The 115,343-nt window shown below is 43.3% G+C and carries 94 protein-coding genes, 16 tRNA genes, 12 rRNA genes, 1 other RNA gene and 1 other annotated feature (1 of these 124 running past the window's edge); of the genes, 116 read left to right on the top strand and 7 right to left on the bottom strand.

Translation table 11 applies throughout. The features are described 5' to 3' along the window. The 12 genes from dnaA (at window position 1) to rrf (NSU11_RS00060) (ending at window position 14,568) form a co-directional block, all read left to right on the top strand. Entirely contained in the window at window positions 1-1,341 is a 1,341-nt protein-coding gene (dnaA, locus tag NSU11_RS00005) for a chromosomal replication initiator protein DnaA (RefSeq protein ID WP_024424073.1), read from the top strand. Between the two features lie 196 nt (window positions 1,342-1,537). Next, a complete protein-coding gene (gene dnaN, locus NSU11_RS00010) occupies window positions 1,538-2,674 on the top strand; it encodes a DNA polymerase III subunit beta (protein ID WP_024424074.1) in 1,137 nt (378 codons plus the stop codon). 150 nt (window positions 2,675-2,824) lie between these two features. Then, window positions 2,825-3,040, top strand: a complete 216-nt coding sequence (gene yaaA, locus NSU11_RS00015) for a S4 domain-containing protein YaaA (protein WP_008360916.1) — start codon at window positions 2,825-2,827, stop codon at window positions 3,038-3,040. Window positions 3,041-3,056: 16 nt separating this feature from the next. Then, window positions 3,057-4,169: a DNA replication/repair protein RecF gene (recF, locus tag NSU11_RS00020; RefSeq protein WP_024424075.1), complete on the top strand. Its 1,113-nt coding sequence runs from the start codon at window positions 3,057-3,059 to the stop codon at window positions 4,167-4,169. A 17-nt stretch (window positions 4,170-4,186) separates the two neighbouring features. After that, window positions 4,187-4,432: an extracellular matrix/biofilm biosynthesis regulator RemA family protein gene (locus NSU11_RS00025; RefSeq protein ID WP_056766786.1), complete on the top strand. Its 246-nt coding sequence runs from the start codon at window positions 4,187-4,189 to the stop codon at window positions 4,430-4,432. 57 nt (window positions 4,433-4,489) lie between these two features. Further along, on the top strand, window positions 4,490-6,406 hold the full coding sequence (gene gyrB / locus NSU11_RS00030; RefSeq protein WP_024424077.1) for a DNA topoisomerase (ATP-hydrolyzing) subunit B: 1,917 nt from the start codon (window positions 4,490-4,492) through the stop codon (window positions 6,404-6,406). Between the two features lie 232 nt (window positions 6,407-6,638). Next, on the top strand, window positions 6,639-9,143 hold the full coding sequence (gene gyrA / locus NSU11_RS00035) for a DNA gyrase subunit A (protein ID WP_024424078.1): 2,505 nt from the start codon (window positions 6,639-6,641) through the stop codon (window positions 9,141-9,143). 408 nt (window positions 9,144-9,551) lie between these two features. After that, window positions 9,552-11,100, top strand: a 16S ribosomal RNA gene (locus NSU11_RS00040). Window positions 11,101-11,195: 95 nt separating this feature from the next. Then, a tRNA-Ile gene (locus NSU11_RS00045) sits at window positions 11,196-11,272 on the top strand. 14 nt (window positions 11,273-11,286) lie between these two features. Further along, window positions 11,287-11,362: transfer RNA gene (locus NSU11_RS00050), tRNA-Ala, on the top strand. Window positions 11,363-11,460: 98 nt separating this feature from the next. After that, window positions 11,461-14,391: ribosomal RNA gene (locus tag NSU11_RS00055) — 23S ribosomal RNA — on the top strand. A 61-nt stretch (window positions 14,392-14,452) separates the two neighbouring features. Further along, window positions 14,453-14,568: ribosomal RNA gene (gene rrf / locus NSU11_RS00060) — 5S ribosomal RNA — on the top strand. The 16S, 23S and 5S rRNA genes sit together here with 2 tRNA genes alongside, the layout of an rRNA operon. A gap of 11 nt (window positions 14,569-14,579) precedes the next feature. Here the strand turns inward: rrf (NSU11_RS00060) and NSU11_RS00065 are convergent. Continuing rightward, a complete protein-coding gene (locus NSU11_RS00065; RefSeq protein WP_103132793.1) occupies window positions 14,580-15,548 on the bottom strand; it encodes a YaaC family protein in 969 nt (322 codons plus the stop codon). A gap of 121 nt (window positions 15,549-15,669) precedes the next feature. Between NSU11_RS00065 and guaB the strand changes: the two genes are divergently transcribed. Together guaB and NSU11_RS00075 are read left to right on the top strand one after the other, a co-directional pair. Continuing rightward, on the top strand, window positions 15,670-17,136 hold the full coding sequence (guaB, locus tag NSU11_RS00070; RefSeq protein WP_024426749.1) for an IMP dehydrogenase: 1,467 nt from the start codon (window positions 15,670-15,672) through the stop codon (window positions 17,134-17,136). 160 nt (window positions 17,137-17,296) lie between these two features. Then, entirely contained in the window at window positions 17,297-18,622 is a 1,326-nt protein-coding gene (locus NSU11_RS00075) for a D-alanyl-D-alanine carboxypeptidase family protein (protein WP_024425754.1), read from the top strand. A gap of 42 nt (window positions 18,623-18,664) precedes the next feature. Here the strand turns inward: NSU11_RS00075 and NSU11_RS00080 are convergent, their stop codons facing one another. Beyond that, entirely contained in the window at window positions 18,665-20,143 is a 1,479-nt protein-coding gene (locus NSU11_RS00080; RefSeq protein WP_135033256.1) for a PLP-dependent aminotransferase family protein, read from the bottom strand. A 246-nt stretch (window positions 20,144-20,389) separates the two neighbouring features. On the opposite strand from NSU11_RS00080, the gene pdxS reads away from it, so the two are divergent. The 5 genes from pdxS (at window position 20,390) to NSU11_RS00105 (ending at window position 24,829) form a co-directional block, all read left to right on the top strand. Further along, a complete protein-coding gene (gene pdxS / locus NSU11_RS00085) occupies window positions 20,390-21,274 on the top strand; it encodes a pyridoxal 5'-phosphate synthase lyase subunit PdxS (protein WP_024425756.1) in 885 nt (294 codons plus the stop codon). A 20-nt stretch (window positions 21,275-21,294) separates the two neighbouring features. After that, entirely contained in the window at window positions 21,295-21,885 is a 591-nt protein-coding gene (pdxT, locus tag NSU11_RS00090) for a pyridoxal 5'-phosphate synthase glutaminase subunit PdxT (RefSeq protein WP_025092700.1), read from the top strand. Between the two features lie 53 nt (window positions 21,886-21,938). Next, window positions 21,939-22,155 (top strand) — a binding site (T-box leader). Window positions 22,156-22,204: 49 nt separating this feature from the next. Next, complete coding sequence (gene serS, locus NSU11_RS00095) at window positions 22,205-23,479, top strand: serine--tRNA ligase (protein WP_024426746.1); 1,275 nt, start codon at window positions 22,205-22,207, stop codon at window positions 23,477-23,479. A 101-nt stretch (window positions 23,480-23,580) separates the two neighbouring features. Further along, complete coding sequence (locus NSU11_RS00100; RefSeq protein WP_149126081.1) at window positions 23,581-24,411, top strand: methyl-accepting chemotaxis protein; 831 nt, start codon at window positions 23,581-23,583, stop codon at window positions 24,409-24,411. 325 nt (window positions 24,412-24,736) lie between these two features. After that, a tRNA-Ser gene (locus NSU11_RS00105) sits at window positions 24,737-24,829 on the top strand. Window positions 24,830-24,917: 88 nt separating this feature from the next. Here the strand turns inward: NSU11_RS00105 and NSU11_RS00110 are convergent. The 4 genes from NSU11_RS00110 to NSU11_RS00125 all read right to left on the bottom strand — a co-directional run bounded on the left by NSU11_RS00110 (window position 24,918) and on the right by NSU11_RS00125 (window position 28,184). Next, on the bottom strand, window positions 24,918-25,577 hold the full coding sequence (locus tag NSU11_RS00110; RefSeq protein ID WP_149126080.1) for a deoxynucleoside kinase: 660 nt from the start codon (window positions 25,575-25,577) through the stop codon (window positions 24,918-24,920). Further along, window positions 25,574-26,197 carry a deoxynucleoside kinase gene (locus NSU11_RS00115; protein WP_024425759.1) on the bottom strand — a complete coding sequence of 208 codons (624 nt, stop codon included), beginning with the start codon at window positions 26,195-26,197 and terminating at the stop codon, window positions 25,574-25,576. The genes NSU11_RS00110 and NSU11_RS00115 overlap by 4 nt, the downstream gene beginning before the upstream one ends. A gap of 85 nt (window positions 26,198-26,282) precedes the next feature. Beyond that, on the bottom strand, window positions 26,283-27,584 hold the full coding sequence (locus NSU11_RS00120) for a glycoside hydrolase family 18 protein (protein WP_025092701.1): 1,302 nt from the start codon (window positions 27,582-27,584) through the stop codon (window positions 26,283-26,285). 45 nt (window positions 27,585-27,629) lie between these two features. Further along, a complete protein-coding gene (locus NSU11_RS00125; protein ID WP_024426742.1) occupies window positions 27,630-28,184 on the bottom strand; it encodes an isochorismatase family cysteine hydrolase in 555 nt (184 codons plus the stop codon). Window positions 28,185-28,263: 79 nt separating this feature from the next. Between NSU11_RS00125 and tadA the strand changes: the two genes are divergently transcribed. The 25 genes from tadA to rsmI all read left to right on the top strand — a co-directional run bounded on the left by tadA (window position 28,264) and on the right by rsmI (window position 47,308). Then, window positions 28,264-28,740: a tRNA adenosine(34) deaminase TadA gene (gene tadA, locus NSU11_RS00130; RefSeq protein ID WP_024426741.1), complete on the top strand. Its 477-nt coding sequence runs from the start codon at window positions 28,264-28,266 to the stop codon at window positions 28,738-28,740. 76 nt (window positions 28,741-28,816) lie between these two features. After that, window positions 28,817-29,081: signal recognition particle sRNA large type (gene ffs, locus NSU11_RS00135), an RNA gene on the top strand. A gap of 330 nt (window positions 29,082-29,411) precedes the next feature. Beyond that, on the top strand, window positions 29,412-31,124 hold the full coding sequence (dnaX, locus tag NSU11_RS00140) for a DNA polymerase III subunit gamma/tau (RefSeq protein WP_149126079.1): 1,713 nt from the start codon (window positions 29,412-29,414) through the stop codon (window positions 31,122-31,124). Between the two features lie 26 nt (window positions 31,125-31,150). Further along, window positions 31,151-31,474, top strand: coding sequence for a YbaB/EbfC family nucleoid-associated protein (locus tag NSU11_RS00145; RefSeq protein WP_008342011.1), 324 nt, complete (start codon window positions 31,151-31,153; stop codon window positions 31,472-31,474). A gap of 15 nt (window positions 31,475-31,489) precedes the next feature. Then, window positions 31,490-32,086, top strand: a complete 597-nt coding sequence (gene recR / locus NSU11_RS00150; RefSeq protein ID WP_003218094.1) for a recombination protein RecR — start codon at window positions 31,490-31,492, stop codon at window positions 32,084-32,086. An 18-nt stretch (window positions 32,087-32,104) separates the two neighbouring features. Continuing rightward, entirely contained in the window at window positions 32,105-32,329 is a 225-nt protein-coding gene (locus tag NSU11_RS00155) for a YaaL family protein (protein ID WP_024425764.1), read from the top strand. A 66-nt stretch (window positions 32,330-32,395) separates the two neighbouring features. After that, window positions 32,396-32,659, top strand: a complete 264-nt coding sequence (locus tag NSU11_RS00160) for a pro-sigmaK processing inhibitor BofA family protein (protein ID WP_024425765.1) — start codon at window positions 32,396-32,398, stop codon at window positions 32,657-32,659. A gap of 319 nt (window positions 32,660-32,978) precedes the next feature. Beyond that, window positions 32,979-34,527 (top strand): 16S ribosomal RNA (locus tag NSU11_RS00165). 95 nt (window positions 34,528-34,622) lie between these two features. After that, window positions 34,623-34,699 (top strand) — tRNA-Ile (locus tag NSU11_RS00170). 14 nt (window positions 34,700-34,713) lie between these two features. After that, window positions 34,714-34,789, top strand: a tRNA-Ala gene (locus NSU11_RS00175). A 98-nt stretch (window positions 34,790-34,887) separates the two neighbouring features. After that, a 23S ribosomal RNA gene (locus NSU11_RS00180) occupies window positions 34,888-37,818 on the top strand. Between the two features lie 61 nt (window positions 37,819-37,879). Further along, window positions 37,880-37,995, top strand: a 5S ribosomal RNA gene (gene rrf, locus NSU11_RS00185). 171 nt (window positions 37,996-38,166) lie between these two features. Beyond that, the gene (locus tag NSU11_RS00190) at window positions 38,167-38,358 is read left to right on the top strand and encodes a sigma factor G inhibitor Gin (protein ID WP_024425620.1); all 192 of its coding nucleotides are present in this window, start codon (window positions 38,167-38,169) and stop codon (window positions 38,356-38,358) included. Between the two features lie 128 nt (window positions 38,359-38,486). Beyond that, window positions 38,487-39,101, top strand: coding sequence for a 5-bromo-4-chloroindolyl phosphate hydrolysis family protein (locus NSU11_RS00195; RefSeq protein ID WP_024425621.1), 615 nt, complete (start codon window positions 38,487-38,489; stop codon window positions 39,099-39,101). Between the two features lie 18 nt (window positions 39,102-39,119). Then, window positions 39,120-40,184: a toxic anion resistance protein gene (locus tag NSU11_RS00200; RefSeq protein ID WP_122632215.1), complete on the top strand. Its 1,065-nt coding sequence runs from the start codon at window positions 39,120-39,122 to the stop codon at window positions 40,182-40,184. 77 nt (window positions 40,185-40,261) lie between these two features. Next, a complete protein-coding gene (locus tag NSU11_RS00205; RefSeq protein WP_342493742.1) occupies window positions 40,262-41,671 on the top strand; it encodes an aminotransferase class I/II-fold pyridoxal phosphate-dependent enzyme in 1,410 nt (469 codons plus the stop codon). Next, window positions 41,668-42,306 (top strand): dTMP kinase, encoded by a 639-nt coding sequence (gene tmk, locus NSU11_RS00210; protein WP_095407529.1) that lies wholly within the window; start codon window positions 41,668-41,670, stop codon window positions 42,304-42,306. The genes NSU11_RS00205 and tmk overlap by 4 nt, the downstream gene beginning before the upstream one ends. A 79-nt stretch (window positions 42,307-42,385) precedes the next feature. Continuing rightward, window positions 42,386-42,715, top strand: a complete 330-nt coding sequence (locus NSU11_RS00215) for a cyclic-di-AMP receptor (protein WP_024425625.1) — start codon at window positions 42,386-42,388, stop codon at window positions 42,713-42,715. Window positions 42,716-42,727: 12 nt separating this feature from the next. Then, on the top strand, window positions 42,728-43,168 hold the full coding sequence (locus tag NSU11_RS00220) for a YaaR family protein (RefSeq protein WP_048239531.1): 441 nt from the start codon (window positions 42,728-42,730) through the stop codon (window positions 43,166-43,168). Window positions 43,169-43,179: 11 nt separating this feature from the next. Continuing rightward, window positions 43,180-44,169, top strand: a complete 990-nt coding sequence (holB, locus tag NSU11_RS00225) for a DNA polymerase III subunit delta' (RefSeq protein WP_024425627.1) — start codon at window positions 43,180-43,182, stop codon at window positions 44,167-44,169. Between the two features lie 2 nt (window positions 44,170-44,171). After that, window positions 44,172-44,999 (top strand): stage 0 sporulation family protein, encoded by an 828-nt coding sequence (locus tag NSU11_RS00230; RefSeq protein ID WP_024425628.1) that lies wholly within the window; start codon window positions 44,172-44,174, stop codon window positions 44,997-44,999. Between the two features lie 14 nt (window positions 45,000-45,013). Next, window positions 45,014-45,367 carry a DNA replication initiation control protein YabA gene (yabA, locus tag NSU11_RS00235; RefSeq protein ID WP_024425629.1) on the top strand — a complete coding sequence of 118 codons (354 nt, stop codon included), beginning with the start codon at window positions 45,014-45,016 and terminating at the stop codon, window positions 45,365-45,367. Window positions 45,368-45,422: 55 nt separating this feature from the next. Next, the gene (locus tag NSU11_RS00240; protein ID WP_024427205.1) at window positions 45,423-46,166 is read left to right on the top strand and encodes a tRNA1(Val) (adenine(37)-N6)-methyltransferase; all 744 of its coding nucleotides are present in this window, start codon (window positions 45,423-45,425) and stop codon (window positions 46,164-46,166) included. Then, the gene (locus NSU11_RS00245) at window positions 46,153-46,452 is read left to right on the top strand and encodes a GIY-YIG nuclease family protein (RefSeq protein WP_024425631.1); all 300 of its coding nucleotides are present in this window, start codon (window positions 46,153-46,155) and stop codon (window positions 46,450-46,452) included. The genes NSU11_RS00240 and NSU11_RS00245 overlap by 14 nt, the downstream gene beginning before the upstream one ends. Then, a complete protein-coding gene (gene rsmI, locus NSU11_RS00250) occupies window positions 46,427-47,308 on the top strand; it encodes a 16S rRNA (cytidine(1402)-2'-O)-methyltransferase (RefSeq protein WP_058838216.1) in 882 nt (293 codons plus the stop codon). Before NSU11_RS00245 ends, rsmI begins: the two co-directional genes overlap by 26 nt. Before the next feature lie 45 nt (window positions 47,309-47,353). On the opposite strand, the gene NSU11_RS00255 is transcribed toward rsmI, so the two are convergent. Beyond that, window positions 47,354-47,644 (bottom strand): AbrB/MazE/SpoVT family DNA-binding domain-containing protein, encoded by a 291-nt coding sequence (locus tag NSU11_RS00255; protein ID WP_087975202.1) that lies wholly within the window; start codon window positions 47,642-47,644, stop codon window positions 47,354-47,356. 514 nt (window positions 47,645-48,158) lie between these two features. Here NSU11_RS00255 and metG point away from each other — a divergent pair. The 72 genes from metG to gltX form a co-directional block, all read left to right on the top strand. After that, the gene (metG, locus tag NSU11_RS00260; RefSeq protein WP_151040861.1) at window positions 48,159-50,159 is read left to right on the top strand and encodes a methionine--tRNA ligase; all 2,001 of its coding nucleotides are present in this window, start codon (window positions 48,159-48,161) and stop codon (window positions 50,157-50,159) included. A gap of 81 nt (window positions 50,160-50,240) precedes the next feature. Next, window positions 50,241-51,008 (top strand): TatD family hydrolase, encoded by a 768-nt coding sequence (locus NSU11_RS00265; RefSeq protein ID WP_342493743.1) that lies wholly within the window; start codon window positions 50,241-50,243, stop codon window positions 51,006-51,008. Between the two features lie 244 nt (window positions 51,009-51,252). Beyond that, a complete protein-coding gene (locus NSU11_RS00270) occupies window positions 51,253-52,455 on the top strand; it encodes a ubiquitin-like domain-containing protein (RefSeq protein ID WP_342493744.1) in 1,203 nt (400 codons plus the stop codon). Window positions 52,456-52,616: 161 nt separating this feature from the next. Next, window positions 52,617-53,177 carry a ribonuclease M5 gene (rnmV, locus tag NSU11_RS00275; protein WP_342493745.1) on the top strand — a complete coding sequence of 187 codons (561 nt, stop codon included), beginning with the start codon at window positions 52,617-52,619 and terminating at the stop codon, window positions 53,175-53,177. Continuing rightward, on the top strand, window positions 53,170-54,048 hold the full coding sequence (rsmA, locus tag NSU11_RS00280) for a 16S rRNA (adenine(1518)-N(6)/adenine(1519)-N(6))-dimethyltransferase RsmA (RefSeq protein ID WP_024425636.1): 879 nt from the start codon (window positions 53,170-53,172) through the stop codon (window positions 54,046-54,048). Before rnmV ends, rsmA begins: the two co-directional genes overlap by 8 nt. Window positions 54,049-54,162: 114 nt before the next feature. Next, entirely contained in the window at window positions 54,163-55,047 is an 885-nt protein-coding gene (gene yabG / locus NSU11_RS00285) for a sporulation peptidase YabG (RefSeq protein WP_024427198.1), read from the top strand. 213 nt (window positions 55,048-55,260) lie between these two features. Then, window positions 55,261-55,518 carry a Veg family protein gene (locus tag NSU11_RS00290; protein ID WP_024425637.1) on the top strand — a complete coding sequence of 86 codons (258 nt, stop codon included), beginning with the start codon at window positions 55,261-55,263 and terminating at the stop codon, window positions 55,516-55,518. 163 nt (window positions 55,519-55,681) lie between these two features. Continuing rightward, the gene (locus NSU11_RS00295; protein ID WP_017366434.1) at window positions 55,682-55,867 is read left to right on the top strand and encodes a small, acid-soluble spore protein, alpha/beta type; all 186 of its coding nucleotides are present in this window, start codon (window positions 55,682-55,684) and stop codon (window positions 55,865-55,867) included. Window positions 55,868-56,013: 146 nt separating this feature from the next. Beyond that, entirely contained in the window at window positions 56,014-56,883 is an 870-nt protein-coding gene (gene ispE, locus NSU11_RS00300) for a 4-(cytidine 5'-diphospho)-2-C-methyl-D-erythritol kinase (protein ID WP_342493897.1), read from the top strand. A 55-nt stretch (window positions 56,884-56,938) separates the two neighbouring features. Further along, entirely contained in the window at window positions 56,939-57,772 is an 834-nt protein-coding gene (gene purR / locus NSU11_RS00305; protein ID WP_024425638.1) for a pur operon repressor, read from the top strand. Between the two features lie 38 nt (window positions 57,773-57,810). Then, complete coding sequence (gene ridA, locus NSU11_RS00310; protein WP_024425639.1) at window positions 57,811-58,188, top strand: 2-iminobutanoate/2-iminopropanoate deaminase; 378 nt, start codon at window positions 57,811-57,813, stop codon at window positions 58,186-58,188. Window positions 58,189-58,412: 224 nt separating this feature from the next. Next, the gene (gene spoVG, locus NSU11_RS00315; protein WP_008357439.1) at window positions 58,413-58,709 is read left to right on the top strand and encodes a septation regulator SpoVG; all 297 of its coding nucleotides are present in this window, start codon (window positions 58,413-58,415) and stop codon (window positions 58,707-58,709) included. Window positions 58,710-58,907: 198 nt separating this feature from the next. Beyond that, window positions 58,908-60,278: a bifunctional UDP-N-acetylglucosamine diphosphorylase/glucosamine-1-phosphate N-acetyltransferase GlmU gene (glmU, locus tag NSU11_RS00320; RefSeq protein WP_024425640.1), complete on the top strand. Its 1,371-nt coding sequence runs from the start codon at window positions 58,908-58,910 to the stop codon at window positions 60,276-60,278. A 27-nt stretch (window positions 60,279-60,305) separates the two neighbouring features. Continuing rightward, entirely contained in the window at window positions 60,306-61,259 is a 954-nt protein-coding gene (locus NSU11_RS00325; RefSeq protein WP_024425641.1) for a ribose-phosphate diphosphokinase, read from the top strand. A gap of 138 nt (window positions 61,260-61,397) precedes the next feature. Continuing rightward, on the top strand, window positions 61,398-62,024 hold the full coding sequence (locus NSU11_RS00330) for a 50S ribosomal protein L25/general stress protein Ctc (RefSeq protein ID WP_342493746.1): 627 nt from the start codon (window positions 61,398-61,400) through the stop codon (window positions 62,022-62,024). 140 nt (window positions 62,025-62,164) lie between these two features. Further along, window positions 62,165-62,731 (top strand): aminoacyl-tRNA hydrolase, encoded by a 567-nt coding sequence (gene pth, locus NSU11_RS00335; RefSeq protein WP_024425643.1) that lies wholly within the window; start codon window positions 62,165-62,167, stop codon window positions 62,729-62,731. 55 nt (window positions 62,732-62,786) lie between these two features. Next, window positions 62,787-63,017 (top strand): anti-sigma-F factor Fin family protein, encoded by a 231-nt coding sequence (locus NSU11_RS00340; RefSeq protein ID WP_003217967.1) that lies wholly within the window; start codon window positions 62,787-62,789, stop codon window positions 63,015-63,017. A gap of 68 nt (window positions 63,018-63,085) precedes the next feature. Beyond that, entirely contained in the window at window positions 63,086-66,619 is a 3,534-nt protein-coding gene (gene mfd / locus NSU11_RS00345; RefSeq protein WP_332285667.1) for a transcription-repair coupling factor, read from the top strand. Between the two features lie 139 nt (window positions 66,620-66,758). Further along, window positions 66,759-67,295 carry a stage V sporulation protein T gene (gene spoVT / locus NSU11_RS00350; protein WP_003217990.1) on the top strand — a complete coding sequence of 179 codons (537 nt, stop codon included), beginning with the start codon at window positions 66,759-66,761 and terminating at the stop codon, window positions 67,293-67,295. 190 nt (window positions 67,296-67,485) lie between these two features. Then, on the top strand, window positions 67,486-69,090 hold the full coding sequence (locus tag NSU11_RS00355) for a polysaccharide biosynthesis protein (RefSeq protein ID WP_270126401.1): 1,605 nt from the start codon (window positions 67,486-67,488) through the stop codon (window positions 69,088-69,090). After that, window positions 69,080-70,564 (top strand): nucleoside triphosphate pyrophosphohydrolase, encoded by a 1,485-nt coding sequence (gene mazG / locus NSU11_RS00360; RefSeq protein WP_342493747.1) that lies wholly within the window; start codon window positions 69,080-69,082, stop codon window positions 70,562-70,564. The genes NSU11_RS00355 and mazG overlap by 11 nt, the downstream gene beginning before the upstream one ends. After that, complete coding sequence (locus NSU11_RS00365) at window positions 70,561-70,821, top strand: RNA-binding S4 domain-containing protein (protein WP_008341839.1); 261 nt, start codon at window positions 70,561-70,563, stop codon at window positions 70,819-70,821. Before mazG ends, NSU11_RS00365 begins: the two co-directional genes overlap by 4 nt. A 73-nt stretch (window positions 70,822-70,894) precedes the next feature. After that, entirely contained in the window at window positions 70,895-71,203 is a 309-nt protein-coding gene (gene yabP, locus NSU11_RS00370; RefSeq protein WP_024425646.1) for a sporulation protein YabP, read from the top strand. Further along, a complete protein-coding gene (gene yabQ / locus NSU11_RS00375) occupies window positions 71,200-71,838 on the top strand; it encodes a spore cortex biosynthesis protein YabQ (protein WP_149126073.1) in 639 nt (212 codons plus the stop codon). The genes yabP and yabQ overlap by 4 nt, the downstream gene beginning before the upstream one ends. A gap of 18 nt (window positions 71,839-71,856) precedes the next feature. Next, on the top strand, window positions 71,857-72,231 hold the full coding sequence (locus NSU11_RS00380; protein ID WP_003217952.1) for a septum formation initiator family protein: 375 nt from the start codon (window positions 71,857-71,859) through the stop codon (window positions 72,229-72,231). Window positions 72,232-72,313: 82 nt separating this feature from the next. Further along, a complete protein-coding gene (locus NSU11_RS00385; protein WP_008357409.1) occupies window positions 72,314-72,709 on the top strand; it encodes a S1 domain-containing RNA-binding protein in 396 nt (131 codons plus the stop codon). 176 nt (window positions 72,710-72,885) lie between these two features. Continuing rightward, window positions 72,886-72,959: transfer RNA gene (locus NSU11_RS00390), tRNA-Met, on the top strand. A 25-nt stretch (window positions 72,960-72,984) separates the two neighbouring features. Next, window positions 72,985-73,056 (top strand) — tRNA-Glu (locus tag NSU11_RS00395). 203 nt (window positions 73,057-73,259) lie between these two features. Next, on the top strand, window positions 73,260-75,743 hold the full coding sequence (gene spoIIE / locus NSU11_RS00400) for a stage II sporulation protein E (RefSeq protein WP_024425648.1): 2,484 nt from the start codon (window positions 73,260-73,262) through the stop codon (window positions 75,741-75,743). A 76-nt stretch (window positions 75,744-75,819) separates the two neighbouring features. Next, window positions 75,820-76,557, top strand: a complete 738-nt coding sequence (locus NSU11_RS00405; RefSeq protein ID WP_024425649.1) for a VWA domain-containing protein — start codon at window positions 75,820-75,822, stop codon at window positions 76,555-76,557. Then, window positions 76,541-77,548 carry a protein kinase family protein gene (locus NSU11_RS00410; protein WP_133744987.1) on the top strand — a complete coding sequence of 336 codons (1,008 nt, stop codon included), beginning with the start codon at window positions 76,541-76,543 and terminating at the stop codon, window positions 77,546-77,548. The genes NSU11_RS00405 and NSU11_RS00410 overlap by 17 nt, the downstream gene beginning before the upstream one ends. A gap of 96 nt (window positions 77,549-77,644) precedes the next feature. After that, window positions 77,645-79,048: a tRNA lysidine(34) synthetase TilS gene (gene tilS, locus NSU11_RS00415; RefSeq protein ID WP_122632220.1), complete on the top strand. Its 1,404-nt coding sequence runs from the start codon at window positions 77,645-77,647 to the stop codon at window positions 79,046-79,048. A gap of 15 nt (window positions 79,049-79,063) precedes the next feature. Then, window positions 79,064-79,603 carry a hypoxanthine phosphoribosyltransferase gene (hpt, locus tag NSU11_RS00420; RefSeq protein ID WP_008357399.1) on the top strand — a complete coding sequence of 180 codons (540 nt, stop codon included), beginning with the start codon at window positions 79,064-79,066 and terminating at the stop codon, window positions 79,601-79,603. A gap of 95 nt (window positions 79,604-79,698) precedes the next feature. Then, window positions 79,699-81,600 carry an ATP-dependent zinc metalloprotease FtsH gene (gene ftsH / locus NSU11_RS00425; protein WP_024427186.1) on the top strand — a complete coding sequence of 634 codons (1,902 nt, stop codon included), beginning with the start codon at window positions 79,699-79,701 and terminating at the stop codon, window positions 81,598-81,600. 162 nt (window positions 81,601-81,762) lie between these two features. After that, the gene (locus tag NSU11_RS00430) at window positions 81,763-82,539 is read left to right on the top strand and encodes a type III pantothenate kinase (RefSeq protein WP_024427185.1); all 777 of its coding nucleotides are present in this window, start codon (window positions 81,763-81,765) and stop codon (window positions 82,537-82,539) included. Window positions 82,540-82,553: 14 nt separating this feature from the next. Next, window positions 82,554-83,429 carry an Hsp33 family molecular chaperone HslO gene (gene hslO, locus NSU11_RS00435; protein WP_342493748.1) on the top strand — a complete coding sequence of 292 codons (876 nt, stop codon included), beginning with the start codon at window positions 82,554-82,556 and terminating at the stop codon, window positions 83,427-83,429. A gap of 46 nt (window positions 83,430-83,475) precedes the next feature. Beyond that, on the top strand, window positions 83,476-84,384 hold the full coding sequence (locus NSU11_RS00440) for a peptidyl-prolyl cis-trans isomerase (RefSeq protein WP_024425654.1): 909 nt from the start codon (window positions 83,476-83,478) through the stop codon (window positions 84,382-84,384). 77 nt (window positions 84,385-84,461) lie between these two features. Further along, window positions 84,462-85,385: a cysteine synthase A gene (gene cysK, locus NSU11_RS00445; protein WP_024425655.1), complete on the top strand. Its 924-nt coding sequence runs from the start codon at window positions 84,462-84,464 to the stop codon at window positions 85,383-85,385. Between the two features lie 124 nt (window positions 85,386-85,509). Further along, window positions 85,510-86,928, top strand: coding sequence for an anthranilate synthase component I family protein (locus NSU11_RS00450; protein WP_044334313.1), 1,419 nt, complete (start codon window positions 85,510-85,512; stop codon window positions 86,926-86,928). Between the two features lie 13 nt (window positions 86,929-86,941). Continuing rightward, window positions 86,942-87,535 carry an aminodeoxychorismate/anthranilate synthase component II gene (pabA, locus tag NSU11_RS00455; RefSeq protein ID WP_024425656.1) on the top strand — a complete coding sequence of 198 codons (594 nt, stop codon included), beginning with the start codon at window positions 86,942-86,944 and terminating at the stop codon, window positions 87,533-87,535. Then, window positions 87,532-88,380, top strand: coding sequence for an aminodeoxychorismate lyase (gene pabC, locus NSU11_RS00460; protein ID WP_044334308.1), 849 nt, complete (start codon window positions 87,532-87,534; stop codon window positions 88,378-88,380). Before pabA ends, pabC begins: the two co-directional genes overlap by 4 nt. A gap of 9 nt (window positions 88,381-88,389) precedes the next feature. Next, complete coding sequence (gene folP, locus NSU11_RS00465; protein WP_044334311.1) at window positions 88,390-89,247, top strand: dihydropteroate synthase; 858 nt, start codon at window positions 88,390-88,392, stop codon at window positions 89,245-89,247. Then, window positions 89,240-89,602 (top strand): dihydroneopterin aldolase, encoded by a 363-nt coding sequence (gene folB, locus NSU11_RS00470; protein WP_080780838.1) that lies wholly within the window; start codon window positions 89,240-89,242, stop codon window positions 89,600-89,602. Before folP ends, folB begins: the two co-directional genes overlap by 8 nt. Beyond that, window positions 89,599-90,102, top strand: a complete 504-nt coding sequence (gene folK / locus NSU11_RS00475) for a 2-amino-4-hydroxy-6-hydroxymethyldihydropteridine diphosphokinase (RefSeq protein WP_024425660.1) — start codon at window positions 89,599-89,601, stop codon at window positions 90,100-90,102. Before folB ends, folK begins: the two co-directional genes overlap by 4 nt. Beyond that, the gene (locus NSU11_RS00480; RefSeq protein ID WP_024425661.1) at window positions 90,054-90,287 is read left to right on the top strand and encodes a helix-turn-helix transcriptional regulator; all 234 of its coding nucleotides are present in this window, start codon (window positions 90,054-90,056) and stop codon (window positions 90,285-90,287) included. Before folK ends, NSU11_RS00480 begins: the two co-directional genes overlap by 49 nt. Continuing rightward, window positions 90,280-91,281: a tRNA dihydrouridine synthase DusB gene (dusB, locus tag NSU11_RS00485; protein WP_024425662.1), complete on the top strand. Its 1,002-nt coding sequence runs from the start codon at window positions 90,280-90,282 to the stop codon at window positions 91,279-91,281. The genes NSU11_RS00480 and dusB overlap by 8 nt, the downstream gene beginning before the upstream one ends. A gap of 91 nt (window positions 91,282-91,372) precedes the next feature. After that, window positions 91,373-92,872, top strand: a complete 1,500-nt coding sequence (gene lysS / locus NSU11_RS00490) for a lysine--tRNA ligase (RefSeq protein WP_024427180.1) — start codon at window positions 91,373-91,375, stop codon at window positions 92,870-92,872. 342 nt (window positions 92,873-93,214) lie between these two features. Next, window positions 93,215-94,763: ribosomal RNA gene (locus NSU11_RS00495) — 16S ribosomal RNA — on the top strand. 182 nt (window positions 94,764-94,945) lie between these two features. Further along, window positions 94,946-97,876 (top strand): 23S ribosomal RNA (locus NSU11_RS00500). Between the two features lie 61 nt (window positions 97,877-97,937). After that, window positions 97,938-98,053 (top strand): 5S ribosomal RNA (gene rrf, locus NSU11_RS00505). A gap of 798 nt (window positions 98,054-98,851) precedes the next feature. Further along, window positions 98,852-98,927: transfer RNA gene (locus NSU11_RS00510), tRNA-Val, on the top strand. 33 nt (window positions 98,928-98,960) lie between these two features. Next, window positions 98,961-99,036 (top strand) — tRNA-Thr (locus tag NSU11_RS00515). A gap of 37 nt (window positions 99,037-99,073) precedes the next feature. Further along, window positions 99,074-99,149, top strand: a tRNA-Lys gene (locus NSU11_RS00520). An 8-nt stretch (window positions 99,150-99,157) separates the two neighbouring features. Continuing rightward, window positions 99,158-99,240, top strand: a tRNA-Leu gene (locus NSU11_RS00525). A gap of 30 nt (window positions 99,241-99,270) precedes the next feature. Further along, window positions 99,271-99,342 (top strand) — tRNA-Gly (locus NSU11_RS00530). Between the two features lie 12 nt (window positions 99,343-99,354). Then, window positions 99,355-99,440 (top strand) — tRNA-Leu (locus NSU11_RS00535). A 10-nt stretch (window positions 99,441-99,450) separates the two neighbouring features. Continuing rightward, window positions 99,451-99,527: transfer RNA gene (locus tag NSU11_RS00540), tRNA-Arg, on the top strand. Window positions 99,528-99,534: 7 nt separating this feature from the next. Further along, a tRNA-Pro gene (locus NSU11_RS00545) sits at window positions 99,535-99,611 on the top strand. Window positions 99,612-99,619: 8 nt separating this feature from the next. Beyond that, window positions 99,620-99,695: transfer RNA gene (locus tag NSU11_RS00550), tRNA-Ala, on the top strand. Between the two features lie 124 nt (window positions 99,696-99,819). Further along, window positions 99,820-101,368: ribosomal RNA gene (locus tag NSU11_RS00555) — 16S ribosomal RNA — on the top strand. A gap of 182 nt (window positions 101,369-101,550) precedes the next feature. Next, window positions 101,551-104,481, top strand: a 23S ribosomal RNA gene (locus NSU11_RS00560). Between the two features lie 61 nt (window positions 104,482-104,542). Beyond that, window positions 104,543-104,658, top strand: a 5S ribosomal RNA gene (rrf, locus tag NSU11_RS00565). Between the two features lie 177 nt (window positions 104,659-104,835). After that, window positions 104,836-105,300 (top strand): CtsR family transcriptional regulator, encoded by a 465-nt coding sequence (locus NSU11_RS00570; protein ID WP_003217184.1) that lies wholly within the window; start codon window positions 104,836-104,838, stop codon window positions 105,298-105,300. A gap of 14 nt (window positions 105,301-105,314) precedes the next feature. Then, window positions 105,315-105,872, top strand: coding sequence for a UvrB/UvrC motif-containing protein (locus NSU11_RS00575; RefSeq protein WP_024425862.1), 558 nt, complete (start codon window positions 105,315-105,317; stop codon window positions 105,870-105,872). A 4-nt stretch (window positions 105,873-105,876) separates the two neighbouring features. Further along, window positions 105,877-106,968, top strand: a complete 1,092-nt coding sequence (locus NSU11_RS00580) for a protein arginine kinase (protein ID WP_024425579.1) — start codon at window positions 105,877-105,879, stop codon at window positions 106,966-106,968. Beyond that, the gene (clpC, locus tag NSU11_RS00585) at window positions 106,965-109,400 is read left to right on the top strand and encodes an ATP-dependent protease ATP-binding subunit ClpC (RefSeq protein WP_007496263.1); all 2,436 of its coding nucleotides are present in this window, start codon (window positions 106,965-106,967) and stop codon (window positions 109,398-109,400) included. Before NSU11_RS00580 ends, clpC begins: the two co-directional genes overlap by 4 nt. Before the next feature lie 93 nt (window positions 109,401-109,493). Further along, the gene (radA, locus tag NSU11_RS00590) at window positions 109,494-110,873 is read left to right on the top strand and encodes a DNA repair protein RadA (protein WP_024425863.1); all 1,380 of its coding nucleotides are present in this window, start codon (window positions 109,494-109,496) and stop codon (window positions 110,871-110,873) included. A gap of 2 nt (window positions 110,874-110,875) precedes the next feature. Beyond that, entirely contained in the window at window positions 110,876-111,955 is a 1,080-nt protein-coding gene (gene disA, locus NSU11_RS00595; protein ID WP_024425581.1) for a DNA integrity scanning diadenylate cyclase DisA, read from the top strand. Between the two features lie 153 nt (window positions 111,956-112,108). Then, window positions 112,109-113,209 (top strand): PIN/TRAM domain-containing protein, encoded by a 1,101-nt coding sequence (locus NSU11_RS00600; protein ID WP_197202702.1) that lies wholly within the window; start codon window positions 112,109-112,111, stop codon window positions 113,207-113,209. Window positions 113,210-113,222: 13 nt separating this feature from the next. Beyond that, complete coding sequence (ispD, locus tag NSU11_RS00605) at window positions 113,223-113,912, top strand: 2-C-methyl-D-erythritol 4-phosphate cytidylyltransferase (protein ID WP_024425583.1); 690 nt, start codon at window positions 113,223-113,225, stop codon at window positions 113,910-113,912. A 3-nt stretch (window positions 113,913-113,915) separates the two neighbouring features. Continuing rightward, window positions 113,916-114,392, top strand: a complete 477-nt coding sequence (gene ispF / locus NSU11_RS00610; protein ID WP_003216928.1) for a 2-C-methyl-D-erythritol 2,4-cyclodiphosphate synthase — start codon at window positions 113,916-113,918, stop codon at window positions 114,390-114,392. Between the two features lie 94 nt (window positions 114,393-114,486). Beyond that, a protein-coding gene (gltX, locus tag NSU11_RS00615) for a glutamate--tRNA ligase (RefSeq protein ID WP_342493749.1) crosses the window boundary here: on the top strand, window positions 114,487-115,343 show its 5' portion. Its footprint extends 595 nt past the window's final position; only the first 857 of its 1,452 coding nucleotides appear in the window; its start codon is at window positions 114,487-114,489; its stop codon lies beyond the right edge, outside the window.

The following is a 115,343-nucleotide window of genomic DNA, read 5'->3' on the forward strand; positions in this document are numbered from 1 at the left end:
ATGGAAAATATTTTGGATCTGTGGAATAAAGCACTTCAAAAAATAGAGACAAAATTGAGCAAACCCAGTTTTGAGACATGGATGAAATCGACAAAAGCCCATTCTCTTCAGGGAGATACGCTTACAATTACGGCACCTAATGAATTTGCTAGAGATTGGCTAGAGTCAAGATATCTTCACTTAATTGCTGATACCATCTATGAACTAACAGGTGAAGAGCTCAGCATTAAATTTATTATTCCTCAAAATCAGGATGAAGAGGAAGCCATGCCAAAGTCTCCTATCAAAAAAATGTCTAAAGAAGAGCCCGTTGACATTCCACAAAATATGCTGAATCCAAAATATACATTTGATACTTTTGTTATTGGTTCAGGCAACCGTTTTGCTCATGCCGCTTCACTTGCAGTCGCGGAAGCACCAGCAAAAGCATATAACCCGCTTTTTATTTATGGGGGCGTTGGTTTAGGAAAGACTCACTTGATGCATGCGATTGGTCATTACGTGATCGACCATAATCCATCAGCCAAAGTGGTCTATCTATCATCTGAAAAATTTACTAATGAATTTATCAACTCAATCCGAGATAACAAAGCTGTCGACTTCCGTAACCGCTATCGGAATGTAGATGTGCTTTTGATAGATGATATTCAATTTTTAGCAGGAAAAGAACAAACACAAGAAGAGTTTTTCCATACATTCAACACACTTCACGAAGAAAGTAAGCAAATCGTCATTTCTAGTGACCGGCCTCCGAAGGAAATTCCGACACTTGAAGACAGATTACGCTCTCGATTTGAATGGGGCTTAATTACAGACATTACCCCGCCAGATCTAGAAACGCGTATCGCAATCCTGCGAAAAAAAGCAAAGGCAGAAGGCTTAGACATTCCAAATGAAGTCATGCTGTACATTGCCAATCAAATCGACAGCAACATTCGTGAGCTGGAGGGTGCTTTGATTCGTGTCGTTGCTTACTCATCTTTAATTAATAAAGACATTAATGCAGATCTAGCAGCTGAGGCGCTAAAGGACATCATTCCTTCATCAAAGCCTAAGGTCATTACAATTAAAGATATTCAAAGAATTGTAGGGCAGCAATTTAATATTCGATTAGAGGATTTCAAAGCAAAGAAACGTACAAAGTCAGTTGCTTATCCAAGACAAATTGCCATGTACCTCTCTAGAGAAATGACCGATTCCTCTCTGCCTAAAATCGGAGAAGAATTTGGCGGTCGTGATCATACGACTGTCATTCATGCTCATGAGAAGATTTCGAAATTAATTGTTGAAGATGAACAGCTTCAGCAGCATGTCAAAGAGATCAAAGAACAATTAAAATAATCAAGCTGATATAATGAGTACGGGAAAATGTGAATAACTAGAGCATAGTCATACACAGTCTGTCCACATGTGGATAGGCTGTCTTTCCTTTCTTTTTCTCGACTTATCCACATATTCACAAGCCCTACTATTACTTCTACGATTTTTATTAATAAAATATATATACATGTCATTAAGAAAATTTAGGAGGACCACTATGAAATTCACGATTCAAAAAGATCGTCTTGTCCAAAGTGTCCAAGATGTATTAAAGGCCGTATCCTCTAGAACAACGATTCCTATTTTGACAGGGATTAAAATTGTTGCGTCTGATGAAGGGGTTTCTCTAACAGGAAGCGATTCTGATATCTCAATTGAATCTTTCATTCCTCAAAGAGATGGAGATTTAGAGGTTATCACCATTGATCGTCCGGGAAGTATTGTGCTTCAAGCCCGCTTTTTTAGTGAAATTGTAAAGAAACTGCCTATGTCTACTGTCGAAATTGAAGTAGAACAAAATCACCTGACTATCATCCGCTCTGGTTCAGCGGAATTTAACTTAAACGGCTTAGATGCTGAAGAATATCCGCATCTTCCACAAATTGAAGAGCATCATGCATTTCAAATTCCGACAGATCTGCTTAAAAACTTGATTCGTCAAACTGTTTTTGCAGTGTCCACCTCAGAAACACGACCTATCTTGACAGGTGTAAACTGGAAGGTTGAAAAAGGTGAATTAATATGCACAGCAACGGATAGCCACCGTCTTGCTTTAAGAAAAGCGAAGTTAGATATTAACGAGGAAAGTTCGTATAATGTCGTGATTCCAGGGAAGAGTTTAACTGAGCTAAGTAAAATTCTTGATGATGGACAAGATCTTGTGAGCATCGTCATTACAGAAACCCAAGTTCTTTTTAAAGCACAAAACGTACTGTTCTTCTCAAGGTTGCTGGATGGAAATTATCCAGATACGGCCCGTCTGATCCCGCAAGAAAGTAAAACGGATGTCGTGGTCAACACGAAAGAGTTCCTTCAAGCCATTGATCGTGCATCACTTTTGGCAAGAGAAGGACGTAATAATGTCGTGAAACTGTCAGCTGATCCTGAACAAAGCCTTGAAATCTCTTCTAATTCGCCTGAGATCGGTAAAGTGGTGGAGACGGTTCAAGCAGATGACATTAAAGGGGAAGATCTTAAAATCTCCTTCAGTCCAAAATATATGCTGGATGCGTTAAAAGTATTAGAGGGAACAGATATTCATGTAAGCTTCACTGGTGCAATGAGACCGTTCCTGCTGCGTACGCCGAATGATGATTCTATCTTGCAATTGATTCTTCCGGTAAGAACGTATTAATTCAATCTAAAATGGCTGCTGTGTGAGTGCACAGCAGCTTTTCTTCTCGTTTTCCATGCTTTCTTTCATCCCAGTTCGCTTTCCCCCTTTCCTTCTTGTCTTGTTTTTTAGTACAATTAGATATTAGTGATATTGAAAGAGGTCGATACAATGCCTAATCTTATAACCATTGAAACAGAAATGATTACATTAGGGCAGTTTTTGAAATTAGCCGAAGTCATCCAATCTGGCGGAATGGCGAAATGGTTTTTAAGTGAACATGAGGTGTTCATTAATCAAGAGCCAGATAATAGACGGGGACGCAAACTATACCCAGGAGATGTTGTCGAGATTGAAGGTTACGGCACATTTCAAGTTGTGAATTAGAAACGGGTGACAATACATGTACATTCAAAGTCTGGCGTTAACTTCATACCGAAACTATGAACACACCGAGCTTCAATTCGACAATAAGGTGAATGTCATGATCGGTGAGAATGCCCAAGGTAAAACGAACTTGATGGAAGCGATCTATGTATTGTCGATGGCAAAGTCTCATCGTACGTCAAATGATAAAGAACTTATCCGATGGGACCAAGACTATGCTAAAATAGAAGGTAGAGTCATTAAAAAAAATGGTCCACTCCCAATGCAGCTCGTGATCTCAAAAAAAGGGAAAAAGGGCAAGGTCAATCACATTGAACAACAGAAGCTCAGTCATTATGTTGGTGCGTTAAACACCATTATGTTTGCGCCAGAGGACTTAAGTCTTGTGAAGGGCAGCCCGCAAATCCGCAGAAGATTCCTCGACATGGAGATTGGACAAGTTTCTGCTGTCTACTTGCATGATTTATCGCTCTATCAAAAAATCCTCTCTCAGCGGAATCATTACTTGAAACAATTGCAGACAAGAAAGCAAACGGATCAAGCGATGCTGGAGATTTTAACAGAGCAGTTGATTGATGCGGCAGCGAAAGTGGTCAAAAGACGACTGACTTTTACGAAACAGCTCGAAAAATGGGCGCAGCCGCTGCATTTTGGGATTTCTAGAGAGCTAGAAACACTTACGCTCCAATACCAGACGGCAATAGAGGTATCAGAAGCGTCAGACTTGTCGAAAATAAAGAATAGCTATGAAGAATCGTTTCAGAAACTAAGAGAGAGAGAAATCGACCGAGGGGTGACACTGTGGGGACCTCACAGAGATGACCTGCTTTTCTTTGTGAATGGTCGGGATGTTCAGACATATGGCTCTCAAGGGCAGCAAAGAACAACAGCTCTTTCACTAAAGCTGGCAGAAATTGATCTGATACATGAAGAAATCGGAGAATATCCTATTCTTCTACTTGATGATGTGTTATCTGAACTTGATGATTACAGACAGTCTCATTTGCTCCATACCATTCAGGGACGTGTACAGACCTTCGTCACCACAACAAGTGTTGAAGGCATTGATCACGCCACCCTGAAAGAAGCGGAAATTTTCAGAGTAGCCAGTGGAAAAGTAATTGACTGATAAATGAGGTGTGAGTCTTGTATATTCATTTAGGTGATGATTGTGTTGTTTCTACACGAGAGATTGTCGCAATTGTTGATTACAAAATGAGGTCGTCTTCTGTTGTAGAAGAATTTCTACAAAAACAAGAGAAACATATCATTTCGTTATCACAAGGGACACCCAAATCCATTGTCGTCACAACTGAATCTGTTTATTACTCTCCTCTTTCCTCAAGCACGCTCAAAAAACGTGCTTCGTTTGTGGTTGAAATTGAAGTCTAAAAACTCAATTCATATAAATATATCGTTTAAGAAAAGTGTAGGTGAATGTACGTGGCAATGGAACAGCAACATAATAGTTATGATGAAAATCAGATACAGGTGCTTGAAGGATTAGAAGCTGTTAGAAAACGTCCAGGAATGTACATTGGGTCAACCAATGCAAAAGGGCTTCACCATCTTGTATGGGAAATTGTCGACAACAGTATTGATGAGGCATTAGCTGGTTATTGTACAGACATTACAGTGCAAATTGAAAAAGATAACAGCATTACAGTAAAAGATAATGGCCGCGGGATTCCTGTTGGAATTCATGAGAAAATGGGGCGTCCTGCCGTAGAGGTCATTATGACTGTTCTTCACGCTGGCGGTAAATTTGACGGCAGCGGTTATAAAGTATCAGGCGGTCTGCATGGTGTAGGGGCATCTGTTGTAAATGCATTATCTACTACCTTAGACGTGACTGTATACCGTGACGGGAAAATCCATTATCAGCAGTTCAAACGCGGCGTTCCAGTGGGAGATTTAGAGGTTATTGGTGAAACTGATGTAACCGGGACAACCACTCACTTTGTGCCAGATCCAGAAATTTTCACGGAAACCATTGAATTTGATTACGATACACTTGCTAACCGTGTTCGTGAGTTAGCCTTCTTAACAAAAGGTGTAAACATCATCATAGAAGACTTGCGTGAAGGCAAAGAGCGGAGAAATGAATACTGCTACGAAGGCGGTATTAAGAGCTATGTAGAACATTTAAACCGCTCAAAAGAAGTCGTTCATGAAGAGCCTGTGTACATCGAAGGTGAGAAAGACGGAATCACGGTTGAAGTAGCATTACAATATAACGATTCCTATACAAGCAATATCTATTCCTTCGCCAACAATATCAACACGTATGAAGGCGGAACACACGAAGCTGGTTTTAAAACCGGTCTAACGCGTGTCATCAATGACTATGCTCGTAAAAATGGCGTATTCAAAGATGGGGATGCGAATTTAAGTGGTGAAGATGTGCGAGAAGGCTTAACAGCCATTATCTCCATCAAACATCCAGACCCTCAATTCGAAGGACAAACGAAGACAAAGCTTGGGAACTCAGAAGCGAGAACCATCACAGACTCCCTTTTCTCTGAAGCACTTGAGAAATTCTTGCTTGAAAATCCTGATTCTGCGAAAAAAATTGTGGAAAAAGGACTGATGGCAGCTCGTGCAAGAATGGCTGCCAAAAAAGCTCGTGAGCTGACAAGACGTAAAAGTGCACTGGAAGTCTCCAGCTTACCTGGGAAACTGGCGGACTGTTCTTCTAAAGATCCTTCCATCTCTGAACTCTATATTGTAGAGGGAGATTCTGCGGGCGGATCTGCTAAACAAGGCCGTGATCGTCACTTCCAAGCGATCTTACCGTTAAGAGGGAAGATCCTAAACGTAGAAAAAGCTCGTTTAGATAAAATTTTATCGAACAACGAGGTTCGTTCAATGATTACAGCGTTAGGAACTGGAATCGGAGAAGACTTTACTTTAGAGAAAGCACGCTATCACAAAATTGTGATCATGACAGATGCCGATGTGGATGGAGCACACATTCGAACGCTGCTCTTAACATTCTTCTATCGCTACATGCGTGAAATCATTGAAAATGGTTATGTGTATATTGCGCAGCCGCCTTTATATAAAGTGCAGCAAGGAAAACGTGTGGAGTACGTGTATAACGATAAACAGCTGGATGAGCTGTTAAAATCACTTCCTCAAACACCAAAGCCTGGACTTCAGCGTTATAAAGGTCTTGGAGAAATGAATGCTGCTCAGCTTTGGGAAACAACAATGGACCCTGATGCGAGAACACTTCTTCAAGTCACACTTGAGGATGCGATCGATGCTGATGAGACATTTGAAATGCTGATGGGAGATAAAGTAGAACCGAGACGAAACTTTATCGAAGAAAATGCGCAATACGTGAAAAACCTTGATATTTAGATAGATCCCTCCTGAGAACAACCTTATTTCTTGTTTGGAATAAGGTTGTTTTTCAAGAAATAGGGGCGTGTAACGAATGTCCTGGTTTTCCGTGTTTTCGTTGATTTTCTAGTAAATAAATGTGTATAAAGCCGAGATTATTGATATAATGGAGAATAGTCTTGTGAAGATAAATACATATTTTACTCCCACATAATTTATTTCATGTGATACGTAAAGGGAGGTTCTTATAGTGAGTGAACAACATACACCAAATGTACGCGAAGTAAATATTAGTCAAGAAATGCGTACGTCCTTTTTAGATTATGCAATGAGTGTTATTGTTTCGCGTGCATTACCAGATGTGCGAGATGGCTTGAAGCCGGTGCATCGAAGAATTTTGTATGCGATGAATGACCTAGGTATGACAAGTGATAAACCATTTAAGAAATCTGCACGTATCGTTGGGGAAGTTATCGGTAAGTACCACCCTCACGGTGACAGCGCTGTATACGAAGCGATGGTTCGTATGGCGCAAGACTTCAACTATCGAAATATGCTGGTTGAAGGCCACGGGAACTTTGGTTCTGTCGATGGAGACGGTGCAGCGGCAATGCGTTATACTGAAGCGCGTCTATCTAAAATTTCAATGGAAATCCTGCGTGATATCACTAAGGATACGATTGATTATCAAGATAACTACGATGGCAGTGAAAGAGAACCAATCGTCATGCCTGCTCGTTTCCCGAACTTATTAGTCAACGGGGCAACAGGTATCGCTGTAGGGATGGCAACAAACATTCCGCCTCACCAGCTAGGTGAAGTGATTGATGGGGTACTGGCGATAAGTCAAAACCCAGAAATGACTACACAGGAACTAATGGAGATCATTCCAGGACCAGACTTCCCAACTGCGGGACAAATCATTGGCCGAAGCGGAATCCGCAAAGCATATGAAACAGGCCGAGGTTCTATTACATTACGTGCAAAGTCTATCATCGAAGAAACATCCAGCGGTAAGCAGCGGATTGTCATCAATGAAATTCCATATCAGGTCAATAAAGCACGTTTGATCGAAAAAATCGCTGATCTTGTGCGCGATAAAAAGATCGATGGCATTACAGATCTCCGTGACGAGTCTGATCGTAATGGAATGCGGATCGTGATTGAACTGCGAAGAGACGCGAACGCCCACGTTCTATTAAACAATCTTTATAAACAAACGACACTTCAAACGTCATTTGGGATCAACTTATTGGCACTAGTTGATGGACAGCCGAAAGTCTTGTCCCTCAAACAATGTCTTGAATATTATTTAGAGCATCAAAAAGTGATTATTCGCAGAAGAACAGCATATGAACTTCGTAAAGCCGAAGCAAGAGCTCATATTCTAGAAGGTTTAAGAATTGCCCTTGACCACTTAGATGAAGTCATTGCATTAATTAGAAGCTCTCAAACTGCTGAAATCGCGAGAAATGGCTTAATGGAGAACTATAGCTTGTCCGAAAAACAAGCACAGGCCATTCTTGATATGCGTCTTCAGCGCTTAACTGGTTTGGAAAGAGAAAAGATAGAAGAAGAATACAAAGGACTTGTTGATTTGATTGCTGAGTTGAAAGCCATTTTAGCAGACAATGAGAAAGTTCTTGAAATCATTAGAGAAGAATTAACAGAAATCAAAGAACGTTTCAATGATACGCGCCGTACTGAAATTGTGACAGCAGGTATTGAAACAATTGAAGACGAAGATTTGATTCCTGTTGAAAACATCGTGATTACGCTGACTCATAATGGTTATATCAAGCGTCTGCCTGCATCAACATACCGCAGTCAAAAAAGAGGCGGTAAAGGTGTTCAGGGCATGGGAACCAATGAGGATGATTTCGTAGAACAGCTGATTTCAACATCTACCCATGATACGATCCTCTTCTTCTCTAATAAAGGGAAGGTTTATCGTGCGAAGGGATATGAGATTCCTGAATTCGGACGGACAGCGAAAGGGATTCCGATTATTAACCTGCTTGAAGTAGAAAAGGGAGAGTGGATTAATGCCATTATTCCGGTAAGCGAATTTGATGAAGATTCGTATCTCTTCTTTACAACAAGACACGGTGTATCAAAACGAACCTCATTGTCTCAGTTTGCCAACATTCGAAACAATGGACTTATCGCATTAAGTCTTCGTGACGAAGATGAACTGATGGCTGTCCGTTTAACCAATGGAGAAAAACAAATCATCATTGGAACGAAAAAAGGTATGCTGATTCGTTTCGACGAGACAGATGTTCGTGAAATGGGGCGTACGGCAGCTGGCGTGAAAGGAATTACGCTTTCTGAAGATGACATCGTCGTTGGGATGGAAATCCTTGAGCCAGATGCAAACGTATTGATCGTCACCGAAAAAGGGTATGGTAAGTTAACACCTGAAAAAGAATACCGTGTTCAAAGTCGGGGCGGTAAAGGTCTTAAAACATGTAAAATCACTGACAACAACGGTCCGCTTGTCGCAGTGAAGGCGACGAATGCTGAAGCTGAAGAGGACTTGATGATTATTACAGGAAGCGGCGTGATCATTCGTATGGCCGTTTCAGATATTTCAACAACAGGTCGAGTCACTCAAGGTGTCCGCCTGATTCGTCTAGGTGATGATGAACATGTCGCTACAGTGGCATTAGTTGAACAATCACAAGAAGATGATGAAGAGAATAGTGAAGAAAACGTAGAAACTATAGAGTCAGATCAAGAGCAATCTGAGTAAAAATAAAGCCGGTTCTTCACCGGCTTTATTTTTTTCTAAAAAAACATGAGTTTTTTTGAAATTTATAATGCTTTTTTCATAGATATGTGTTAATCTTTCAAAGGAGCAAAAAGAGGCTCTATTTTTTATCTCTTTTACAGTGGAAACTTCTTAAAAAAATAAAATGTTTTTCAAGAAAAATGTTGACTGTTGATAGAGATATATGATATATTTAAGTGGTCGCTTTGAGAGAGTGACACACAAGTTCTTTGAAAACTAAACAAGACAAAACGTACCTGTTAATTCGAGTTTTTATAAAAAATCCTATGATACTTCATAGGTAGTCAGTCAAACTGGCGAGGCAGGAAATGATCACATGCTAAGTTCGCTACATCGTGTAGCAACGCATGTGTGATATGCATCCTGCATACCTCGGAGAGTTTGATCCTGGCTCAGGACGAACGCTGGCGGCGTGCCTAATACATGCAAGTCGAGCGGACAGAAGGGAGCTTGCTCCCGGATGTTAGCGGCGGACGGGTGAGTAACACGTGGGTAACCTGCCTGTAAGACTGGGATAACTCCGGGAAACCGGAGCTAATACCGGATAGTTCCTTGAACCGCATGGTTCAAGGATGAAAGACGGTTTCGGCTGTCACTTACAGATGGACCCGCGGCGCATTAGCTAGTTGGTGGGGTAATGGCTCACCAAGGCGACGATGCGTAGCCGACCTGAGAGGGTGATCGGCCACACTGGGACTGAGACACGGCCCAGACTCCTACGGGAGGCAGCAGTAGGGAATCTTCCGCAATGGACGAAAGTCTGACGGAGCAACGCCGCGTGAGTGATGAAGGTTTTCGGATCGTAAAGCTCTGTTGTTAGGGAAGAACAAGTGCGAGAGTAACTGCTCGCACCTTGACGGTACCTAACCAGAAAGCCACGGCTAACTACGTGCCAGCAGCCGCGGTAATACGTAGGTGGCAAGCGTTGTCCGGAATTATTGGGCGTAAAGGGCTCGCAGGCGGTTTCTTAAGTCTGATGTGAAAGCCCCCGGCTCAACCGGGGAGGGTCATTGGAAACTGGGAAACTTGAGTGCAGAAGAGGAGAGTGGAATTCCACGTGTAGCGGTGAAATGCGTAGAGATGTGGAGGAACACCAGTGGCGAAGGCGACTCTCTGGTCTGTAACTGACGCTGAGGAGCGAAAGCGTGGGGAGCGAACAGGATTAGATACCCTGGTAGTCCACGCCGTAAACGATGAGTGCTAAGTGTTAGGGGGTTTCCGCCCCTTAGTGCTGCAGCTAACGCATTAAGCACTCCGCCTGGGGAGTACGGTCGCAAGACTGAAACTCAAAGGAATTGACGGGGGCCCGCACAAGCGGTGGAGCATGTGGTTTAATTCGAAGCAACGCGAAGAACCTTACCAGGTCTTGACATCCTCTGACAACCCTAGAGATAGGGCTTTCCCTTCGGGGACAGAGTGACAGGTGGTGCATGGTTGTCGTCAGCTCGTGTCGTGAGATGTTGGGTTAAGTCCCGCAACGAGCGCAACCCTTGATCTTAGTTGCCAGCATTCAGTTGGGCACTCTAAGGTGACTGCCGGTGACAAACCGGAGGAAGGTGGGGATGACGTCAAATCATCATGCCCCTTATGACCTGGGCTACACACGTGCTACAATGGACAGAACAAAGGGCTGCAAGACCGCAAGGTTTAGCCAATCCCATAAATCTGTTCTCAGTTCGGATCGCAGTCTGCAACTCGACTGCGTGAAGCTGGAATCGCTAGTAATCGCGGATCAGCATGCCGCGGTGAATACGTTCCCGGGCCTTGTACACACCGCCCGTCACACCACGAGAGTTTGCAACACCCGAAGTCGGTGAGGTAACCTTTATGGAGCCAGCCGCCGAAGGTGGGGCAGATGATTGGGGTGAAGTCGTAACAAGGTAGCCGTATCGGAAGGTGCGGCTGGATCACCTCCTTTCTAAGGATATATGGAGCAGCGTACGTTTTCGTCTTGTTTAGTTTTGAAGGAACTTGCAAAAGATCCTACAACATCATATCTTCGATATGAAAGATGGGCCTGTAGCTCAGCTGGTTAGAGCGCACGCCTGATAAGCGTGAGGTCGGTGGTTCGAGTCCACTCAGGCCCACCATCTTCTATTAAATTGGGGCCTTAGCTCAGCTGGGAGAGCGCCTGCCTTGCACGCAGGAGGTCAGCGGTTCGATCCCGCTAGGCTCCACCAACGTGTTCTTTGAAAACTAGATAACAATAAGTAATACATTCACATTGAATGCAATGCAAAGTTCATCACACATAGTGATTCTTTCTAAAGTAAGAAATGGTTAAGTTAGAAAGGGCGCACGGTGGATGCCTTGGCACTAGGAGCCGATGAAGGACGGGACGAACACCGATATGCTTCGGGGAGCTGTAAGCAAGCTTTGATCCGGAGATTTCCGAATGGGGAAACCCACTGCTCGTAATGGAGTAGTATCCATACTTGAATACATAGAGTATGAGAAGGCATACCCGGGGAACTGAAACATCTAAGTACCCGGAGGAAGAGAAAGCAAATGCGATTCCCTGAGTAGCGGCGAGCGAAACGGGAACAGCCCAAACCAAGAGGCTTGCCTCTTGGGGTTGTAGGACACTCTATACGGAGTTACAAAGGAATGATATAAGCGAAGAGGTCTGGAAAGGCCCGCCAAAGAAGGTAACAGCCCTGTAACTGAAATGTCATTCTCTCCAGAGTGGATCCTGAGTACGGCGGAACACGTGAAATTCCGTCGGAATCCGGGAGGACCATCTCCCAAGGCTAAATACTCCCTAGTGACCGATAGTGAACCAGTACCGTGAGGGAAAGGTGAAAAGCACCCCGGAAGGGGAGTGAAATAGATCCTGAAACCGTGTGCCTACAAGTAGTCAGAGCCCGTTAACGGGTGATGGCGTGCCTTTTGTAGAATGAACCGGCGAGTTACGATCCCGTGCAAGGTTAAGCAGAAGATGCGGAGCCGCAGCGAAAGCGAGTCTGAATAGGGCGCATGAGTACGTGGTCGTAGACCCGAAACCAGGTGATCTACCCATGTCCAGGGTGAAGTTCAGGTAACACTGAATGGAGGCCCGAACCCACGCACGTTGAAAAGTGCGGGGATGAGGTGTGGGTAGGGGTGAAATGCCAATCGAACCTGGAGATAGCTGGTTCTCTCCGAAATAGCTTTAGGGCTAGCCTCAAGGTAAGAGTCTCGGAGGTAGAGCACTGATTGGACTAGGGGCCCCTACCGGGTTACCGAATTCAGTCAAACTCCGAATGCCGATGACTTATCCTTGGGAGTCAGACTGCGAGTGATAAGATCCGTAGTCGAAAGGGAAACAGCCCAGACCGCCAGCTAAGGTCCCAAAGTATACGTTAAGTGGAAAAGGATGTGGAGTTGCTTAGACAACCAGGATGTTGGCTTAGAAGCAGCCACCATTTAAAGAGTGCGTAATAGCTCACTGGTCGAGTGACTCTGCGCCGAAAATGTACCGGGGCTAAACGTATCACCGAAGCTGCGGACTGTTCTTACGAACAGTGGTAGGAGAGCGTTCTAAGGGCTGTGAAGCCAGACCGGAAGGACTGGTGGAGCGCTTAGAAGTGAGAATGCCGGTATGAGTAGCGAAAGACGGGTGAGAATCCCGTCCACCGAATGCCTAAGGTTTCCTGAGGAAGGCTCGTCCGCTCAGGGTTAGTCGGGACCTAAGCCGAGGCCGAAAGGCGTAGGCGATGGACAACAGGTTGATATTCCTGTACCACCTCCTCACCATTTGAGCAATGGGGGGACGCAGGAGGATAGGGTAAGCGCGGTATTGGATATCCGCGTCCAAGCAGTTAGGCTGGGAAATAGGCAAATCCGTTTCCCGTAAAGGCTGAGCTGTGATGGCGAGCGAAATTTAGTAGCGAAGTTCCTGATTCCACACTGCCAAGAAAAGCCTCTAGCGAGGTGAGAGGTGCCCGTACCGCAAACCGACACAGGTAGGCGAGGAGAGAATCCTAAGGTGATCGAGAGAACTCTCGTTAAGGAACTCGGCAAAATGACCCCGTAACTTCGGGAGAAGGGGTGCTTCTTAGGGTGTTAAAGCCCCGAGAAGCCGCAGTGAATAGGCCCAGGCGACTGTTTAGCAAAAACACAGGTCTCTGCGAAGCCGTAAGGCGAAGTATAGGGGCTGACGCCTGCCCGGTGCTGGAAGGTTAAGAGGAGCGCTTAGCGTAAGCGAAGGTGCGAATTGAAGCCCCAGTAAACGGCGGCCGTAACTATAACGGTCCTAAGGTAGCGAAATTCCTTGTCGGGTAAGTTCCGACCCGCACGAAAGGCGCAACGATCTGGGCACTGTCTCAACGAGAGACTCGGTGAAATTATAGTACCTGTGAAGATGCAGGTTACCCGCGACAGGACGGAAAGACCCCGTGGAGCTTTACTGCAGCCTGATATTGAATGTTGGTACAGCTTGTACAGGATAGGTAGGAGCCTTGGAAACCGGAGCGCTAGCTTCGGTGGAGGCATCGGTGGGATACTACCCTGGCTGTATTGACCTTCTAACCCGCTGCCCTTATCGGGCAGGGAGACAGTGTCAGGTGGGCAGTTTGACTGGGGCGGTCGCCTCCTAAAATGTAACGGAGGCGCCCAAAGGTTCCCTCAGAATGGTTGGAAATCATTCGCAGAGTGTAAAGGCACAAGGGAGCTTGACTGCGAGACCTACAAGTCGAGCAGGGACGAAAGTCGGGCTTAGTGATCCGGTGGTTCCGCATGGAAGGGCCATCGCTCAACGGATAAAAGCTACCCCGGGGATAACAGGCTTATCTCCCCCAAGAGTCCACATCGACGGGGAGGTTTGGCACCTCGATGTCGGCTCATCGCATCCTGGGGCTGTAGTCGGTCCCAAGGGTTGGGCTGTTCGCCCATTAAAGCGGTACGCGAGCTGGGTTCAGAACGTCGTGAGACAGTTCGGTCCCTATCCGTCGCGGGCGCAGGAAATTTGAGAGGAGCTGTCCTTAGTACGAGAGGACCGGGATGGACGCACCGCTGGTGTACCAGTTGTTCTGCCAAGGGCATCGCTGGGTAGCTATGTGCGGACGGGATAAGTGCTGAAAGCATCTAAGCATGAAGCCCCCCTCAAGATGAGATTTCCCATTCCGCAAGGAAGTAAGATCCCTGAAAGATGATCAGGTTGATAGGTCTGAGGTGGAAGCGTGGTGACACGTGGAGCTGACAGATACTAATAGATCGAGGACTTAACCTATATTCTATTGTGAAGCATGAACATTGTTATCTAGTTTTGAGAGAACATTCTCTCCATCAGGTTTGGTGGCGATAGCGAAGAGGTCACACCCGTTCCCATACCGAACACGGAAGTTAAGCTCTTCAGCGCCGATGGTAGTTGGGGGTTTCCCCCTGTGAGAGTAGGACGCCGCCAAGCTTCTATAAGGATCAGTTCCAGTCGGAACTGGTCTTTTTTGTTTTTTCTTCTAACAGCATCATGATGTAAGCTGGGAACTTCTCTTCTGCAATCTCCATGTAGCGTTCAATCATGACGTAATCATCGCTAATGTATTGAGACAGCAGCTCGTACCACCATTCTGTTTCGTAGCGGGCAATCATACTAAGGTTATACATCAATAAGTAATGGCTGATGATCTCAGGAATCCCTAGAAAAGCATCTCGTGTTGACGGGATAAACCATTGATCCATTTCTAAATCATAATGAAGATGAGTAGCAAGTGCTGGGTTTTCTTCAAGAAATACATCAAACGTCAGTTTTTTAGCCTCTCTCTGTTTGAGTTTCCAGCTTGTATGAAACTCAAAGTATTCAATAAAGCGTTCAGCAGACATGTTATAAAGTAATGGAATATGATCTTGAATTATCAATCCATTAGCCTTTTCTACTTTAACTAAAGTCGAGGGCTGCTTCTGAAACTCCAGAATATGACTCATTTCAGGTATTTTAGACAGGAGATGGATCATCGTAAAACGCTCATCTTCAAGACCATTTAATTGAAATAGATGCTTTAACACATGCATACACAGCCCATTTCTTTGGATTTTCACTTCATCTTCACTAAAACGGTAATGCTGTTTCTTTCTCTTCCTTGATGTTACGCCATGAGCTAAAACAGAAGTTTGAGAAGGATAATGGGGATCAACTGTCAGCAAACATGCTTTTAGCAGCTGTGCCATTCCATAAAACAATAAAATGGGTTTAAGTTCTAGAGGCGCGATCGCAGCCTGTTCATAAAACGTGTGGCCATGTTTTAGAAAGTAAATAAATCGTTCACAGTTTTTATAGGCTTGCTGGTTTGCATCTTGAATGTTCCGTTTCTCATATTGTTGAAATAGAAACTTTTGGGAGGTTTCGAGCGAGTAAAAACGTTTTAAATCCTTCCATCCTGAACTTTTCATCTTCTTCCTCAACTCTCTTTATATTTTCTAAAAATTGCAACTGTTTGTTGCTTCCTTGACATGCTGTTTGCTAGTTGATAATCTACATATAATATTTTGCCGAAAAGAGGGGGATTTACTAATGTGGGAAAGTAAATTTTCAAAAGAAGGTTTGACGTTTGACGATGTTTTGCTTGTTCCAGCAAAGTCTGAAGTACTTCCGCGTGATGTCGATTTATCAGTGGAGCTAACAAGCACATTAAAGCTAAACATTCCAATTATCAGTGCGGGAATGGACACAGTGACGGAATCACAAATGGCGATTGCAATGGCACGTCAAGGTGGTCTTGGTATTATTCATAAGAACATGTCCATTGAACAGCAAGCAGAACAGGTGGATAAAGTAAAACGTTCAGAGCGCGGCGTTATTACAAATCCATTCTTCTTAACACCAGAGCATCAAGTATTTGATGCAGAGCATTTGATGGGTAAATACCGTATTTCAGGTGTGCCGATTGTCAACAACGAACAAGACCAAAAGCTTGTTGGTATTATTACGAACCGTGACCTTCGTTTTATTTCGGATTATTCAATGAAGATTAGCGACGTGATGACAAAAGAGGAACTTGTGACAGCTTCTGTTGGTACAACATTAGAAGAAGCTGAAAAAATCCTACAGCAGTACAAGATTGAAAAATTACCTCTTTTAGATGACGAAGGAACGTTAAAAGGTCTTATCACAATCAAAGATATTGAAAAAGTGATTGAATTCCCTAACTCCTCTAAAGATGCACATGGCCGTTTAATTGTTGGTGCCGCTGTTGGTGTCACTGGCGATACAATGACACGTGTGAAAAAATTAGTCGAAGCCAATGTAGATGTCATTGTTATTGATACAGCACACGGTCATTCTCAAGGTGTTCTAAACACTGTATCGAAAATCCGTGAAACGTATCCTTCTCTTAACATCATTGCTGGTAATGTTGCAACAGCTGAAGCAACAAAAGCATTGTTTGAAGCAGGAGCAGATATTGTGAAAGTCGGTATCGGACCAGGATCTATTTGTACAACACGTGTTGTTGCAGGTGTCGGTGTACCACAAATCACAGCGATCTATGACTGTGCAACAGAAGCAAGAAAACATGGTAAAGCTATTATTGCAGATGGTGGAATTAAATATTCAGGTGATATCGTGAAAGCATTAGCATCTGGCGGACATGCTGTTATGCTGGGAAGCCTTCTAGCTGGTACATCTGAAAGCCCAGGAGAAACAGAAATTTTCCAAGGTAGACGATTCAAAGTTTATCGTGGTATGGGTTCTGTCGCTGCAATGGAAAAGGGAAGTAAAGATCGTTACTTCCAAGAAGATAATAAAAAATTCGTTCCTGAAGGTATTGAAGGCCGTACACCATACAAAGGGCCAGTCGTTGATACAGTGTATCAATTAGTTGGCGGTATTCGTTCTGGTATGGGTTATTGTGGAACACAGGATTTACGCACTCTTAGAGAAGAAGCACAGTTTATTCGTATGACGGGTGCAGGACTTCGTGAGAGTCATCCACATGATGTACAAATTACAAAAGAATCACCAAACTACACAATTTCTTGATAAATTGTGACAATCAAATTACATTTGACAGGGTCTATGACTCTGTCTATTTTTTTTGTCTTTATTGTGATAAAATTTATACTGTTGTGTTGAGATAAGCCCTTGTGGATTACATATATATGAAAAACGTCGAAAAAAGATGAATACGGAGGTATGACGATTGAACAGCAAGATGTTGAAACAGCTTATGGTCTCTATCCTTGCATTGGCATTGATTGTTACAGCATTTACACCAATGTCCAAAGCAAAAGCGGCTGAAGATCCATTCAGTGTGAATGCGAAAGCAGCGATCCTTATTGAAGCTTCTACAGGTAAAATTCTTTATAGTAAAAACGCAGATCAAAGACTGCCTATTGCAAGTATGGCAAAAATGATGACAGAGTATCTATTACTAGAGGCAATTGCTGAAGGAAAAGTGAAATGGGATCAAAAGTATACGCCAGATGATTATGTATACGAAATTTCTCAGGACCGCAGCTTATCCAACGTTCCTTTGAGAAAAGATGGTTCGTATACAGTAAAAGAACTTTATCAAGCAACGGCTATTTATTCGGCAAATGCAGCAGCGATTGGTTTAGCAGAAGTGATCGCTGGATCAGAATCAAAGTTTGTTGAAAAAATGAACGCAAAAGCAAAAGAACTTGGTTTAACAAACTACAAATTCGTGAATGCAACTGGTCTAGAAAATAAAGACTTACATGGCCAACAGCCAAAAGGTACAGGTCCTGATGAAGAAAGTGAAGTATCTGCAAAAGATATGGCTTTGCTTGCACAGCATCTCATCAAAGACCATCCAGAAATTCTTGAAACAGCAAGTATTGCGAAAACAAAGTTCAGAGAAGGCACGGACGATGAAATGGACATGCCTAACTGGAACTTCATGCTTAAAGGACTTGTGAAGGAATATAAAGGTGTTGACGGTCTGAAAACAGGATCTACAGATTCAGCCGGTTCTAGCTTCACAGGTACAGCAAAACAAGGTGACATGCGTGTCATCGCAGTTATCTTGAATGCAAAAGGTAATCTTCATACAGCACGTTTCGACGTGGCAAAAAAACTGTTCGACTATGCGTTTAAAAACTTCACGATGAAAGAAATGTACAAAAAAGGTCAACAAATCAAAGGACATGAAAACATCGAAGTGGATAAAGGCAAAGATAAAGAAGTACCTGTTGTGACGAAAGAAGCATTTTCCGTGCCAGTAAAAAATGGTGACGAAAAGAGCTATAAAGCAAAAGTAAATATCGAGAAAAAGAACCTAGAAGCTCCTATTAAAAAAGGAACGAAAGTTGGCATGCTGACGACTTCTTATTCTGGTGATGAGAAGGACTACGGCTATTTAAATAAAGACCAATCAGGTGTTGAGCTTGTGACGAAAACAGGCGATGAAAAAGCAAACTGGTTCATCCTTGCAATGCGCGGTGTAGGTGGATTCTTCGCTGGCATTTGGGGCGGAATCGTGGACACAGTAAAAGGCTGGTTCTAATAAAAAAACTGCTCTCTATTCATGAGAGCAGTTTTTTTATCGTTAAAAGAAGAGCGATTGCTTCTGATTTTGAGGAGTGGACAAGGCTTGCTGAAAAATACCACATAACTTTTCCACGCCCTCGGTCAGTGCTTTTTCATTCACATAGGAAAAGCTGAGGCGGATATAATTCTGTTTCGGCTCTCCAGGATAGCAGACAGAGCCAGGCAGAAAAGTAATTTGCTGCTTACGTGCTTCATGCAAAAGTGCTCGTGTATCGACCCATGAAGGAAAGCTGAGCCATAAATTGAGCCCGCCCTGTGGAATTTGCCACGTTACATCTGTCGGTGCGTGCTTCGTTAACACATCCATCATCAAATCGCGTCTCACCTTCAATGCGGTTCTTAGCTTCTTCGTATGATCAATCATTTTCTTCGATGTCAGAAACGGCAATATGGCCTTTTGTGTGAGGAGAGGGCTGCCTAAGTCATTATTGGCCTTTGCAGCTAATAAACGGTTAAATATCGAGCCTGACGCGGTGATAATCCCAATTCTGCATCCTGGAGCCAGTGTTTTACTTAATCCTCGTAAATAAATGACGTGTCCATCATGATCCAAGCTTTTAATAGGTGCTGGCGGCTTCTTTTCAAAATAAAGCTCACGATATGGGTCATCTTCTACAATGAGACAATCTATGCTTTGAGCCAGTAAGAGAAGCTGTTTTCTGCGTTTCATCGACATACTGGCCCCTGTCGGACTGTGGAAAGTAGGAATCGTATAGATGAGCTTCGGTTTATATTTATCACAAATGCTTTGAAGCTGCTTCATGTTCATTCCTTCATGATCGACAGGGACGGTAATGATTCTTGCTCCTCTGCCCATAAAGACATCAATGGCCCCGGGATAGGTCGGTGCTTCCATGACAACCACATCATCCGGCCCAATAAACGTACGTGCCACCAAATCAAGCCCTTGCTGAGAACCACTTGTTACAAGGATATTTTCAGGGGTAGACGGCACATCCAACTTTTCTAAAAAGGACTGAATGACTTGTCGCAGCTGAAGATCACCTTGTATTTCACCATACTTCGACATGATTTGAGGATGTCTGGCTAGCACATGCTGCATTTCTTTTTCTAAATACCGGTTTGGCAAAAGACCTGGATCGATCATAGAGGAAGAAAGGTTAATGGCTTCTTCGACATAGTGATACTGAGCGAATTGAGACCGTGGTAAATAATCTGGAATCGACAACTGCCAATCGAAAGAAGTAGATGATGGAACCGGGGTCTCTGCCTGCTCTTGCTGCTCATCCACAAAAGTTCCTTTACCTTGCACTGTCGTTAAATAACCATCGTCCTTTAATCGAGTATATGCCTTAGCTGCCGTGACAAGACTTACATTCAGCTGCTTAGCTAAATCACGGACAGTTGGCAGCTTTTCTCCTTGCTGAAGCAAACCCGATTGAATGTGATCGATGATTGAAAAGTAAATTTGATTTGAAAGAGATGTATCAGAGTGCCGATGGATATCAATATGCATGAAACCCCTCCATAGAATGCAAAATTGTTATACATGATTTTTAATTGTTATAGTTGTATTATAGCATGTAAATCACACTTGAAAGAGAAAACGACATGTTTTTAGCTGTAAATCCTTTATATACAAGGGTTTATTCTTTTTTATCCGCTGGTTGAATTGTTATACTATTCTCTTTATTGTTATACTTCCTCGCTTGTATGATAAAGATGTTGAATGAATCGAATAGACAAATGGGAGGAAACTATTGTGAGCAATAAGGGAACTGAACGAGTGAAACGTGGAATGGCAGAAATGCAAAAGGGCGGCGTCATTATGGATGTCGTCAATGCGGAGCAGGCAAAAATTGCAGAAGAAGCAGGTGCGGTGGCAGTCATGGCACTAGAACGAGTACCAGCTGATATCCGTGCAGCAGGCGGTGTTGCCCGTATGGCAGACCCAAGAATCGTAGAGGAAGTACAAAATGCAGTAACGATTCCAGTCATGGCAAAAGCACGTATCGGCCACATCGTCGAGGCTCGTGTTCTTGAAGCACTTGGTGTTGATTATATCGATGAGAGTGAAGTGCTGACGCCCGCAGATGAGGAATTCCATTTAAATAAAAATGAATACACAGTACCTTTTGTCTGTGGATGCCGCGATTTAGGTGAGGCAACCCGCCGTATCGCAGAAGGCGCTTCTATGCTTCGTACAAAAGGAGAACCTGGGACAGGCAACATCGTAGAAGCTGTGCGTCATATGAGAAAGGTCAATGCTCAGATTCGTAAAGTATCGGCTATGAGTGAAGATGAATTGATGACAGAAGCCAAGAATCTTGGCGCGCCTTATGAATTATTGCTGCAAATCAAAAGAGATGGCAAGCTGCCAGTTGTGAACTTTGCTGCAGGAGGCGTTGCGACACCAGCAGATGCTGCGTTAATGATGCAGCTTGGAGCAGACGGTGTATTTGTCGGATCTGGTATTTTCAAATCAGACAATCCAGCTAAATTTGCAAAAGCAATTGTTGAAGCAACGACTCATTACACTGATTACCGTCTCATTGCAGACCTTTCAAAAGAGCTTGGAACAGCTATGAAAGGAATTGAAATTTCAAATCTACTGCCAGAAGAACGTATGCAAGAGCGTGGCTGGTAATTAAGGGAGCGCAAACGAACATGCTGACAATTGGTGTACTTGGGCTTCAAGGAGCGGTGAGAGAGCATATTCAATCGATTGAAGCCTGCGGCGCAGAAGGGAAGATCATCAAACGTGTAGAAGAGCTAGAATCCGTTGACGGTTTGATTATCCCTGGTGGAGAAAGTACGACGATGAGGAGACTTATGGATACGTATCAATTCATTGAACCGATCAAAGCGTTCGCTGCTAAAGGGAAACCGATTTTCGGGACATGTGCCGGTTTGATTATGCTGGCTAAGCATATCGAAGATCGAGAAGATGCTCATCTTGGCCTGTTAAATGTATCTGTTGCACGGAACTCTTTTGGCAGACAGGTAGACAGTTTTGAAGCAGATTTAAAAGTAAAAGGACTGGATGCGCCGTTTACAGGGGTATTCATCCGTGCGCCTCATATCATCAGCGCAGATAATGACGTAGAAATCATGGCTGAATATGATGGCAGGATTGTGATGGCGAAAGAAAACAATATCTTAGGCTGCTCTTTTCATCCAGAGCTGACAGACGATCACCGGTTAACACAGCTGTTTGTAGACATGGTGAAGTCCTACAAAACGAAGCTTGCTGTATAAAACGGTTGAAAAGAGATAAAACTTATAGTACATTAAAATCACAATCAAAGATCGAAAAAGCGTTGACGGGAAATAGTAAGAAGCCCCTCTTTCTCAGAGAGCCGATGGTTGGTGAGAATCGGTGAAAGATGCATTCTGAATCCATCCTTGAGCGAAATGCTGAAACACGAGAAGTAAGCATTTACGGTGATACCGTTACAGAGGAAAGAGGAAAGCGTGCTTCTGCATGTTTTCAATCAGGGTGGCAACGCGAGAGCTCTCGTCCCTTTCATGGGATGAGGGCTCTTTTTATTTTTCGATAAAAAAAGGAGTGTTACACATGCTTGATATTAAACAACTGCGCACGGACTTTGATCAAATCAAAGAAAAATTAGCACACCGAGGCGAAGATTTAGCGGATTTTGATAAGTTTGGTGAGCTAGATCAAAAAAGAAGAGAATTAATCGGGAAAACAGAAGAATTAAAGAGCCGAAGAAATGAAGTATCACAGCAAGTGGCCGTTCTAAAAAGAGAAAAGAAAGACGCCGATCACATTATTCAAGAAATGCGTGAGGTAGGAGATGAGATCAAGAAGCTGGATGATGAGCTAAGAACAGTAGAAGAAAGCCTGCAGCACATCCTGTTCTCAATTCCAAATATCCCTCATGACTCTGTACCAGTTGGTGAAACAGAAGACGACAACGTGGAAGTGAGAAAATGGGGCGAACAGCCAGCCTTCTCATTTGAGCCAAAACCACATTGGGACGTAGCTGATGAGCTAAAAATCCTTGATTTTGAACGTGCAGGAAAAGTGACAGGAAGCCGTTTCGTTTTTTATAAAGGGCTTGGTGCCCGCTTAGAGCGCGCATTGTATAACTTTATGCTCGATTTACATGTGGATGAGTTTGGTTTTACTGAAGTGCTTCCACCTTATATGGTCAACAGAGCAAGCATGACAGGAACTGGTCAGCTTCCAAAATTCGAAGAGGATGCCTTTAAAATACGTGAAGAAGATTACTTCCTCATTCCAACAGCAGAAGTGCCAATTACGAACATGCATCGCGACGAAATTCTCGAAGGTGAACAGCTGCCAATCAACTATGCAGCATTCAGTGCTTGCTTTAGATCAGAAGCTGGATCTGCTGGAAGAGATACACGTGGACTCATCCGTCAGCATCAATTTAACAAGGTAGAGCTTGTGAAATTTGTCAGACCAGAAGATTCTTATGAAGAATTAGAGAAACTAACAAATCAAGCAGAAAAAGTTCTTCAGCTATTGAACCTGCCATACCGTGTCATGAGCATGTGTACGGGAGATTTAGGATTCACAGCTGCGAAGAAATACGATATCGAAGTGTGGATTCCGAGCCAGAATACGTACCGTGAAATTTCTTCTTGCAGTAACTTCGAAGCATTCCAGGCAAGACGTGCAAACATTCGTTTCCGTCCAGAACCTAAAGCGAAGCCAGAACATGTCCACACATTAAATGGATCTGGATTAGCGGTAGGAAGAACTGTAGCGGCTATTTTAGAAAACTATCAACAAGAGGACGGCACAGTGATCATTCCTGAAGTACTGCGTCCTTATATGGGAAATAAAGAAGTGATGAAATAAGATGCCGTCAAGGCATCTTTTTCTTTTTACCAAAAGTCCTACAGTTTTCCTGAATTTAGCCGATAAAAAAATTAAAAGCTTCTAGGAAAGAAGGAATAACCTTGAATAGGCTTGACTATTATGTTGAAATGGCTCATTTACTTAGAAAGGTACTAGATGAAAGTATTCTTTTCGGCATCACAGATACAGAGAAGATACTTTGTTATTACCCGTCTAACACAATAGATTTTGGTATGAAAGTTGGAGACCCATTGAACCCAGAAGACCAAAATGTGGCGACGACATTAAGAGGACAAGAATATGACGGTCATTTACCAGAGCATTTATATGGTTATGAAATTGCTGTAAAAGGTTACCCGATTTTTGATGAAGATAGAAAAGTAATTGGCTCTTTTTTAGTGGCATTTTCACATCATCGTGAAAAGAAATTAAGCGGTTATATGGAGCAAATCAATAAAGTAGCGAAAGAACTCCAAGGTGGAATTGAGCAAATTGCTGCACATTCTCAAGAACTGGCTGCCACAAGTTTAGAAATAAGCGAACAGGCAGGAAGAGCGGAAGAGAAATCTGCGAATATTGAAGAAGTCGTCAAAACCATTGGCGGGATCGCTAGACAAACAAATCTGCTCGGTTTAAACGCTGCAATTGAAGCCGCAAGAGCAGGCGAGAACGGAAAAGGGTTTGCTGTCGTTGCTGATGAAGTTCGCAAATTATCAGATGGCTCGAAGGAAGCGGCTGAAACCATTAATACATTTTTAAAAGAAATCCAAGACAGCATTGGCACTTTGTCTGAAAACATCTCACAAATCAGCAGTTCAACAAATGAACAAGCCAAACAAGTGACAGACTTTACGAAGATTATCGAGTCATTAAATGACTTTAAAGTAGAGATGAATCAGTTTATTGAAGAAATGAGACAGGATACGAAATAGATCAAGAGCAGCCGTCAATGGCTACTTCAGCGTGTAGTCAAACCCTCGCATTCGTTGTCAGGTCTGCGCTTCGGTGCTCACGAATGTCAAATTCGCTCCGCTCCGGTGCTCGCCCTTCCTAGACTGCAAAGGTTTTCTATCACGCTGAAAAGAAGACAAAGGGCTAAAATCAAAATCATTTTAGCCCTTTGTCAACAATTTGGAGCAGCCATCAATGGCTGCTTTTTTATAGGCAAATATCATGCCGAAATCACATATTGAAATTTTTTTCGAAAAGATGTTGACTTCAAATAAAATGATATGGTATATTAATTCTTGTCGATACGGAGGAATACCCAAGTCCGGCTGAAGGGATCGGTCTTGAAAACCGACAGGGGTGTCAAAGCCCGCGGGGGTTCGAATCCCTCTTCCTCCGCCATATTGATTTTTTACCTTAGTTGAATTGAACGCAAGCATAAAAATTGGAAATTGTCAAACCGCTGCATTTCGCGAATGCAGCGGTTTTTTTATTTTGTTTTAGAGCGATTTTTTTGAATAACAGAAGCTATTTCATGAAGAATGGGATCAAGTGAGCTTTCATCATGAAGTAAGTCGTAATCTTCAATATTAATTTTAATCACTGGGCATATATCAAATTGTTCGATCCATTCCGTGTATCGAGTGTACATTTCTTCCCAATAAGCCCGGTCAGTTTGAGTTTCCATCTCTCTGCCGCGTTCCTCAATACGATGTAAAATATGATCTAAATCCCCGTGTAGATAGATGAGGACATCAGGGTGAGGGAAGTAAGGTGTCATCACCATCGCCTCAAATAGGCTTGTATACGTTTCATAATCAACCTCAGACATCGTACCTTTGTCCGCATGCATTTTTGCAAAAATGCCAGTATCCTCATAAATGGAACGATCTTGTACATATCCTCCGCCAGATTCAAAAATCCGCTTTTGCTCCTTAAAACGCTCAGCTAGGAAATAGACCTGTAAGTGGAAGCTCCATCTTTGGAAATCTGAATAAAAAGGCTCTAAATATGGGTTATCATCTACTTTTTCAAGAGAGGTTTGAAACCCTAGCTTGTCCGCTATTGTTTTGGTCATAGTTGATTTGCCGACACCAACAGTCCCGGCAATTGTGATGACTGCGTCCTTTGGTATTTCGATATTGTTCATAGCACTTGCTCCTTTATGTTCTGTACAATTTGCTGGTAATCTTGCTGTGAGGAAACGAAGTCTGTATGATCTCCTTCAATTGTAATGATAGGAAGCCCTGGCTCAGTCTGTTTTAAATGTTCAATAGCCAGCTCGTAATCTTCAATGAGTGTTTTTAAATAAGCTGGGTCAATGTCTTCTTCAAAAGAGCGTCCTCTCATCTGTATTCTTTCAAGTAAGGTGGGAAGGCTGGCTTTTATATAGATCATGGCATTTGGTTTAGGAAGATCGTCTGTTAGCAGGTGATAGATCTTTCTGTATTTATCCATGTGCTTTTTTGATAATGTTCTTTCTGCAAATATCATATTTTTATAGACGTGATAATCAGTGACAACTGGCTGCTGTTTATTCACATAGTTTTCTTCAATTGATTCTAACTGTTTGAACCGATTGCATAAAAAGAACATCTCAAGCTGAAAGCTCCATTGTTCCATATCTTCATAAAATTTATCTAAGAATGGATTTTCTTCTACAATCTCTTTTACTAAAGGAAATTGAAATTCCTTCGCAAGCATTGTAGCCAAAGTTGTTTTTCCGGCTCCAATCGGGCCTTCCACTGCAATAAAAGGGGCAGGATACATAGGCGTTCTCCTCTATCTATAAAGTTAAAGTTGTCAAACCAATGTATATTGTACCATACCCCTTCTAATAGATAGAGTGAATGGATTACGATGTCGTTCTTTTTTCAATATTAAATTGATCTGATAATAAGAGCCAATTTTGTGGGAAAGATAGACCTAATTTCCAATAAGCAATGCCGTTCAAATTTAGCTCTTTGATGAGGTTGAACTTTGCTTGAATTGATCTAGCGTCTTCGAACCAGACCTCATGCTCTTTGTTGTTGGCATCTGTATAACGAAAATGGGGTGCTTGTGCTGTTTCGTCGTATAAGATAGAGACATTGTGCTCTCTAGCAAGTGCAATTGCTTGTTGAGGACTGACGGCTTTGGCTATGGGGCCGCCCTGGACGAAAGGAAGTGTCCAATCATAGCCGTATAAATTCTGCCCCATTACAATTTTATTGGCAGGTATGACAGTTAGTGCATATTCAATGACTTGGCGGACAGGTCCAATTGGAGAGACAGCTTGTGGAGGGCCGCCGCTGTACCCCCATTCATAGGTCATCAATACAACGTGATCGACGATCTTACCGATCGCTTCATAGTCATGGGCTTCATACCATTTGCCCTTTTGCTGACTACTTGTTTTTGGTGCAAGTGCAACAGATATTGTCCATCCTTCTTGATGGAAACGGGCTGTTGCTTCTCTTAAAAATTGAATATAAGCATCTTTATCAGCAGGGCGTAAATATTCAAAATCAAAATGAATTTCCTTGAATTGATACTTTTTGGCAACACGAACAATTTCATTTAAAAATGCCGTTTTGACAGATTGGTTAGTTAAAAGAATACGCCCTAGTTCATCACTGAATTTTTCATTCTCTAGATTTGTCACCACCATGGTTAATACAGTTCTGTTCTGAGCGGCAATCTGGGGTAGTTGGTCTAACGGTGGTTCTCGCAGTGTCCCATCTCTTTGTGCTTGAAAACTAAAGACGTCTAAATGGGTTAAGTATGGGGAGGCCTCTCTAGCTGCCTGCTTTAAGTTTTCACTGACTTGATTTCCCCGTGGTTCAATATAAGCATTGGAATTAATGTTCCTTTTCGGTCTTTGTGGAATATAGAGCAAGAAACGAATAGGCAGTATCGCTTCAGGCCGAATTCTGTTCACGCGTGCCAATTCTTCCACTGAGATTTGAAACCGTCTACCAATTTGATATAGTGTGTCATTTTGTTTGACCTCATAAAATTGACCTCTAATTGGAATGACAATTGTTTGTCCAATGACGAGTTGATTTGGTGTTTCGATTTCGTTAGTACGGATGATTTCATTGACTGTCGTTTTAAAACGCATAGCAATGTCGTTTAAAGTATCTCCTCTTTTGACAACATAAATTTGAATAGTCAACGCCCCCTTTGTTATTGCTAACAATTTATGAGGGTTATAGCTAAATCATGTTTGATTTTCATTCGTGATTTCCTTAGCGGTAGTGATTTTGGCTAGAAGAACGTTCTCCATCATCGTTAAAGCGTAGTCGTTATCTCTGTCGTCGTTTGAAGCGATACAATCTTTAGGTACAATTAGATTGTATTCTCGCATGTATGCGTCATTTGCAGTGAATAAAACGCAAATGTTTCCGGCAATCCCAGTTAGAATAATGTCCTCAACACCTAATTCATTTAAGAGTGTCTCTAGTGCAGTACCGTAGAAGGCAGAATGCTTAGGTTTGATTAAGAAGTAATTATCTTTAGATGGTGTCATTTTCTCTAAAATAGGAGCGCTTCTTTCGTTTTTGCATGTTTCCATAACAGCTTGGATATCAGCCTTCCAAAGTCCGTAGTGATCGTTGATATAAATGATTGGCCAATTTTCCTTGAAAGCATGTTGTTTAAGAGCTAAAATTTTATTGGTCATTTGCTCTGTTTTTTCTGCAAGCACATGTCCCATTTCAAAATCAAAATCATTAATCATGTCGATAATAAGCAGCGCCTTTTTTTGCTTTGACAAAATAAGACCCCCTTTAAAAGATTGTGATAATATGTTAACCTCAATTTCCTTTTAAAAAACATGAAAAGAGAGCCGTGCCATGACGAAAGATGAAAAGTTTATGCAAGAAGCCATTTCTGAAGCCTTAAAAGCAGAACAAATAGGGGAAGTGCCGATTGGTGCGATCATTGTTGTTGATGATCAAATCGTGAGCCGGGCTCATAATTTAAGGGAAAGTGAGCAGCGTTCGATTGCACATGCAGAATTACTTGCTATTGATGAAGCATGTAAAGCGACAGGGAGCTGGCGTTTAGAAGATGCTGTGCTTTACGTTACGCTTGAGCCATGCCCAATGTGTGCGGGTGCTATTGTTCTCTCTAGAGTGAAAAAGGTCGTTTTTGGTGCATACGATCCAAAAGGTGGATGCGCAGGTACTTTAATGAATTTACTGGATGATGAACGGTTCAATCATCAGTCTGAGGTCATCGGTGGTGTACTTGAAAATCAGTGTGGTGAGCTGTTAAGTCAGTTCTTCCGAAATCTCCGTCAGCGAAAGAAACAAGCCAAAAGTAAATGAATGGATGTCGTTTGCAATTTGAGCTATAAGAAGGTATACTTATGTCTGCGTCACTAACAATTTAATATTCATTTTGCCGTGCTAAGCGGGGAGGTAGCGGTGCCCTGTACTCGCAATCCGCTCTAGCGAGGCCGAATCCCTTCTCGAGGTTCGTTTACTTCAAGGTCTGCCTTAAATAAGTGGTGTTGACGTCTGGGTCCTGCGCAATGGGAATTCATGAACCATGTCAGATCCGGAAGGAAGCAGCATTAAGTGAAACCTCTCATGTGCCGCAGGGTTGCCTGGGCCGAGCTAACTGTTTAAGTAACGCTTGGGGTAGCGAATCGACAGAAGGTGCACGGTAAATCAATATTAAATGTAACTCATCTAGTTTAACTAGGTGAGTTTTTTGTTGCTGTTCAAAGAATAGCTTAACTGCTTTGGTTATACAAATAGATAAAAAGTCTTTTTGGAGCCATTTGTTTTTTTCACTAACCGCAAAAAGAACTGCTGTTCTGTTTGGAGTTTCAGGTCTTTTTACAAAGCTAGAAAATACGTTTTTAATACATAGAAAGTAGAAAATCTCTAGTTGAAATCATCTTTTTGGCATATTAGAAAATAAAGGTGTGCTTTTGAATTGATCGGTGCATCATGTATAATGAAAAGGATGATAAATGGAGGAGGGCGTATTTGTGAGTTATCAAGCTTTATATCGAGTGTTCAGACCTCAAGTTTTTGAGGATGTTGTTGGACAAGAACACATCACAAAAACGTTGCAAAATGCCCTTTTGCAGAAAAAGTTTTCTCATGCTTACTTATTTTCAGGTCCTAGAGGAACAGGTAAAACAAGTGCTGCCAAAATCTTTGCTAAGGCAGTGAACTGTGAAAAGTCACCTGTTAGCGAGCCGTGTAATGAATGTGATGCCTGTAAAGGGATTACAAACGGTTCAATTTCAGACGTGATTGAAATAGATGCTGCCTCGAATAACGGGGTAGATGAAATCCGGGATATACGTGATAAAGTGAAATTTGCTCCTTCGGCGGTTACATATAAGGTTTATATTATAGATGAAGTACATATGCTCTCTATCGGTGCATTTAATGCTCTCCTTAAAACGCTGGAAGAACCGCCTGCTCATTGTATCTTTATTTTGGCTACCACAGAGCCCCATAAGATTCCTCTTACCATCATATCTCGTTGTCAGCGATTTGATTTTAAACGAATCACGAGTAAAGATATTGTTGGAAGAATGGAGAAAATTGTAGATGCAGAAGGCCTTGACGTACAGGAGGGTTCGCTCGAGATTATTGCTAGTGCAGCTGATGGCGGTATGCGTGATGCACTAAGTCTCTTGGATCAAGCGATCTCATTTAGTGGTGAACAATTGACAATTGATGATGCGCTGCTCATTACAGGTGCTGTATCTCAGCATTTCATTAGTCAGCTTGCTGAAGCAATTTTTGATCAAAATATTGCCACAGCGTTAGATACATTAAATGAATTGCTCCAGCAGGGGAAAGATGCTGCTAAATTAATAGAGGATATGATTTTTTACTTTAGAGATATGCTGCTTTATAAAACGGCACCAGATCTCGAGGGGGTCCTTGAAAAGGTAAAGGTCGACGAAAGTTTCGTGGCGCTGTCAGATCGTGTGACACCTCAGTTTCTGTATGAAACCATTGAAGTCCTGAATAAAAGCCACCAAGAAATGAAATGGACAAATCATCCAAGGATTTTCTTTGAGGTAGCTGTTGTAAAGCTGTGTCAGTCAACAGCAGGATTGACACAAGGCCATGCTGAAGCTGATTTAACGGCGCTAACAGATAAAATAAACAGGCTGGAACAGGAACTATCGAGGCTAAGAGCCGAAGGTGTACCAATGTCTCCATCTCATAGCCCTCAAGAAAAAAAGGAAGCGTCTCGACCACAAACGAGTAACAAAAATGGCTATCGTGCTCCTGTCGGCCGAATTCATGAGATTCTAAAAGAAGCGAAACGGCCTGAGTTAGAAAAAATTAAAGGCAAATGGGGAGAGCTCCTTGCCCAGTTGAAACAGCAGAATAAGGTGTCTCACGCTGCGTTATTAACGGACAGTGAGCCAGTTGCGGCTGCTTCGCATGCCTTTGTTTTAAAATTCAAATTTGAAATACATTGTAAAATGGTTGCTGAAGATAAAAGCGGTGTTCGGACCAATCTTGAACAACTGCTAGAGTCTATGTTAGGAAAAAGAGTGGAATTAGTTGGCGTTCCTGACGCTCAATGGGGTAAAATAAGAGAAGAATTTTTAAGAGATCATCAGCCGGATGAACAAGCAGATGGTCAGGGAACTTCTACTGAAGAGGATCCATTGATTGCGGAAGCAAAAAAATTAGTAGGAACTGATTTAATTGAAATTAAAGATTAATAAAAATGAAAGAGAGTGGTGTTCATATGCGCGGTGGAATGGGAAATATGCAAAAAATGATGAAACAAATGCAAAAAATGCAAAAGGATATGGCGAAGGCTCAAGAAGAGCTTGCAGAAAAAGTTCTTGAAGGTACAGCTGGTGGCGGTATGGTCACTGTAAAAGTAAATGGACAAAAAGAAGTCGTTGATGTAGCAATTAATGAAGAAGTTGTTGATCCAGAAGATATCGATATGCTTCAAGATCTTGTACTTGCTGCGACAAACGATGCATTGAAAAAAGTCGATGAGCTAACGAATGAAACGATGGGTCAATTCACAAAAGGAATGAACATGCCAGGTTTATTCTAGGAGGAATAACTGAAGATGCAATATCCTGAACCAATATCAAAGCTGATTGACAGCTTTATGAAATTGCCAGGAATCGGACCGAAAACTGCGGTCCGTCTGGCTTTTTTTGTTCTTAGTATGCAGGAAGATGTCGTACTAGATTTTGCGAAGGCGCTTGTAAATGCAAAGCGTAATTTAACTTATTGTTCGGTATGCGGTCATATCACAGACCAAGATCCTTGCTATATTTGTGAAGATACAAGAAGAGATCAATCTGTTATCTGTGTAGTGCAGGATCCAAAAGATGTAATCGCAATGGAAAAAATGAAAGAATACAACGGCTTATATCATGTGCTTCATGGTGCCATTTCGCCAATGGACGGAATTGGCCCAGAGGATATTAAAATTCCTGACCTATTAAAAAGATTGCAAGACGATCAAGTGACAGAGGTGATCCTTGCAACCAATCCAAACATTGAAGGAGAAGCAACAGCCATGTATATCTCCAGATTGTTAAAACCATCAGGAATTAAACTCTCTCGCATTGCTCACGGACTTCCAGTAGGCGGGGATTTAGAGTATGCGGATGAAGTTACACTGTCTAAGGCTCTAGAAGGCAGACGTGAGATGTAGGAAGGAGAAGTACGGTACATGGGTTTTCTTCGCAGAAAATCAATTCGAAAAGAATTCGATGAGAAATTAATTCAACAGCTTTTTAAGCAAAAGGAAGAATGGAACAGACAAAAAAAGCTTGTCGCAAATAGCGTTGAGCCTTCACCGGACATTCTATTCGAATTAAAGCTTGCTCAAGCAAAGTACTTTTTCTATCTGAGAGAAGCGAAAAAGAGAAATTTACGTTTAAACAACTGGAAATAGCAGGTCTATTATACATAGTCCTCTCATATGCTTGTACTATTCATATGAAGAGGAGATGAGAGGATTATGGAACCTGTTATTGTGATCGGGTCAATTTTGCTAGCTGTGCTATTGTTGTTTATGTCAGGTGTGCAGGCGAATCCATTCAAATGGTTAGGGCTTATCGGAGTGAAGTTTATAGCAGGCGCTCTTTTTTTATTTTGCCTCAACCTATTTGGCGAGAGTCTAGGATTACATGTCTCTATTAACCCTGTAACGAGTGGAATTAGTGGTTTATTGGGTATTCCGGGCGTAGCAGCTTTAATCGTTATTGAAAAGTTTATTATTTAATGAAAAATATTATTGACTTTGATTCGATAGGGTGGTAAATTAATATACGTCGCTGATGACGAAGAAACGAAAAAACATAATAACAAAAAAGTTGTTGACACTAACAACTTGGATGTGATAAGATGTTCTAGTCGCTTCTGAAGCGGTAAACAAGTTCTTTGAAAACTAAACAAGACAAAACGTACCTGTTAATTCGAGTTTTTTATAAAAAATCCTATGATACTTCATAGGTAGTCAGTCAAACTGGCGAGGCAGGAAATGATCACATGCTAAGTTCGCTACATCGTGTAGCAACGCATGTGTGATATGCATCCTGCATACCTCGGAGAGTTTGATCCTGGCTCAGGACGAACGCTGGCGGCGTGCCTAATACATGCAAGTCGAGCGGACAGAAGGGAGCTTGCTCCCGGATGTTAGCGGCGGACGGGTGAGTAACACGTGGGTAACCTGCCTGTAAGACTGGGATAACTCCGGGAAACCGGAGCTAATACCGGATAGTTCCTTGAACCGCATGGTTCAAGGATGAAAGACGGTTTCGGCTGTCACTTACAGATGGACCCGCGGCGCATTAGCTAGTTGGTGGGGTAATGGCTCACCAAGGCGACGATGCGTAGCCGACCTGAGAGGGTGATCGGCCACACTGGGACTGAGACACGGCCCAGACTCCTACGGGAGGCAGCAGTAGGGAATCTTCCGCAATGGACGAAAGTCTGACGGAGCAACGCCGCGTGAGTGATGAAGGTTTTCGGATCGTAAAGCTCTGTTGTTAGGGAAGAACAAGTGCGAGAGTAACTGCTCGCACCTTGACGGTACCTAACCAGAAAGCCACGGCTAACTACGTGCCAGCAGCCGCGGTAATACGTAGGTGGCAAGCGTTGTCCGGAATTATTGGGCGTAAAGGGCTCGCAGGCGGTTTCTTAAGTCTGATGTGAAAGCCCCCGGCTCAACCGGGGAGGGTCATTGGAAACTGGGAAACTTGAGTGCAGAAGAGGAGAGTGGAATTCCACGTGTAGCGGTGAAATGCGTAGAGATGTGGAGGAACACCAGTGGCGAAGGCGACTCTCTGGTCTGTAACTGACGCTGAGGAGCGAAAGCGTGGGGAGCGAACAGGATTAGATACCCTGGTAGTCCACGCCGTAAACGATGAGTGCTAAGTGTTAGGGGGTTTCCGCCCCTTAGTGCTGCAGCTAACGCATTAAGCACTCCGCCTGGGGAGTACGGTCGCAAGACTGAAACTCAAAGGAATTGACGGGGGCCCGCACAAGCGGTGGAGCATGTGGTTTAATTCGAAGCAACGCGAAGAACCTTACCAGGTCTTGACATCCTCTGACAACCCTAGAGATAGGGCTTTCCCTTCGGGGACAGAGTGACAGGTGGTGCATGGTTGTCGTCAGCTCGTGTCGTGAGATGTTGGGTTAAGTCCCGCAACGAGCGCAACCCTTGATCTTAGTTGCCAGCATTCAGTTGGGCACTCTAAGGTGACTGCCGGTGACAAACCGGAGGAAGGTGGGGATGACGTCAAATCATCATGCCCCTTATGACCTGGGCTACACACGTGCTACAATGGACAGAACAAAGGGCTGCAAGACCGCAAGGTTTAGCCAATCCCATAAATCTGTTCTCAGTTCGGATCGCAGTCTGCAACTCGACTGCGTGAAGCTGGAATCGCTAGTAATCGCGGATCAGCATGCCGCGGTGAATACGTTCCCGGGCCTTGTACACACCGCCCGTCACACCACGAGAGTTTGCAACACCCGAAGTCGGTGAGGTAACCTTTATGGAGCCAGCCGCCGAAGGTGGGGCAGATGATTGGGGTGAAGTCGTAACAAGGTAGCCGTATCGGAAGGTGCGGCTGGATCACCTCCTTTCTAAGGATATATGGAGCAGCGTGCGTTTTCGTCTTGTTTAGTTTTGAAGGAACTTGCAAAAGATCCTACAACATCATATCTTCGATATGAAAGATGGGCCTGTAGCTCAGCTGGTTAGAGCGCACGCCTGATAAGCGTGAGGTCGGTGGTTCGAGTCCACTCAGGCCCACCATCTTCTATTAAATTGGGGCCTTAGCTCAGCTGGGAGAGCGCCTGCCTTGCACGCAGGAGGTCAGCGGTTCGATCCCGCTAGGCTCCACCAACGTGTTCTTTGAAAACTAGATAACAATAAGTAATACATTCACATTGAATGCAATGCAAAGTTCATCACACATAGTGATTCTTTCTAAAGTAAGAAATGGTTAAGTTAGAAAGGGCGCACGGTGGATGCCTTGGCACTAGGAGCCGATGAAGGACGGGACGAACACCGATATGCTTCGGGGAGCTGTAAGCAAGCTTTGATCCGGAGATTTCCGAATGGGGAAACCCACTGCTCGTAATGGAGTAGTATCCATACTTGAATACATAGAGTATGAGAAGGCATACCCGGGGAACTGAAACATCTAAGTACCCGGAGGAAGAGAAAGCAAATGCGATTCCCTGAGTAGCGGCGAGCGAAACGGGAACAGCCCAAACCAAGAGGCTTGCCTCTTGGGGTTGTAGGACACTCTATACGGAGTTACAAAGGAATGATATAAGCGAAGAGGTCTGGAAAGGCCCGCCAAAGAAGGTAACAGCCCTGTAACTGAAATGTCATTCTCTCCAGAGTGGATCCTGAGTACGGCGGAACACGTGAAATTCCGTCGGAATCCGGGAGGACCATCTCCCAAGGCTAAATACTCCCTAGTGACCGATAGTGAACCAGTACCGTGAGGGAAAGGTGAAAAGCACCCCGGAAGGGGAGTGAAATAGATCCTGAAACCGTGTGCCTACAAGTAGTCAGAGCCCGTTAACGGGTGATGGCGTGCCTTTTGTAGAATGAACCGGCGAGTTACGATCCCGTGCAAGGTTAAGCAGAAGATGCGGAGCCGCAGCGAAAGCGAGTCTGAATAGGGCGCATGAGTACGTGGTCGTAGACCCGAAACCAGGTGATCTACCCATGTCCAGGGTGAAGTTCAGGTAACACTGAATGGAGGCCCGAACCCACGCACGTTGAAAAGTGCGGGGATGAGGTGTGGGTAGGGGTGAAATGCCAATCGAACCTGGAGATAGCTGGTTCTCTCCGAAATAGCTTTAGGGCTAGCCTCAAGGTAAGAGTCTCGGAGGTAGAGCACTGATTGGACTAGGGGCCCCTACCGGGTTACCGAATTCAGTCAAACTCCGAATGCCGATGACTTATCCTTGGGAGTCAGACTGCGAGTGATAAGATCCGTAGTCGAAAGGGAAACAGCCCAGACCGCCAGCTAAGGTCCCAAAGTATACGTTAAGTGGAAAAGGATGTGGAGTTGCTTAGACAACCAGGATGTTGGCTTAGAAGCAGCCACCATTTAAAGAGTGCGTAATAGCTCACTGGTCGAGTGACTCTGCGCCGAAAATGTACCGGGGCTAAACGTATCACCGAAGCTGCGGACTGTTCTTACGAACAGTGGTAGGAGAGCGTTCTAAGGGCTGTGAAGCCAGACCGGAAGGACTGGTGGAGCGCTTAGAAGTGAGAATGCCGGTATGAGTAGCGAAAGACGGGTGAGAATCCCGTCCACCGAATGCCTAAGGTTTCCTGAGGAAGGCTCGTCCGCTCAGGGTTAGTCGGGACCTAAGCCGAGGCCGAAAGGCGTAGGCGATGGACAACAGGTTGATATTCCTGTACCACCTCCTCACCATTTGAGCAATGGGGGGACGCAGGAGGATAGGGTAAGCGCGGTATTGGATATCCGCGTCCAAGCAGTTAGGCTGGGAAATAGGCAAATCCGTTTCCCGTAAAGGCTGAGCTGTGATGGCGAGCGAAATTTAGTAGCGAAGTTCCTGATTCCACACTGCCAAGAAAAGCCTCTAGCGAGGTGAGAGGTGCCCGTACCGCAAACCGACACAGGTAGGCGAGGAGAGAATCCTAAGGTGATCGAGAGAACTCTCGTTAAGGAACTCGGCAAAATGACCCCGTAACTTCGGGAGAAGGGGTGCTTCTTAGGGTGTTAAAGCCCCGAGAAGCCGCAGTGAATAGGCCCAGGCGACTGTTTAGCAAAAACACAGGTCTCTGCGAAGCCGTAAGGCGAAGTATAGGGGCTGACGCCTGCCCGGTGCTGGAAGGTTAAGAGGAGCGCTTAGCGTAAGCGAAGGTGCGAATTGAAGCCCCAGTAAACGGCGGCCGTAACTATAACGGTCCTAAGGTAGCGAAATTCCTTGTCGGGTAAGTTCCGACCCGCACGAAAGGCGCAACGATCTGGGCACTGTCTCAACGAGAGACTCGGTGAAATTATAGTACCTGTGAAGATGCAGGTTACCCGCGACAGGACGGAAAGACCCCGTGGAGCTTTACTGCAGCCTGATATTGAATGTTGGTACAGCTTGTACAGGATAGGTAGGAGCCTTGGAAACCGGAGCGCTAGCTTCGGTGGAGGCATCGGTGGGATACTACCCTGGCTGTATTGACCTTCTAACCCGCTGCCCTTATCGGGCAGGGAGACAGTGTCAGGTGGGCAGTTTGACTGGGGCGGTCGCCTCCTAAAATGTAACGGAGGCGCCCAAAGGTTCCCTCAGAATGGTTGGAAATCATTCGCAGAGTGTAAAGGCACAAGGGAGCTTGACTGCGAGACCTACAAGTCGAGCAGGGACGAAAGTCGGGCTTAGTGATCCGGTGGTTCCGCATGGAAGGGCCATCGCTCAACGGATAAAAGCTACCCCGGGGATAACAGGCTTATCTCCCCCAAGAGTCCACATCGACGGGGAGGTTTGGCACCTCGATGTCGGCTCATCGCATCCTGGGGCTGTAGTCGGTCCCAAGGGTTGGGCTGTTCGCCCATTAAAGCGGTACGCGAGCTGGGTTCAGAACGTCGTGAGACAGTTCGGTCCCTATCCGTCGCGGGCGCAGGAAATTTGAGAGGAGCTGTCCTTAGTACGAGAGGACCGGGATGGACGCACCGCTGGTGTACCAGTTGTTCTGCCAAGGGCATCGCTGGGTAGCTATGTGCGGACGGGATAAGTGCTGAAAGCATCTAAGCATGAAGCCCCCCTCAAGATGAGATTTCCCATTCCGCAAGGAAGTAAGATCCCTGAAAGATGATCAGGTTGATAGGTCTGAGGTGGAAGCGTGGTGACACGTGGAGCTGACAGATACTAATAGATCGAGGACTTAACCTATATTCTATTGTGAAGCATGAACATTGTTATCTAGTTTTGAGAGAACATTCTCTCCATCAGGTTTGGTGGCGATAGCGAAGAGGTCACACCCGTTCCCATACCGAACACGGAAGTTAAGCTCTTCAGCGCCGATGGTAGTTGGGGGTTTCCCCCTGTGAGAGTAGGACGCCGCCAAGCTTCTATAAGGATCAGTTCCAGTCGGAACTGGTCTTTTTTGTTTTTTAAGAAAAGGAACAAACACTCGATCTGACATGGATACATATACTAAACTACCATCTAAAACATTCTTAATTTTGTATACAATTGAAAGCGCTAGGGCATACTGAAGCTATAAGTGGAGGTGTCACAATGAGCAAAAAAGAGCGAGAAGCGATTTGTTTGATTTGTGAAGAGAAAAAAACAAAGGGAATTTATTTATATCATCAGTTTTTGTGCCGAGAATGTGAGAGAAAGTTAATTTCTACATCGACCTCGGATCCTAGCTATGCCGATTATGTTAGAAAGCTAAAAAATCTTCATACGCCGCCTTTGTATTCATAGACCATTAGATGGTCTTTTTTTATGAGCTATGGAGGATTGGGCCTGTTTTTTGGAACTTAGTTTGGACATCATCCGTAATTAATAATAAGATAAACAGAGAGCCTGATTATTCATAGGAGTCGATGAACATGAAATCAATCTTTTATACATTTATATGGGCCATCCTCTCTACTTTTTTTTCGCTTGTGATTTTAACCGTCAGTATTGGGGTTTTCCATCATCATGTTGGATTATCGATACTGTATGCGATGATGGGGTGGGGCGTGATGTTTGCAGGGAGCAGATGGGTTGCTTTCCAGTTGTTTTTAAAGAAACACGGACTGTCTCGTAGTGATTATGTATATATCAAACAGCATTTAAAAGAAGCAGGACAAAAGCTTGTACGTTTAAAGAAGGCTTTATTTGCTGTGAAGAACGTACAGACGATCAAACATAATTATGAAATTCTCCGACTTGCACGGCGAATCTATACGATTACAAAAAAAGAGCCGACCCGGTTTTATGATGCACAGCGTTTTTATTTCGAAAGCTTGGATTCTGTCGTTGAACTAACTGAAAAATATGCACTATTGTATAACCAGCCTGATCGCAGTCATGAGCTGGAAATGACACTAAGCCAAACTCGAGTGACGCTGACAGAACTGCAAAAGCAATTGACGAATGATTTGCAGCAAGTATTAGGAAGAGACATAGAAGCCCTTCATATTGAGCTTGAAGTGGCAGATAAAATGATAAAGAAATAATGAAAGGAGTCAAACGTAATGAAACCAGAAGATCACATCCCAACAGCATCTGCTTCCACTACAGATCTTCAGTTTCAGGTGTTTGATACCTTATCTGATGAGGAGAAACAAGAAGCCATACAGCGTGCTGAGCAGATCCCTGACAATCCGCAAAAGCTGCTTTTCTATGGTACACGTGTTCAGGAACGATTATTGGAACAATCACAACAAATGATGAAATATGTTGAGAAAAAAGATATCGATCAAATAGGAGACGTGCTTGAGGCCTTTTTGCACCAGCTGCATGTAGTAGAACCGGAGGACTTACTGCCAAAGAAGCAGGGCTTTTTTTCGAAGTTATTTCGGCGGGAGAAGCGTTCTACTCAGGAAATCATATCGCGTTTTCAACATGCAAAATCACAGATCGAGAGATTATCAGCAAGGCTTCGTTACGCAAAAGGCGGATTAATTTCGGATCATATGTTATTAGAGCGTTTATTTGAAGAAAATCAAACTTTTTTCCAAGAGATGACGCTGCAGGTTGCAGCAGTTGAAGCGAAAATGACCACTTTAGAGAAGCAGATCATATCAGAACCGGAGCAGATTGGTAATCGGACTATAGAGGAGCAATTGATGAGTCAGGAAGTCAATGCAGAAGAATATATGGAGAGGTTGAAAGAACGGAAATATGATTTGCTGCTAAGCCGGCAAATTGCGCTGCAATGTAATGCCCAAATTCGAATGATCCAGCATACGAATCATACATTGGCCAATCACATTCAATCAACAGTTTCTGCATCTATTCCTCTATGGATCAACCAAATGTCGATTGCATTAACGCATATTCAACAGCGTGCCAATTCAGCTCTTGAGAATCGAATCCAAAAAACATATGAAAAGGTATCAAAGCAGCAGGGGGAGCTTCTTGAAGAGGCAGCTTTTGCACCTATAGATACGTTGAAAAAGGTTCAACGCCAATTAGCTGAAACCTTACAGGAAACGTTACAGGTGAAAGAGCACGGAAGCCAAGAGCGAACCCAATTGAAAAACAGCATGTATGAGGCAGAACAGCAGCTGGCGAATCACCAGCCAATAAAGGAATGAGAATCCATCTTTCGGTTCCCTTGTATGAACGTTATAATAGACATAAGATATCGTTAAAGTGAAAAGGGTCGATTTGTTTGAAAACACCTTTATATACAGCATTAGCACAACATGCGGAAAAGAAACCTTATTCTTTCCACGTTCCAGGACATCACAATGGAGATGTCTTTTTTGATGAGGCACGGACTTATTATGACTCAATTCTTCAGCTGGATGTAACAGAACTTGAAGGGTTAGATGATCTCCATCATCCAACTGGTGTGATTCAAGAGGCTGAACATTTATTGGCAAAGCTATATGGATCAGATCAAAGCTTTTTCCTTGTGAATGGGACAACTGTCGGAAACTTAGCGATGGTGATGGCAGCCTGTCGTGCGGGAGATGAGATTTTCGTCCAGCGAAATTGTCATAAGTCTGTTTACCATGCGATTGAGCTTGCAGGAGCAACGCCTATTATGGTAGAAGCTGAGGTAGATCCACACCTGCATGTTCCAACACATGTGACGGATGAAACAGTCAAAAAAGCCATTGCCAAACATCCTAATTGCCGGGCGATCGTTTTGACTTATCCGAACTACTATGGTCATGCAGCTGATTTATCAAAACTGATACACATGTGCCACGAAGCAGGCATGATCGTTTTGGTTGATGAGGCACATGGTGCACATTTTGTATTAGGCGGCGCTTTTCCTCCATCTGCTCTTTCCTATGGAGCTGACGTGGTGGTACAATCAGCACATAAAACCCTTCCGGCAATGACGATGGGATCCTACCTTCATCTTCAGGGGGGGCGAATGGATGCAAAACGCTTGAAAACATTCCTCACGATGCTTCAAAGCAGTTCGCCATCCTATCCAATTATGGCCTCATTAGATGTGGCAAGAGCTTATGTCGAGGAGATCAAGAAAAAAGGGATCTTGGATGGAATCATGAAAGGGCTGGCAGAGCTGAAAAATGAGTTCAACCGTATACCTCAGCTTGAAGTGGTCGAGTCTGAATTACTTTCTAACGATCCATTAAAATGTGTCATTCGATCAACAAAAGGGCTGACTGGTTATGAACTTAAACGAGTGCTTGAGTCAGTTGAGGTTCACCCAGAGCTTGCAGACGAACATCAGGTTTTACTTGTCTTTGGTTTAGAGCAGAAGAAGGATATTCCTTTTAAACGGATAGAGCAGGCCCTTAATCAAAGCGATTCATTGCTCAAAGGAAAAGATCATATCCAACGTGAGACGCTGACGATTGAGAACGATGAGCATAGACAGGATATAGAAGCCGTTTCATTTGAACATGCAGCAGGCCGGGTTAGTGCAGAATCTGTTATTCCATATCCACCGGGTATTCCTTTGATCGTTAAGGGAGAGCGTATTGAAAGCGATCAAATTGCTGCTTTAAGCCGTTTGCTTGGACATCAGGTTCATGTTCAAGCCAGTCAGGTGATTCATCAGAGAAAATTATATGTTTATATAGAAGAGGAGACACTATGAGCGGTATGTTTATTACGTTTGAAGGGCCGGAGGGTGCCGGAAAAACGACAGTGATTCAGAAAGTGTATGAAGAAATGGAACGCCAAGGATATGCAGTGATGGCGACACGTGAGCCTGGCGGCATTGACATTGCAGAGCAGATTCGTGAAGTCATTTTAAATGAAAAAAACACAAAAATGGACGCGAAAACAGAAGCTTTGCTGTATGCAGCCGCAAGAAGGCAGCATTTGGCTGAGAAGGTAGAACCGGCATTACAGCGCGGGCAGACGGTTTTATGTGATCGTTTTGTCGATAGCTCCCTTGCTTATCAAGGCTATGCGAGAGGGCTTGGGATTGAAGAAGTAAAGTCAATTAACGACTTTGCTATTAATGGCACGATGCCGCAATTGACCATTTATTTTTCTATTACACCTGAGGAAGGACTAAAGCGAATTGATGCCAACCAGGGAAGAGAAAAGAATCGATTAGACATGGAGACGCTGAATTTCCACCAGCTGGTCAGAGAAGGTTATGAACTGCTTATTGCACAATCACCAGAACGATTCCGTGTAGTGGATGCGTCTCAGCCGATGCAGGCTGTCTATGAAGAAGTCCTTCAATTGATTCAGGACACATTAAAGCAAAATCAAATATGACCTAATTCCCAATCGTTGTTATAATATAGAGGAAGACATCGGCATGTCATCTGTGCCTAAAATAAAGGAGGCCAATCAAATGAAATTAATTGTTGCCGTTGTACAGGACCAAGATAGCAGCAAGTTGTTGAAAATATTGACTGAACATCATTTCGGCGTGACAAAATTAGCTTCAACTGGTGGGTTTTTAAAGTCTGGGAATACGACTTTTATTATTGGTTGTGATGATGTCCGGGTGGATAAAGCATTGCAGCTTATAAAAGAAAATTGCCGTAAACGTGATCAAATGATCGCGCCTGTATCCCCAATGGGTGGAAATGCAGATTCATACGTACCATACCCTGTTGAGGTTGAAGTTGGCGGAGCTACTGTCTTTATTCTGCCAGTTGAACAATTTCATCAATTTTAAGGATGGGTTGCTGTGAAAATTAATCAAGATATGCGGCTGCGTTTAGAAAAGCGTGAACTTCAAGCGATGAAAGGAAGCCAGACATCTGCCTCCTTTAAAGCTTCGATGGAGACGCAAAGCGGCAAACTGCGCTTAGAACAGCTGACGGTCATGCTGAGTGATATCGAAGTGTTCGGAAAAAAGCTCGCAAAGTCACGAAACCTAAAGGATTTGGCTAGGTTTAAAGGACTGGTGAAGCGCTTTGTGAAAGAGACAGTCGATAATGGTTTAAATATAGAAACATCCAGGAGCTTTGACATTTATGGCAACACACGTACACTCGCTTTAGTCAAAGCGCTGGATGAAAAGCTGATTGAATTAACAGAGGATATGATGAATCAAGAGAAACCATCTATTGATTTGCTTGAACGTATTGGAGAAATAAAAGGTTTATTGATTAACCTTTACACATAGAGAGTGATAACATGGCAATTAGCTGGGATGACATGAATGATTTGCAGCCGCGCGTCATGCGGCTGATTTTTAATAGTATTGATAAAGACCGACTTGCGCACGCCTACTTATTTGAAGGAAAAAAAGGAACCGGAAAACTGGATGCAGCGATGCTTTTGGCTAAGAGCTTTTTTTGTTTGGAATCAGGAGTGAAACCATGTGAATCCTGTCAAAACTGCAAAAGGATTGCATCAGGAAACCATCCCGATTTACATCTTGTACAGCCCGATGGCCAATCAATTAAGAAGGCGCAAGTGCAGGCACTGCAAGAGGAATTTACAAAAGCAGGTGTAGAATCTCACCGGAAAATGTATATTATTCTTCATGCGGACAAAATGACGGTCAATGCCGCGAACAGTTTATTGAAGTTCCTAGAGGAGCCTAATCGGGAAACGATGGCGGTTTTAATCACTGAGCAATCGCATAAAATGCTGGATACGATTATTTCAAGATGTCAGATGCTCAGCTTTCAGCCGCTGCAGCCACAATCCTTGGAGCAGCAGCTTTTACAAGAAGGCGTATCTCAGCATCTCGCAAGGCTTTTGTCGAATTTAACCAATAATTTGGCTGAAGCACTCGAATTAAGTCGAAATGATCAGTTTGCAGAGTCTAGAGCGAAAGTGATAAAATTGTATGAAGTCTTACACCAGCGAAAAGAACATGCATTTTTTTATATACAGGATCAATGGATGCCTTTTTTCAAAGAGAAAGACCTTCAAGAAACAGGTCTGGATATGCTTTTATTTATATATCGTGATGTATTGTCGATTCAAATAGGAAATGAAGATAAAGTCATTTATCAAGACTTATTCCAGACAATGAAGCAGCATGCGCTGCATTCCACACAGCAGATGGTGACCAGCCAGATCCTTGCTGTACTAGAAGCGAAAAAGAGACTTCAATCCAACGTGAATGCCCAAGGGCTGATGGAGCAATTGGTGTTGATGTTGCAGGAGGGATAAGCTTGTACAACGTAATTGGTGTTCGCTTTAAAAAAGCGGGCAAAATCTATTATTTCGATCCTAATGGATTTCATATAGAAAATGATAGTTGTGTCATTGTAGAAACGGTCAGAGGGGTTGAGTACGGACAAGTGGTCATCGCTAACAAAAAAGTAGATGAACACGATGTGGTTCTCCCTCTGCGTAAAGTCATTCGTGTAGCAGACGAAAGAGACCGGCTCATCGTTGAAGAAAACAAAGAAGCAGCGATGACAGCCTTTGATACATGTCTTCAAAAGGTAAGTGAACATGGGCTAGAAATGAAACTGGTTGATGTTGAATTTACATTTGACCGAAACAAGGTCATCTTCTACTTCACAGCGGATGGCAGAGTCGATTTCCGTGAGCTAGTGAAGGACCTTGCATCAATCTTCAAGACGAGAATTGAACTTCGCCAGATTGGTGTAAGAGACGAGGCAAAAATGCTTGGCGGAATTGGTCCTTGCGGGCGAATGCTTTGCTGTTCGACATTCTTAGGAGACTTTGAACCAGTGTCTATTAAGATGGCAAAGGATCAAAACCTGTCGTTAAATCCTACAAAAATTTCAGGACTTTGCGGCCGTTTGATGTGCTGCTTGAAATATGAGAATGATGAGTATGAAACAGCGAAAGAACAATTACCGGATATCGGCGAAACGATTCAGACGTCAAATGGCTCTGCAAAGGTAGTAGGGCTCAATATTTTAGAACGAATTTTGCAAGTTGAATTAACCGGGCAAGAAAAAGTGATAGAATATACATGGGAAGAATTATTACAAGAAGGCGTTGTATCTGCACAAACAACTGAGTAACGAGGTGTGCCACCTTGGATAAAAAGGAACTATTTGATACGGTGATTAATTTAGAAGAACAAATCGGTTCTCTTTATCGCCAGTTAGGTGATTTGAAAAATCATATCGGTGAAGTGATTGAAGAAAATCACCAGCTGCAGATGGAGAATCAGCACTTGCGTGAACGTCTGGATCAGTCCGATCGAGACAAATCGTCTGAGGCAGAGAATGATTCTGCCCAGAAGCCAAGTCATTCTGATATAGGAGAAGGTCATGATAACCTGGCCCGGTTATATCAGGAGGGCTTCCATATTTGTAATGTACATTATGGGAGCATTCGTAAAGAGGGAGACTGTTTGTTCTGTCTGTCATTTTTAAATAAAAAATGAGAAAAGGCTTCCGCTGAATCGGGAGCCTTTTTCACAGGAAAAGAAAGGATACATCATGGTTTCGTTAAGAGAAGATGAACGGTTAGATTACCTGCTCGCCGAAGATATGAAGATTATTCAAAGTAAAACTGTGTTTGCCTTTTCATTGGACGCAGTGTTATTAGCTAAATTTGCGTATGTGCCAATCCAAAAAGGAGAGATCATTGATCTTTGTACCGGAAATGGCATCGTGCCATTACTGCTTTCAACTCGTTCTAAGGCCTCGATTACGGGGGTTGAAATCCAAGAACGGCTGTTTGATATGGCAAAAAGAAGTGTGGAGTATAATCAACTTGCGCACCAGATCGAATTGATTCATGGTGATTTGAATGATATGCCGGAACGCTACGGTAACCATAAAGTTGATGTAATTACATGTAACCCGCCATATTTTAAAACACCCTCTAAGGATGAAATCAATGAAAATGAATATTTGGCGATTGCACGGCATGAAATTCATTGTACATTAGAAGATGTTATTCGTGTTTCTTCCACGCTGTTAAAGCAAGGGGGGAAACTGGCGATGGTTCATCGACCAGGAAGGCTGCTTGAGATTGTTGAATTAATGAAAAAATACCGAATTGAGCCGAAACGAATTCAATTTGTTTATCCCAAACAAGGGAAAGAAGCCAATACCATCTTGGTAGAGGGCATAAAAGATGGAAAACCAGATCTGAAAATTCTTCCGCCTCTTTTTGTTTATGGGGAAGATCAGGAGTATACAGATGAAATCAGGACGATACTGTATGGAGAAGCATAATCATTATTTCTATGTATTAAAATGTGCAGATGGCAGCCTGTATGCGGGTTATACAAATGATTTACAAAAAAGACTGATAACCCATAATAGTGGAAAGGGAGCAAAGTATACAAGAGCGAGACGGCCGGTTGAGCTTTTTTATCATGAATGTTTTGCAACCAAAAGAGAAGCCATGCAGCAAGAATATCGTTTCAAAACGTGGACGCGGAAAAAGAAAGATATTTATATAGAAGAAATGCGAATGGAAAAGGAGGCGGCACATGAAAAAGACACAGAAAAGCTTTGATGGTCAATCTGATATGGGTATTCTTTATCTTGTCCCAACCCCGATCGGAAATCTAGAAGATATGACGTTCCGAGCGATACAAACATTAAAAGATGTAGACTATATTGCCGCAGAAGATACAAGGCAAACGAAAAAGCTTTGTCATGTATACGAAATTGATACACCCTTAACGAGTTATCATGAACATAACAAAGACAGCAGCGGCCACAAGTTAATCGAATGGCTAAAAGAAGGGAAAAGTATCGCACTTGTGAGTGATGCCGGTTTACCAACGATTTCAGATCCAGGGGCTGAAGTGGTTCGAGATTTTACTAGCATCGGAGGCTATGTCATTCCGTTACCTGGCGCAAATGCTGCACTAACAGCACTTATTGCATCAGGAATCGCGCCTCAGCCATTTTTCTTTTATGGTTTTCTCGACCGTCAGAAAAAAGAAAAGAAAAAGCAGCTTGAAGCCTTGAAGAAACGTCAAGAAACGATCATTTTCTATGAAGCGCCACATCGGTTAAAAGAAACGCTGACTTTAATGAAGGAAGTGTGGGGGAATCGGAACATCGCCATTACGAGAGAACTGACGAAAAAATTCGAAGAGTTTATTCGTGGGGATTTAGAATCTGTGCTGACATGGGCTGCGGAGAATCAAATTCGAGGTGAGTTCTGTCTTGTGGTACAAGGAAATGATCAAGCTGAAGAAGAGCTGAATGAAGAAGCTTGGTGGACGTCCTTATCTGAAAAAGAACATGTGATCCATTACATAGAGGAAGGATTAACGTCGAAGGAAGCCATTAAACGTACAGCTGTCGAACGTGGTGTACCAAAGCGCACGATATACGATGCTTATCATATTGAACAATAAAGAAAGGTTCTTGCAAACGGTGCAAGAACCTTTTTTATATGAACCTTATTTTTGTGATTGAAGTTGGTTTTGGATTTCGTTAATGATTTGCTCTGCACCTTCACGGCTAAGAACTAATTTACCATTAGCAAGTTTAAGGTTATCGTCTGATACTTCACCTGTTACTTGGCAAGTCATGTTTGGTTTATATTTTTTTAAGATAATTTTTTCATCATCAACATAAATTTCCAAAGCGTCTTTTTCAGCGATTCCTAGCGTACGGCGAAGTTCGATTGGAATCACCACGCGTCCTAATTCGTCAACTTTACGTACAATACCTGTAGATTTCATCTTCATTCTCCTCCCAAAAAGTTCTTATTCTTAAAATAATATTATCTTCGTCATTATTCGACAAATTCCTTACATTCCTAGCATAACAAGGTTTCCATAAATCGTCAATCATTTTGTTTACTATTGTTTGTAAAATATGACTCTTAAAGTCAAAAGACCTTGAAACTACTGCTGTATAAGGATTTTGTAGGCTTTTTCTATGAAAATATAAGAAATGACGAGATCAGATTAACAAGACTTTTGCCCTAAATTAGCCAATTGTAAATCTGGAAATAGATTTCATACGACAATATTCGACAAAATGTCGACGGGTTTGTCGTTTTTTTCGAAAAACTCATCTTTTTCGATCATTTCATCTCGTTCTATGTATATATGCTTGATCTTAAAGGCTAAGATGGTATCATAGAGAAAGTACAAGCGCAACAAATAATTAAGAAATGCACATTTTAATGATTTCATAACCGCTCTCGTCCATTGGGCGGGAGTTTTTGACATTTACACACACGCAGGAGGTTCCGACATGCCGGAAAAGAAAAAAACGTTTTATCTGACAACACCTATTTACTATCCGAGCGGAAAATTACATATTGGACATGCTTATACGACAGTAGCAGGAGATGCTATGGCTCGTTATAAACGTCTTCAAGGCTATGATGTAATGTATTTAACAGGTACAGATGAGCACGGACAAAAAATTCAGCAAAAAGCTGAAGAACAAAATATCACACCGATCGAGTATTTAGATCCAGTCGTTGAAGACATTAAATCATTATGGAAGAAACTCGACATTTCGAATGATGACTTCATCCGTACAACAGAAAAAAGACATACGAAAATCATTGAGCAGGTCTTCCAAAAGTTGCTTGATCAAGGCGATATTTATTTAGATCAATATGAGGGCTGGTACAGTATTCCTGATGAGACATTCTATACGGAAACACAGCTTGTTGATGTTGAGCGTAATGAGAAAGGGGAAGTCATTGGCGGGAAAAGTCCTGACAGCGGCCACCCTGTTGAATTAATTAAAGAGGAATCATATTTCTTCCGTATGAGTAAGTATGCGGACCGTTTGCTCGATTATTACGAAAAAAATCCATCGTTTATTCAGCCTGAATCAAGAAAGAATGAAATGATTAATAACTTTATTAAACCAGGTTTAGAGGATTTAGCAGTATCAAGAACAACCTTTGATTGGGGAATTAAAGTTCCTAACAATCCAAAACACGTCATTTATGTATGGATTGATGCGTTATTCAACTATTTAACTGCGATTGGCTATGGAACAGATCAAGATGAAAAATATAAAAAATATTGGCCTGCCAACGTACATCTCGTAGGAAAAGAAATTGTACGCTTCCATACGATTTATTGGCCGATTATGCTGATGGCATTAGATCTGCCTCTGCCGAAACAAATTTTCGCACACGGCTGGCTGCTCATGAAAGATGGCAAAATGTCTAAATCAAAAGGGAATGTGGTAGATCCAGTCACATTAATTGATCGCTATGGTCTCGATGCCCTTCGTTATTACCTGCTTCGTGAAGTACCATTTGGTGCAGATGGTGTATTTACACCAGAAGGATTCGTGGAACGTGTAAACTATGACCTTGCCAATGATTTAGGTAACTTGCTTAATCGTACAGTTGCAATGGTCCAAAAATATTTTGACGGCACATTAAGCAGCTATAAAGGTCCTGTTAATGAGTTTGATGAAGAGCTGAAAGCGGTAGCTGAACAAACAGTCAAAGCCTATGAAGAAGCGATGGAAAATCTTGAATTCTCTGTGGCTCTTTCAAATGTTTGGACATTAATCAGCAGAACCAATAAATATATTGATCAAACAGCTCCGTGGGTGCTGGCAAAGGATGAAACAAAACGAAAAGAATTGCATTCTGTTATGTATCATTTAGCAGAATCACTTCGAATCACTGCAGTACTCTTAACGCCGTTCCTAACGAAAACACCTGAGAAAATCTTCTTCCAGCTTGGAATTGAAGAAGATAAGCTCAAAAGCTGGGATAGTATCCTATCATTTGGTGCGATTCAACAAGCAACGGTACAAAAGGGAGAGCCTTTGTTCCCGCGTTTAGAGGTTGAAGAAGAAGTAGCCTACATTAAAGAAAAAATGCAGGGAAGTGCACCTAAGGTAGAAGAAGAGAAAGTGGAAATCGAAGAAACGGAATTACCTGAGCTGGGAGCAGAAATTGCATTTGAAGATTTCTCAAAAGTTGATCTTCGAGTTGCACAGGTATTGGAAGCAGCCCCAGTGAAAAAAGCGGATCGTCTTTTAAAGCTTCAGCTTGATTTTGGATTTGAAAAAAGACAAATCGTCTCTGGGATTGCCAAGCACTATCAACCAGAAGAATTAGTAGGGAAAAAGCTCGTTTGCGTAGCAAATCTTACCCCAGTTAAACTCAGAGGGGAAATTTCCCAGGGAATGATTTTAACTGGAGAAACAGGCGGGAAATTGCAGGTTCTTGAAGTAGATCAAACTCTAGCAAATGGAACAAAAATTTTATAAATCAACAAAGGTGTTCCACGTGTAACATTTCGTCGAACACCCTTTGTTTTTTAGCAGAATTGTCGAAAGGAGCAATCAACCATGTTATTTGATACACATGCCCACTTGAATGCAGAACAATACAATGAAGACTTAGAACAGGTGATCGAAAGAGCGAAAAGCGAAAAAGTTGAGAAAATCGTGGTGGTAGGGTTTGACCGCCCAACAATTACGAGAGCGATGGAATTGATTGAAGAGTATGATTTCATATATGCAGCTATCGGCTGGCATCCAGTCGATGCTATTGATATGACAGATGAGGATTTGGCTTGGATCAAAGATTTATCTCAACACGAAAAAGTGGTTGCGATTGGTGAAATGGGTCTGGATTACTATTGGGACAAGTCGCCAAAAGATGTGCAAAAGGAAGTCTTTAGACGCCAAATTGCTCTTGCGAAGGAAGTGAAGCTTCCAATCGTTATTCATAATCGTGACGCAACGGAAGATGTCGTGACGATTTTAAAGGAAGAGGGAGCAGCTGAAGTTGGAGGTATTATGCACTGCTTTACTGGCAGTCTAGAAACTGCAAAAACGTGTATGGAGATGAACTTTTATATTTCATTCGGTGGACCCGTGACATTTAAAAATGCCAAAAAGCCAAAGGAAGTTGTAAAGGAGATACCGAGTGACAAACTTTTGATTGAAACAGACTGCCCATACTTAACGCCAGTGCCATTTAGAGGGAAACGTAATGAGCCAAGCTATGTCAAATATATTGCAGAACAGATTGCGGAGCTGAGAGAAATCAGCTTTGAAGAGCTTGCTGAATTGACAACAAAAAATGCAAAAAAAGTTTTCCGTATAAACTGACAGTATATGATGTCAATCCTTGTTTAAGCTTGTCCAATTGTGAAACATAACGAAAAAGTTCTACACGTTTGCGCCTCCTCATAGGATAAGTTGTCGATAAGTCTTTCTTCCCTTCCTTCCATAAATCTCCCATAATAGGTTTACAATCGAGCATTTTTGTACAGTGGGTGGAAGGGTTGACAGGTTTTGAGATACTCTATATAATCTCTCCGAGGAGAAGGAGGCGTTTTTCATCGTACAAAAAATGAAAAATCTGTTTTCTGTGAAGCTAGGAAAAGGCAAGGTTTTATTACTAGTTGTTTGCTTGCTTTTAGCTGGAACTGGAACGGCTTACGGTGCGCATGAGCTCACTAAGCAGTCCATTACCATTTCAATCAATGGTAAAGAGAAGACAATTCGTACACATGAAGAGACAGTAGCTCAGCTGCTTTCAGACCTTGGCATAAGGACCAAGGCGGAGGATCATATCTCTCCAAGTCTAAATACAAAGATTCAAGACAACATGAACATTGTGTATGATGCGGCTATACCGGTTCATCTGACCCTAGACGGGAAAGAGAAAACGATATGGACAACAGATCAGACGGTTGGAGCATTATTGAAGAATGAGAAGATAGATATTGGGAAGCACGATCAAGTAACTCCTGGAAAGAATGACAAGTTAACAAAGGATATGACTCTTGTGGTTCAGCAGGCCTTTCAGGTCAGCTTAAATGATGGAGGAAAAGATAAAAAAGTGTGGACCACTTCGACTACGGTCGCTGACTTTTTAAAGCAACAAGAGCTAAAGCTCAAGAAGCACGATAAGATCAAGCCTGCGTTACATAGTAACCTTTCTAAAAAGAGCGCAGATATAAAGATCACTCGGGTGGAAAAAGTCACCGATGTAGTGGAAGAGAAAATTGCTTTTGATACCAAACATAAAAAGGATCATTCTCTTGAAAAAGGGAAAGAGAAGGTACTTAAAAAAGGTGAAGAAGGTAAATTGAAGAAGCACTATGCCATTGTGAAAGAAAACGGCAAAGTGGTGTCTAAAGAATTGATTAAAGAAGTGACCGAAAAAGATAGTAAGGACCGATTAGTGGCTATTGGTACACAAGTGGCCAAAAAGGAGCCTACAGCGTCCCCTGCGGTTTCACGAAGCAATGAATCGTCAGGAAAAGAATTTTATGTGGCGTCAACAGCCTATACAGCGAGCTGTGCTGGATGTACGGGCAGAACGTCTACAGGCTTTAATTTAAAAGCAAATCCGGGTGCAAAGGTCATAGCAGTTGATCCGAGTGTCATTCCGCTGGGCTCAAAAGTGTATGTGGAAGGCTATGGATATGCCGTTGCATCAGACACTGGATCTGCTATAAAAGGGAATAAAATTGATGTGTTCGTCCCAAGTAAGTCGGCAGCTTATCAATGGGGAAATAAACGAGTGAAAATTAGAGTACTCAAATAAACACATCAAATCATTTATATGAACAGAGGGCTTTGCGCACCCTCTGTTTTTTTGGTTATAATAGAAGCACTGTTTTCTAATTAATTAGACGCAAAAGCAGCATGAAAGGTTTCGTTTTTTTAACCAAAAAATGTAGATTGTTTTTGCAAGCGGAGGAATACATGAAAATCAAAGAAATCATTGTGGTGGAGGGTCGTGATGACACTGCCAGGGTGAAGATGGCGGTTGATGCAGATACGATCGAAACAAACGGATCCGCCATTGGCGATACAGTCATTCAACAAGTGCGTCTTGCGCAGGAGACGAGAGGGGTCATTATTTTAACAGATCCTGATTTTCCTGGTGAGAAGATCCGTAAAACCATTGCAGAGGCAGTTCCTGGCTGTAAGCACGCTTTTTTGCCAAAACATCTTGCGAAGGCGAAGCGGGATAAAGGAATTGGTGTCGAGCATGCTTCCTTGGACAGTATTCGGGAATGTCTTGCCCATGTCCATGAAGAAATGGAAGAATCGGAAAGTGACATTACATTAGACGACTTATTTGACGCAGGCCTTATCGGTGGCGAAGCATCGAAACGCCGCCGCGAACGACTAGGAGTGCTTTTAAATATAGGATATACCAATGCGAAGCAGCTGCGAAAGCGCCTTCACATGTTCCAAATAACCAAACATGATTTTATTGCGGCCTTAAAGACCGTCATGCAGGAGGAAGCCGATGAATAAAGATATTGCGACACCCGTCAGAACGAAGGAAATACTAAAGAAGTACGGTTTCTCTTTTAAAAAGAGCTTAGGGCAGAACTTCTTAATTGATACAAATATTTTAGATCGCATTGTCGATCACGCGGAGGTTACAGATGAGACCGGCGTCATTGAAATTGGGCCTGGTATCGGCGCATTGACAGAGCAGCTCGCTAAACGTGCAAAGAAAGTCACCGCTTTTGAAATCGATCAGCGTTTATTGCCTATTTTAAACGATACGCTTTCTCCATATGATAATGTCACGATCATTCATCAAGACGTATTAAAGGCGGATGTGAGAAAGGTCATCGAGGAAAATTTTGCTGACTGTAAAGAAGTGATGGTCGTAGCCAACCTTCCATATTACGTGACAACACCGATTATTATGAAATTGCTTGAAGAAAACCTTCCATTGAAAGGGATTGTGGTCATGCTGCAAAAAGAAGTAGCAGATCGTATGGCAGCTGTCCCTTCATCTAAGGAATACAATTCACTGTCTATCGCAGTTCAATTTTATACGGAAGCAAAAACGGTGATGGTTGTGCCTAAAACGGTTTTTGTTCCTCAGCCAAATGTTGATTCGGCTGTGATTAAGCTGACTGTTCGTGAAACGCCTGCTGTTTCAGTAGAAAATGATGCGTTTTTCTTTCAATTGATTCGAGCGAGCTTTGGCCAGCGCCGGAAAACATTGTTGAATAATTTGATGAATAATCTACCTGATGGAAAAAAACATAAAGCCATCATTGAAGAAGCACTTCAAACAGCAGATATTGATGGAAAGCGCCGCGGAGAATCATTATCCATTGAGGAATTTGCCCGTTTGTCGAATGTTTTACAAAAAGCCCTTTCGTAAGGGCTTTTTTCTTTTGTTTTTCACCACTTCAACTGTTCGGGCATAGGCTAGAAAGAACAGCACATATGAAAGACGATACCAACAGGATATGAGCCTGATTGTGGAGTGAACAGCATGCAATTTCAAATAGGAGATATGGTGACGAGGGCATCCTATCAAATGGATATTATGTTTCGAATCATTCGAATTGATGAGACAGATCAGCACGAAGCCACTGCCATATTGCATGGGAATGAAGTAAGGCTGATTGCTGATGCTAAGATGTCGGATCTCGTCTTAATTCAAAAAGAGGAGCAGCTGACAAGGGAGAAGGACGACGAACGGAAAATTAACGAATCGCTCGACTTACTAAGACAGGATTATCAGCTGCTGCGTGAAAAACAAGAGTATTATACTTCTGGACAATATCAGCATCAGGAGCAGTATTTTCACATGCCTGGAAAGGTCCTTCATTTAGATGGAGATGCTTCATACTTAAAGAAATGCTTAGATGTATATGAACGAATTGGTGTGCCTGTATATGGAGTGCATTGTCATGAGAAGAAAATGCCAAGCGTGATCGATTCGTTACTTGATCAATATCGGCCTGATATTTTGGTCATTACAGGGCATGATGCGTATTCCAAGCAAAAGGGCGGCGTAAATGATATCGGTGCCTATCGCCATTCTCGTCATTTCGTTGAGACGGTTCAAAAAGCAAGAAAGAAAATTCCTCATTTAGATCAGCTTGTGATCTTTGCAGGCGCCTGTCAATCTCATTTCGAATCATTGATCCAAGCAGGTGCCAATTTTGCAAGCTCACCTTCACGTGTGAACATCCATGCGCTCGATCCCGTCTATATAGTTGCGAAGATCAGCTTCACTCCATTTGTAGATCGAATCAACGTGTGGGATGTGCTTCGTAATACATTAACAAGAGAAAAAGGCCTTGGAGGCATCGAGACGAAGGGTGTTTTAAGGGTAGGTATGCCATATAAAAAAGACCATGAATCGACATAACCCGACTGATTTCAGTCTGGTTTTTTTTATGTGTAAAAAGAAATTTCAAACGGATACATAATTCACCGGAATTTGAGAAAAATAGGGAGGAGAAAAGGTAGAAGTTTGTCAAAATTATTTTGTTGACAATGGCTCGTGTTGGTTGATATAATTTAATTTTTATTTGACAAAAATGGGCCGTTGTTGTATAATTATCTCAGTGAGGTGGATGCAATGGCGAAGACTTTGTCCGACATCAAAAGATCGCTTGATGGTAACTTAGGTAAACGTTTGACGTTAAAGGCTAACGGAGGCCGCCGTAAAACAATTGAGCGTTCGGGCATTTTAGCTGAAACGTACCCTTCTGTATTTGTGATTCAATTAGATCAAGATGAGAATTCGTTTGAAAGAGTTTCTTACAGTTATGCAGATATACTGACTGAGACGGTCGAATTAACGTTCGATGATGCCGCTAGCTCAGTCGCCTATTAATGGGCAGTGAACTTCTTGTTTACTGCTTTTTGTTTTGCCTTTTTTTCTGAATGGGAGTCTGTCCATTTTTTGAAAGGGGTAAAAGAAAGGATTCGATACAAAATAAGAAAGCCACAAAAGCAGTGGCACTGATTCGAATTCTCGACTAAAGGGGCTGTTTCGTTTGGGTAGACGCCGAGGCATTATGTCAGATGAGTTCAAATACGAGCTGGCGAAGGATCTTGGATTTTATGATACCGTCAAAAATGGAGGCTGGGGAGAAATTCGTGCGCGTGACGCAGGGAATATGGTCAAACGTGCCATCGAATTAGCTCAGCAGCACATGGCTCAGGAAGAGAATCAACGATAGAAAAATGGTCAGGGATACCTCAGGTGTCTCTGGCTTTTTTTGTTGAAAAAGTCAGTGTGCTGGGCGTGAAAGCCAATATTCATCAGATCCATCAAATGTGATACAATATTGATACTTATGTTTAGATGGAGAAGTAGGTGAAATGTTTGCGTATTTTAGAAAAAGCACCGGCAAAAATTAATCTCTCACTTGATGTCCATGGAAAAAGACCGGATGGATATCACGAAGTAGAGATGGTGATGACAACAATAGACCTTGCAGATCGACTTGAGCTGACGGAGCTGGACAAAGACGAAATCCGTGTATCATCTCATAATCGATTTGTGCCAGATGATCAGCGTAACCTGGCTTATCAGGCGGCTAAATTACTCAAAACAAGGTTCGGTATTCAAAAAGGAGTATCGATTGTCATCACAAAAGCAATCCCTGTTGCAGCAGGTTTAGCTGGAGGCAGCAGTGATGCTGCAGCAGCGCTTCGCGGTTTAAACCGTTTGTGGAAGTTGAATCTCACGTTAGATGAACTGGCTGAGCTTGGAGCGGAGATCGGCTCAGATGTGTCTTTTTGTGTACACGGAGGCACAGCACTAGCGACAGGACGTGGAGAAAAACTGAATCATATCGCGACACCGCCGCATTGCTGGGTGATTTTAGCGAAGCCGGTGATTGGGGTATCTACAGCTGAAGTTTATAGACAATATGACGCAAGCAAAGTAGAACACCCAAATGTACAGCGTATGATTGAAGCCATTGAAGCGAAAGATTATAAAGAGATGTGCGGCTCACTCGGTAACGTTCTGGAGTCAGTGACATTAAAGATGTATCCAGAAGTAGATATGATCAAAAGACAGATGAAGCGTTTCGGTGCTGATGCTGTATTAATGAGTGGAAGCGGCCCAACGGTATTTGGCTTGATTCAATATGAATCGAAGGTACAAAGAATATATAACGGACTGAGAGGATTTTGTGATCAAGTATACGCTGTCCGCATGATCGGCGAACAAAATGCCCTTGATTAAATCCGTATATTAAGTTATATTATTCATAAATTATTCGGGTTCTGGGGGTAAGTTCATGAAGTTTCGTCGAAGCGGCAGATTGGTGGACTTAACAAATTATTTGTTAGCCCACCCGCACGTACTAGTACCTTTAACTTTTTTTGCAGAACGTTATCAATCTGCAAAGTCCTCCATTAGTGAAGACTTAACGATTATCAAACAGACCTTCGAACAGCAGGGAATAGGCACATTGCTCACTGTACCTGGCGCTGCTGGCGGAGTGAAATATATTCCAAAAATACACCTAAAAGAAGCAGATGACGTAGTAAACGATATCGGAGAGGCATTATCAACTCCTGAACGTGTACTTCCTGGCGGTTATTTATATTTAACCGATGTTTTAGGCAATCCATCGATTCTTGCGAAAATCGGTAAGCTGTTTGCGACCATCTTTGCGGACCGTGCGATTGATGTCGTCATGACCGTTGCGACAAAAGGTATTCCGATTGCCTATTCTGTTGCGGGTTATTTAAATGTGCCTGTTGTGATCGTTAGAAAAGATAATAAGGTAACCGAAGGATCAACTGTCAGTATTAATTATGCGTCAGGTTCTTCTAACCGAATTCAAACCATGTCCCTTGCAAAGCGAAGCTTAGATAAAGGCTCCAATGTGTTGATCATTGATGACTTTATGAAAGCGGGCGGAACCATTAACGGCATGATGAATTTGCTTGAGGAATTTAATGCAAATGTTGCAGGGATCGGTGTTCTTTTAGAAGATGAAGGCGTAGATGAACGTCTTGTCGATGAATATGTCTCGTTGTTAAAGCTTTCTACCATTGATATGAAGCAAAAAATCATTGAGATCAATGAAGGCAATTTCCACGAGTTTTTTCATTCGAAAGCGTAAGCTTTGATTAAACATGTATTTGAATGGGAGAGATTGATATGACAAAAGTTGTTCAAACCAAACATGCACCAGCAGCCATTGGACCTTACTCTCAAGGAATTATTGTCAATAACATGTTTTACAGCTCAGGGCAAATTCCATTAACCCCAGCTGGAGATTTTGTAAATGGAGATATTAAAGAACAAACACATCAAGTATTCCGTAATCTTGAGGCTGTACTTGAAGCAGCAGGTGCTTCCTTTGAAACAGTCGTGAAAGCAACTGTTTTCATTAAAGATATGGAACAATTCGCTGAAGTGAATGAAGTGTACGGTGAGTATTTCCATACACATAAGCCAGCTCGTTCATGCGTGGAAGTGGCAAGACTTCCAAAGGATGCGCTTGTAGAAATAGAAGTAGTTGCATTAGTTAAATAAACAGGCACTCTCAATGAAAGCCGTTTGGTTTCATCATATGCAGGGAAAGACATCATCATGATGTCTTTTTTTATGCTGAGAATGTAAGCGCCGTCACGAATATGACAAATAATGTATAAATATCCCGATATTTCAAAAAAAGTTTAAAAAAAGAGCAGGAGAATCACCACGATCGTTGAATACCTAAGTAATGCTTTTATATTGGGAAAAGGTGGTGAACTACTGTGGAAGTTACTGACGTAAGATTACGCCGCGTGAATACCGATGGTCGCATGAGGGCGATTGCATCCATCACGCTGGACCACGAATTTGTTGTTCATGATATTCGTGTGATTGATGGAAACAATGGGTTGTTTGTAGCAATGCCTAGCAAACGCACGCCTGATGGAGAGTTTCGCGATATTGCACATCCAATTAATTCAAGCACTCGGGGTAAAATCCAAGATGCTGTATTAAATGAATATCATCGCTTAGGCGAAGAGGAAGAAACAATTGAATATGAAGAAGCTGGAGCTTCTTAATCATACGTGAACCTAAAAAGACGGCTTTAAGAGAAAATGAATGTTTTCTTTTAAATGCTGTCTTTTTTGCGTTCTTTCTCTTGTTTCTTAAGTCTTTCATTTGTTAGAAAATTATTGTACTTCCTTATGTATCCTTGAAATCAGTCTTTATTTAGGATATATTTTTCTATGGATAATAGGGATATTGGAGGCCAATCAATGGATAAGCGGTTCGCAGTGATTTTAGCAGCGGGAAAAGGAACGAGAATGAAGTCAAAGCTATATAAAGTACTTCATCCAGTTTGCGGAAAGCCAATGGTCGAGCATGTGGCAGATGAAGCGTTAAAGCTTTCTTTAGCCAAGCTGGTGACGATTGTCGGTCATGGTGCAGAGGACGTGAAAGAGCAGCTTGGAGACAGAAGTGAGTATGCACTTCAAGAAGAACAGCTGGGAACAGCCCATGCCGTCAAACAAGCAAAGTCGTTCCTCGCGCAGGAAAAGGGAACAACCATTGTCATTTGTGGTGATACGCCATTATTGACAGCGGAAACAATGGAAGCCATGTTAAGCGAGCATCAAAAACATCAAGCGAAAGTCACTATTTTAACAGCACATGCGGATGATCCGACAGGCTATGGCCGTATTATTCGTGACGAAACAGGTGCTGTCGTGAAAATTGTGGAGCATAAAGATGCGAACGATGCAGAGCGTCAAGTGAATGAAATTAATACAGGGACTTATTGCTTTTCAAATGAAGATCTCTTCCGTGTGATTGAGCAAGTGTCGAATGAAAATGCACAGGGCGAATACTACTTGCCAGACGTTATTGAAATTTTAAAAAATGAAGGGCAAACAGTTGCAGCTTATCAAACACCGCATTTTGAAGAAACACTTGGAGTTAACGATCGTATCGCTCTATCACAAGCAGAGCAATTCATGAAGCGACGTATTAATCATCAGCATATGAAGAATGGTGTGACCTTGATTGATCCTGAGAACACGTATATTTCGCCAGATGCTGTCATCGGTGAAGATACAGTTATTTATCCTGGGACGGTCATCAAAGGGAATGTAAAAATTGGTGCAGACGCCACTATTGGGCCAAACACTGAAATTGTTGACAGCATCATCGGAGATCGAACAGTCATTAAGCAATCTGTCGTCTGCGATAGTGAGGTTGGAGTTGATGTGACAATTGGACCGTTTGCTCATATTCGCCCGTTGTCGAAAATTGGCGATGAAGTGAAAATCGGAAATTTTGTCGAAATCAAGAAAACAGTTTTCGGAGACCGGAGCAAGGCATCTCATCTAAGCTACATTGGAGACGCAGAGGTCGGAACTGATGTAAACCTTGGCTGTGGTTCCATTACAGTCAACTATGATGGGAAAAACAAATTCTTAACGAAGATTGAAGACGGCGCATTTATTGGCTGTAATTCAAATCTAGTTGCACCAGTCACTGTCGGAAAAGGGGCATATGTTGCAGCCGGTTCAACGGTTACAGAAGATGTACCGCAGGATGCATTGTCTATTGCTAGAGCAAGACAAGTCAATAAAGAAGATTATGTGAAAAATATTCATAAAAAATAATCCAAATACCCGGAGGTTTACCATACCATGTCTAATCGTTATGCTGATGCGAATTTAAAGATATTCTCTTTGAATTCAAACCCTGAACTTGCCAAAGAAATTGCCGATCGTATCGGAGTTGATGTAGGAAAGAGCTCTGTTAAACGCTTTAGTGACGGTGAAGTCCAAATCAATATTGAAGAAAGTATCCGCGGCTGTGATTGTTATGTCATTCAATCAACAAGTGCGCCAGTCAATGAGCATATTATGGAACTGCTCATTATGGTGGATGCACTAAAACGCGCTTCTGCGAAAACTGTCAATATTGTGATCCCTTATTACGGATACGCACGTCAAGATCGTAAGGCAAAACCTCGTGAGCCAATCACTGCGAAGCTTTTTGCGAACTTGCTTGAAACAGCAGGTGCTACACGTGTGATTGCACTTGATCTTCATGCGCCGCAAATCCAAGGTTTCTTCGATATTCCAATCGATAACTTAATGGCTGTGCCAATCTTAACAAACTATTTCGAACAGAAGAACTTGAATGATATCGTTGTTGTGTCTCCTGACCACGGTGGTGTGACACGTGCGCGTAAAATGGCAGACCGCCTGAAAGCGCCAATCGCAATTATCGACAAACGCCGTCCAAAGCCAAACGTTGCTGAAGTCATGAACATTATTGGTAACATTGAAGGCAAAACGGCGATTCTGATCGATGATATCATTGATACAGCTGGTACTATTACACTTGCAGCAAATGCGCTAGTCGAAAATGGAGCAGCTGAAGTATATGCTTGCTGTACGCACCCAGTATTGTCTGGACCAGCAGTAGAACGCATCACAAACTCTAAAATTAAAGAATTGGTTGTGACAAACAGTATTCAATTAACTGATGACAAGAAAGTTGGAAAATTCATTCCGCTTTCGGTTGGGCCTTTGCTTGCAGAAGCCATCATCCGTGTACATGAAGAAGAATCTGTGAGCTACCTTTTCAGCTAATTTTCTGATTAAAAAAGGCCCTAGGCATCAAGCTTGGGGTCTTTTTGCTATCATCATTCACGGCAAATAGGTTTAAAATGATTCGGTTATGGGTAATTATGAGAGTAGTGACAAAAAAGAAATAGGATGGTGCTGAATATGGCAAGTTTAAAAGCAAATAAAAGAACTGATTTCAAACGTTCCACACTGCAAAAAATCCGTCATTCAGGACACGTTCCTGGTGTCATATACGGAAAAAATACAGACAGCCTGGCTGTTTCATTAGACAGCATCGATTTATTAAAAACCTTACGTGATGAAGGGAAGAATACAATTATCACCTTAGACGTGGGTGGCGAAACGAAATCTGTGATGGTGACAGAATTACAAACAGATCCGTTGAAAAACGAGCTTGTCCATGCTGATTTCCAAGTCGTTGACTTACAGCGTGAAATTGAAGCAGATGTACCAATACAGCTGATTGGCGAGTCTAAAGGGGTAAAAGATGGCGGTGTGCTTCAGCAGCCACTATTTGAACTATCTGTTACAGCCAAACCAAAAGATATCCCGCAGAATATTGAAGCTGATATTACAAACTTAGAAGTCAATGATGTCTTAACAGTTGCTGATCTGCCTGTTCAGTCATCTTATCAAATCAATAACGATCCAGAAGAAGTCGTTGCTTCCATTCTGCCGCCTCAGCAATCAGAGGTTCCTGAGCCGGATAGCGAAGAAGAGCCGCAAGAGCCTGAGGCCATTAAAGAAAAGGATGACGATGGAGAATAACTGGTCATTTAAAGACGTAACCCTCCCGCGGTTGCGTCTTTTGTGCTAGAATGAAAAGAATTCATACGTTTTTACATGAGGCAATCTGATTGGCTCATTTTTTAGGCGTGTGCTGTGTGACAAAGGAGGTTATTGGTTTCATGATTGCATTCGTTGGATTAGGCAATCCAGGAAAAGAATATGAAAAAACAAGACATAATGTCGGGTTTATGACAATAGATGAATTATCGAAAAAATGGGACATTCCTTTAAATCAATCAAAATTCCATGGACAATTTGGAACTGGGTTTGTTTCGGGGCAAAAGGTTCTACTTGTAAAGCCGCTTACATATATGAACTTATCAGGAGAATGTGTGCGTCCGCTGATGGACTATTACGATATTCCCCTCGAACATTTGAAAGTGATCTATGATGATCTTGATTTGCCAACTGGCCGGATTCGCCTACGTACAAAAGGAAGTGCAGGCGGGCATAATGGAATCAAATCATTGATTCAGCATTTAGGTTCACCTGAATTTGACCGATTCCGTATCGGCATTGGACGTCCTCAAAACGGCATGAAGGTCGTTGATTACGTACTAGGACGTTTCTCAGAAGAGGAACAGCCTGACATTGCATCAGCCATTCAATCGTCTGTCGAGGCTTGTGAAGCGGCTTTAAAAAAGCCATTTTTAGAAGTGATGAATGATTTTAACAAGAAGGTATAAGAATGATAAGCGAAGCACATACTGATCATAAAATCTCAGCATGGGAGGATCACGTATGGCTTTGCATTATTACTGCCGCCACTGTGGTGTAAAGGTTGGCAGTCTAGATGAATCCGCTGTCCAAAGTGAAGCACTTGGATTTCATCACTTAACAAATGAGGAAAGAAACGATATGATTTCTTATAGGGAAAATGGTGATTTACATGTACAAACCATTTGTGAGGATTGCCAAGAGGCGCTCGAAAGAAATCCTGATTACCATCAGTATCATACTTTTATTCAATAAAAAAGCTTTGGTGTAGATATTAGACCAAAGCGTTTTTCTGTTTTAAACAAACAGGGAGGAGGAGCCAAATGAAAAACATACAATCATTTATCAAACAAAGTGATGATTTTCAGTCCATTTTTAATGGGCTAAAGGAAGGGTTAAAAGAACAGCTGCTTGCCGGACTATCAGGCTCCGTCAGATCTTTATTTACAGCCGCGATATCAGACGAACTGAAGCGGCCGATGTTTATTGTGACTCACAATTTATATCAGGCGCAGAAGGTAACAGATGATCTAGCAAGTGTGATGCCGGATCGCTCGGTTCTTCTTTATCCTGTCAATGAACTCATCGCTTCAGAAATTGCAGTGGCAAGCCCTGAGCTGAGAGCACAGCGTTTAGATGTCCTGAACCGGCTTGCGAATGGAGAAAATCCCATTATCGTCACTCCCGCTGCTGCGGTGCGCAGGATGCTTCCGCCAGTTGAGCTCTGGAAGGAGAGTCAGATCCATTTAAAGATCGGTGAAGAAATTGATTTGGAGGCGTTTTCAAAACAGCTCGTACAAATTGGTTATGACCGGACGTCGATGGTTGCAGCGCCCGGAGATTTTAGTGTGCGCGGAGGAATTATCGACATCTATGCGTTAACGGAAGACCATCCAATCCGTATTGAACTGTTTGATACAGAAGTAGACTCGATTCGAACGTTTCATTCGGATACACAGCGTTCATTAGAAACCCTTCAAGAAATCAAAATAGGTCCTGCAAAAGAGTTAATTGTGAGAGGTCCGGAACGAGTGAGAGCCATTGAACAGCTTGACCAAGGGCTGGCGAAGAGCTTAAAGAAATTCAACTCAGATCAGCAAAAAGAACTGCTTCATCAAAATATATCTGCTGATCGCGAGAAGCTGCTAGAAGGCATCGTGACACAGGAAATGACGAAGTACCTGTCCTATTTCTATGAAAAGCCTGCTAGTTTGCTAGATTACACATCGCAGGATACGATTATTATTTTAGATGAAATCAGCAGAATTCAGGAGATGGAAGAACAGCTTGAACAGGAAGAAGCCGATTGGACAATTAGTCTGCTTGAAGAAGGGAACATTCTTCATGATTTATCTCTTTCTTTCCCGTTTCAAGAACTGATCAATCAGCAATCAAGGTCCATTCTGTACTACTCCTTGTTTCTGAGACATGTCCAGCAGACAAATCCGCAAAATATCGTCAATGTATCTAGTAAGCAAATGCAGAATTTCCACGGGCAGATGAATGTGCTGGCGAGTGAAATTGAACGCTATAAAAAACAGCAGTACACAGTTGTCTTTTTAGGTGCGGATGAAGAGCGGACAGAAAAGCTGTCGTCTGTTCTGCATGATTATGACATTGAAGCCGCTCTTGCTAAACCGGACGCTGAGCTTGTGAGCGGACAGGTGTATATTTTACAAGGTGAGCTGCAAACAGGCTTTGAACTGCCGTTATCAAAAATTGCTGTGATCACAGAAGGTGAACTCTTCAAGAAACGTGTGAAAAAACAGGCGCGTAAGCAAAAGCTGACCAATGCAGAGCGGATCAAGAGCTATTCAGAGCTTCAAGTCGGTGATTATGTGGTGCACATTAACCACGGGATCGGTAAATATTTAGGAATTGAAACGCTTGAAATCGGCGGCATTCATAAAGATTATTTAAATATTCATTATCAAGGAAGCGACAAGCTTTATGTACCGGTTGAACAAATTGATCAGGTGCAGAAATATGTAGGATCAGAAGGTAAAGAACCAAAGCTGTACAAACTGGGCGGCAGCGATTGGAAACGCGTGAAGAAAAAAGTTGAAACATCTGTACAGGACATCGCAGATGATCTGATTAAACTTTACGCAGAACGCGAGGCAAGCAAAGGATATGCCTTCTCGCCTGATCATGAGATGCAGCGCCAGTTTGAATCTGCGTTCCCTTACCAGGAAACAGATGATCAAATCCGTTCGATTCAAGAAATTAAACAGGATATGGAGCGGGAACGTCCAATGGACCGTCTGCTTTGTGGAGATGTGGGTTACGGCAAAACGGAGGTGGCTATTCGTGCGGCCTTCAAAGCGATTGCTGACGGGAAGCAGGTAGCCTTGCTTGTTCCGACAACCATCTTAGCACAGCAGCATTTTGACACAATCATGGACCGATTCCAAGACTACCCTGTCAAAATTGCGCAGCTGAGCCGTTTCCGTACAAGAAAAGAAACAACTGAAACATTAAAAGGGCTGAAAAACGGAACGATCGATATGGTTATCGGCACACACCGCCTTCTTTCAAAAGACATCGTCTACAAGGATTTAGGACTGTTAATCATAGATGAGGAACAGCGTTTTGGTGTGACGCATAAAGAGAAAATTAAACAGATGAAAGCCAATATCGACGTACTGACATTAACGGCTACGCCAATTCCGCGTACGCTTCATATGTCCATGCTTGGCGTACGGGATTTATCAGTGATTGAAACACCGCCTGAAAACCGATTCCCTGTTCAAACCTATGTGGTCGAGTACAATGGTGCTTTAGTCAGAGAAGCGATTGAGCGAGAATTAGCACGCGGCGGTCAAGTGTACTTCCTTTACAACCGTGTTGAGGATATTGAACGAAAAGCAGACGAAATCTCCATGCTAGTCCCAGACGCAAAAGTCAGTTATGCGCACGGGAAAATGAGTGAGAACGAGCTGGAATCAGTGATGATTAATTTTCTTGAAGGTGAATCAGATGTATTGGTTAGTACCACCATCATTGAAACGGGAGTCGATATTCCAAATGTAAACACGCTCATCGTCCACGATGCCGATAAAATGGGGCTTTCTCAGCTGTACCAGCTAAGAGGACGAGTCGGGCGTTCGAACCGTGTTGCTTATGCTTATTTCACGTATCGAAAAGATAAAGTTCTTTCTGAAGTTGCGGAGAAAAGACTTCAAGCTATTAAAGAATTCACAGAGCTCGGATCTGGGTTTAAAATTGCGATGCGTGATTTAACAATTCGAGGAGCAGGAAACTTACTTGGTGCTCAGCAGCATGGCTTCATTGATTCAGTTGGATTCGACCTCTATTCTCAAATGCTGAAAGAAGCCATTGAGGAAAGAAGAGGCGATACAACGGCTCAAGATAAATTCGAGCCAGAAATTGATCTGCAAATTGATGCTTACATCCCAGACACTTATATTTCGGACGGCAAGCAAAAGATTGAAATGTATAAACAGTTCAGAGCAATTGGATCGATTGAAGAGAGAAAAGAGCTTCAGGATGAAATGATCGACCGATTTGGTGAATATCCGCAAGAAGTGGCTGACTTGTTTACGATTGCGACAATGAAGGTGTACGCTGTCCAGGAACGTGTCGAGCTGATCAAGATGGAGAAAGGCATTGTTAGAATGACTCTTGATGAGAAAGCAAGCAGTGAAATCGACGGTCAAAAATTATTTGAGCTCGGCAGTAAATATGGACGTGAAATCGGGTTAGGAATGGAAGGCAGCAAGCTGATTATTTCTGTCCAAACGAAAGGCAAGAAGACGGAGGAATGGCTTGAGGTTGTTCTTAACATGCTTCGAGGCCTTCAAGATGTGAAAAAAGAAACCATTCCATCTTCATAAAATTTTGTTTGTCTCTCGTGTATATTACGTTTGATGTGACGGATACTAAACTCAGGGTCAAGTGGTGAATGTTGCATAAAGTGGACGCTTTTGTTCCATTCACCCAACACATCATCAAACGAAAGAGAGGCAGCAGTGAATGAAAGCAACTGGAATTGTACGCCGCATCGATGATCTAGGTAGAGTGGTTATTCCGAAGGAGATTCGCAGAACATTGCGCATCCGGGAAGGAGATCCGCTTGAGATTTTCGTCGACCGCGATGGAGAAGTGATTTTGAAGAAGTATTCGCCGATTAGTGAGCTAGGAGACTTTGCGAAGGAATATGCTGATGCATTATTCGACAGTCTGGGTCATTCCATCCTGATTTGTGATCGAGATACGTATATTGCTGTATCCGGCAGTTCGAAAAAAGAGTACTTAAACAAATCGATCAGTGATTTACTTGAACGAACAATGGATCAGCGTAATTCTGTGTTAGAAGAAAGCAAAAAAGAAATTCAACTTGTCGATGGTATTGATGATGACGTATCTGCTTATACCATTGCACCTATTGTTGCAAACGGAGATCCAATTGGCGCCGTCGTCTTATTTTCTAAAGAGCGTTCAATGGGAGAAGTGGAGCATAAAGCGGCAGAAACGGCAGCTGGCTTCTTAGCCCGTCAAATGGAACATTAGGTCTAATAACTCTATATCATTTTGATAAAACGAAAGAATGCCGATGAAATCATTTGATTTTGTCGGTTTTTTATATGGGATGAAACAAAACGAGACATGTGCCGTCTACTCCTTAGAAAGAAACGTCTTTTCATTCACGTATGTTATAATGAGTGCGTTTAACTGTAGATTTATTTTAAAGGAGTCATCCATGAAAAATGCTGTGAATCAGCCGCATTGGCTTTTCCAGGGTGCGGTGATTTTGACCATCGCAGGCTTGTTATCAAAGATATTAAGTGCCGTTTACCGTGTTCCGTTTCAAAACATCGTAGGGGACACAGGGTTTTATATTTATCAGCAGGTATATCCTTTCCTTGGCATTGCCATCATGCTTGGTACAACAGGTTTTCCTGTCATGGTGTCCAAGCTTTTGAGTGATCATGGGGAAGAGAATCGACGGATCATTACAAGGGTATCCTTGGTCTATATCACTTTACTGAGCCTGGTCTTATTTCTTTGTCTTTACATAGGAGCAGGCACAATTGCGAGTCTTATGGCAGATAGTCAATTAATTCTGCTCATCCAGATGAGTGCTTTTGTGTTTCTATTTCTGCCGCTCACTGTGATGCTGAGGGGAGTTTTTCAGAGTGACGGTCTGATGCTTCCAACAGCTGTTTCTCAATTGGTTGAGCAGCTCATCAGGGTAGGTGTCCTGCTTGTTTTATCCTTCTATTTCGTGAGGCACGGCTATTCGCTTTATGAAACAGGGGCGGGTGCGGTGTTCTCTTCTATCGCAGGAAGTGCGGCCTCGCTCATTTTGCTTCTTTTCCTTTGGCTGACCTATCGAAAGCAGTCTGCTGCAAGTATGTCAGGCAAACAGGCGACACTTCGAAAAAAAGATGTTATGAAGAGTTTGGTGCTGTATACATTGACGATTTGTGTCAGCGGTTTGCTCATTTTATGGATGCAAATGATTGATGCTTTTCATCTGTATGCGTTGCTGCGCAGCGAGGGTCTCAGTGAAGCGGCGGCAAAGGCGGCGAAAGGTGTATATGACCGAGGCCAGCCTTTCTTACAGCTCGGAACGGTGTTTGCCATCAGCATCGGAACCTCTCTTGTACCATTTTTATCGGCAGCCATGAGGAATGGAGAGCATGAAACGATACGGCAAAAAGTTCGCTCATCGGTTAAGACCACGTCAGTATTAGGGATAGGGTCAGCGGTTGGACTGATTTGTATTTTAGCACCAGTCAATACAATGCTTTTTCGTAATGACTTAGGCACCGATGCCTTGCAAATATTCTGTATATCGATCGTCTTTACGTCGATTGCCATTACGCAGGCGGCTTTACTGCAAGGGCTCGGGCATACTGTATATCCTGCTGTTGTGGTGGTTCTCAGCGTGCTGGTGAAATGGATTCTAACAATTGAGCTTGTACCGTTATTTGGCATCCACGGTGCCGCGTGGTCAACTGTATGTGGTTTTCTCACAGCAGCCGTGCTCAATGCCGTTTATTTGAAGCATAAAGGATGGATTTCGTTGAGAGAGCTGTTCCCGGTGAAAATTCTTTTATCAGCCGCCTTCATGGCTGTGGTCTTAATAGGATATCAGGCTCTGTTTTCATGGGTGATTCCCTTTGAAAAACGTCCGTTTTCCGTTTTAGAGAGCCTGACATCAGTTTTTATTGGTGGTTTCGCCTTTTTATATAGTATTCTTAAGCTAGAAGTATTTACGGACGAGGAATGGAGACTCATTCCATTAGGAGAAAAGATTTTATATTTTAAACAGATGAGAGGGAATCAAAATGGCAGGTAAGATTACCGTCGTCGGTCTCGGGGCAGGCGACATGGATCAGCTGACGCTCGGTGTATATAAGCAGCTGAAGCAGGCGAAAGAAGTATTTATGAGAACGCAGGATCATCCGCTTACCGCAGAGTTAATGCAGGAGGTCCCATCTCTCACCTTTTTTGATGAAATTTATGAAAAGCATGATCAGTTTGATCAGGTGTATCAGGAAATTACCGAAATATTATTTGCAGAGGCAGCGGAAAAAGACATTGTGTATGCTGTACCTGGTCATCCATTTGTGGCAGAAAAGACCGTACAGCTGCTCGTCGCCGGGCAGAAAGAGCGCGGGATTGAGGTGTCTGTCGCTGGTGGACAAAGCTTTCTAGATGCGACATTCAACTCCTTGCAAATTGACCCCATCGAGGGATTACAATTCGTTGATGCAGGGGATATGAGAGCGGATGATCTGAAATTAACCCAGCACGTCCTGATTTGTCAGGTATATGATCAGATGACAGCTTCGAATGTGAAACTCACGCTGATGGAAAAGCTCCCCGACGATTATGAAGTTTATATTGTGACTGCAGCTGGAAGCAGTCAGGAACAGATTACTGCCGTTCCTTTATTTGAACTTGATCGAGATGTGTCGATAAATAACTTAACGAGTGTTTATGTTCCTCCAATTCAAGATGAACAGCTGCTTTATCAACAATTTGACACCTTCCGTGACGTCATACGTACATTAAGAGGTCCGGGTGGCTGTCCATGGGATCAAAAACAAACCAATGAATCACTCAAACCATATTTAATTGAAGAATGCTATGAACTGCTTGAAGCGATAGATGAAGATGACCCAGATCATATGGTGGAAGAGCTTGGCGATGTGCTGCTGCAGGTGCTGCTTCACGCTCAAATTGGCGAAGATGACGGTTATTTCTCAATTGATGACGTCATTCAGCATGTCACAGAAAAAATGATTCGGCGCCACCCCCATGTGTTTGGTGACACGAATGTTTCTGAGGCAGCAGATGTGGTGGCCAACTGGGAAAAAATCAAACAGCAGGAGAAGCCAGAGCGGACCGGTTCTATTTTGCAATCGATTCCGGCGACACTTCCGGCACTAACAAAGGCATATAAGCTCCAAAAGAAAGCTGCCAAAGTAGGCTTTGATTGGGCAGATGTTCAAGATATTTGGAACAAATACGAAGAAGAAAAGCAGGAATTTCTCGTTGAAGTGGCAGAGAAGACGGACGAAGGTGCAACGAAGCAGATGAAAGATGAATTTGGAGATCTTTTGTTTGTTCTCGTCAATATTGGCAGGTTCTATCACCTAGAGCCTGAAACGGCACTCGCTTCTGCCAACACAAAATTCATACGGCGCTTTCAGCATATCGAACAAAAAGCAAAGGACATGGGCCGTTCATTAGATGACTTAACGCTAGAGGAAATGGACGATCTATGGAACGATGCGAAACGCATAGAAAGAGGTGAACACACATGAGACTAGATAAATTTTTAAAAGTGTCCCGTTTAATTAAAAGAAGAACATTGGCAAAAGAAGTAGCTGATCAAGGCAGGATATCTATTAACGGAACACAGGCGAAAGCAAGCTCTGACGTGAAAGAAGGAGATGAGCTGCAAATCCGTTTTGGTCAAAAACTAGTGACTGTTCAAGTCAACGAGTTAAAGGACACGACGAAAAAAGAAGAAGCGGCTGGCATGTATACTGTGCTAAAAGAAGAAAAAACAGCAGAATAGGGCTTGTTCTAAAAGACCCTCTTATCACATACAATGCAGTAACATGCAAGTATGAGATATGGGGGATGTATAGATGAATCAATATTATAATCAACCTCAAGGTACGAAGCTGTCATCAGACGCGGAGCACAATGTCACAATGCGAAACAGAAAGCATTTAGATATTACTGGTGTCAAACAAGTGGAAAGCTTTGATAGTGAGGAATTTCTGCTGGAGACGGTCATGGGGATTCTCGCCATCCGCGGAGAAAATCTGCAAATGAAAAACCTAGACGTCGAAAAGGGCGTTGTGTCGATCAAAGGGCGTGTCTTTGATTTAATCTATGTTGATGAGCAGCACGGGGAGAAAGCTAAAGGATTTTTTAGCAAGCTGTTTAAATGACGCTGACAGTCCAGTTTTATACGATGCTTTCCATGGCGGCGATGGGCATCTGGCTGGGCGCATCGCTTGATACGTACAAGCTGTTTGTGAACCGGGAAAAAACAGCAAAATGGCTTTTGGCTATCCACGATCTCCTTTTTTGGATGGTACAGGGTCTCTTATTCTTTTACGTCCTGCTGCTGACAAACGAGGGAGAATTCAGGCTTTATATTTTTCTAGCCGTTGCTCTAGGTTTCTCGATGTATCAGGCATTGATGAAACATTTGTATCTCAAGATTCTCAAGTTTATCATGATGTGTGTATATCAGACCGTTCTCTTCCTAAAAAGGCTGGTCATGTCGGTTGTCTTCCAGCCGATCCGCTGGATGTTCACATTGATCATAAGTGCTATTCTGTTCTTGCTCCACTCGCTCTTACGTCTTGTTCGTTTTACGTTTCGGCTCGTGTGGAAGGTGCTGTCGATTGTTTGTTATCCGCTCATCTGGTTACTCAATGTGACCATTATTCATCGGATTCCCGAAAAATGGCGAACATCAATGAGAATGTTTTTCTCAAAAGGAGCAGGAATTTTACAAGGGGCCAAGAAATTATCTGGTACCATCAAAACGAAATGGAAACAATTCTGGACAAAGTAAGAGAGGAGGCCTTCAACCTTGAACAAGAGAAAAAGAAATATCGCACAAATTCAAAATGATTACCAAAAACAAATGGAACAGCAAGCACAGCGCTTAAAACGCAAACGTCGCGGACTCCTTAGAAGGCTTACCGTGTTTGGTGTGATCGTGCTCATGTTTGCTGTCTTAGTGACAAGTGCCCTCTGGTCGCAATCGTCTTCACTAAAGGAAAAAGAAGAGAAGAAGGTTGCGCTCGAAAAAGAGTTGAAGCAATTACAAACAAAGCAGGAAGATATTTCTGATGAAATTAAGAAGCTGAAAAGCAAGGAATACGTACTCGAACTGGCACGACGGGACTATTATATGTCCAAAAAAGGCGAAAAAATCTTTGATGTGGGCAATAAGAGCGATTAGCCTTGTTGACACTTAAAATTCAGTTTATGTATAATTGAACAAATGAGATTTTTTTATAAGTCTAAGGAGGAGCACTTTTTTTATGTCGATTGAAGTTGGCAGCAAGTTACAAGGGAAAGTTACGGGCATTACAAATTTTGGAGCTTTTGTGGAGTTGCCAGGCGGTTCAACTGGTCTCGTTCATATCAGTGAGGTAGCCGATAACTATGTAAAAGATATTAATGAGCATTTAAAAGTCGGTGAACAAGTTGAAGTGAAAGTGATTAACGTTGAAAAAGACGGTAAAATCGGCTTGTCCATTAAAAAAGCAAAAGATCGTCCTCAACAACAATCAAGACCAAGCAGAAATGATTTCCGTCCGAAGGAATCGTTTGAACAAAAAATGAACAAATTCTTAAAAGATAGCGAAGATCGCTTAACATCTTTAAAACGTAACACGGAATCAAAACGTGGGGGGCGCGGAGCAAGAAGAGGTTAACTTGTTGCTGCTTTCTATATATTTTCACAACAAAGCATCTGCTGTTCAGCAGGTGCTTTTTTTCATGATCATCCGACATTTTTTGAGATTTCGTCATTTAATTTAAAACTTTCTATTGACGGACAAGCGAATCCTTTGTATTATAGTTCTTGTGCTTCTTAGCGCATTTTCATTATGGCGGTGTAGCTCAGCTGGCTAGAGCGTACGGTTCATACCCGTGAGGTCGGGGGTTCGATCCCCTCCGCCGCTATCCTTTTAACTAGAACATAAAGCAAGGCCCGTTGGTCAAGCGGTTAAGACACCGCCCTTTCACGGCGGTAACACGGGTTCGAATCCCGTACGGGTCATATTCGAAACAGCTTTCTATAGGAAAGCTGTTTTTTTGTGCTTTCGTAAAATTCTGATGAAAGACATCGACTTTCATGAAAGTATGCCTCTTTGACGAATAAAGCGTCGAACGTTTTATGGAAACGACAACTTCTTTTGACAAAATATCTTTTTCACCTTCGCTATAATGACAAGCAACGAATATCAGGTGGGGGATGAGAAGATGGAAAAACTAGAAAGAAGAACTGATTTAACAGGAGCGGGGTTTGAAAGAATCAGTGCGGGGTTAAAAAAGATGAAAAATCTGTTTCTTCATCACACGCATTCTCTTTTTTTCTATAAAGGGTTTATTTATGTTGTTCTAGGCTTTTTATTAGGACGAGCCTTTATATTATCTGAAATTATGCCGTTTGCTCTGCCTTTCTTTGGCTCCATGCTGCTTATTAAAAGAGATAAGGCGATGCTTGCTTGTCTAGCATTACTCGCTGGGGCGATGACGATATCACCTCAAAATGCATTGTTTGTGTTTGCGTCGCTGCTCATGTTTCTCCTTATGTCAAAGGTGGTTTCTTTCATCATCAAAGACCCAGTGAAAACATTACCGGTTGTCATTGTTCTCTCAATGCTGATCACCCGGGGAGCGTTTGTTTACTTAGAGCAAGGTGCTGTGCAAAGTTATGATTACGTCATGGCGGGTGTCGAAGCAGGACTTGCCTTCATTTTGACTCTGATTTTCCTTCAAAGCCTGCCGATTTTTACAGTCAGGAAAATTAAACACTCTTTAAAGGTCGAAGAAATTATTTGTTTTATGATTTTAATTGCCTCAGTTTTAACTGGTCTTGCTGGGATCACTTTTCAAGGAATGCAGGCAGAGCATATTTTGTCACGTTATGTAGTGCTGACGTTTGCCTTTATTGGCGGAGCCAGTATTGGTTGTACGGTCGGTGTTGTGACAGGATTAATTCTCGGTCTCGCTAACATCGGAAACCTTTATCAGATGAGTCTTCTTGCCTTTTCAGGCTTATTAGGCGGATTGCTGAAAGAAGGGAAGAAAGCAGGGGCAGCCATCGGCTTAATTGTGGGTTCCTTACTCATTTCACTGTACGGGGAAGGGTCAGCAGGTCTCATGACCACACTGTATGAGTCACTTATAGCGGTTGCGCTCTTTTTACTCACGCCGCAATCAGTTACTTCCAAGGTAGCGAAATACATTCCTGGTACGGTAGAGCATGTACAAGAGCAGCAGCAATATGCTCGGAAGGTACGAGACGTGACAGCAAAAAAGGTAGATCAGTTCTCTCATGTATTTCATGCGCTGTCTGAGAGTTTTGCGACATTTTACGAATCCATTCCTGAAGAGAAGAAGCAGGAAGAGGATGTAGATCTTTTTTTAAGTACGATCACAGAACGATCCTGTCAAACGTGCTATAAGAAAAATAAATGCTGGGTGCAGAACTTTGATACAACCTATGAACTAATGAAACAAGTTATGCATGAATCTGATGAAAAAACGTATGAGCATAACCGAAAATTGAAAAAGAAATTTAGTCAGCACTGCTCAAAATCAAAACATGTTGAGGAATTGATCGAAGAGGAGATCGCATACTATAAAGCCAACCAGACACTGAAGAAAAAAGTCCAAGACAGCAGGCGTCTTGTGGCTGAACAGCTGATGGGGGTCTCACAAGTGATGGAGGATTTTTCCCGGGAAATAAAACGAGAAAGAGAGCAGCATTTTATTCAGGAAGAGCAGATGATAGAAGCACTTCAGCACTTTGGCATTGAAATTCAGCAAGTAGAAATCTATAGCTTGGAGCAGGGAAATGTCGATATTGAAATGAGAATCCCATATTGCCAAGGGCATGGGGAATGTGAAAAAATTATTGCGCCAATGCTTTCAGATATTTTAGAAGAACAGATTTTAGTCAAAGCAGAACAGTGTGCAGAGCATCCAACAGGCTATTGCCACGTTGTATTTGGCTCTGCTAAATCATACCGAGTGGCTACAGGCGTGGCACATGCAGCAAAAGGCGGAGGACTGGTATCTGGAGACAGCTACAGCATGATGGAGCTTGGAGCAGGCAAGTATGCCGCAGCTATTAGTGATGGAATGGGCAACGGAGCACGTGCTCATTTTGAAAGCAATGAAACGATTAAGCTGTTAGAAAAAATATTGGCGTCAGGTATCAATGAAAAAGTGGCGATTAAAACCATTAATAGTATTTTATCTTTACGAACGACGGACGAGATCTATTCAACATTGGATTTATCGATCATTGATTTACAGGATGCGAGCTGTAAGTTCCTCAAGATTGGTTCGACACCCAGCTTTATTAAACGGGGTGATCAGGTGATGAAGGTACAAGCAAGCAACTTGCCGATTGGCATTATTGATGAATTCGAAGTCGAGGTTGTGAGCGAACAGATGAAGGCAGGAGACCTATTGATTATGATGAGTGACGGTATTTTTGAGGGGCCAAAGCATATTGAAAATCATGATCTGTGGGTGAAACGGAAAATGAAAAGCTTTAAAACAGAAGATCCCCAAGAAATTGCTGATTTATTAATGGAAGAGGTCATTCGAACAAGAGCAGGCCAAATTGACGATGATATGACAGTTGTTGTCATCAGGCTCGACCACAACACACCAAAATGGGCTTCCATTCCGACCGGTACATTCTATCTTGAGAAACAAGAGATTTCTTAAAATATCGTATAATATGAATTTCTTCTGGCGATGATGGGGATATAAGCATTCAGTTACAATCCCAGGAGGAATGAAGATGCGAAAAGGTCACGTCAACCAAATCTTATTGATTACAGATGGCTGCTCAAATCACGGGGAGGATCCGCTTGCGATTGCCTCATTGGCAAAGGAACAAGGGATTACAGTCAATGTCATTGGCATTATGGAAGAAAACAGACACGATCATGAAGCAATGAAGGAAGTAGAGGGGATTGCTCTCGCAGGCGGAGGCATCCATCAAGTTGTCTACGTCCAGCAGTTATCTCAAACAGTACAAATGGTCACGAAAAAAGCAATGACACAAACCCTGCAAGGTGTTGTGAATAAAGAATTACAGCAAATACTCGGCAAAGACACTGAAATTGAAGAGCTTCCACCTGATAAGCGCGGGGAAGTAATGGAGGTTGTCGATGAGTTAGGAGAAACGGTTCACCTTCAAGTACTCGTGCTTGTTGATACAAGTGCAAGTATGAAACCGAAGCTGCCAACCGTCAAAGAGGCACTTATCGACCTTTCCATCAGTTTAAATTCAAGAATTGGAGAAAATCAGTTTGGGATGTGTGTATTTCCCGGGAAAAACTCAGATGCTGAAATTGTGTTGAATTGGACGCCTCGATTCGATTCATTATCATCTATTTTCCCAAAACTGACCACTGGAGGCATCACCCCAACGGGACCAGCGCTTCGGGAAGCACTTCAGCATTTCAAATCAGTTCGTTCACGCAAAGGGCTGCTTGAAGCAAAGGAAGAGCATAATGATGAATTCGGCTTCTAACATCCCGTTAGGCACGGTGATTCAAGGGAAATGGCACCACCATCATTACCGTATTGTAAAAGAGCTTGGAAAAGGGGCGAACGGTGTTGTCTATTTGGCCGAATCGCCACATGGGCAAGCGGCCCTTAAAGTGAGTGATGACAGTATGCTCATTGCATCTGAAGTCAATGTATTAAAATCCTTTTCAAAGGCTCCTGTGAAAACCATGGGGCCTTCTTTTTATGATATGGATGATGCAATTTATCCCGGTATGCCTCAAAAACGCTCTTTTTATGTGATGGAATATGTCAGAGGCCCATTACTGCTTGAATTTGTGAAACAAAAGGGTGATGAGTGGATTGTGGTTTTAATGATTCAGCTTTTATCTAGCTTGGCTCATTTACATCAGGAAGGATGGATTTTTGGTGATTTAAAGCCGGATAATCTTATTGTTTCTGGTCCCCCTGCCACAATCCGGTGCATTGATGTGGGAGGAACGACGAAAGCGGGCAGGGCAATTAAAGAGTATACCGAGTTTTTTGATCGAGGCTATTGGGGATTCGGTACACGAAAAGCTGAACCAACCTATGATTTATTTGCCCTGACCATGGTGATGGTCAACTGTGCGTATAAGAAAGAATTCAAAAAAGGAGCAGAACCAGAAAAGCAGCTTTATCGAGCCATTGAAGGACATCCTTTATTAAAGCGATATGAAAGGGTGTTAAAGGCTGCTCTACAAGGTAAATATCAATCAGCAGCAGACATGAAAAGTGCGATGCTGAAAGAAGGACAGTTGATTGCATCAAGAAAATCGCGCCAAAAGAAGCAGCAGCCAAAACCCGCGCCAAAACCCGCTGTTAATCAAAATCAACAAGTGACTTCACGATCGCGGGCTGCAGCAGCAAAAAGAACGTCAGTACGTAAAAAATCAGGCGGGCTTTTTGAAACCATTCTTATCGTATGCAGTGTACTCGCCCTTTACTGTGCATATGTGGTTTTGTTCCTGTTGTAGAGCTGTAAAAAAGCAGGCTTCTTCTTTGCTTGGAGCTACTGAAAGTGATAGGATATGTATATCTTTAAATTACCTGCTCTTTGTGAGGAGGAAGTTGTGAATAGAATTGAATCTTTTTTGAAAAAACATGATGTTTACCTTGAAAATACGACAGTCATTGTCGGGGTTTCCGGCGGACCGGATTCTATGCTCTTACTGCATGAACTTAACAAGCGCCGCAAAGGTTCCTATCAGCTGATTGCAGCCCATGTAGATCACATGTTCAGAGGAGAAGAGTCCTTTGCTGATTTGGCATTTGTTGAGGCTTACTGTAAGGAGCACGAGATCCCTTTTGAATCGTCCCGCATACAGGTCACCCAATATGCAAAAGAAAACCGCTTAAACAAACAGGCAGCTGCAAGGGAGTGCAGATATGCTTTCTTTCGTCAATTGATGGCGCAATACAACGCTCAATTTATAGCGCTTGCACATCATGGAGACGACCAAGTAGAAACAATGTTGATGAGACTTGCGAGAGGGACTGTTGGTATAGGACTCGCAGGTATCCAAGCAAAACGTCCTTTTCAAAATGGGTGGCTGATTCGTCCGCTCATTGGATACTCTAAGGACGACGTACTAAAAGCTTGTGAAAAAGAACATGTACCCTATGTCATTGATCAAAGCAATCATACGGATGACTACTTGAGAAACCGGGTAAGAAGACACATTCTTCCCGTGTTAAAAGAAGAGGCACCTCATGTACATGAAAGCTTTCAGTTTGTAAGTGACATGCTGACTGAGGATGAGCAATACTTGCAGGCTTTAACAAAGGAACAAATGAACCAAGTGATAACGAGTCAATCGCCTAAGCAAATTGAGATTAAAACGAAGCCTTTGCTTGACCTGCCTTTGCCTTTACAAAGAAGAGGCATTCAACTAATATTAAACTATCTTTATGAAAACACTCAATCAGCGTTTTCAAACCAGCATATTCTAGGGACTTTAGACTGGTTATCTCATACCGATCAACCGTCTGGATCATTAGATTTGCCAAAAGGTTTACAAGCTGTCAAGTCTTATGATCACTGTATGTTTACCTTTGAACGATCGCATGTATTAGACCAGTCTTATGCTCTTCACTTAAAGGTTGAGCTCGGAGAAGAGCTTTTTCTCCCAAATGGACAGTCTATTGCCGTATCAAATCATGTTCCGAAGGATGCACGGAACGGAAACCATTTTTTCTTGCTTCAAAAAGATCATGTTCATCTCCCTTTGATCATTCGCTCACGAAAAAATGGTGATCGAATCAAACTTAAAGGGATGAATGGGTCAAAAAAGGTGAAGGATATATTTATTGATAAAAAAGTGCCTCTTGCAGAAAGAGACAGCTGGCCGATCGTCACTGACTCGGATCATCAAATCATCTGGATCCCAGGTCTGAAAAAATCCGTTTTTGAAGAAATTGATATGACAAACAGCGATCTCATTGTATTACAATATAGACAGCACGAAAATTTGTAGGGGGCAAGCAAAAGCATGAAACAAGATATTGAAAAGATTTTGATCTCAGAAGAAGAGATCCAGCAAAAAGTGAAGGAACTGGGTGCAACATTAACCAGTGATTATGATGGTAAATTTCCCCTGGCTATTGGTGTTTTGAAAGGGGCTCTTCCATTCATGGCAGACCTGATCAAACACATTGATACATATTTAGAACTTGATTTTATGGATGTATCTAGCTACGGAAAGTCTACCGTATCTTCTGGAGAAGTAAAGATCATTAAGGATCTAGATACTTCTGTTGAAGGAAGAGATATTTTGATTATGGAAGATATCATCGACAGTGGGTTAACTTTGAGCTATCTGGTAGAGCTTTTCCGATACCGTAAAGCAAATTCCATTAAAATTGTGACATTGCTTGATAAACCAAGCGGCCGCAAAGCAGACATCAAAGCAGATTATGTTGGATTTGAAGTACCAGATGCATTTGTTGTCGGCTATGGATTGGATTTCGCTGAACGTTACCGAAACCTCCCGTATATTGGAGTGTTAAAACCATCTGTTTACGAAGGCTAATCAGCATACGTATACATGAGGTTATTGGTTGTGTTGGAATGATTTTCTATGATACTATTGAACATAGTTGTGCTTACTGTGGGAGGAGGTAAGGAATGAATCGGGTTTTTCGTAATACGATTTTTTATATACTTATTTTATTACTTGTGATAGGGGTCGTCAGTTGGTTAGGATCCCCAAATCAAAAGCCTGAGAACATGTCTTACAGCAAATTTTCGCAAAATCTAAGTGCGGGAAAAGTGGAGAGTATCTCCATTCAGCCTGTAAGAGGGGTTTATGAAATTCGTGGTCAATTAGATGGCGCGAAGAAAGATCAATACTTCATTACCCATGTTCCAGATGGTCAAGGTGTTGACCAAATTTACAGTGCACTGAAGAATACAGATGTAAAAGTAGAACCAGCACCTGAAACAAATGGATGGCTGCAAGTTCTGACAACCATCATTCCGTTTATCATCATCTTTATCTTGTTCTTCTTCTTATTGAACCAAGCTCAGGGCGGCGGAAGCCGAGTCATGAACTTCGGTAAGAGTAAGGCGAAGCTTTACACAGAAGAGAAGAAACGTGTGAAATTTAAAGATGTTGCCGGTGCAGATGAAGAAAAGCAAGAGCTTGTAGAAGTGGTTGAATTCCTGAAGGACCCACGTAAATTTGCGGAGCTTGGCGCAAGAATCCCTAAAGGGGTTTTACTAGTAGGGCCTCCAGGTACAGGTAAAACATTGCTTGCGAGAGCATCTGCAGGAGAAGCAGGCGTTCCTTTCTTCAGCATCAGTGGTTCTGACTTCGTCGAGATGTTCGTCGGTGTCGGTGCATCACGTGTACGTGATTTATTCGAAAATGCGAAAAAGAATGCACCTTGCTTAATCTTTATTGATGAGATTGATGCAGTGGGTCGTCAGCGTGGAGCCGGTCTTGGCGGTGGTCATGACGAGCGTGAACAAACGCTTAACCAGCTTCTTGTTGAAATGGATGGTTTTAGTGCCAACGAAGGTATTATTATCATTGCTGCGACAAACCGTGCAGATATTCTAGACCCTGCATTGCTGCGTCCGGGACGTTTTGACCGTCAAATTACGGTTGACCGCCCAGATGTTATTGGCCGTGAAGAAGTACTGAAAGTTCATGCGAAAAACAAACCGCTTGACGAGTCAGTTAACTTAAAAGCCATTGCAAGCAGAACACCAGGGTTCTCTGGAGCAGATCTTGAGAACTTACTAAACGAAGCAGCACTTGTTGCTGCCCGTCATAACAAAAAGAAAATCGATATGCGTGATATTGACGAAGCGACTGACCGTGTCATCGCTGGGCCGGCGAAGAAAAGCCGTGTCATTTCGAAGAAAGAACGTAATATCGTGGCTTACCATGAAGCAGGTCATACCGTCATTGGTCTTATCCTAGACGAAGCGGACATGGTGCATAAAGTAACGATCGTTCCTCGTGGTCAGGCAGGCGGATATGCGGTCATGCTTCCAAGAGAAGACCGTTATTTCCAAACGAAGCCAGAGCTTCTTGATAAGATTGTCGGCTTGCTCGGCGGTCGTGTTGCAGAGGAAATTACGTTTGGTGAAGTAAGTACAGGCGCTCACAACGACTTCCAGCGTGCAACAGGCATTGCAAGAAGAATGGTCACAGAGTTCGGTATGTCTGATAAACTTGGTCCGCTTCAATTCGGTCAATCACAAGGAGGTCAAGTCTTCCTTGGACGTGATTTCAACAATGAACCGAATTATAGTGAAGCGATCGCTTACGAAATTGACCAAGAAGTTCAGCGTTTCATTAAGGAGAGCTACGAACGTGCGAAACAAATTCTCACTGAGAATAAAGATAAGCTAGAAATCATCGCACAAGCCCTTCTAGAAGTTGAAACATTAGATGCTGAACAAATTAAATCTCTTTACGAAACTGGAAAGCTTCCAGAGCGTGTATACGCAGATGACGAAGAGAAAAACGATGATGTGAAAGTAAACATCAAGAAAAAAGAAGATGAGGAGATCTAATCTCCTTCTGTGAAAGCTGCCGGGATCACCGGCAGCTTTTTTTATTTCGATTCATGAATGGATCGGTTTCGAATTGTTTACAAATGGAACTCAATTCGTGTATGGTATGATAGAAAGTCGAAAAATGCTCTTTTTGAGAAACTATTCAAAGTGGTGATGAAGTTGTTACTCGTGATAGATGTAGGAAACACAAATACCGTTTTAGGTGTTTATCATAATGGCGATCTAAACTACCATTGGCGAATTGAAACAAGCCGTCATAAAACAGAAGACGAATTTGGTATGTCCATCAGGGCTTTATTCGATTATGTGGGGCTGATGTTTGACCAAATAGAAGGGATTATCATCTCGTCTGTTGTCCCGCCAATGATGTTCGCACTTGAAAGAATGTGCGAAAAGTATTTTCACATAACACCCCAAATTGTAGGGCCTGGAATGAAGACTGGATTAAACATTATGTGTGACAATCCAAAGGAAGTCGGGGCCGATCGAATTGTCAATGCAGTAGCAGCCATTCACCTATATGGGGCGCCTCTTATTGTGGTAGACTTTGGAACAGCAACAACCTACTGTTATATCAATGAACAAAAACAATACATGGGTGGAGCGATTGCGCCGGGTATTACCATCTCAACTGAGGCTTTATATACAAGAGCGGCGAAGCTGCCGAGAATTGAGATTGTCCGTCCAGATCACATTGTTGGAAAAAACACCATCAGTGCGATGCAATCCGGCATCCTTTATGGATATGTTGGCCAAGTCGAGGGAATAGTGAAACGGATGAAGCAGCAAGCCAAACAAACACCGAAAGTCATTGCAACAGGCGGTTTGTCTACATTGATTGGAAATGAATCAGACTGTATCGATATTGTCGATCCGTTCCTTACATTAAAAGGACTGCAGCTCATTTATGAACGTAATCGCGTCGGTGTATTATAGGAGGTTTAAATCAAATGGATTATTTAGTTAAAGCGTTAGCATATGACGGAAAAGTCCGCGCATATGCTGCAAACACAACAGATACAATCAACGAAGCACAAAGAAGACATCATACGTGGCCGACTGCATCAGCAGCCATCGGCAGAACGATGACAGCAACAGTCATGATGGGTGCTATGCTGAAAGGTGAGAATAAGCTAACTGTCAAAATAGAAGGCGGTGGACCAATCGGCGCCATTATTGCTGATGGAAATGCAAAAGGCCAGGTACGAGGATATGTCTCAAATCCACAAGTTCACTTTGACTTAAATGAACATGGCAAGCTGGATGTTAGACGTGCAGTCGGAACATCTGGAACGTTAAGTGTTGTCAAAGATATCGGGCTGAAGGACCACTTTACAGGACAAACAGAAATTGTCTCAGGTGAAATTGGAGATGACTTCACTTATTATCTAGTTTCTTCTGAGCAAGTGCCTTCTTCTGTAGGCGTAGGCGTCCTTGTCAATCCAGATAATTCGATTCTCGCAGCAGGCGGTTTCATCATTCAATTGCTGCCTGGTACAGAAGATGCTGTCATTGAAAGACTAGAAAAGCGCCTGTCAACCATTGAACCAATCTCTAAACTCATTGAAAAAGGGATGACACCAGAACAAATATTAGAAGAAGCACTTGGTGAAAAGCCTCAAATTTTAGAAACTGTACCTGTCGAATTTGCTTGTAACTGCTCAAAAGAACGGTTTGCAAATGGCATTATCAGCCTAGGAAAAACCGAAATTGACGATATGATTGAACAAGACGGACAAGCAGAAGCTCAATGCCATTTTTGTAACGAAACGTATGTATTTACAAAAGAAGAGCTAGAGGAGCTGCGTGAAGAATTAACCCGCTAAGCTCTAAGCAGCGGGTTTTCTTTTTAGAATGGAAAGGAGACGAAAGATGAGATTAAAAGCAAGAGTGGTATGGACATTTATTCTCGTGTTGCTCATGATTAATGCCGTTGTCATTGCATATGTATTAACAAAGTCACAAATGTCACAGGCTTCTTCTAACGGGAAGAGTGGTGAAGAAATTGCGTCGATTGGAAAAGAGAAGGTGACGCGTCAAGAATGGCTAAAGAAAATGGAAGACCGCTACGGAAAGGCGACTCTTGAGCAAATGATCAATCAGAAGGTGGTCAATCAGCTTGCCAAGCAAAACAAGCTGGAAGTGTCTTCAAAAGAGATCAATCGTGAATTGCTCATGCTCAAAGCGGTGTCTAATAATTTCTATGAAGATGGACATACAAGTGAGAAGGAATGGAAAGAACAGATTCGTTATCAAATTTTATTAGAGCAGCTTTTAACAAGAGATGCCGTCGTTTCTGAAAAAGAAGCGAAATCGTTTTATGAAAAAAACAAGGACTTATATCAATATGATGATTCATACCGCATTCGCCATATCGTCGTGAAGACAAAGAGCGAGGCTGAAAATGTATTAAAAGATTTAAAAGGTGGATCTAGCTTCGAAGCTGTGGCAGCTGAACGTTCAATCGACCGTTACACCTCACCATACGGCGGAGATCTTGGATTTGTGACAGAAGAGCAGGAAAGTATCCCAGCCCTATACATACAAGAAGCTCAAAAGCTTCAGCCAGATGAATGGACGAAAGAGCCGATTCAGACCAAAAACGGGTATGCCATTATTCAGTTAAAAGAAAAATTAAATGGCCGCTCTTTCTCCTATGACGAAGTCAAAGACCAGATTAAAAGGCAGATCGCCATGGAAGATCTAGGTGAAAAGGCGAATGTCAAAACCCTGTGGAAAGAAGCAAAAGTCACATGGTTTTACGATGGAGAGCAGGACTAAAAGCATTGACAAAATTTTTTGAAATTGATAATTTAATATTAATACAATAAAATTACTCGGAGATAGAGGTGTTAGTGATGGCTCGTATTGCAAATTCAGTTTTTGAACTAATAGGAAATACACCAGTCGTTAAATTAAACCGTTTAGTAGATGAAGACAGTGCGGATGTCTACTTGAAACTTGAATATATGAACCCGGGCAGCAGTGTCAAAGATCGTATTGCTTTAGCGATGATCGAAGATGCTGAAGCAAAAGGTACATTAAAAGCCGGCGATACGCTTATTGAACCAACAAGCGGAAATACAGGAATCGGCCTTGCAATGGTAGCGGCTGCTAAAGGAATCAATGCAATTTTGGTTATGCCGGACACAATGAGTCAGGAGCGCCGCAACCTTTTACGCGCTTATGGTGCGGAACTTGTCTTAACACCAGGTGCAGAAGGAATGAAAGGTGCCATCAAAAAAGCGGAAGAATTAGCAGAAGAGCATGGTTACTTCATGCCTCAGCAATTTAGCAACGAAGCCAATGCAGAGATTCACCGTCGTACAACTGGGAAAGAAATTCTTGAACAGTTTGACGGCGAGCTTGATGCATTTATTGCAGGTGTTGGTACGGGCGGTACGATTACAGGTGCTGGTGAAGTCCTAAAAGAAGCCATCCCATCCATCCAGCTTTATGCAGTAGAGCCGACAGATTCTCCTGTATTGTCAGGCGGTAAGCCGGGTCCGCATAAAATTCAAGGAATTGGAGCAGGTTTTGTTCCTTCAATCTTGAACACAGAAATATATGACGGCATCATCCAAGTGAAAAACGAAGATGCATTTGAGCTTGCAAGAAAAGCAGCGAAAGAAGAAGGAATCCTTGGCGGTATTTCTTCTGGAGCAGCTATTTACGCAGCGCTTCAAACAGCGAAGAAGCTTGGTAAAGGGAAAAAGGTTCTGGCCATCATCCCAAGTAATGGTGAGCGTTACCTCAGTACACCTCTTTATCAATTCGATTAAACCAATCACCCCAGCATTTGCTGGGGTTTTTTTATGAATTCTGAAGATGGAAAGCAAATACTATTTTCTAAATAAAATGGATTGCATTACAATAAGGTTAATGAAAATGAAAAAGGATGATAATATGACACAACGCAGGCCGATGGGCATCAAAATTCCTTTTACGAAAGATGCATTTTTGAAAAGATACGAACAATTAACTGCTCGTGAAACACATCATGTGCTTCTTGAAAGTGCGCGCGGCGGTTCTTATAGCATCGCTGGTATTCACCCGATCGCTAAAGCGAAGGGGAAAGATGGAATGACGACTATCCATTATCAAGATGAGGTGCTGTTCAAAGAAGGTGATCCATTCAGAGCCTTTACGGATTGGTTTCAAACCCTCCAAACCGAAACGAACGACGAATACCCCGACTTTCAAGGCGGAGCAATTGGGTTTTTAAGCTACGATTATGCTAGATACATCGAACATTTTAAGATGCTGTCAATTGATGATCTTCAAACACCAGACCTTTATTTTCTCGTATTTAACGATGTTGCAGTTTTTGATCATAAAGAGCACGCGCTTTGGCTGATTACGCACATAGAGGAAGCGGAATCAGGGAGTGAAGCGAACCAAAGGCTTGAAGAATGGAAGCAAAAATGGACAAGCTCTTCAGAAGAATCAGCACAATCACCTGTCAGTGAACCTTCCACAGAATTTGTACCAGCAGCACTATTCACTGAAGAAACCTTTGGGGAAGCAGTAGAGAAAATTAAGCAATATATCGCAAACGGTGATGTGTTCCAAGTGAACTTATCCATCAGACAAGATGAACAGCTTCACACTCATCCGTATGATTTATACAAAACGTTACGTCAAGTCAATCCATCTCCTTACATGTCTTACCTGCATACGCCTGACTTCCAAATTGTTTGTGGATCTCCAGAGCTGCTTATTAAGAAAAAAGGAACTCAGCTAGAAACAAGACCAATTGCCGGAACAAGATCACGAGGCAAAGACGACGCTGAGGATCAAGCGCTGGCAAAAGAGCTCATTGAAAATGAAAAAGAACGCGCAGAGCATGTGATGCTCGTTGACCTTGAGCGGAATGACCTTGGACGCGTATCCACTTATGGATCCGTAAAAGTGAACGAATTTATGGCGATTGAGAAATATTCGCACGTGATGCATATTGTATCCAATGTACAAGGGGAGCTGCGTGATGAATGTGACGCGGTAGATGTCATGAGAGCTGTATTCCCAGGTGGAACGATTACAGGTGCTCCAAAAGTAAGGACGATGGAAATCATAGAAGAACTTGAGCCAACAAGACGTGGGCTTTATACTGGATCTATAGGCTGGTTTGGATTCAATCACGATATGCACTTTAATATCGTCATTCGTACTGCGTATTGTACAGAAGGAAAAGCCTTTATGCAGTCAGGTGCGGGGATTGTCATAGATTCTGTCCCAAAACACGAATATAAAGAATCGATTAAAAAAGCCTATGCAGTGAAAAAAGCATTACAGCTGAGCAAAGAAGAGACTATTTTGAGTTAGAGGTGAGCAGAGTATGATTTTAATGATTGATAATTATGATTCATTTACGTACAACCTGGTCCAGTATTTAGGTGAGCTTGGGGAAGAATTGATCGTGAAACGGAATGATCAAGTAACCATTCAAGAAATTGAAGAGCTCAAGCCGGATTTCCTCATGATTTCTCCAGGGCCATGCAGTCCTGATGAAGCGGGAATTAGTATGGAGGCGATCAAGCACTTTGCAGGAAGTATTCCGATCTTCGGTGTGTGTCTAGGTCACCAATCCATCGCACAAGTCTTTGGCGGGGATGTCGTTCGAGCAGAGCGCTTAATGCACGGTAAAACGTCAGAGATTAAACATGATGGAAAAGGTGTCTTCACAGGACTTCAAAATCCGCTCGTTGCAACGAGATATCATTCGTTAATTGTCAAAAACGAGACATTGCCAGAATGCTTTGACGCAACAGCCAGCACAAAAGAAGGTGAGCTCATGGCGATTCGCCATAAAGAACTGCCGATTGAAAGTGTGCAATTCCATCCTGAATCGATTATGACGTCCTTCGGAAAAGAAATGCTGAAAAATTTCATTGAAACCTATCGTAAAAAGGGGCATGAAGTAAACGCATGATCATTTATCTGAACGGTCAGTATATAGAGGAGAAAGACGCGACTCTTTCTCCTTTTGATCATGGTTTTCTATATGGCATCGGTGTATTCGAAACATTTACCAGCCTGGCAGGACAAGTCTTCCTGTTAGATTGGCATCTTGAAAGGCTCAATCAATCATTACGTGACCTTTGCATCGAATCCACAATAGAGAAACCATTTGTACTCGACATCATTTATACTTTACTGAATAAAAACCAAATAGCCGGCGGCCATGCGAGAATTCGCTTGAATGTTTCTGCGGGCAGAGGCAATGGGTTTTCTGCAGATCCTTATGAAGAGCCTGTCGTTTTTGTCATGATCTCTCCATTCCGTCCAGAATCTATTTTAGATGAGAAAAAGGGAGTCATTCTTCAAACAAGAAGAAATACACCAGAAGGGCCAAGGCGCCTCAAGTCTCATCACTATATGAACAACCTGCTCGCCAAAAGAGAAGTGGGGAACGACCTGGCGTTAGAAGGCATCTTTTTAACGAAAGAAGATGATGTGGCAGAAGGTATTACCTCGAATGTTTTTTGGCGGAAAGATGATGTGGTCTATACACCGTCACTTGATACAGGCATTTTAAATGGGGTCACTCGTCGATACTGTATGGAAACGCTCCACGCGATGGGGATCTCGCTAAAGGAAGGACGATACCCAGTCTCACATTTGCTCTCAGCTGATGAGGTATGGATGACTAATTCTGTTCAGGGAGTCGTACCTTTCGGGAGTATAGGAGACATCCACTTGCCCAAAAACAGCCGGACCATCTCAACAAAGTTAAGAATGCAATACACAAAAGAACGTCAAGACCATAAAGAGTAGGTGGACACAATGACACAACAATTGATAAAACAGCCTAAAATCATACAGGCCAAGCATCACACCCTTAGCTATGAAGAAAAGACATTGGTCATGGGCATTTTAAATGTCACTCCTGACTCTTTTTCAGATGGAGGAAAGTTTAATCAAGTAGATAAAGCGCTGGCTCATGCAGCGCAGCTGATAGAAGACGGGGCGCATATTATTGATATTGGCGGAGAATCGACTCGCCCGGGAGCGGCACTTGTCTCGGAAGAAGAGGAGCTTTCAAGGGTCATTCCTGTCATTGAGAAGATCACAAAAGAATTAGATGTACCTATCTCTATTGATACGTATAAAGCCCGTGTCGCAGATGAAGCGGTGAAAGCTGGAGCCTCCATCATTAATGATGTATGGGGAGCGAAGGCAGATCCCCAAATGGCACATGTGGCAGCGAAGCACAATGTCCCAATCATTTTAATGCACAATCGGCCAGAACGAAACTACACACATCTGATTTCAGATATGATCGCCGATTTGAAAGAAAGTGTCCAAATTGCCCAGCAAGCGGGTGTCCGTGATGACATGATTATATTAGATCCAGGGGTAGGATTTGCGAAAAATAAAGAGGACAACCTGAAGGTCATGAATGAACTCGAATATTTTTGTCACCTTGGGTATCCACTGCTGCTAGCTACATCACGAAAACGATTCATTGGTGCTGTTTTAGACCTGCCTCCTGAAGAACGTACTGAAGGAACAGGTGCGACAGTTTGCCTTGGGATTCAAAAGGGCAGTGCGATGGTCCGTGTACATGATGTAAAAGAAATAGCAAGAATGGCAAAAATGATGGATGCTATGCTGAATAAGGGAGGCGCTTATCATCGATAAAGTATATGTAAATGGAATGGAATTTTACGGGTACCATGGTGTATTTGCAGAAGAAAATAAATTAGGGCAGCGATTCCGCGTGGACTTAACAGCTTCACTTGATTTAAGTAAAGCCGGACAAACTGATGACCTCAATGAGACCATCAACTATGCAGAGCTTTACCAAATCTGCAAAAGCATTGTAGAAGGTAAGCCGGTCAATCTCGTTGAAACACTGACAGAAAGAATTGCAAACCAAGTGTTAAAGGACTTTCCGACAGTTCAGGAATGTACAGTGAAGGTGATCAAACCAGATCCGCCAATTCCAGGACACTATCAGTCCGTTGCAATTGAAATGACGAGATCGCGCACATGAACAATACAGCATACATCGCATTAGGCTCAAACATAGGTAAAAAAGAAACCTATTTAAAAGAAGCCGTCAAAAAACTGCATGAACATCCAGAGGTTCAAGTGGAATTAATCTCATCGATATATGAAACAGCACCTGTAGGCTATGAAAACCAAGATGACTTTTTAAACATGGCCGTGAAAATTACCACTTCACTTCGTCCGGAGGAACTGCTGTCTCTTACTCAGAAAATCGAGCAGGAGTTAGGCAGAACAAGAGAAGTGAGATGGGGACCGCGAACGGCTGACCTTGACATTTTACTTTATAATCGTGAAAATATTGAAACAGAACAACTTGTAGTGCCGCATCCTAGAATGTACGAACGTTTATTCGTTCTTGTCCCGATGAGTGAGATTTGCCCAGAAATCGGCGAAGTACAAATAAATGCCGTAACAGACCAAGAAGGTGTAAGCATATGGAAAAAGACATGTGGGGTAGAAGAATTCGTGCATACCGAAAGCTAAAAGGGTATACTCAGGAAGGGTTCGCGAAAAGACTGGGCATCTCTGTCTCTGTCTTAGGAGAAATTGAGCGAGGCAATCGATTACCAACAAACCAATTGGTTGGTCAAATAGCAGATGCTTTAAATATAACGGTGGAAGAACTTTCGCCAATTCTTGAAGAAGAAAGGAGGGGGAAAAATGTTTAAAATCGGAGATATCGAGATTAAAAACAAAGTAGTGCTCGCACCAATGGCTGGTGTGTGCAACTCTGCCTTCAGACTGACGGTGAAAGAGTTTGGAGCGGGCTTAGTCTGCGCTGAAATGGTCAGTGACAAAGCGATCCTGATCAACAACGCGAGAACGATGGGTATGCTATACATTGATGAACGGGAAAAGCCTTTGAGCCTTCAGATATTTGGAGGGGAAAAAGACACACTCGTTGAAGCGGCAAAGTTCGTAGACCAGAATACCACAGCTGATATTATTGATATTAACATGGGCTGTCCTGTACCAAAGATTACGAAATGTGATGCAGGAGCGAAATGGCTCCTTGATCCAAACAAGATTTATGAAATGGTCTCTGCTGTCGTAGAAGCTGTAGACAAACCAGTTACTGTGAAAATGAGAATGGGCTGGGATGAAGACCATATCTTTGCTATCGACAATGCCCGTGCTGTTGAACGAGCAGGTGGACAAGCGGTTGCGCTTCACGGACGGACACGCGTGCAAATGTACGAAGGAACAGCGAATTGGGATATTATTAAAGAGGTTAAACAATCTGTTTCAATTCCTGTCATCGGCAATGGCGATGTCAAAACCCCTCAAGATGCAAAACGTATGCTTGATGAAACGGGTGTGGACGCTGTCATGATCGGAAGAGCTGCACTAGGAAACCCGTGGATGATTTATCGAACGGTTCATTATTTAGAAACGGGTGAACTGAAAGAAGAGCCAAACGTGCGTGAGAAAATGTCAGTGTGCAAGCTTCACTTAGACAGACTCATCGATCTAAAAGGCGAGCATGTGGCTGTTAGAGAAATGAGAAAGCACGCAGCATGGTACTTAAAAGGTGTCCGAGGCAATGCGGACGTAAGAAATCAAATCAATCAAAGTGAAACGAGAGCGGAGCTTGTACAAGTTCTTGATGACTTTACGATCGAAGCCGAGGCAAAAGAGCTTCAAAGTATAAAAGTAGGATAAGATTATCTTTCTTTTTGTAGCTCACTGCTAGTGCATGTACTGGCAGTTTTTCTGCTTTTCTCTGCAAAATACATTATTGGAGTGATATAAAATGAGTAATGAAGGGCTTAATAACGAAGAATTAAATGACCAATTCCAGGTCAGACGTGACAAAATGAATAAAATGAGAGAAGAGGGTATCGATCCATTCGGTGAACGATATGACCGTTCTCATCAATCTGCGCAAATTATCGCTGAATATGACGAGTTTTCTAAAGAAGACTTAGAAGGAAAAGCGGCTCAAGTAACAATCGCTGGACGTATGATGACAAAGCGCGGAAAAGGTAAAGCTGGCTTTGCGCATATTCAAGACTTAGAAGGACAAATTCAAATCTACGTTCGTAAAGATAGTGTAGGGGAAGAAGCCTACGAATTATTTAAAAGCTCAGACCTAGGCGATATTATCGGTGTAACAGGAACTGTTTTTAAAACAAATGTAGGAGAACTTTCTATTAAAGCGACTAGCTTTGAGGTTCTGACAAAAGCACTTCGCCCGCTTCCTGATAAATATCATGGATTAAAAGATGTTGAACAACGCTATCGTCAGCGCTACCTTGACCTCATTGTAAATCCAGAAAGTAAGCAGACGTTCATTATGCGAAGCAAAATCATTCAATCCATGAGAAGATACTTAGATTCTAAAGGATACTTAGAAGTTGAAACACCAACAATGCACAGCATTCCTGGTGGTGCATCAGCGCGTCCTTTCATTACTCATCACAATGCACTTGATATGCCGCTTTATATGCGTATTGCGATCGAGCTGCACTTAAAACGCCTAATTGTCGGTGGTCTAGAGAAAGTATACGAGATTGGCCGCGTATTCCGTAATGAAGGTGTATCGACTCGTCATAACCCAGAATTCACTATGATCGAGCTGTATGAAGCATACGCAGACTACAAAGACATCATGAATCTGACTGAAAACTTGATTGCCCATATTGCCCAAGAGGTGCTGGGAACAACAACCATTCAATATGGAGAAGATGAAATTGATCTCAAACCTGAATGGAAGAGACTGCATATGGTTGAAGCGGTCAAAGAAGCAACAGGTGTAGACTTCTGGCAGGAGATGTCTATAGAAGAAGCAAAACAGCATGCTGCTGATCATGGTGTTGAAATCACGAAAAATATGACAGTAGGTCATATTATCAATGAGTTCTTCGAGCAAAAAGTAGAAGAAACATTGGTTCAGCCTACATTCATTTACGGACATCCAGTGGAGATTTCTCCATTAGCTAAGAAAAATCCTGAAGATCCTCGCTTCACAGATCGCTTTGAGCTGTTTATCGTGCGCCGTGAGCATGCAAATGCATTCACAGAGCTAAACGATCCAATTGATCAAAGAGAACGCTTTGAAGCTCAATTAAAAGAACGTGAAGAAGGAAATGACGAAGCACATCTAATGGATGACGATTTTGTTGAAGCATTAGAATACGGCATGCCTCCAACAGGTGGTTTAGGAATCGGGATCGACCGATTAATCATGCTTTTAACAAATTCTCCATCAATCAGAGATGTACTGCTTTTCCCGCAAATGAGAAACCGCTAATATATCAATCAAAGCGCCATTTTATCTATGGCGCTTTTTATTTTTCATAAAATGAAACTTTTTTTAAAAAAACTATTGCAAGGAAAGATTCCAGGTGGTATATTATTATTCGTTGCCGCAAAACAGCAACGAGGTTAAAAAAAGAAATTGAAAAAAGTTCTTGACTTTAACCGATGCAAAATGGTAAGATATTAAAGTCGCTTACGAGCGATAACGAACATGATCTTTGAAAACTAAACAAGACAAAACGTACCTGTTAATTCGAGTTTTTATAAAAAAATCCTATGATACTTCATAGGTAGTCAGTCAAACTGGCGAAAAGCAAAACTTCGGTTTTGTACTTTTTCGGAGAGTTTGATCCTGGCTCAGGACGAACGCTGGCGGCGTGCCTAATACATGCAAGTCGAGCGGACAGAAGGGAGCTTGCTCCCGGATGTTAGCGGCGGACGGGTGAGTAACACGTGGGTAACCTGCCTGTAAGACTGGGATAACTCCGGGAAACCGGAGCTAATACCGGATAGTTCCTTGAACCGCATGGTTCAAGGATGAAAGACGGTTTCGGCTGTCACTTACAGATGGACCCGCGGCGCATTAGCTAGTTGGTGGGGTAATGGCTCACCAAGGCGACGATGCGTAGCCGACCTGAGAGGGTGATCGGCCACACTGGGACTGAGACACGGCCCAGACTCCTACGGGAGGCAGCAGTAGGGAATCTTCCGCAATGGACGAAAGTCTGACGGAGCAACGCCGCGTGAGTGATGAAGGTTTTCGGATCGTAAAGCTCTGTTGTTAGGGAAGAACAAGTGCGAGAGTAACTGCTCGCACCTTGACGGTACCTAACCAGAAAGCCACGGCTAACTACGTGCCAGCAGCCGCGGTAATACGTAGGTGGCAAGCGTTGTCCGGAATTATTGGGCGTAAAGGGCTCGCAGGCGGTTTCTTAAGTCTGATGTGAAAGCCCCCGGCTCAACCGGGGAGGGTCATTGGAAACTGGGAAACTTGAGTGCAGAAGAGGAGAGTGGAATTCCACGTGTAGCGGTGAAATGCGTAGAGATGTGGAGGAACACCAGTGGCGAAGGCGACTCTCTGGTCTGTAACTGACGCTGAGGAGCGAAAGCGTGGGGAGCGAACAGGATTAGATACCCTGGTAGTCCACGCCGTAAACGATGAGTGCTAAGTGTTAGGGGGTTTCCGCCCCTTAGTGCTGCAGCTAACGCATTAAGCACTCCGCCTGGGGAGTACGGTCGCAAGACTGAAACTCAAAGGAATTGACGGGGGCCCGCACAAGCGGTGGAGCATGTGGTTTAATTCGAAGCAACGCGAAGAACCTTACCAGGTCTTGACATCCTCTGACAACCCTAGAGATAGGGCTTTCCCTTCGGGGACAGAGTGACAGGTGGTGCATGGTTGTCGTCAGCTCGTGTCGTGAGATGTTGGGTTAAGTCCCGCAACGAGCGCAACCCTTGATCTTAGTTGCCAGCATTCAGTTGGGCACTCTAAGGTGACTGCCGGTGACAAACCGGAGGAAGGTGGGGATGACGTCAAATCATCATGCCCCTTATGACCTGGGCTACACACGTGCTACAATGGACAGAACAAAGGGCTGCAAGACCGCAAGGTTTAGCCAATCCCATAAATCTGTTCTCAGTTCGGATCGCAGTCTGCAACTCGACTGCGTGAAGCTGGAATCGCTAGTAATCGCGGATCAGCATGCCGCGGTGAATACGTTCCCGGGCCTTGTACACACCGCCCGTCACACCACGAGAGTTTGCAACACCCGAAGTCGGTGAGGTAACCTTTATGGAGCCAGCCGCCGAAGGTGGGGCAGATGATTGGGGTGAAGTCGTAACAAGGTAGCCGTATCGGAAGGTGCGGCTGGATCACCTCCTTTCTAAGGATATATGGAGCAGCGTACGTTTTCGTTTTGTTTAGTTTTGAAGGATCATTCCTTCAAAACATGTCTCTAGCGAGACAGGATTGTTCTTTGAAAACTAGATAACAATAAGTAATACATTCACATTGAATGCAATGCAAAGTTCATCACACATAGTGATTCTTTCTAAAGTAAGAAATGGTTAAGTTAGAAAGGGCGCACGGTGGATGCCTTGGCACTAGGAGCCGATGAAGGACGGGACGAACACCGATATGCTTCGGGGAGCTGTAAGCAAGCTTTGATCCGGAGATTTCCGAATGGGGAAACCCACTGCTCGTAATGGAGTAGTATCCATACTTGAATACATAGAGTATGAGAAGGCATACCCGGGGAACTGAAACATCTAAGTACCCGGAGGAAGAGAAAGCAAATGCGATTCCCTGAGTAGCGGCGAGCGAAACGGGAACAGCCCAAACCAAGAGGCTTGCCTCTTGGGGTTGTAGGACACTCTATACGGAGTTACAAAGGAATGATATAAGCGAAGAGGTCTGGAAAGGCCCGCCAAAGAAGGTAACAGCCCTGTAACTGAAATGTTATTCTCTCCAGAGTGGATCCTGAGTACGGCGGAACACGTGAAATTCCGTCGGAATCCGGGAGGACCATCTCCCAAGGCTAAATACTCCCTAGTGACCGATAGTGAACCAGTACCGTGAGGGAAAGGTGAAAAGCACCCCGGAAGGGGAGTGAAATAGATCCTGAAACCGTGTGCCTACAAGTAGTCAGAGCCCGTTAACGGGTGATGGCGTGCCTTTTGTAGAATGAACCGGCGAGTTACGATCCCGTGCAAGGTTAAGCAGAAGATGCGGAGCCGCAGCGAAAGCGAGTCTGAATAGGGCGCATGAGTACGTGGTCGTAGACCCGAAACCAGGTGATCTACCCATGTCCAGGGTGAAGTTCAGGTAACACTGAATGGAGGCCCGAACCCACGCACGTTGAAAAGTGCGGGGATGAGGTGTGGGTAGGGGTGAAATGCCAATCGAACCTGGAGATAGCTGGTTCTCTCCGAAATAGCTTTAGGGCTAGCCTCAAGGTAAGAGTCTCGGAGGTAGAGCACTGATTGGACTAGGGGCCCCTACCGGGTTACCGAATTCAGTCAAACTCCGAATGCCGATGACTTATCCTTGGGAGTCAGACTGCGAGTGATAAGATCCGTAGTCGAAAGGGAAACAGCCCAGACCGCCAGCTAAGGTCCCAAAGTATACGTTAAGTGGAAAAGGATGTGGAGTTGCTTAGACAACCAGGATGTTGGCTTAGAAGCAGCCACCATTTAAAGAGTGCGTAATAGCTCACTGGTCGAGTGACTCTGCGCCGAAAATGTACCGGGGCTAAACGTATCACCGAAGCTGCGGACTGTTCTTACGAACAGTGGTAGGAGAGCGTTCTAAGGGCTGTGAAGCCAGACCGGAAGGACTGGTGGAGCGCTTAGAAGTGAGAATGCCGGTATGAGTAGCGAAAGACGGGTGAGAATCCCGTCCACCGAATGCCTAAGGTTTCCTGAGGAAGGCTCGTCCGCTCAGGGTTAGTCGGGACCTAAGCCGAGGCCGAAAGGCGTAGGCGATGGACAACAGGTTGATATTCCTGTACCACCTCCTCACCATTTGAGCAATGGGGGGACGCAGGAGGATAGGGTAAGCGCGGTATTGGATATCCGCGTCCAAGCAGTTAGGCTGGGAAATAGGCAAATCCGTTTCCCGTGAAGGCTGAGCTGTGATGGCGAGCGAAATTTAGTAGCGAAGTTCCTGATTCCACACTGCCAAGAAAAGCCTCTAGCGAGGTGAGAGGTGCCCGTACCGCAAACCGACACAGGTAGGCGAGGAGAGAATCCTAAGGTGATCGAGAGAACTCTCGTTAAGGAACTCGGCAAAATGACCCCGTAACTTCGGGAGAAGGGGTGCTTCTTAGGGTGTTAAAGCCCCGAGAAGCCGCAGTGAATAGGCCCAGGCGACTGTTTAGCAAAAACACAGGTCTCTGCGAAGCCGTAAGGCGAAGTATAGGGGCTGACGCCTGCCCGGTGCTGGAAGGTTAAGAGGAGCGCTTAGCGTAAGCGAAGGTGCGAATTGAAGCCCCAGTAAACGGCGGCCGTAACTATAACGGTCCTAAGGTAGCGAAATTCCTTGTCGGGTAAGTTCCGACCCGCACGAAAGGCGCAACGATCTGGGCACTGTCTCAACGAGAGACTCGGTGAAATTATAGTACCTGTGAAGATGCAGGTTACCCGCGACAGGACGGAAAGACCCCGTGGAGCTTTACTGCAGCCTGATATTGAATGTTGGTACAGCTTGTACAGGATAGGTAGGAGCCTTGGAAACCGGAGCGCTAGCTTCGGTGGAGGCATCGGTGGGATACTACCCTGGCTGTATTGACCTTCTAACCCGCTGCCCTTATCGGGCAGGGAGACAGTGTCAGGTGGGCAGTTTGACTGGGGCGGTCGCCTCCTAAAATGTAACGGAGGCGCCCAAAGGTTCCCTCAGAATGGTTGGAAATCATTCGCAGAGTGTAAAGGCACAAGGGAGCTTGACTGCGAGACCTACAAGTCGAGCAGGGACGAAAGTCGGGCTTAGTGATCCGGTGGTTCCGCATGGAAGGGCCATCGCTCAACGGATAAAAGCTACCCCGGGGATAACAGGCTTATCTCCCCCAAGAGTCCACATCGACGGGGAGGTTTGGCACCTCGATGTCGGCTCATCGCATCCTGGGGCTGTAGTCGGTCCCAAGGGTTGGGCTGTTCGCCCATTAAAGCGGTACGCGAGCTGGGTTCAGAACGTCGTGAGACAGTTCGGTCCCTATCCGTCGCGGGCGCAGGAAATTTGAGAGGAGCTGTCCTTAGTACGAGAGGACCGGGATGGACGCACCGCTGGTGTACCAGTTGTTCTGCCAAGGGCATCGCTGGGTAGCTATGTGCGGACGGGATAAGTGCTGAAAGCATCTAAGCATGAAGCCCCCCTCAAGATGAGATTTCCCATTCCGCAAGGAAGTAAGATCCCTGAAAGATGATCAGGTTGATAGGTCTGAGGTGGAAGCGTGGTGACACGTGGAGCTGACAGATACTAATAGATCGAGGACTTAACCTATATTCTAATGTGAAGCATGAACATTGTTATCTAGTTTTGAGAGAACATTCTCTCCATCAGGTTTGGTGGCGATAGCGAAGAGGTCACACCCGTTCCCATACCGAACACGGAAGTTAAGCTCTTCAGCGCCGATGGTAGTTGGGGGTTTCCCCCTGTGAGAGTAGGACGCCGCCAAGCTTCTATAAAGATCAGTTCCAGTCGGAACTGATCTTTTTTGTGTTTTGCATGACTTGCTTCTATATAATAGGTTCTTAAAGTGAAAATACGTTGTTCCCTCGTTGATTGCTAAATGAATCAAAATTTACGCTCTTTCAATTTAACATGTCGGTCATCATATGAACCAGCAGCTCAAATGATCAAGGGTCTACACTAAAAGCATAGAAAACCTCACCTTCGGCTAAATAGATATAGAAAGGCGATGTATAGGGCACTAAATAGAAAGACTTCATCCCGAAGGGGATGGTCAGCTATTGTTGCATTTCCAATTTAAAAAGATAGAAGAAATGAAAGAAACAATACTCATTTTATTTCTCCTGTTAAAATTATTTGAAGCAATAGAAAAATGATGTGAAACGATTTTGTTGAAAAATAGTAAAGACCAGCAGTATTTTCACACTTTTTTATGCAAAAAAGATTTCTCAGAAAAATAAAATAATAACAAGATTTCTTTTTTGAATGTTTTTATCCAGAGATATATGAAATAAAATCAAGGGTATGAAAGCTTCGAAATAGCTGTTTTCAAAGGAATAAAGCCTTATTAGTACTCTTTTTAACAAAAAAACATAAAAAAATGAAAAAAAGGCTTTTAAAATGATGAGACAAGTGGTAAACTTCTTTAGGTGCCTTAACGAAAAGATGAAAAAACAGCTTTAAAATAAATTCAAAAATTATTTTAAAAAAGTCTTTACAAACAATATCTTATCGTTATATAATACTATTTGTCAGATCGAGAGACACTTCGAAACGACACAATATGGAGGATTAGCTCAGCTGGGAGAGCATCTGCCTTACAAGCAGAGGGTCGGCGGTTCGAGCCCGTCATCCTCCACCATATTTATTCTTACATAATGTTAGGATAGATAAAGCCGGTGTAGCTCAACTGGTAGAGCAACTGACTTGTAATCAGTAGGTTGGGGGTTCAAGTCCTCTTGCCGGCACCACTTTCATATGGTAAGATAGACAAGTCGCTTTTAAAGCGAGCCATTAGCTCAGTTGGTAGAGCATCTGACTTTTAATCAGAGGGTCGAAGGTTCGAGTCCTTCATGGCTCACCATGTTTCATGCGGGTGTGGCGGAATTGGCAGACGCGCTAGACTTAGGATCTAGTGTCTTTATGACGTGGGGGTTCAAGTCCCTTCACCCGCATTGCCAAATAAAATAAAGAAATCCTGTAATGCGGAAGTAGTTCAGTGGTAGAACACCACCTTGCCAAGGTGGGGGTCGCGGGTTCGAATCCCGTCTTCCGCTTATACCATCCACGCCGGGGTGGTGGAATTGGCAGACACACAGGACTTAAAATCCTGCGGTAGGTGACTACCGTGCCGGTTCAAGTCCGGCCCTCGGCATTATAAATAAGCGCCCGTAGCTCAATTGGATAGAGCGTTTGACTACGGATCAAAAGGTTAGGGGTTCGACTCCTCTCGGGCGCGCCATTAAGATCGGGAAGTAGCTCAGCTTGGTAGAGCACTTGGTTTGGGACCAAGGGGTCGCAGGTTCGAATCCTGTCTTCCCGACCATCTTTTATGGGGCCTTAGCTCAGCTGGGAGAGCGCCTGCCTTGCACGCAGGAGGTCAGCGGTTCGATCCCGCTAGGCTCCACCAATATGATCTTTGAAAACTAAACAAGACAAAACGTACCTGTTAATTCGAGTTTTTATAAAAAATCCTATGATACTTCATAGGTAGTCAGTCAAACTGGCGAAAAGCAAAACTTCGGTTTTGTACTTTTTCGGAGAGTTTGATCCTGGCTCAGGACGAACGCTGGCGGCGTGCCTAATACATGCAAGTCGAGCGGACAGAAGGGAGCTTGCTCCCGGATGTTAGCGGCGGACGGGTGAGTAACACGTGGGTAACCTGCCTGTAAGACTGGGATAACTCCGGGAAACCGGAGCTAATACCGGATAGTTCCTTGAACCGCATGGTTCAAGGATGAAAGACGGTTTCGGCTGTCACTTACAGATGGACCCGCGGCGCATTAGCTAGTTGGTGGGGTAATGGCTCACCAAGGCGACGATGCGTAGCCGACCTGAGAGGGTGATCGGCCACACTGGGACTGAGACACGGCCCAGACTCCTACGGGAGGCAGCAGTAGGGAATCTTCCGCAATGGACGAAAGTCTGACGGAGCAACGCCGCGTGAGTGATGAAGGTTTTCGGATCGTAAAGCTCTGTTGTTAGGGAAGAACAAGTGCGAGAGTAACTGCTCGCACCTTGACGGTACCTAACCAGAAAGCCACGGCTAACTACGTGCCAGCAGCCGCGGTAATACGTAGGTGGCAAGCGTTGTCCGGAATTATTGGGCGTAAAGGGCTCGCAGGCGGTTTCTTAAGTCTGATGTGAAAGCCCCCGGCTCAACCGGGGAGGGTCATTGGAAACTGGGAAACTTGAGTGCAGAAGAGGAGAGTGGAATTCCACGTGTAGCGGTGAAATGCGTAGAGATGTGGAGGAACACCAGTGGCGAAGGCGACTCTCTGGTCTGTAACTGACGCTGAGGAGCGAAAGCGTGGGGAGCGAACAGGATTAGATACCCTGGTAGTCCACGCCGTAAACGATGAGTGCTAAGTGTTAGGGGGTTTCCGCCCCTTAGTGCTGCAGCTAACGCATTAAGCACTCCGCCTGGGGAGTACGGTCGCAAGACTGAAACTCAAAGGAATTGACGGGGGCCCGCACAAGCGGTGGAGCATGTGGTTTAATTCGAAGCAACGCGAAGAACCTTACCAGGTCTTGACATCCTCTGACAACCCTAGAGATAGGGCTTTCCCTTCGGGGACAGAGTGACAGGTGGTGCATGGTTGTCGTCAGCTCGTGTCGTGAGATGTTGGGTTAAGTCCCGCAACGAGCGCAACCCTTGATCTTAGTTGCCAGCATTCAGTTGGGCACTCTAAGGTGACTGCCGGTGACAAACCGGAGGAAGGTGGGGATGACGTCAAATCATCATGCCCCTTATGACCTGGGCTACACACGTGCTACAATGGACAGAACAAAGGGCTGCAAGACCGCAAGGTTTAGCCAATCCCATAAATCTGTTCTCAGTTCGGATCGCAGTCTGCAACTCGACTGCGTGAAGCTGGAATCGCTAGTAATCGCGGATCAGCATGCCGCGGTGAATACGTTCCCGGGCCTTGTACACACCGCCCGTCACACCACGAGAGTTTGCAACACCCGAAGTCGGTGAGGTAACCTTTATGGAGCCAGCCGCCGAAGGTGGGGCAGATGATTGGGGTGAAGTCGTAACAAGGTAGCCGTATCGGAAGGTGCGGCTGGATCACCTCCTTTCTAAGGATATATGGAGCAGCGTGCGTTTTCGTCTTGTTTAGTTTTGAAGGATCATTCCTTCAAAACATGTCTCTAGCGAGACAGGATTGTTCTTTGAAAACTAGATAACAATAAGTAATACATTCACATTGAATGCAATGCAAAGTTCATCACACATAGTGATTCTTTCTAAAGTAAGAAATGGTTAAGTTAGAAAGGGCGCACGGTGGATGCCTTGGCACTAGGAGCCGATGAAGGACGGGACGAACACCGATATGCTTCGGGGAGCTGTAAGCAAGCTTTGATCCGGAGATTTCCGAATGGGGAAACCCACTGCTCGTAATGGAGTAGTATCCATACTTGAATACATAGAGTATGAGAAGGCATACCCGGGGAACTGAAACATCTAAGTACCCGGAGGAAGAGAAAGCAAATGCGATTCCCTGAGTAGCGGCGAGCGAAACGGGAACAGCCCAAACCAAGAGGCTTGCCTCTTGGGGTTGTAGGACACTCTATACGGAGTTACAAAGGAATGATATAAGCGAAGAGGTCTGGAAAGGCCCGCCAAAGAAGGTAACAGCCCTGTAACTGAAATGTCATTCTCTCCAGAGTGGATCCTGAGTACGGCGGAACACGTGAAATTCCGTCGGAATCCGGGAGGACCATCTCCCAAGGCTAAATACTCCCTAGTGACCGATAGTGAACCAGTACCGTGAGGGAAAGGTGAAAAGCACCCCGGAAGGGGAGTGAAATAGATCCTGAAACCGTGTGCCTACAAGTAGTCAGAGCCCGTTAACGGGTGATGGCGTGCCTTTTGTAGAATGAACCGGCGAGTTACGATCCCGTGCAAGGTTAAGCAGAAGATGCGGAGCCGCAGCGAAAGCGAGTCTGAATAGGGCGCATGAGTACGTGGTCGTAGACCCGAAACCAGGTGATCTACCCATGTCCAGGGTGAAGTTCAGGTAACACTGAATGGAGGCCCGAACCCACGCACGTTGAAAAGTGCGGGGATGAGGTGTGGGTAGGGGTGAAATGCCAATCGAACCTGGAGATAGCTGGTTCTCTCCGAAATAGCTTTAGGGCTAGCCTCAAGGTAAGAGTCTCGGAGGTAGAGCACTGATTGGACTAGGGGCCCCTACCGGGTTACCGAATTCAGTCAAACTCCGAATGCCGATGACTTATCCTTGGGAGTCAGACTGCGAGTGATAAGATCCGTAGTCGAAAGGGAAACAGCCCAGACCGCCAGCTAAGGTCCCAAAGTATACGTTAAGTGGAAAAGGATGTGGAGTTGCTTAGACAACCAGGATGTTGGCTTAGAAGCAGCCACCATTTAAAGAGTGCGTAATAGCTCACTGGTCGAGTGACTCTGCGCCGAAAATGTACCGGGGCTAAACGTATCACCGAAGCTGCGGACTGTTCTTACGAACAGTGGTAGGAGAGCGTTCTAAGGGCTGTGAAGCCAGACCGGAAGGACTGGTGGAGCGCTTAGAAGTGAGAATGCCGGTATGAGTAGCGAAAGACGGGTGAGAATCCCGTCCACCGAATGCCTAAGGTTTCCTGAGGAAGGCTCGTCCGCTCAGGGTTAGTCGGGACCTAAGCCGAGGCCGAAAGGCGTAGGCGATGGACAACAGGTTGATATTCCTGTACCACCTCCTCACCATTTGAGCAATGGGGGGACGCAGGAGGATAGGGTAAGCGCGGTATTGGATATCCGCGTCCAAGCAGTTAGGCTGGGAAATAGGCAAATCCGTTTCCCGTGAAGGCTGAGCTGTGATGGCGAGCGAAATTTAGTAGCGAAGTTCCTGATTCCACACTGCCAAGAAAAGCCTCTAGCGAGGTGAGAGGTGCCCGTACCGCAAACCGACACAGGTAGGCGAGGAGAGAATCCTAAGGTGATCGAGAGAACTCTCGTTAAGGAACTCGGCAAAATGACCCCGTAACTTCGGGAGAAGGGGTGCTTCTTAGGGTGTTAAAGCCCCGAGAAGCCGCAGTGAATAGGCCCAGGCGACTGTTTAGCAAAAACACAGGTCTCTGCGAAGCCGTAAGGCGAAGTATAGGGGCTGACGCCTGCCCGGTGCTGGAAGGTTAAGAGGAGCGCTTAGCGTAAGCGAAGGTGCGAATTGAAGCCCCAGTAAACGGCGGCCGTAACTATAACGGTCCTAAGGTAGCGAAATTCCTTGTCGGGTAAGTTCCGACCCGCACGAAAGGCGCAACGATCTGGGCACTGTCTCAACGAGAGACTCGGTGAAATTATAGTACCTGTGAAGATGCAGGTTACCCGCGACAGGACGGAAAGACCCCGTGGAGCTTTACTGCAGCCTGATATTGAATGTTGGTACAGCTTGTACAGGATAGGTAGGAGCCTTGGAAACCGGAGCGCTAGCTTCGGTGGAGGCATCGGTGGGATACTACCCTGGCTGTATTGACCTTCTAACCCGCTGCCCTTATCGGGCAGGGAGACAGTGTCAGGTGGGCAGTTTGACTGGGGCGGTCGCCTCCTAAAATGTAACGGAGGCGCCCAAAGGTTCCCTCAGAATGGTTGGAAATCATTCGCAGAGTGTAAAGGCACAAGGGAGCTTGACTGCGAGACCTACAAGTCGAGCAGGGACGAAAGTCGGGCTTAGTGATCCGGTGGTTCCGCATGGAAGGGCCATCGCTCAACGGATAAAAGCTACCCCGGGGATAACAGGCTTATCTCCCCCAAGAGTCCACATCGACGGGGAGGTTTGGCACCTCGATGTCGGCTCATCGCATCCTGGGGCTGTAGTCGGTCCCAAGGGTTGGGCTGTTCGCCCATTAAAGCGGTACGCGAGCTGGGTTCAGAACGTCGTGAGACAGTTCGGTCCCTATCCGTCGCGGGCGCAGGAAATTTGAGAGGAGCTGTCCTTAGTACGAGAGGACCGGGATGGACGCACCGCTGGTGTACCAGTTGTTCTGCCAAGGGCATCGCTGGGTAGCTATGTGCGGACGGGATAAGTGCTGAAAGCATCTAAGCATGAAGCCCCCCTCAAGATGAGATTTCCCATTCCGCAAGGAAGTAAGATCCCTGAAAGATGATCAGGTTGATAGGTCTGAGGTGGAAGCGTGGTGACACGTGGAGCTGACAGATACTAATAGATCGAGGACTTAACCTATATTCTAATGTGAAGCATGAACATTGTTATCTAGTTTTGAGAGAACATTCTCTCCATCAGGTTTGGTGGCGATAGCGAAGAGGTCACACCCGTTCCCATACCGAACACGGAAGTTAAGCTCTTCAGCGCCGATGGTAGTTGGGGGTTTCCCCCTGTGAGAGTAGGACGCCGCCAAGCTTCTATAAGGATCAGTTCCAGTCGGAACTGGTCTTTTTTGTGTTTTTGAGAGGTTTGATACCATATAAATGTGGAAATAATATTGTTAGTTGAGCGATTATCTTGAAAAATCGATCGAAAAAATTTATAGTAAGATTAAAGTCAAATATAGTCAAAGTCAATGGAGGAGGAGGCGGAGTGGCACAAAATATTTCTGATATCATCGAGCAGTATTTGAAGGAAGTCTTGGATCAGAACGGTCGAGAAATATTAGAAATTAAGCGCAATGAAATTGCAGATAAATTTCAATGCGTACCTTCACAAATTAACTATGTTATCAATACACGCTTTACGAGCGAGAGAGGCTATATCGTTGAAAGTAAGCGTGGCGGCGGTGGCTATATCCGCATCATTAAAGTCAAAATGAATGATGAAGTCGACTTATTGAACAACATTATTTCCCAAATATATCATCGTTTATCACAGGCTGCATCTGATCATATCATCATGCGTCTTGTTGAAAATAACATTTTATCTGAAAGAGAAGCTAAGATGATGATTAGTGTCATGGATCGTTCTGTATTGCATATTGATTTACCTGAACGTGATGAACTGCGTGCTCGGATGATGAAAGCGATGTTAAATGCTTTGAAATTAAAGTAAAGCGGGTGAAAAGATTGATTTGTCAAGAATGTAATGAGAGACCAGCCACTTTTCACTTTACGAAAGTTATAAATGGAGAAAAACAAGAAATGCACATATGTGAACAATGTGCAAAAGAAAACAGTGATTCATATGCTATGAGTGGAAACCAAGGTTTCTCGATTCACAACTTATTATCAGGCTTATTGAATATTGATCCTAGCTTCACCACAAGTGCTAACAAGGGCTCGTCTATTTTTCAAGAAGCGAAAGAAGTGGATCAATGTCCTAAGTGTGGCTTAACCTTTCAGCAGTTCAGAAAAACAGGCCGATTTGGCTGTGCAGAATGCTATCGTACATTTGATCAGTATCTGAACCCTGTTTTACGGAAAGTCCATAGTGGAAATACAGTCCATAATGGAAAAGTCCCTAAACGAATTGCCGGCAGCCTGCATGTTCGCCGGAAACTTGAGTTAATGCAGCAAGAGCTGAAGCAGCTGATTGAACAGGAAGAGTTCGAAAAGGCAGCGGAAGTTCGAGATCAAATTCGTGCATTAGAGCATGAGCAATCTCAGCAGAGGGAGGGAGATTAACGACATGTCGCTCCAGCATTTTATTCAAGACGCTCTAAGTCAGTGGATGAAACAAAAAGGACCAGAAAGTGACATTGTTCTAAGCAGTCGTATCCGGCTAGCTCGCAATCTAGAGCATGTTCGTTTCCCAACTCAGTTTTCTCAAGCTGAAGCTGAAGCTGTTCTCCAGCAATTCGAACAAAAGTTTGCTAGCCAGGAAGTGAAGGACATTGGAAACTTTGTTCTGATTCGAATGAATGAAACGCAGCCTTTAGCAAAGAGGGTACTTGTTGAAAAGCATTTGATTAGCCCCAATTTAGCTGAATCAAGATTTGGCGGCTGTTTGCTTTCTGAAAATGAAGAAATCAGTGTGATGCTGAATGAAGAAGACCATATTCGAATCCAATGCTTATTCCCAGGTTTTCAGCTAGCCAATGCATTAAAAGCGGCTAATCAGGTAGATGACTGGATTGAAGAGCAAGTGGATTATGCGTTTTCTGAAAAGCGAGGATACTTAACAAGCTGTCCGACCAATGTAGGTACAGGTATTAGGGCTTCGGTCATGATGCATTTACCAGCATTAGCGCTCACAAGACAAATGAATCGGATTATTCCGGCCATTAATCAATTAGGTCTTGTGGTCAGAGGAATTTATGGTGAGGGCAGCGAAGCAATAGGAAACATCTTTCAAATATCAAATCAAATGACACTTGGTCAATCAGAAGAAGACATTGTAGATGACTTGAATAGTGTGACCGCTCAGCTCATTGAACAAGAGCGATCTGCACGAAAAGCTTTATATCAAACATCTAAAATTGAACTTGAGGACAGAGTGTACCGTTCCTTAGGGATTTTGGCCAATTGTCGTATGATTGAATCAAAGGAAACAGCAAAGTGTTTGTCAGATGTGCGGCTTGGAATTGATTTAGGTATCATTAAGGGGCTTTCAAGTAATATACTGAATGAACTCATGATTTTGACTCAGCCCGGCTTCCTTCAACAATATTCAGGAGGAGCCTTGGAGCCAAATGAACGAGATATAAAACGAGCAGCGATTATTAGAGAAAGGCTGCGCTTAGAAATGCATAGGAATGGACAGGAGGATGAAACGATATGATGTTTGGAAGATTCACTGAAAGAGCTCAAAAGGTATTAGCACTTGCACAAGAAGAAGCCATTCGCCTAGGCCATAAAAACATAGGTACTGAGCACATTTTACTTGGCCTTGTACGTGAAGGTGAGGGCATCGCTGCCAAAGCGTTAGAAGCACTGGGCCTTGTTTCAGATAAAATCCAAAAAGAAGTCGAAAGCTTGATTGGAAGAGGGCAAGAGGTGTCTCAAGCTATTCCTCATTATACGCCTAGAGCGAAGAAGGTCACTGAGCTTTCAATGGATGAAGCAAGAAAGCTAGGTCATTCCTATGTAGGGACAGAACATATTCTATTAGGTCTTATTCGTGAGGGAGAGGGTGTCGCTGCCCGTGTCTTAAATAACCTCGGAGTGAGCTTAAATAAAGCACGTCAGCAAGTCCTGCAGCTGCTTGGAAGCAATGAAACAGGTGCATCTGCGGCCGGCTCTAATAGCAATGCCAATACACCAACACTAGATAGCTTGGCGAGAGATTTGACAGCTATCGCAAAAGAGGACAGCTTGGACCCTGTCATTGGCCGAAGCAAAGAAATTCAACGTGTCATTGAGGTTCTAAGTAGAAGAACAAAAAATAACCCTGTGCTGATTGGTGAGCCTGGTGTTGGTAAAACAGCCATCGCAGAAGGTCTTGCACAGCAAATTATTCATAACGAAGTGCCTGAAATCCTGCGCGATAAACGAGTGATGACACTGGATATGGGAACTGTTGTAGCTGGGACGAAATATCGTGGTGAATTCGAGGATCGTTTGAAAAAAGTGATGGACGAAATTCGCCAGGCAGGAAATATCATTCTCTTTATCGACGAGCTTCATACACTCATTGGTGCTGGTGGAGCAGAGGGCGCGATTGATGCGTCTAATATCTTGAAGCCATCCTTAGCACGTGGTGAGCTTCAATGTATTGGGGCAACAACGTTAGATGAGTACCGTAAATACATTGAAAAGGACGCTGCGCTTGAACGACGTTTCCAGCCAATTCAAGTAGATCAGCCGTCTGTTGATGAAAGTATTCAAATCTTAAGAGGGCTTAGAGACCGGTATGAAGCACATCACCGTGTGTCTATTACAGATGAAGCGATTGAGGCGGCGGTGAAGCTGTCTGACCGTTATATTTCTGACCGATTCCTTCCAGATAAGGCGATTGATTTAATTGATGAGGCAGGTTCGAAAGTCCGTTTACGTTCGTTCACAACACCGCCTAACCTAAAAGAGTTAGAGCAAAAGCTGGATGAAGTACGCAAGGAAAAGGATGCGGCAGTTCAAAGTCAAGAATTTGAAAAAGCAGCTTCTCTTCGCGATACAGAGCAGCGTTTGCGTGAAAAAGTAGAAGTGACAAAGAAATCATGGAAAGAAAAGCAGGGACAAGAGAATTCAGAGGTATCTGTAGATGATATCGCAATGGTCGTTTCCAGCTGGACGGGAGTGCCTGTTTCGAAAATTGCTCAAACGGAGACAGATAAGCTTCTGAACATGGAACAATTGCTTCATTCTCGCGTGATCGGACAGGATGAAGCGGTTGTCGCTGTAGCCAAAGCGGTGAGACGTGCGCGTGCTGGCCTGAAAGATCCGAAGCGTCCAATCGGCTCCTTTATCTTCTTGGGTCCAACAGGGGTTGGTAAAACGGAGCTTGCAAGAGCACTCGCTGAGTCTATTTTCGGTGATGAAGAAGCAATGATCCGTATTGATATGTCTGAATACATGGAGAAACACTCTACATCCAGACTTGTTGGGTCACCTCCAGGCTATGTGGGCTATGATGAAGGTGGACAGCTGACTGAAAAAGTGAGAAGAAAACCTTATTCTGTCGTTCTTTTAGACGAGATTGAAAAGGCGCATCCAGATGTATTTAATATCTTACTGCAAGTGTTAGAAGATGGTCGTCTGACAGATTCTAAAGGGCGTACCGTTGACTTTAGAAATACGATTTTGATCATGACATCAAACGTTGGAGCTAGTGAGCTGAAGCGCAATAAATATGTTGGCTTTAACGTGCAGGATGAAAGTCAAAATTACAAGGATATGAAAGGCAAAGTGATGGGCGAGTTGAAACGTGCGTTTAGACCTGAGTTTATCAACCGTATTGATGAAATCATTGTCTTCCACTCGCTTGAGAAGAAACATCTCAAAGAGATCGTGTCTCTCATGTCTGATCAATTGACAAAACGATTAAAAGAACAAGACCTATCAATTGAATTGACGGAAGCAGCAAAAGCGAAAATTGCCGACGAAGGAGTAGATCTTGAGTACGGTGCGCGTCCGTTAAGAAGAGCGATTCAAAAGCATGTAGAAGATCGACTTTCTGAGGAGCTTCTGAAGGGGAATATTGAAAAAGGTCAACATATCGTATTAGATGTGGAAGATGGAGAAATTGTCGTAAAAGCGACGGCTGCTACGAACTAATATAGTAAGAAAAAAGTGTGAGGCATACCAGCAAGGTGTATGCCTCCCTTTACTTATTTTCTGACCAGTATAAGGAGTTGTATTCTTCAATCTATGGCTAAGACAAAATCAAAATTTATATGCCAATCGTGCGGTTATGAGTCAGCCAAATGGATGGGGAAATGTCCAGGCTGCGGCACGTGGAACAGTATGACAGAAGAGGTCGTTCGCAAAGAGCCGGCAAACCGTCGAAGTGCTTTTAATCATTCTGTTCAAACCATTCAAAAACCTTCACCTATATCTGCAATTGAAACATCCGAAGAACCCCGAATTAAAACAAATTTAGAAGAATTTAACCGAGTATTGGGAAGTGGAATTGTCAAAGGTTCTCTTGTTCTCATCGGCGGAGATCCTGGGATTGGGAAGTCCACATTGTTATTACAAGTATCAGCACAGCTCTCAGACAAAAATCAGAATGTGTTATACATATCTGGTGAGGAGTCCATTAAACAAACGAAGCTAAGAGCGGACCGCCTTGGCATTGAAAGCGCCTCTTTACATGTTTTGGCTGAAACCGATATGGAGTATATAACGTCTGCTATACAGGAGATGAAACCTGCTTTTGTTGTGGTGGATTCGATTCAAACCGTTTATCAAAGCGATATCACGTCAGCTCCCGGCTCTGTATCTCAAGTTAGAGAATGTACAGCGCAGCTGATGAAGATTGCCAAAACAAATGGTATTCCTATTTTTATCGTTGGTCACGTGACCAAAGAAGGCTCGATCGCAGGTCCACGCCTTTTAGAGCATATGGTGGACACAGTTCTTTATTTTGAAGGCGAGCGTCATCATACGTTTCGTATTTTACGGGCGGTCAAAAACCGATTTGGTTCAACGAATGAATTGGGGATTTTTGAAATGAGAGAGGAAGGGCTCACGGAAGTATTAAACCCATCAGAAATCTTTTTAGAAGAGCGGTCGGCAGGTGTATCTGGTTCGTGTGTTGTTGCCTCAATGGAAGGAACAAGACCCGTACTTGTCGAGATACAGGCGTTAATTTCCCCGACAAGCTTTGGGAATCCGCGAAGAATGGCCACTGGCCTTGATCATAATCGAGTATCGCTGCTCATGGCAGTTTTAGAAAAACGCGTGGGGCTGCTGCTGCAAAACCAAGATGCCTATTTAAAGGTCGCAGGCGGTGTGAAGCTTGACGAACCGGCGATTGACTTAGCTATTGCCGTCAGTATTGCATCAAGCTTTAAAGATGCAGCGCCGCATCAAGCGGATTGCTTTATAGGAGAGGTCGGTCTGACGGGAGAAGTCAGAAGAGTATCAAGAATTGAACAGCGAGTGCAGGAAGCTGCAAAACTAGGATTTAAGCGAATGTTTATTCCTCAGGCGAATCTAGACGGATGGAAAAAGCCGAGAGGGATTGAGTTAGTTGGTGTAGAAAATGTAGCGGAGGCACTTCGAATTTCACTAGGGGGATCATAGAAATGGAAAAAGAGAAAAAAGGAGCGAGAGAACTCGATCTCTTAGATATTGTACAGTTTGTGGCACCAGGAACACCTCTGCGGGCAGGGATTGAAAACGTCCTGAGAGCCAATACTGGCGGGCTCATTGTAGTTGGTTATAATGACAAAGTAAAGAGTGTGGTAGATGGAGGATTTCACATTAATTCAGCCTTCTCCCCAGCACATTTATATGAATTGGCGAAGATGGATGGAGCCATTATTCTTAGCGATTCTGGTCAAAAAATCTTGTATGCGAATACACAGCTGATGCCAGATGCAACCATTCATTCATCGGAAACAGGCATGAGGCACCGGACGGCTGAACGTGTAGCAAAGCAGACAGGCTGCTTAATTATTGCTATTTCTGAACGGAGGAACGTCATTACCTTATACCAAGGGAATCGTCGTTATACGCTGAAAGATATTGGCTTTATTTTAACAAAGGCTAATCAAGCCATTCAAACACTTGAGAAATATAAAACGATTTTAGATCACGCCATTTCTGCGTTAAGCGCCCTAGAATTCGAAGAGCTTGTGACCTTTGGGGATGTATTATCCGTGCTGCACCGCTACGAAATGGTACTCAGAATCAAAAATGAAATCAATATGTATATCAAAGAGCTTGGAACAGAGGGACACTTGATCCGTCTGCAGGTCAATGAATTGATTACAGATATGGAGCAGGAAGCGGCTTTATTTATTAAAGATTACGTGAAAGAAAAGATTAAAGATCCGTATGTGCTGCTTAAACAACTTCAAGATATGTCGAGCTTTGAGCTTTTAGATGATTCCATTCTGTACAAGTTACTTGGATATCCAGCTTCTACAAATATTGACGAATATGTGTACACAAGAGGATACAGATTGCTCCATAAAATCCCTAGACTGCCAATGCCAATCGTCGAAAATGTGGTTGAAGCATTCGGTGTGCTAGATCGAATTATGGAAGCAGATGTACAAGAATTGGATGAAGTAGAAGGAATTGGAGAAGTAAGAGCGAAAAAGATAAAAAAAGGTTTAAAAAGGTTACAAGAAAAACATTATATCGACCGTCAGCTTTAAGAAGAGAAATTTTCCTCTACTACGGTTAAAAATGGATGAATATGGGTATATTAATGATGGTTTTGTTTTCTGTTGCTCATGATAGGAAACTTAAACATATATCAATGTCAGATGAAGGTGGATTGACAGATGAAAAATAAAGGAGGTGAAGGTATGTTAAAAAGAATCGTTCAGGCGTTTTTTATCATTTTGGGTGCAGTTGTGGGGATTTTTATCATTCCAGAGTTATTTCTGCTTTTAAATTTAAAGGACATACCTTTCATAACAAATGCTTACTCTTCAGCACTAATAGGAGCCGTTGTGTTCTTCATCATTGGTAAATGGTGCACAGGTTATGTGGTAAATTGGGTGAAATGGATCGAGGATTCTCTATTGAAGGCGCCTCTTCCTGATCTTATATCTGGAAGTTTCGGATTAGTATTTGGACTTATTCTAGCATATCTTATTGTAAACGTGATCCCGCTAAACAATATCCCATATCATATTTTTGGTACCATTATTCCGATTTTCCTGGCTTTCTTTTTAGGATACCTTGGGTTTCAGGTAGGCTTTAAGAAGAAGGATGAAATGATAGGGCTGTTCTCCCGATCTGCAAAGGTCACAAAGAAAAAAGGAGCAGCTGATGATGAACCTGAAATAGAAGATAAAAAGCTGAAAATTTTAGACACAAGTGTTATCATTGATGGAAGAATCGCAGATATTTGCCAAACTGGATTCTTAGAAGGTGTCATGGTCATTCCTCAATTTGTACTCGAGGAATTACAGCATATTGCAGACTCTTCAGATGTATTAAAGAGAAATAGAGGCCGAAGAGGTCTTGATATTTTAAATCGTATTCAAAAAGAATTGGATATCAAAGTTGAAATTTACGAAGGTGACTTCGAAGACATTCAAGAGGTTGATAGCAAGCTTGTGAAGCTGGCGAAATTAACTTCAGGTGTTGTTGTGACCAATGATTTTAATTTAAATAAAGTATGCGAACTTCAAAAAGTAGCAGTGTTAAACATCAATGATCTAGCCAATGCCGTTAAACCGGTTGTACTGCCTGGGGAAGAAATGAAGGTACAGGTCATCAAAGATGGGAAAGAGCATAACCAAGGTGTTGCTTACTTAGATGACGGGACGATGATTGTGGTCGAGGAAGGACGCAATTACATTGGAAAAGACATTGACGTGCTCGTCACAAGTGTGCTGCAGACTGCTGCTGGAAGAATGATTTTTGCGAAGCCAAAACTTCTGGAGAAGGCGCTCTAAAGGGAGAACGAACATGTATTATGAAGTAGTTATTCCGGCTGCGGGGCAGGGGAAACGAATGAAGGCCGGCCGCAATAAGCTTTTTATTGAGCTGAAAAGAATGCCGGTCATCATTCATACACTAAAGGTGTTTGACGCTCATGCGCAATGCAAACGAATGATCCTAGCGATCAATGAAGAGGAGCGTCAAGACTTTGAAAGGCTACTCAAGGTACACGCTTTTCAAACGCCTGTTTCACTTGTCACTGGCGGTGAAGAACGTCAGCAAAGTGTATACGAAGGATTAAAGGCTGTGAAAGATGCGGACATCGTGCTTGTTCATGATGGGGCAAGGCCTTTTATTAAGCATACACAGATTGACTTGCTCGTTAAAGCGGCGATTGAAAAAGGCTCCGCAGTTGTAGCGGTACCAGTGAAAGACACAATCAAACGCGTTCAAGAAGGCAAAGTGGAACAAACCATTGAACGTCAGAGCTTGTGGGCAGTCCAGACCCCACAAGCTTTTCGTCATTCTATTTTAAAAGAGGCGCATGAATATGCGGAGCGGACAGGCTTCCTTGGAACAGACGACGCCAGTCTTGTTGAACAATTACAAGGTGAGAATGTGTATATTGTCCAAGGAGACTATACCAATATTAAGCTGACAACACCGGATGATTTATTGGTTGCCAAGGCAATTATGGATGCGGAAAGAGGGTACTAGATCATGTTGAGAATAGGACAAGGTTTTGATGTACATCAATTAACAGAGGGAAGACCTCTAATTATCGGCGGGGTCACCATCCCTTATGAAAAGGGACTGCTAGGGCATTCAGATGCTGACGTACTGCTTCACACAGTGGCAGATGCATGCCTTGGTGCGATTGCTGAAGGAGATATCGGCAGACATTTCCCAGACACAGATCCTGAGTTTAAGGATGCAGATTCTTTTAAATTATTGCAGCATGTGTGGGCACTTGTGAAAGAAAAGGGCTACACACTTGTGAATATTGACTGCACCATCATGGCGCAAAAGCCTAAAATGGCACCTTACATTCAACCAATGTGTGAGAAAATTGCAGAAGCGCTTGAGGCCGATGTCACACAGGTGAATGTCAAAGCAACAACGACAGAGAAACTCGGATTTACAGGAAGAGGAGAAGGAATTGCCTCTCAGGCAACAGTGCTTCTTCAGAAAAAGTAAAATCCATTTTGATGAGAATAGGTTTTGATGATAAAATACGTTTATAAAAAATTGGTGTCAGACAACATGATGCAGATGAAAGGAAGTTAAACTCATGGGAAATGAAGTGCGTGTTCGTTATGCACCGAGTCCAACTGGTCATTTACATATTGGGAATGCTAGAACGGCTCTTTTTAACTATTTGTTCGCACGCAGCCAAGGCGGCAAATTTATTATTCGAATCGAGGATACGGACCAAAAGCGTAATGTAGAAGGCGGGGAGGAAAGCCAGCTTCGCCACCTGCAATGGCTCGGTATTGATTGGGATGAGAGCATTGATAAAGATGGCGGTTACGGTCCTTACAGACAATCAGAGCGAAATGATATTTACAAAAAATATTATGACGAGCTCTTAGAGAAGGACTTGGCGTATAAGTGCTATTGTACGGCTGAAGAGCTAGAGGCAGAGCGTGAAGCACAAATCGCCCGCAGTGAAATGCCTCGATATTCTGGTAAATGCAGTCATTTATCAAAAGAAGAAGAGGACAAGCTAATTGCTGAAGGAAGAGAGCCAAGCATCCGCTTCCGAGTGCCAAAAGGAGAAATCATCAAATTTGACGACATGGTTAAAGGCGATATTTCGTTTGAAACAGATGGCATCGGTGATTTTGTTATTGTGAAGAAAGATGGCACGCCAACTTATAACTTTGCCGTAGCCGTGGATGATCATTTGATGAAAATGACTCACGTTCTTCGCGGAGAGGATCATATTTCAAATACGCCTAAACAAATTATGGTTTTTAATGCATTTGGCTGGGATGTTCCGCTATTTGGACATATGACGTTGATTGTGAACGAAAACCGCAAGAAATTAAGTAAACGTGATGAATCAATTATTCAATTCATCGAGCAATATAAGAATTTAGGATATTTACCTGAAGCTCTGTTTAACTTCATTGCATTACTTGGATG

This window comes from Bacillus sp. FSL R5-0712 (genome assembly GCF_038593285.1).
Lineage (GTDB): Bacteria > Bacillota > Bacilli > Bacillales > Bacillaceae > Bacillus > Bacillus safensis.

Bases quoted from the DNA above. Each gene is read 5' to 3' on its own strand.
- purR (WP_024425638.1), top strand. From the start codon at position 56,939: ATGAAGTTTCGTCGAAGCGGCAGATTGGTGGACTTAACAAATTATTTG.
- mazG (WP_342493747.1), top strand. From the start codon at position 69,080: ATGGCAGGTAAGATTACCGTCGTCGGTCTCGGGGCAGGCGACATGGAT.
- gyrB (WP_024424077.1), top strand. From the start codon at position 4,490: ATGGAACAGCAACATAATAGTTATGATGAAAATCAGATACAGGTGCTT.
- NSU11_RS00110 (WP_149126080.1), bottom strand. From the start codon at position 25,577: ATGAACAATATCGAAATACCAAAGGACGCAGTCATCACAATTGCCGGG.
- NSU11_RS00405 (WP_024425649.1), top strand. From the start codon at position 75,820: ATGCGAAAAGGTCACGTCAACCAAATCTTATTGATTACAGATGGCTGC.
- lysS (WP_024427180.1), top strand. From the start codon at position 91,373: ATGAGTAATGAAGGGCTTAATAACGAAGAATTAAATGACCAATTCCAG.
- NSU11_RS00580 (WP_024425579.1), top strand. From the start codon at position 105,877: ATGTCGCTCCAGCATTTTATTCAAGACGCTCTAAGTCAGTGGATGAAA.
- NSU11_RS00365 (WP_008341839.1), top strand. From the start codon at position 70,561: ATGAGACTAGATAAATTTTTAAAAGTGTCCCGTTTAATTAAAAGAAGA.
- recF (WP_024424075.1), top strand. From the start codon at position 3,057: ATGTACATTCAAAGTCTGGCGTTAACTTCATACCGAAACTATGAACAC.
- ftsH (WP_024427186.1), top strand. From the start codon at position 79,699: ATGAATCGGGTTTTTCGTAATACGATTTTTTATATACTTATTTTATTA.
- NSU11_RS00240 (WP_024427205.1), top strand. From the start codon at position 45,423: ATGGTTTCGTTAAGAGAAGATGAACGGTTAGATTACCTGCTCGCCGAA.
- yabG (WP_024427198.1), top strand. From the start codon at position 54,163: ATGCAATTTCAAATAGGAGATATGGTGACGAGGGCATCCTATCAAATG.
- NSU11_RS00385 (WP_008357409.1), top strand. From the start codon at position 72,314: ATGTCGATTGAAGTTGGCAGCAAGTTACAAGGGAAAGTTACGGGCATT.
- pabA (WP_024425656.1), top strand. From the start codon at position 86,942: ATGATTTTAATGATTGATAATTATGATTCATTTACGTACAACCTGGTC.
- NSU11_RS00190 (WP_024425620.1), top strand. From the start codon at position 38,167: ATGAGCAAAAAAGAGCGAGAAGCGATTTGTTTGATTTGTGAAGAGAAA.
- NSU11_RS00215 (WP_024425625.1), top strand. From the start codon at position 42,386: ATGAAATTAATTGTTGCCGTTGTACAGGACCAAGATAGCAGCAAGTTG.
- spoIIE (WP_024425648.1), top strand. From the start codon at position 73,260: ATGGAAAAACTAGAAAGAAGAACTGATTTAACAGGAGCGGGGTTTGAA.
- NSU11_RS00255 (WP_087975202.1), bottom strand. From the start codon at position 47,644: ATGAAGATGAAATCTACAGGTATTGTACGTAAAGTTGACGAATTAGGA.
- cysK (WP_024425655.1), top strand. From the start codon at position 84,462: ATGGCTCGTATTGCAAATTCAGTTTTTGAACTAATAGGAAATACACCA.
- NSU11_RS00270 (WP_342493744.1), top strand. From the start codon at position 51,253: ATGAAAAATCTGTTTTCTGTGAAGCTAGGAAAAGGCAAGGTTTTATTA.
- NSU11_RS00340 (WP_003217967.1), top strand. From the start codon at position 62,787: ATGGCTTTGCATTATTACTGCCGCCACTGTGGTGTAAAGGTTGGCAGT.
- clpC (WP_007496263.1), top strand. From the start codon at position 106,965: ATGATGTTTGGAAGATTCACTGAAAGAGCTCAAAAGGTATTAGCACTT.
- mfd (WP_332285667.1), top strand. From the start codon at position 63,086: ATGAAAAACATACAATCATTTATCAAACAAAGTGATGATTTTCAGTCC.
- guaB (WP_024426749.1), top strand. From the start codon at position 15,670: ATGTGGGAAAGTAAATTTTCAAAAGAAGGTTTGACGTTTGACGATGTT.
- ispD (WP_024425583.1), top strand. From the start codon at position 113,223: ATGTATTATGAAGTAGTTATTCCGGCTGCGGGGCAGGGGAAACGAATG.
- NSU11_RS00195 (WP_024425621.1), top strand. From the start codon at position 38,487: ATGAAATCAATCTTTTATACATTTATATGGGCCATCCTCTCTACTTTT.
- folK (WP_024425660.1), top strand. From the start codon at position 89,599: ATGAACAATACAGCATACATCGCATTAGGCTCAAACATAGGTAAAAAA.
- rsmI (WP_058838216.1), top strand. From the start codon at position 46,427: ATGAAAAAGACACAGAAAAGCTTTGATGGTCAATCTGATATGGGTATT.
- NSU11_RS00245 (WP_024425631.1), top strand. From the start codon at position 46,153: ATGGAGAAGCATAATCATTATTTCTATGTATTAAAATGTGCAGATGGC.
- tmk (WP_095407529.1), top strand. From the start codon at position 41,668: ATGAGCGGTATGTTTATTACGTTTGAAGGGCCGGAGGGTGCCGGAAAA.
- pabC (WP_044334308.1), top strand. From the start codon at position 87,532: ATGATCATTTATCTGAACGGTCAGTATATAGAGGAGAAAGACGCGACT.
- NSU11_RS00355 (WP_270126401.1), top strand. From the start codon at position 67,486: ATGAAAAATGCTGTGAATCAGCCGCATTGGCTTTTCCAGGGTGCGGTG.
- recR (WP_003218094.1), top strand. From the start codon at position 31,490: ATGCAATATCCTGAACCAATATCAAAGCTGATTGACAGCTTTATGAAA.
- NSU11_RS00145 (WP_008342011.1), top strand. From the start codon at position 31,151: ATGCGCGGTGGAATGGGAAATATGCAAAAAATGATGAAACAAATGCAA.
- NSU11_RS00115 (WP_024425759.1), bottom strand. From the start codon at position 26,197: ATGTATCCTGCCCCTTTTATTGCAGTGGAAGGCCCGATTGGAGCCGGA.
- NSU11_RS00155 (WP_024425764.1), top strand. From the start codon at position 32,105: ATGGGTTTTCTTCGCAGAAAATCAATTCGAAAAGAATTCGATGAGAAA.
- glmU (WP_024425640.1), top strand. From the start codon at position 58,908: ATGGATAAGCGGTTCGCAGTGATTTTAGCAGCGGGAAAAGGAACGAGA.
- pth (WP_024425643.1), top strand. From the start codon at position 62,165: ATGATTGCATTCGTTGGATTAGGCAATCCAGGAAAAGAATATGAAAAA.
- metG (WP_151040861.1), top strand. From the start codon at position 48,159: ATGCCGGAAAAGAAAAAAACGTTTTATCTGACAACACCTATTTACTAT.
- NSU11_RS00080 (WP_135033256.1), bottom strand. From the start codon at position 20,143: ATGCATATTGATATCCATCGGCACTCTGATACATCTCTTTCAAATCAA.
- hslO (WP_342493748.1), top strand. From the start codon at position 82,554: ATGGATTATTTAGTTAAAGCGTTAGCATATGACGGAAAAGTCCGCGCA.
- NSU11_RS00410 (WP_133744987.1), top strand. From the start codon at position 76,541: ATGAATTCGGCTTCTAACATCCCGTTAGGCACGGTGATTCAAGGGAAA.
- radA (WP_024425863.1), top strand. From the start codon at position 109,494: ATGGCTAAGACAAAATCAAAATTTATATGCCAATCGTGCGGTTATGAG.
- NSU11_RS00325 (WP_024425641.1), top strand. From the start codon at position 60,306: ATGTCTAATCGTTATGCTGATGCGAATTTAAAGATATTCTCTTTGAAT.
- NSU11_RS00200 (WP_122632215.1), top strand. From the start codon at position 39,120: ATGAAACCAGAAGATCACATCCCAACAGCATCTGCTTCCACTACAGAT.
- dusB (WP_024425662.1), top strand. From the start codon at position 90,280: ATGTTTAAAATCGGAGATATCGAGATTAAAAACAAAGTAGTGCTCGCA.
- NSU11_RS00160 (WP_024425765.1), top strand. From the start codon at position 32,396: ATGGAACCTGTTATTGTGATCGGGTCAATTTTGCTAGCTGTGCTATTG.
- dnaA (WP_024424073.1), top strand. From the start codon at position 1: ATGGAAAATATTTTGGATCTGTGGAATAAAGCACTTCAAAAAATAGAG.
- ridA (WP_024425639.1), top strand. From the start codon at position 57,811: ATGACAAAAGTTGTTCAAACCAAACATGCACCAGCAGCCATTGGACCT.
- NSU11_RS00600 (WP_197202702.1), top strand. From the start codon at position 112,109: ATGTTAAAAAGAATCGTTCAGGCGTTTTTTATCATTTTGGGTGCAGTT.
- yabP (WP_024425646.1), top strand. From the start codon at position 70,895: ATGAATCAATATTATAATCAACCTCAAGGTACGAAGCTGTCATCAGAC.
- yabQ (WP_149126073.1), top strand. From the start codon at position 71,200: ATGACGCTGACAGTCCAGTTTTATACGATGCTTTCCATGGCGGCGATG.
- NSU11_RS00290 (WP_024425637.1), top strand. From the start codon at position 55,261: ATGGCGAAGACTTTGTCCGACATCAAAAGATCGCTTGATGGTAACTTA.
- pdxT (WP_025092700.1), top strand. From the start codon at position 21,295: ATGCTGACAATTGGTGTACTTGGGCTTCAAGGAGCGGTGAGAGAGCAT.
- NSU11_RS00440 (WP_024425654.1), top strand. From the start codon at position 83,476: ATGAGATTAAAAGCAAGAGTGGTATGGACATTTATTCTCGTGTTGCTC.
- serS (WP_024426746.1), top strand. From the start codon at position 22,205: ATGCTTGATATTAAACAACTGCGCACGGACTTTGATCAAATCAAAGAA.
- NSU11_RS00480 (WP_024425661.1), top strand. From the start codon at position 90,054: ATGGAAAAAGACATGTGGGGTAGAAGAATTCGTGCATACCGAAAGCTA.
- rsmA (WP_024425636.1), top strand. From the start codon at position 53,170: ATGAATAAAGATATTGCGACACCCGTCAGAACGAAGGAAATACTAAAG.
- folP (WP_044334311.1), top strand. From the start codon at position 88,390: ATGACACAACAATTGATAAAACAGCCTAAAATCATACAGGCCAAGCAT.
- dnaN (WP_024424074.1), top strand. From the start codon at position 1,538: ATGAAATTCACGATTCAAAAAGATCGTCTTGTCCAAAGTGTCCAAGAT.
- ispF (WP_003216928.1), top strand. From the start codon at position 113,916: ATGTTGAGAATAGGACAAGGTTTTGATGTACATCAATTAACAGAGGGA.
- holB (WP_024425627.1), top strand. From the start codon at position 43,180: ATGGCAATTAGCTGGGATGACATGAATGATTTGCAGCCGCGCGTCATG.
- spoVT (WP_003217990.1), top strand. From the start codon at position 66,759: ATGAAAGCAACTGGAATTGTACGCCGCATCGATGATCTAGGTAGAGTG.
- NSU11_RS00330 (WP_342493746.1), top strand. From the start codon at position 61,398: ATGGCAAGTTTAAAAGCAAATAAAAGAACTGATTTCAAACGTTCCACA.
- NSU11_RS00265 (WP_342493743.1), top strand. From the start codon at position 50,241: ATGTTATTTGATACACATGCCCACTTGAATGCAGAACAATACAATGAA.
- NSU11_RS00450 (WP_044334313.1), top strand. From the start codon at position 85,510: ATGACACAACGCAGGCCGATGGGCATCAAAATTCCTTTTACGAAAGAT.
- disA (WP_024425581.1), top strand. From the start codon at position 110,876: ATGGAAAAAGAGAAAAAAGGAGCGAGAGAACTCGATCTCTTAGATATT.
- tadA (WP_024426741.1), top strand. From the start codon at position 28,264: ATGACGAAAGATGAAAAGTTTATGCAAGAAGCCATTTCTGAAGCCTTA.
- rnmV (WP_342493745.1), top strand. From the start codon at position 52,617: ATGAAAATCAAAGAAATCATTGTGGTGGAGGGTCGTGATGACACTGCC.
- yaaA (WP_008360916.1), top strand. From the start codon at position 2,825: ATGCCTAATCTTATAACCATTGAAACAGAAATGATTACATTAGGGCAG.
- hpt (WP_008357399.1), top strand. From the start codon at position 79,064: ATGAAACAAGATATTGAAAAGATTTTGATCTCAGAAGAAGAGATCCAG.
- NSU11_RS00065 (WP_103132793.1), bottom strand. From the start codon at position 15,548: ATGAAAAGTTCAGGATGGAAGGATTTAAAACGTTTTTACTCGCTCGAA.